The organism is Arthrobacter sp. 754 (genome assembly GCF_040548695.1).
In the GTDB taxonomy this organism is placed as follows: Bacteria; Actinomycetota; Actinomycetes; order Actinomycetales; family Micrococcaceae; genus Arthrobacter.
Map to the genome: position 1 here is coordinate 56639 of NZ_JBEPSC010000006.1, position 114474 is coordinate 171112.

Here is a 114474-nt window from a genome sequence, read left to right on the forward strand (position 1 = left end):
GACGTCGAGGAACGTGAGGCCCCCGCAGCAGAGAGCAAGGTCCAGGGTTCCGCCCCGCAGGTGCAGCAGAAGGCCAACTCCAGCGAAAGCCCCGTGCCGCACATTGGCAAGGTCTTCTTCACCCTTGGCGGAACTAACTACGTCTGCTCGGGAAACTCGGTCGCCTCCACCAACAAGAACACCGTCGCCACCGCCGGTCACTGCCTCAACGAAGGCCCCGGCGCCTTCGCAACACGGTTCACGTTTGTTCCTGCCTACCTCAACGGCGCAGCGCCCTACGGCCAGTGGACAGCCAAAGCCCTCTACACCCCCACCCAGTGGAGTTCCTCAGGCGACATGCGGTACGACACCGGGTTCGCCGTCATGTCCCAGCTGAACGGCCGCAACCTCGCCGACGTCGTCGGAGCCTCAAGCGTGCAGTTCAACGCGGCCCGCGGCCTCGCCTACAAGGCATTCGGCTATCCCGCAGCCACGCCGTTCAACGGGGAATCCCTGAAGAGCTGCACCGGCACGGCCACCAACGATCCCTACAACCCCCAGTTCAACTCCCAGGGCATCCCCTGCAACATGACCGGCGGCTCTTCAGGCGGCCCTTGGTTCATCGGCACCAGCTCCAGCGGGTACCAGAACTCGATCAACAGCTACGGCTACGGCAGCAAATCGACCAAAATGTACGGTCCGTACTGGGGTTCCGTGATCCAGCAGGCCTACACCACCGCATCCTCCGCACCGTAGGAAGCGGAACGCGAGCGCTTTACGGCTCGCCCAGGAGTTGAATGAACGACGGCGGCCGGCCATGGGGGGCCGCCGTCGTTCATTGTGCGTCCGGGTCGTCGAGCCCGGGTCGCGGCGCCCACCCCAACGGACTGAGAGCTGCACCGGCCTGAGCACCGCCCCCAGAAGCAACGCGGGGTCACTCCGCGCCCGATTCTGGCCTCGGATTGGGCGTTTAGTGACCCCGCGTTGGAGTTTCTTGACCCCGTGTTGGAGTTTTCAGGCCTTGCGGTGGATGGACTTGTAGCTCAGGTAGGCGTTCAGACCCTCAATCCCGTACTCAGTCCCAAGGCCGGAGTCGTGCCGGCCGCCGAACGGAGCGGCATGGTTGGACGCGAAGAAGTTCAGGCCCACTGAGCCGGTATCCATCCGGTCCGCCACGGCAAGCGCCGCGTCGGGATCAGAGCCGAACACCAGCCCGCCCAGGCCGAACTCGGTGTTGTTGGCGAGTGCCACGGCCTCATCGACGGTGTCGTACTTCAGGATGGTGATCACCGGCCCGAAGATCTCTTCCCGGGAGATCCGCATGTCCGGCGTGACGTCGGCAAACACCGTGGGCTCGACGAAATAGCCCTGCTCCAGCCCGCCGCCCAGAGACGCAGCACGGCCGCCGGTGGTTGCCCGGGCCCCCTCGGCCAGCCCCGATTCCACATACTCCAGCACGGTCCGGTACTGGGACTCCGTGGCGCAGGGGCCAAAGACGGTGTCGGGCTCCAGCGGATCACCCTGTTTACCGGCGGCGATGGTGGCAGTGACCATGTCCACCACCTCGTCATGGCGGCTCGCAGGGGCAAGGATGCGGGTGGAGATGTAGCAGGTCTGGCCGGTGTTGCGCATGGAGGACCGGATCAGCACCTCGGACATGGCGTCCAGATCAGCGTCGGGCAGCACGATCGCGCTGGACTTCCCGCCCAGCTCCAGGGTGACAGGGCGCAGCAGCTCACCGCAGGCCGCGGCAATCTTCCGGCCCACCGGCGTCGAACCCGTGAACGCCACCTTGGCGACGCCGGGGTGCTTCACCAGCACATCCCCCAGCCGGCCGGAACCGGTGACCAGGTTGACCACGCCTGCGGGCACCCCGGCCGCCGCGACGGCGTCGATGATCACCCGGATGGACAGCGGCGTGGGCGACGCCGGTTTGATCACCACGGTGCAGCCGGCAAGCAGTGCCGGCGCGAGTTTGATGACCACCAGGTTGATGGGGAAGTTCCACGGCGCGATCAGAGCGCACACACCCAGGGGGTCGCGCCGGACAACGGATTCGCCGCCGCCGCGCGGGAAGGGGCGGACGTCTTCCCGCTCCAGGTATTCGGTGAGCGTTGCAAAGTAGCGGAAAATACCCGCCGCGTTGGCGGCAGCACCGGCGGATTCGGACACCGGCGAGCCGTTTTCCCGGGAGTTGGTCAGCGACAGCTCCTCGGCCCGCTTCTCCACCTCCTCGGCAATCCGGATCAGGTAGGCTGCCCGCTCAGAGGGGGTCAGCCGGGGCCACTCCCCCTGGAATGCGCGCTGGGCGGAGCCGACGGCGGCGTCCACGTCTTCCGGAGTGCCGTCCGGGACGGAGCCCCAGACTTCGCCGGTAGCGGGGTCGGTGACCGGGTTCCGGCCGGTGCCCCGCGAGGCCTGCCAGGCGCCGTCGACGAAGATCGTGTCCACATGGGTGTGCGGCAGCGATAGCGCGGTCCGGGCAGCCAGGGCAGGGGCGCCATGGGCGGCAGCGTCGCTGATGTGCGCGTCATGCGTGGCGGAGGTCATCGGATCACCGCCGTCTTCAGCAGGGCGTTGGAACGGCCGAGATCTGCCGTGGCCATGTCCACGGCCGCCTGGGTGATGAGTTCGGGCACGATTTCGGTGGCCAGCCTGTCGGTGTAGGTGGCCGGGTCCATCGCAAACCACGAGGACGCCAGGGCGATCCCCGCGCGGTCGAACCGCCACAGCCTGTCGGCGTCGCGCATCAAGGCGTCCTCCAGGGACCGGGCTACCAGGCGGGTGTCATGGCCGTCGATGATTTCACATACGCTTTCCACAAACTCCGGTGAATAGCCCAGACCCGGCAGCACCCGGCGCGCCACCTCGCAGCCCTGCTGCTCATGCTCGTAGCGGATGGCGGCTTTGCGCCAGTCACCGGAGAAGCCTTCGGAGATGATCCGGGATTCATCCACGTGGGCCCAGCCGGTGTCGTGCAGCAGGGTGGCGATGCGCACCAGCTCGGCGTCGGCGTCGGGGTAGGCACGGCAGAGCCGTTCGGCGAAGGCGAGCGAGATGGGCAGGTGGATATCGTTGCCGCGCGTCCGGGTCTCGTGGACAACGGCTTCCCAGAGCGCGTCGAGCTCCCCAAGCGCTGCGGGGGTGTTGCAGATGGCCGTCGTGTCCACCGGTCCTGCAGCCGGAACGGGGCGGACGCTGTACTCGGCGGCGAACGCCTCGGCCAGCATGTCAGAGGCCAGGGCGTCAGCGGCCGGATCGGCAGCGCCGGTCCGGGCCTCGGCGACCGGAGTCTTGGGGGTGCTCATAATGCTCCTTCGGGTGGGCCAGCATACTGTCTGAGTGCAGTCAGCTGTCCGTGGTGATGGTCTTGAGTTGCGTGGCAGTATCCGCTGCGGCGTCGGCCGGAATGTTCTGTCCCTTGGCCAGTGCGTTTTTCACTGCCATGAAGTCCAGCGGCGCATTCACGCAGTCCGCGGCGATGATCCGGCCCTGGCGGTAGTAGAGGACGCTGAACTTCCCGCGTTCCTCGTCGCGCCGGAGCACGGTCTGGTCGTAGCCGTTGCAGAGGCCGGCGATCTGGAGTTTGAGATCGGCCTGGTTGGACCAGAACCATGGAATGCCTGCGTATTCCTCGCGCCGGCCGGTAAGCGAGTACGCGGCTACCTTGGCGTGTTCGATGGCGTTGTTGACGCTTTCCAGCCGGATCCGCTCACCCGGCTCGGAGCCCGGGACCGGGTTGGGCATATTGGCAACGTCCCCCACGGCGACGGTGGTGCCGTCCGACGCCAGCGCGAACCGGTCCACCACTACCCCGTTGTCCACGGCCAGGCCGAGCTGTTCGGCCAGCTGGGTGTTGGGGATGACGCCGATGCCGATCAGCACGATCTGGGCGGGCAGCACCGTGCCGTCCTGGAGCTCGACGGTGGCGACTGAAGTCTGTTTTTCACCTGCGGCGGCATCCGCGGTAAAGCGTGCAGCACTCGTGTTGAGCCGAATGTCCAGACCGCGGGAGCGGTGCGCCTGCAGGAAGTACTCTGCGGTCTCCTCCCCCACTGCCCGGCCAACCAGCCGCGGACCGAACTCGAGCACGGTGACGTTCTTGCCCATTTTCTGCAGGCTGGAGGCGGCTTCGAGGCCGATGAACCCGCCGCCGATCACCACCACATCAGTGGCGTCGCCCACCCGGGCCTTGAGCGCCAGGGCGTCGTCGGCGTTGCGCAGGTACAGCACACCGTCCAAATCCCCGCCCTCGATGTCCAGCTTCCGGGCACGGGCACCGACCGTGAGGGCCAGCCGCTTGAAGGGGAACTCACGGCCGGAGGACGCGTGCGCCACCCCGGAACCGTCCGCTTCCTTGTCGATCCGGACGATGTATTCGCCTTTGACCAGCTCAACGTTATGCTCGGCCCAGTACTGGTTGGAGCGGAAGATCAGGGATTCGCTCTCCACCGTGCCCTGCAGGAACTCCTTGGACAGGGCCGGACGCTGGTACGGGCGGTGGTCCTCGTCGCCGAGCAGCGTGATGTGCTCGTCGAAGCCCAGGGCCCGCAGCGAGACCGCGAGCTGCACCCCGGACTGGCTGGCTCCAATGATGAGGAGGCCGGTGCGCGTGGGGACGGAACCGGTTGTGTCAGTAGCCGGCTGCGCCGCTGTCTGCGTGCCCATGGCTACACCTGGGTTTCCGGGGTGGTGACGAACAGTTCGATCTCATCCGTCAGGCGCAGCTGGCAGGACAGCCGGGAGTTGTCCTCCCGGTCCACTGCGGTGCCGTAAAGCATCTCGTCCTCCATGTCCTCCATCGGCGGGAGCTGCGAAACGCAGTCCTCCCGGACAAAGACGTGGCAGGTGGCACAGGACAGCGAGCCGCCGCACTCGGCCACGATCCCGGGAACGCCGTTGCGTACCGCAGTTTCCATGACCGAATCGCCCACGTTGCCCTGGACGTCGCGAACGGCGCCTTCGGCGTCGGTGAAGTGAACCGTTGGCATTGGTCCTCCTTGTGATTGAAGTTCGTTGGGGTGAAAGGAGCAGGCTGGTCAGATGAACTGCCGGCCGCCGTCCACCACCATGGTCTGGCCGGTGTAGTAGGAGCTGTCCGGTCCGGCGAGGAACAGCGCAGCGCCCACGATGTCCTCGGGCTGGCTGGCGCGTTTGATGGCGCCGCGGTCCACGCCGTAGTTCTCGGCGTTTTCCATCAGCCCGTAGCTGGCCTCGGTGAGGGTGAAGCCGGGAGCGATCGCGTTGACCGTAATCCCCCGCCGGCCCAGTTCCTTGGCCATGACCCGGGTCAGGGCCACCACGCCGCCCTTGGAGGCGACGTAGTGCAGCCACTGCTCGGAGCCGCTGTAGATGGTGGCGCTGGAGAGGTTGATGACGCGGCCACCCTCGGGCAGGAACGGACTCGCGGCGCGGGTCACCAGCCAGGGGCCCTTGAGGTTCACGTTCATCACCAGGTCCCATTCGGCCGGATCAATGTCCTCGAACGGGCTGCGGGTCACCCCCGCGTACACCGCGGCGTTGTTAAGGACGACGTCGATGCTCCCGTTGCCGAACTCAGCGCAGCTTTTCGCGAGGTCCTCCGTGGATTCGACGCTGGTGACGTCCGCGGCGAAAGCGGCTGCTTCGCCGCCGGCTTCGCGGACGAGTTTCGCTGTCTGCTCGGCGCCCTCAAGGTTGATGTCCGCCACGGCCACCCGGTAGCCGCGGCCGGCGAAGCCGAGCGCGAACGCCCGGCCCAGCCCGCCGGCGGCCCCGGTGATGAGGACGGTGCGGACGGGCTGTCCCTCGCCGCCATATTCCGCATTGGGCATATTCAGCTCAGACATGGCTGTGGCTGTGGGCGCCCGGTCCGGTGGCAACCAATTCATCCTCGGCGTCAAGGATCTGGACGGTGCCCTTGGTCCCGTCAACGCGGAGCCGCTGGCCGGTTTTGATGGTGGTGGATGCGGAGCCGGTCCCGGTGACGGCCGGGAGGCCGTATTCGCGGCAGACGATGGCGGCGTGGCTCATCATGCCGCCGATGTCCGTGACGGTTGCCTTGATTTTGCCGAAGATCGGGCCCCACGACGGTGCCGTGACGGTGGCAACCAGGATCTCGCCCTGCTGTACTTCGGAGAGCTGGTCGGCGTCGGTGACCACGCGTGCCAGGCCTTCCACCACGCCGGGTGAGGCTGCCATGCCGCGCAGTCCGCCGCCTTCCACCGCTTCGCCGGCGCCCAGCCACTGCTGGACCTGCTCGGTGGTGATGCCCCAGAGCATCCGGGTGAAGGGTTCGGTGATGGACTCCGGCGGGGTGTTCAGTGCCGGGGCGGGACGGGCGGTCTTCAACGCGTCCACAATGCCGCGGCGGCGTTCGATCTCCTCCGGCCAGTAGTCGGGGCCGATCGGCTTGGCGCCGACGCCCCAGCCGGTGACCAGGTCAAAGAGTGCGTCGCGGACCTCGTTGCGGCCCAGGTACAGCAGGTCATCCGGTTCGGTCCAGAATCCCTCCGCGTGCATCATGCGGGAGAGTTCGCGGATCTTGCGCCAGAAGACGCCCATGGTCCAGTGCTCGATGTAGAAGTTGTGGTTCTCCACGTACGGGTAGGCGGTGGCGGCGAGGCCGCGCTTGGCGTCGAAGATGGCCTGGTTGTCGCCTTCGAGCAGGTCGCGGTATTCCTCGATGATGCGGTCGCGTTCCACGATCAAGGCCTCGACGGGGCGCATGATTTCCTGGCCCTCGTCCACGCGGCGGATGTAGTCGGCGATGTAGCCGAGCGGGATTTCCTGGTGTTCGTTCCAGTACTTGTCGTGGCCGTAGAAGCCGTTGCCAACGGTGAAGTTGAACCACGGGTCCTTCGCGCCCTCGTACTGGGCGATCCACCGTTCCCCGCCGGAAGCGGAAGCGATGGCACCCAGGGTGGCATCGACGTCGTCCGTGTTCCCGAAGTGAGACTGCAGCCCGAGTTCGACGGCGAGCTTGGCGAGGCCCTTTAGCTCGTCGTCCGGGCGGAAGAGTTCCATGTCCACGCCCTGCACCATGGTGGCGATGGACTGGTCCGGGACGTTGGGGAAGACCTGCTTGCAGAAGTTGAAGAAGTCCAGGTAGGCGATGTAGCCCAGGTTCAGGAACTCGAAGTGGTACTGCCAGTTCTGGTAGGCGAGCTGGATGAGGCGGTCGTAGCTTTCCAGCAGCTTCTCGGACCCGTCCTTGCCCTTGCCGGACGTGATGTCCTCCATAGGGACCATGTCCGGGAGCTTGGGGAAGGAGATGGTCTCCATCTCCGCGATGGTGCCCTTGACCTTCACGTGCCAGTCCTTGAGCAGCTGCTCCCAGTTCTGGAAGTAGTGGCCCACGCGCTGCTCGAACAGCGGCACGCGCGCGGCGATCTGGTCCTCGGGCACCGGGATGGGTGACATGTAGAGGTAGCCCAGGTGGATGCGGAACTCGATGCCGTTGGCGTTCGGGATCATCAGGTGCCGGGCGTTGTACTGGCCCAGGCACTTGACGGCGAATTCGCCGCCGATGGTCTCAAACGGCTTGAAGACGGTGGGCCAGTGCTGGCTGTCGCAGAACCAGAATTTGGCGTCTTCCTGCTCCTTGAGCTTGTCCTGGAAGACCAGATAGTAGGGGTAGATCTTTTCCCAGCCCTCGGCGCCCGCGGGGACCGTGAGCTCGGAGGGTTTGGGGAAGGACTTCAGGGACATGGCGGTCCTTTCATAGGGCTCAGCGGTGAGCCTTGGTGTATGGAACGGGGACGGACGGGAACTGCGGAAGCTAAACGGCCTGCTTGGGTAGGGTGCCGCTGAATCCGCTGAAGAAGCCGCCGGAAACCACCGGCTGCGGAGCTGTTTGCGGAGCCGGTTTGGAGGAGTGCACAGTCTCCGGACGGGACTGGAGCAGGAGCAGGTTTTCGCCGTCCGGCAGGTCGGCGTCGAGCGCCCATTCGATGTCCTGCGGGCATTTGTAGTGCTTCTCGGCCCGCTTGGCCATCTGTGCGACGGCGGTGAGTTCAGCGTCGGTGAGGCTGCGGCGGCCGCGCCGTTCGTCGTCGACCTCGCGTTCCACCAGGCGCTTCGCGCCGGCGTCGGGGATGAGTTCGGCATGCTTGTCGCCGAGGTGTTCATTGACGACGGCGAGCGTGACCTTGTCCAGCAGGATGTTGTCCGGCGTGACCTGGCCGGAGACCACCATCTCGCCCACGCCATACGAGGAATCGATGGTGATCTTGGAGCGGTCCCCGTTGGTGGGGTCCATGGTGATGGCGACGCCGGAAACCCGGGAGTTGACCATCTTCTGCACCACCACGGCCATGGAGAGTCCCTCGTTGGGGATGTTGTTCTTGAGCCGGTAGATGATGGCCCGGGAGGTGTAGAGCGAGGCCCAGCACTGCCGGATGTGCTCGGTGACAGCCTTGACGCCGTCGAGCCAAAGGTAGGTGTCCTGCTGGCCGGCGAAGGAGGCGTCCGGCAGGTCCTCTGCGGTGGCGCTGGAGCGGACGGCCACGGGAACCGGCGCCTCGAAGCGTGCCATAAGCGATTCGTAGGCTGTGATGGTCAGCCCGCGCATGGCCTGCGGGACGGGGCGGGAGCAGATGTCCTCGCGGATGGCGGCGGAGACCTTGTCCACCTGGTTCATGTCCTCCACGTCCAGATCGGCCAGGAGCTGGTGGATGTGGCGGGTGATGCCGGCTTCCTCCATGAAGCTATCGAACTGGGCGGTGGTGACCACAAAGCCCGGCGGGACGGGCATGCCGGCGGAGGTCATGGTGACCAGGGATGCGCCCTTGCCGCCGAGGTTTTCGAGCTTGGGTTCGATGCCGCCGTCGAAAAACTGGATATATTCGTTGCTTTGCATATTTCTCAGGCCTTCCAGCTGACGGGAACGGTCTCGGGGACACGGAAGGAAAGGTTTTCGCGGAAAGCGATGCTCTCAGGGTCCTCAAGCTGCAGCCCCGGGGCGAGCCGGGCCACTTCCTCGAGCGCAATTTTGGCCTGGAGCTTGGCGAGCATGTTGCCCAGGCAGTAGTGGATTCCGAAGCCGAACGAGAGGTGCTCGCGGGCGTTGGGGCGGGAGATGTCGAAGTCTTCGCCGGCTTCGAACTTGCTTTCGTCACGGTTCGCCGAGCCCATCAGGAGCAGCAGCTGGGAGCCCTCCTCGATGGGGACGCCACCCACCTCAGTGTCCTTGAGGGCCTTGCGGCGCCAGCCGACGATCGAGCCGGCGTAGCGGAGGACCTCGTCGATGGCGGCCGGGATCTTCTTGGGATCCTCGACCAACCGCTGCCACTGCTCGGGGCGGGCCAAAAGCTCGCGCAGGGCGTTGGAGATCAGCGTGGTGGTGGTTTCGTGGCCGGCGAAGAGCAGGCTGTAGAGGACCGAGGCGATCTCGTGGTCCGAGATTTCGGCGCCGTCCTGCTGTGCCTTGACGAGGTCTGCGGTGAGGTTGTCGCCGCCCTGCTCGTGGGCAACCCGGACCAGGCGCAGGCACTCCTGCCAGTACTCCACCAGGTTGTGGGCGTGCGGGATCTGCTCTTCATCGCTCAGGTCGCCCCAGGTCATCGCAGCCCGGGAATCGGACCAGCGCTTGAAGGTGTCCACCTGCGAGACGTCAGCGCCGATCAGGGTGAGGATGGTGATGGTGGGGACGTCGTAGGCGAGATCCTTGACCAGGTCGCCGCGGCGTTCTTCTCGTGAGAGCATCTTCTCGAGCAATTTGACGACGTTTTCCCTGATGAAGGGCTCGAGCGCCTTGTAGCGGCGGGGCGTGAAGGCCTTCTGGACCACGGCGCGGATGCGGGTGTGCTCCGGCGGGCGGCGGGCTGACAGACCGGAGTAGGCGGTGAAGCCGCCGTCTTCCATGATCTTCTTCGCGGCGGCACCGCGTTCGCGGACGGGCGCCTGGGCGTTTTCGCTCGAGAAGGTTTCCCAGTCCTCGAACACTGCCTTGATGTCGTCATAGCGGGAGACAACATACAGGCCCACGCGCTCATCAAACATGACGGGCTGCTCGGCCCGGAGTTCGGCGTAGGCGGTAAAGGGATCCTTCATCTGGAAGGGCTCGTAGCCGTGGTGCCCGGCGGGGGCCTCGGCGCCGTACCCGAAGGGACAGCGGCCGGCCGTATCTGTCGACGATGACATCTGGACTCCTGGTGTCTTGGTTCCGCCCGCACCCTAGGGGGTGGGGGGCTTCTGAACTCCAGTGTGGTCCACATCACCGGCAGGTGGATAGGACCGGCTTCCACTGGACGGAAGGCAATATGTAGGGGGTTGAAGCTTCTTGACGGCGTCGGCGGCCGGACGCAAACTGGGCTGATGGATGACGAAACTGAAGAACACCTCGTCAATCGCGTTGTCGAGCGGCTTGCGGTCCGTTATCCGGAGGCACCCCGGACACTGATCACCGAGATTGTCGGCCAGGAATACCACGGCCTGGACAGCGGCCGCATTCGCGCCTACGTGCCGACCCTGGTTGAGAACGGTGCGCGGACCCGTCTGCACCGGGCACTCAAGAACCCTTCTCCCGACCAGTAATCCCCTGCAGGCCTGCTGCTCTCGCGGGACTGGCGGCAAATGCGGGGGCTGCGGGCACCTGGGACGGTGGGAATTTCTGGTGCCGTGCCTGGCAGCCCGGACGTAGACTTTGCTATGGCCGCGACGGATGCAGTTGAGATTGAACGGAAGTTTGACGTCAAGGAATCGGCCCACCTTCCGTCCCTGCAGGGCCTGCCCGGGGTTCACCGGCTGGATATCCCCGTGGAACATCGGCTGGAGGCCGAGTACTTCGACACCAAGGACCTTCGCCTGGCGTCCGGGCAGATCACGCTTCGCCGGCGGACAGGCGGCCACGACGCCGGATGGCATCTGAAGCTGCCCTCAGCCAAGGACGGGCGGACAGAATTCCGCGAACCGCTCGGAGAGGCTTCCGACGGCGTCCCCGAATCACTGCTGAGTCTTGTACGGGTGCACACCAGGGAGCAGCCTGTTGGTCCGGTGGCAAAGTTGGAGACCAGACGCATCGAGCACCGTCTCCTGGATGCTGAAGGTACCGTTCTTGCCAACGTCAGCGATGACCAGGTGAAGGCCGAAACGCTGGCGCCCAAACGGCCCGTACGTCACTGGCGTGAGTGGGAGATCGAACTCGTCGAGGGCTCCCGGGATCTGCTCGATGCCGGCCAGGACTGGCTGGCAGCCGCCGGCGTCCAGCCCTCCGCCCATCACTCCAAGCTTGCGCGCGCCTTCGGCATGGATCCGAATGAGCCCGCCGGCGCCACTCTGGAACCAAAACCCAAGGGCCCCGCGGGGAATGTCATGCTCGCGTACCTCGGCGAACAGGTCCGCGAGCTCAAGGCACAGGACCCCCTGGTCAGGCTGGACACCCCCGACGCCGTCCATAAAATGCGCGTCGCCACCCGCAGGATGCGCTCGGTGCTGGCGACCTACCGGAAACTGATGGGCAACCCCGACTCCGTCAATGCTCTCCGGGATGAACTGAAGTGGCTCGCCGGCGTTCTCGGCGAGGCCCGCGACGCCGAAGTCATGCACGCCCGCCTCAAGGACATGATCGGCGAGGAACCCGGACGGCTCGTCATGGGTCCCGTCATCCGCCGCATCGATCTTGAGCTCGGAGCCGACTACCAGAAGGCCCACGCCAAGGTCTTGAAGTCGCTGGACAGGCCGCGCTATTTCCGCCTCCTCGACGCACTCGAGTCGCTGCTGGCCTCCCCGGAGCTGGCCCCGCTCGCGTCCAAACGCGCCAGGAAAGTGATCCCCCGGCTGGTCAACCGCGATATCAAGCGTCTGCGCGCTGCCGTCCGGGAGGCCAAGAGGCATCCTGCCGGCACCGGTGACGACCTTGCCCTCCACGAAGCGCGGAAAGCCGGCAAAAGGCTGCGGTACGCCGCCGAGGCCGCCACCCCCATCAGCCCTAAGAAGGCCGGCCGCCTGGCCGAGGCCGCCCATGGCGTGCAGAAGGTCCTGGGCGACCACCAGGACAGCGTCGTCACCCGCGACCTGCTTCGCCGGCTCGGCGCCCGCGCATTCAAACAGGGCGAAAACGGCTTCAGCTACGGCCGCCTGCACGCGCTGGAACAGGCCATTGCCCTGGAATCGGAAGCCCGCTTCCGCCGCCAATGGAAAAAGTTCCCGTCCGTTTCACTCTAGTAACGGTTCTCGTCATCCCTGATTGCGGATGACGGCCGACCGCAGATAACCCGGCAACCACGCTTCCTACCGTGGGAACGGGAGCCCAGGTCATTCGTTACCCGCCCGGTGCACCCCGATCAGCGTCTCCAACGGGATCCGCGCGGTGGCCCGCTCGATCTGCGCCGAGATCCCCTTCAGGACAGGGAGGTGCCGGGTCATCGTGGCAGCCTGGGAGGTCGGCAGCACCAGGCCGATGGACGCCCCGATCCTGCCCGTGTGGAACACCGGAACGGCGATGGAACACGATCCCAGCCGGACCTCCTCCAACGTGGTGGCGTAGCCCTGCTCGCGGATCTGGGTCAGCTCCTCGGCGAACCGCCGCGGGTCGATGTGGGTGTGCGCGGTGGGCCGTTCGAGGTCGCGGTTGAGGTAGGCGTCGCGGACCCAGTCGTCTTCAAACGCGAGGATTACCTTCCCGACGGCGGTGGCATGCATCGGCAAACGGCCGCCTACACGGGAGGCCCGAGGCACGCGCTTGGAACCGTAGACCCGGTCGATGTACAGGACCTCATGCCCGGCCCGGATGGCCAAGTGCGCCGTCTCACCGGTCAGTGAGAACAGGTCCTGGATGTATGGGCGTGCCGCATCTCGGAGCTGACGTCCAGTGTTCTGGGCCAGTTCCCAGAGCCGGATGCCCAGCTGGTACCGGCCGTTCGGCTCGCGCGACAGGAAGCCCCAGTCAGTCAGTTCGTTGACCAGGCGGTGCGTTGTGCTGAGCGGCAGTCCGGACCTCTCGGCAATGTCTGTCAGGCTTAGGGCCCCGCGCGATTTCTCGAAGGTCTCCAGGATGCCGAGCACCTTGGACGTCACGGTGCGCCCGGGTTCGCGGCTGCCGCCGGCCATGGTGACCTCCTCGTTAAGGACGCTCTGCTTCGGAGCGCTCTGCCGCACCGAATCCGAGTCTAGACGTCGGCCCCGCCGTCGCCACGGCTTCCGGCGAGGAGCCGCTGCCGCTGCGGCCACAGGGTCACCGACTCCAACGCGGACAGCGCCCGCGCCATGGCCTGCGCCTCAGCGGTGAACAGGTAGCCGTGGACACGTTGGCTGCAGAGCCTCAGGGCCTGTCCCCGGTCGAGTCCGAACCAGTCCATCACGGTATCGATGCCGTGCGGGCTGAGCCGCCAGGTCTTGTCGGCGTCCTTGACGATGGCGTCCTCGATGGACAGCGCCTCGCGCCGGGAATCATGCCCGTCGATAATTTCCAGAATGGCTGGAACCTTCGCGGCGTCGTAGCCGCACTCCACCAGGATGCCGGCGGCGAGCCGCGCACCTTCCTTCTCGTGCAGCAGCACCAGATCCGGCCTGCCGCCGCCGGGCGCGATCGCCGCCAGGACGCCGTCGGACGGCACCTGGGACCAGCCGATATCGTGCAGCATGATCGCGGGAAGCACGACGGCGGCATCCGCTTCCGGGTGGGCGTCCAGCAGTGCGCTGGCGAGTCCAAAGGCGTAGAGCGTGTGGGCATCGTTGTCCCGGACCTTAAGGTAAGGCCCCGCCAGTTCCCAGATCGCGGCCAGCTCCGGACCCAGATCGATTACGCCATCCGGGTCCGGCTCGATCGCTGCGGCCAGTTCCGCAAGGTCCAGGCCCGAGTGGTTGGTGGCGGGCTGCAGTTTTGTCATCCACCCAGCGTGCCCTGCCGAACGGCCGCTGGCAACCGCGCGCTTCCGCCCAGCGGAAGCACGCCGGGGCGTCGGCAATAGCAACGCGGGGTCACATCACGCCCGATTCTGGCCCCGGATTGGGCGTGATGTGACCCCGCGTTGCAGTTAGCTGATCAGGGCCAGGACGGACCCGGCGTTGACTACCCCGCCCGCCTCCGCACGGACGTCAGTAACTGTCCCGGCACGGTGCGCAGCTACCTGGGTTTCCATCTTCATCGCCTCCAGCACGACGACGGGGTCCCCCGCCGCCACTTCGGCGCCTGGTTCCACGAGCCACTTCACCACTGTCCCGGCCATATCCGCGCGCAACTCACCGGGATCGGCGGCACCCACCGCGGCACCGCCGTCGTACTCCCCCGCGGAGTCCCCCGTCAGGGAAGCACCGGACGGAACCCCAGCACCTGAGCGGGCCCAGCCGTCCAACAGCGCAGCGGGGAGCCCGACGGCGTGACGCCGGCCGTCGACGTCAACGGTGATGGTGCGCCGCGCACCGTCCGGAACGGCCGTGCCGAACTCCGGATCCGCCGCGATGGAATCCGCGAAGTCAGTCTCGATCCAGCGCGTGTGGATCCCCAACGAAGTTTCGGACGTGAAGTCCGGAGCCGCCACCACGGCGCGGTGGAACGGCAGGACCGTGGCCACACCGGTGATCTCCATCTCGGCGAGCGCGCGGCGGGCGCGGCGGAGCGCCTGCTGCCGGTCGGCGCCGGTGACGATCAGCTTGGCCAGCAGCGAATCGAACTGCGGCGCCACGACTGAACCGGATCGGACGCCGGAGTCCAGCCTGATGCCCGGACCGGTGGGGCCGCTGAACGTGGCGATGGTACCGGGCGACGGCAGGAAGCCCCGGCCCACGTCCTCCGCATTGAGCCGGAACTCGAACGAATGGCCGCGGGGTACGGGATCGGATTTAAACCGGAGAGGCTCGCCCGCTGCAATCCGGAACTGCTCCTGGACCAGGTCCACGCCGGTGGTTTCCTCGGTGATGGGGTGCTCCACCTGCAGGCGTGTGTTCACCTCGAGGAATGCGACGGTGCCGTCGGCGGCCACCAGGAACTCCACCGTCCCGGCCCCTGAATAGGAGGCCTCGCGGCACACTGCCTTGGCGGCGTCGTAAATCTGCCGGGTCTGCGCGTCAGTCAGAAACGGTGCGGGCGCCTCCTCCACCAGCTTCTGGTGGCGGCGCTGGAGCGAGCAGTCGCGCGTCCCCACCACCACGACATTCCCGTGCTGGTCCGCCAGGACCTGCGCCTCCACATGCCGGGGCCGGTCCAGGTACCGCTCCACAAAGCACTCGCCGCGGCCGAAGGCCACCACCGCTTCGCGGACGGCAGAGTCAAAGGACTCCTCGATCTGGTCCATCTCGCGGACCACTTTGAGCCCGCGTCCGCCGCCGCCGAAGGCCGCCTTGATGGCAATCGGAAGGCCGTGTTCTTCGGCAAAGGTGCGCGCCTCGGCGGCCGAGGCCACGGGCCCGTCGCTGCCGGCTACCAAGGGGGCACCGGCGCGGACGGCGATCTCCCGGGCCGTGATTTTGTTGCCCAGCCGCCGGATGGCCTCCGGGGTGGGGCCGATCCAGGTCAGGCCGGCGTCCAGGACCGCCTCGGCGAAGTCAGCGTTCTCGGACAGGAAGCCGTAGCCCGGGTGCACCGCGTCCGCCCCGGACTCCGCCGCGACGCGCAGGAGCTTGAAGATATTGAGGTACGTTTCCGATGGCGCGTTGCCGCCCAGGCTGTACGCCTCACTGGCGGCGCCCACATGCATGGCGTCGGCGTCCACGTCCGCGTATACGGCCACGGATTCGAGCCCGGCGTCCTCGCAGGCGCGGGCAATGCGGACGGCGATTTCTCCGCGGTTGGCGATCAGGACCTTGCGCATCAGTTGCTCACTTCGTCTTCGGTATCGGCGTGTAAATCAGGAGAAGCATTGGCGGGCAGGCCGTAGCCGGGAGCCCAGCGGAACCGGATGGAGCCGCCGATGGGAATCTGCGCGGCGAGGTCCAACTGGTGGTCCACCACCACGCCAATCACGGGATACCCGCCGGTGATGGGGTGGTCGGCCAGGAACAGCACGGGCTGGCCCTCCGGCGGAATCTGCAGTGCACCGGCCATCGTTCCCTCGCTGGCCAGTTCCCCGTCCCGGTTCCGGCGCAGCGGTTCGCCGGCCAGGCGCATGCCCACCCGGTTGGAACGGGGCGTCACCTCCCAGTCCTGGGTGCACAGCGATTCCAGCGCGGCGGCGTCGAACCAGTCGTCGCGGGGCCCGGGCACAATGTCCAGGACCGTCACGCCGGTTTCCGGGAAGTCCGGCTGCAGCTCGGGATTGCCCACCACGTTGGAGGAGGTGGCCACCCCCGCGCCCAGCAACTGCCCGGCGGCCAGCGGTGCGGGCCCGATTCCGGACATGGTGTCCGTGGAGCGGCTGCCCAACACGGCCTCGGCTTCCACGCCGCCGCGGATGGCCAGGTAGCCGCGGAAGCCGCGCTCCGGCGCACCGACGGTCAGGATTTCACCGTCGAGCAGGGCGAACGCGGTGGCCATGGGCACCTCGCGCACCCGCTCCGGCAGGTCGCCGTCGGCGTCCCCTGAGTCCGGAACGTCCGACGGCGTCACAACAGTGAGTGCCGACGGCGCGCCGGCCACTGCCAGCACCTGGTCGCCCACGGCCTGCACACGCAGCCCGCCGGCAACGGTTTCGACGACGGCGGCTGAGGGCTGGTTGCCCACAATGCGGTTCGCGCGGCGCACCGAGGAACGGTCCAGGGCGCCGGCGGAGGACACGCCCAGGCCTGCGTGGCCGGGGCGGCCCAGGTCCTGGATCAGGCTCTGCAGTCCCGGCGAGAGGATCCGCAGCCCGGACCGGACCTCCGCGGCATGAGCCGCCGGGATTTGGGAGCCAAGGGCCGGCGCGGCAACTTCCACGAGCTCGCGCACGGCCCGGAACTGCACGCGGTCGCCGGGCGCGGCCAGGGCCGGCTGCTCGCGGCTGAGGTCCCACATGTGCGCGGCGGTGCGGCCGATCAGCTGCCAGCCGCCTGGGGATTTCCGCGGATAAACGGCGGAGTAGTTGCCGGCCAAAGCCACGGAACCGGCGGGCACCGCAGTCCGGGGCGAACTGCGGCGCGGGACTTCCAGCGCCTGGTTCTCCCCCACCATGTAGCCAAAGCCGGGGGCGAAGCCGCCGAAGGCAACTGTCCAGAGCTGGCCGGTGTGGGCGGCCACCACTCCCTCGGCCCCCAGGCCGGTGAGCCGCCCCACCTCGGCGAGGTCCTCGCCGTCGTACACGGTCTCGATGGTGACCAGCTTGCCCTCGGCATGTGACTGGACCGTCAGGTCCATCTCCAGCAGCCGTGCTGCCATCTGGCGCGCAGATGCTGGCGAGTCCGCCTTGACCATCACGGTCTCGGCGGCGGCCAGTACGTCCACCTGGCCGGGCAGCGGCTGCTCCAGCAGGAGGGCCTGCAGGGCCAGCACATCGTGGAGCCCGGAGAGTTCGGCGAGCACCGCCGTCGTGCCTACCGGCCGGACGGCGAGCACCCGGGCCGCAGTGGCGGGGTTGCTGACTGTTTCCATGGTGATCAGGCCGCGCCGCTCAGGCGTGGCTCGCCTGGGCGTTGCCGTTGTGGAGCAGGCGGAGGTCCTCTTCCGGCTGCGGGTCGCGGCCCAGTCGCATGCCCACGATGGTGATGACGGCGGTGAGGGCGATGTAGCCGGCGATCAGGTACCAGCCGCCGGACGCGGCGCCGTAGAGGGCGGTGAAGATCAGCGGGGCCACCGCGCCGCCGATGACACCGGCCAGCGTGTAGGCCAGTGAGCTGCCGGCGTAGCGGAGGCGGGCCGGGAACTGCTCGGTGATGAACGCGGCCTGCGGGCCGTACATGAAGGCGTGGAGGGCCAGGCCGATTACCACGCCGATGGACAGCATCACCACTGACTTGCCCTGGATCATCAGGAAGAACAGCGGAATGTAGAGGGCGGTCGCCGCGGCGGCAATGCCGTAGACCCAGCGGCGGTTCCAGCGGTCAGTGAGGGCGCCGGCGAGCGGGATGAGGAAGAGCTGGAAGGCGGAGCCGATGAGGATGGCGGCCAGCACGTTGCCGGTGGTCATGCCCAGTTCCTTGGTGGCGTAGACGGCCACGAAGACGGTGAACAGTGCGTAGAGGACGTCGGGGCAGAGGCGGGACAGGGCTGCCGAGATCAGGGCCCTGGGTTCGGTGGTGAAGACTTCCTTGATGGGGGCCTTGGGACGGTCGCCGTGGGCCTGGATGGCCTTGAAGACAGGGGTTTCCTCGAGCTTGAGCCGGATCAGCAGGCCGAAGACCACCAGGATTGCCGAGGCAAGGAACGCTACACGCCAGCCCCAGGAAAGGAACGCCTCGGTGCTGAGGGATGCGGCCAGGACAGCCAGGACGCCGTTGGCCATGAGGTTGCCGGCGGGCGGCCCGATCTGGGCGGCGGAGGACCAGAAACCGCGCTTGTTGGGGTCGCCGAACTCGCTGGAGAGCAGCACCGCGCCGCCCCATTCGCCGCCGACGCCGATGCCCTGGGCCAGGCGCAGCAGCACCAGGATGACGGGGGCCGCGATGCCGATCGCCGAGTAGTCGGGCAGCGCGCCGATGAGGACGGTTGCGGCGCCGATCAGCATCAGGGTGAAGACCAGGACGTACTTGCGGCCAACCTTGTCGCCCAGGCGGCCGAAGACGACCCCTCCGATCGGGCGGGCCAGGTAGCCCACCGCGAAGGCCGAGAAGGACAGAAGGAGCCCGACGAACTCGTCGTTGGAGGGGAAGAAGATTTTGGGGAAGACGAGGGCGGAGGCCACCGAGTAGATGGCGAAGTCGTAGTACTCGAGCGAGGTGCCGGTGAGGCTGGCGACGTACGCCTTAAGGGCGCCGGCGGGCGGCTTCCTTGCCGCCGTCTTGGCTGGTTTGTTGGAGCTGGTCATGTTTCCTCCGAAGGGTGAGGGATGGTGCGGGGGGCCTGGAGCGGCCGTGGAAGGGGGCGGGGCGAGACAGGCTAAACGAAAGAGCCGATGCTGACGCCGGCGTCGCCGAGTGCGGACTTCACTGCAGTGGCCATGGCTACGGCCCCCGGTGAGTCACCATGCACGCAGATACTCTCTGCGCGGATCTTCAGAACGGAACCATCAATGGCGCGGACGGTGGATTCGGTGGCCATCCTTAAGACATGTTCCGCCACTTGCTCGGGATCCTCAAGGAGTGCTCCCGGGAGCGAGCGCGACACCAGGGTGCCGTCCGGGTTGTAGGCGCGGTCCGCAAAGGCTTCGGACACGGCACGCAGGCCGGCCTGTTCCGCGAGCCGCAGGACTTCCGAGCCGGGCAGGCCCATGATCGGCAGGCTGGAATCCACGGATTTCACGGCGTCGACGACGGCCTGCGCCTGGGCGGTGTGCTTGACGATGGCGTTGTAAAGGCCGCCGTGCGGCTTAACGTACTGGACCCGGGCTCCCTCAACGGCGGCGAGGGCCTGCAGCGCACCGATCTGGTACACCACGTCGTCGGCCAGTTCACCGGGGCTGATGTCCAGGAAGCGGCGGCCGAAGCCGGCGAGGTCGCGGTAGCCCACGTGGGCGCCAATCACAACGCCGGCGGCTGCTGCCTCGCGGCAGGTCCGCCGGATCACGCTGGGATCACCGGCATGGAATCCGCAGGCCACGTTCGCGCTGGACACTGAGGCGAACATCGCGTTGTCATCGCCCAGGGTCCAGCGGCCGAAGGATTCGCCGACGTCGCTGTTAAGGTCGATCGCTGTCATTTGTGATCCCCGTCTCATTGAGTGGTCTAACTAGGATGCACTAAATTTAGCGATTGTTCAACAATCCTTCGATTCAACGATGTGACGATCGTGTAAATTCTCGGGTATGGCCACAACTGATCCGACCGTCCGTTCCGCCCGCGCTTCAACGAGTGAATTGCCGGAGCGGGGCACCCGGACCGGTGCAGCCCGCCTTCGGGTGGCCGTTCCGTCAGTGGCCGAGCGGGTGGCGGACGAACTTCGCCTGCAGCTGGCTGAGGGAGCCCTGCTTCCGGGGGCGCGGCTCACCGAATCCACCATCGCCGAGGACCTGGGCGTCTCCCGCAACACGGTCCGGGAGGCCTTTGCCGAACTGGCGAGTGAGCGGCTGGTGGTCCGGCATCCGAACCGCGGCGTCTTCGTCGCAAGCCTGGAGGCCGGGGACGTCCACGACGTTTATACAGTCCGCCGCGCCATCGAGGTCAGTTCGTTGCGGGCCGGCGGCACCCCTGAGGGCGTGGCCGCCGTTAGGGCCGCAGTGGAGGAAGGCAAGCGTGCCGCGGCTGCCAGTGATGAGGATGCGATCGGCACCGCCAACCAGCATTTCCACGGCGCCATTGTTGCCCTGGCCGGAAGCCGGCGCCTGAACAGCATAATGGCCCAGGTGCTGGCCGAGATGCGCCTGTTCTTCCACAAGGCCACCGTGGACGCACACTTCTACCAGCACTATCTGCGGGACAACGAGGAGATCTGCGAAGCGCTGGAAGCCGGCGAACTGGACCGGGCTGCAGACCTCCTGCTGGCCTACCTGGATCGCTCCGAGGACAGGATGGCAGACGTGCACGGGGAAGCCGGGACAGCCTGAGCCGGTAGGCTGGACCGATGAAACGTCGCTTTGCCGCCCTGTCCGCCGTCCCCCTGTTCCTCCTGCTGACCGCCTGCGGGGAGGTCCAGCAGGCCGCGGAAAGCGCCGCCGGCCAGGCCGCTTCCAAGGTGGCCACCGCTGCCGCTTCCGAGGTCAAAAACCAGGTTTGCGCCGTGGTTGAGGACGGACTCGTCAGCGCCTCGGACAAGGCAGCGCTCGGCGGACTGGTGGACGCCGCCAAGACTGCCGGAGTGCCGTCGGAAATCACGACGCCGCTGGGCCAGATCGCCAAGTCCGGCGACCAGGTGCCGGCTGACTCAGTTACTGCGCTGAAGGATGCCTGCGCGGCTTAGGCTCCGTGGCGCCTGACGCGGAACGGGTCCGCTCAACGCAACCCATCCAAGCCATGGAAGCGCACTTACACACAGGACGTCTGCAGCGGATCCAAGACTAGATTGGCATTCTGTCGCCTTAAGATCCCATCGCACTTCTGACCGGCGGATTCGGCGGCCGAGCTGATCCAGCGCGCCGGCAACGAAGTTCCGAAAGCCGTCCTTGATCGCCACTACGGGATCAGCCGGAGACGGTCTGCCTTCACCTACACCACGCCAAAGCTGAGTAAATCCCTCACCTGCTGGCGCTACCGTTGTGCCGTAGCCGGGACGGCCCGTAGCTTGACGGAAGATCCGTTATCGGCATTCGAAAATGGCCTGGGGGTCCCCGGAAGATGGACACCGCGCAAGGTGTGGGACGCGAAGGTCAATCAATTGTCGGCCGTGTGTCTCCGGGCCTTGATCGCCATGGCTCCTTTCGGCTGACTCATCGTTAGCGACATCTCTCAAGGAGTCCGTGGGGAACCTCTTTCCGGACCTTTTTCCTATGAGCCAAAGTCACGCGGCGTACGTACGTAGCGACTGATGTCAAGATGCTCGCAAAAGTGTTGTGCGTGCCTCAGCTATTTCTGCTCGCATTGTTGATGCTTCCAGGGCGCGTGTTTTCGCGGCGGCGACGGCGATCAGCTGGGTTTGGATGGGGGTGATGCCTCGGGTGAGGTCGGCCGGGTTGGTGGCCTCAATCAGTTCGGCGAGTTCGGCGGCTTTGGCTTGGGTGAGGATTCCGGAGTCGATGACGCGATGGTAGGGGGTCCGGGGCTTGTCGTAAATGCGGGTCTTTTCCCCGTGTTTGTTCGAGCGCCAGCCGATCGCTTTAGTGGTCGCGGTGAAGAGGTTCAGCCGGACCCTGACCAGAGCGTACAGGGCGTTGAGGAGCCTCAATTCCGCGGCGGTGTCGTAGCGGTAGTGGAAGGCGTGCCGGCGGACCACGTCGCCGTTTTTCTGCTCGACATGGGCGTTGTCGTTGGACTTATACGGCCGGGCGCGGGTGAAGTAAATGTCCTTCTCCCCGGCCAACTCGATCATGGCGTAGTTGATGAATTCCCCGCCATTGTCGGTGTCCAGCCCAACCAAAGGGAACGGCAGGCGCGCCACAATCTCATCCATTGCTGCGAGCACCCATTTGTGTGCCCCGTTGCGGACCGCGACATTCTCGGTCCAGCCGGTGAACACGTCGGTGGCAGTCAGGGTCCTAGCGAATTCCCCGGCCAGGGTCGGGCCGCAGTGGACGACCAGGTCCGCCTCGATGAACCCCGGCGCCTGTTCGTGTTCGTCCCCGGCCTTGCGGACCGTGATCGAGTTCCGCAGCAGCGGCCCGGCCTTGGTCGCGGAAAGCCCTTTGGGTCTGTCCGTCCTTGATGGGCTTCAGGAGCCGGTCGATCGTGGCCCCGGAGACCTGCATTAGCTGGACCCTGACAGCCGGTGTGAGCCTCTTCGTGTCGAGCTCACCGAAGGCTTCCAGCTTGGGCAGCCACAGATCCATAGTCGCGGCCAGATACTTACCCGAAGGCATCCCGGCAAGCCGCCACACGCCGATCAGGACCTTCAGCGTGTCATAGCCGTAGGTCCGTCCCCGCGGCCTCCGCACCACCGCATTCGCCGGTCCCTTGCGCTTCCGCGCCGTGGACAGTGCCCGACGGGCGTTGGACCTGAACCACCCCGTGACGGCGACCAACTCGTCCAGAACCAATCCCTTGCCGTTCTTCGACGACTTCCCATAATCGGCCGCGTACTTCTTCGTGATTTCCCTACGCGTTGCCATCGACAGGTCCATCCCTCATCGTCACCGCCGCGCTCGTAGCGGCCCGTGATTTCGCGAGCGTTTCTCAAATGAGGCATGCACCCCGTTTCGCGAGCACTATTGGTGAGTCTCGTCGACGTATTGATCACGTTCATCCCCCGGCCTAAACTGACCGTAGTCTTCATTCTAGGGCTGGGCCATGCCTCACTTTGGCCCTCTGAGGAGATCAGCGTGTCCCTTTCCGCGAGGCTGGACCGCCTGCCTCTGAGCAGACCGCACTATGCCCTATTGCTTATTGGGGGGCTCGGCTACACGTTCGACGGCATGGACAACGCCGTCGTCGCGTTCCTCCTACCGGACGTCAGGAACGCTTTTTCCCTGTCGTCCGCGCAACTCGGGCTTGTCGCCTCGGCGGCACCCTTCGGTTTTCTTTTCGGCGCGTTCCTGGCCGGATACCTCGGCGACAGGTTCGGCCGGAAAGCAGTGATGATGTACGCCTTGGCGCTCTACGCCATAGCGTCATTATTTGCCGCAGTCTCCTGGAACTTCGAGGTCTTCCTCATCATGCGGATACTGGCGGGGCTTGGGGCCGGAGCAGAAAGCGCGATCATCGCCCCGTTCCTCTCAGAGTTCGTACCAAGTCATCGGCGCGGTTGGTTCCTGGGTGCATTGGCCGGATTCTTTTCGTTTGGCTTTGTCGGGGCTGCCCTGATCGGACGCTTCGTTGTCCCGGCATTTCCTGAAGGGTGGCGCTGGGCTCAGGTCATCACCTTCCTCCCGATTGTTTTGTTGCTCTGGTGGCGGCGCGCGCTTCCCGAGTCTCCGCGCTTCCTGATGAACGAGGGTAAGCATGCCGAGGCCGAAAGAGTAGTCATTGCCTTCGAAGATAAAGTGCAGGCGTCCACGGGAAAGTCCCTGCCTCCAGTAGACCCAAACCATGCGGAAGAGCCGGAGCCGGAGAAGTTTTCCCTCGGCAAAGCGCTCAAATTCCTGTGGGGCCGTCGAATGTGGCGGATCACGTCCGTGACCTGGCTGATCTGGTTTGTCATCACTTTTTCCTATTACGGCTTCTTCTCCTGGATCCCAACACTGCTGATTAGCAAAGGCCTGACGGTCACCACGAGCTTCACCTTTTCCCTTTACATCTACATCGCCCAGATTCCGGGCTACTTCAGTGCCGCATGGGTCAACGAGAAGTTCGATCGCAAGTACACGATTGCCACTTACCTTGTCGGCTCAGCAATCAGTGCATTCTGGCTTAGCTCCATGACGGATCCGGCATGGATCACTGCCGCAGGCATCGCGCTGTCCTTCTTCCTGAACGGAACGTACGCCGGCGTCTACGCCTACACACCCGAGGTCTTCCCCACCTGGCTGCGGGCAACGGGGGTGGGTCTGAGTTCTTCCTTCGGCCGGATTGGATCGATCACCGCGCCGCTGCTTATCGGGATCTTCGCTACGCAATGGGGATTCGTGGGAGTGTTCGGCATGACAACAGGAGTGCTCGCCGTCGGGGTTATCTGTACGTTGCTCTTCGCGGTACGGACCCAAGGCCGGTCCCTTGAAGACATTACGATCAGCGAGATCCAGGGCAGGGAAGGAGTCCGCCGGTGAACGGCGGTGCAGCCGGGAACCTTCATGACGTTGAGCAGGCCGTGAAAGCGGAAGTGGGATTCATTTTGTTCACTATCCTGGCCTTCCGGGACCAGGGTCGGCAGATGGAAAGGATTTATTCCTCCCACCCCGTCGAATACCCTGTGGGCGGACGGAAGGACGTCGGACGGGATGTGGCGGCCGACTGGCTGGAAGCATGCTTGGTGAAGCAGCAACCATTTTTCGGGCCGACCGTGGCCGATGTTGAACGTGTTTTCAAGGACGCTGAACTGATATCAAGCCTGGGCTGCGGATCGATCATCAACGCGCCTGTCCTCTGGGCCGGCACCACCGTTGCCGCGTTGAACGTCCTGCATGCCGAAGGGGCCTACACGGCCCACGACGTTGACAAGGTGCTGGACATCGCACGCCGGTTCACCCCAGCCATAGTGGAAGCAGCAGGAGAATAATCTATGGGCAACGACCTGCTCCTTAAGAACGCCTCTTACCTGAACGTCGCTGAAGGCCGCTATGACAAGGCTGACATCAGGGTGTCAGGAGGCGCCATTGCCGATATCGGATCAGACCTGAAGGCAGAAGGCGAGACGGTTATCGATGCCGTCAACAAGTTCGTGCTGCCCGGTTTGATCGATTGCCATGTGCATGTGACAGCCGCCACCGCGGACCTTGGCCAGCTCGGTGAATGGTCCCCGTACTACGTTGCGTTCCACACGGCCAAACTCATGGGTGAGATGCTAGACCGAGGATTCACGACCGTCCGCGACGCCGCCGGCGCTGACTTCGGAATCCACGATGCCCAGGCAGAAGGGCTCCTCCGCGGCCCCAAAGTGTTCTTCGCCGGGAAGGCCTTATCGCAGACAGGTGGACATGCAGACCCGCGGCCCCGCGGACGGCAGGCCTACGACGCATGCTACTGCCATCCCCACATCGGCCGTCTTGCTGACGGGGTCGATGCGGTACGGCAGGCCGCCAGGGACGAGCTGCGCAAAGGCGCCCACCACATCAAAATCATGGCCGGCGGCGGCGTCGCATCACCCACGGACCGGATTGATTCCACGCAGTACTCCCTTTCCGAGATTGAAGCCGCAGTGGAGGAGGCCACTGCCGCGAACCGCTACGTCACGGCCCACGCCTACACCGGCCGGTCAATCAACCGCGCCCTGCGCGCAGGCGTCCGGGGCATTGAACACGGCAACCTCCTCGATGACGAGTCCTTGGAACTGTTCAAGGAGTACAACGCATTTCTCACCATGAACCTGGTGACCTATTGGGCGCTGGAAAGGGAAGGCCGCAAGTTTGGGCTTTCGCAGGAGAACTGGGAGAAAGTGGCTGCCGTTCTAGACGGCGGATATGAGGCTCTAGGCAAAGCCCATGAAGCGGGCATCAACCTGACCTACGGGACTGACCTGCTGGGCGGGATGCAGGTTCATCAGGCCGAGGAATTCGCCATCCGCGCCAAGGTTATGCCTCCAATTGACGTCATCCGCAGCGCTACGACGACCGCTGCATCCCTGATCCAACGGGAAGGGGAACTGGGCACCATTGCGGTGGGCGCCCGGGGTGACTTCATCATCACCACAGACGATCCGCTGAAAGACATCACGGTACTTTCGCAGTCAAAACTGGACTACGTCATCCAGGACGGTGCAGTGGTCAAAACTGCAAACACGGCTACGGCTGTGCGGTGAAGCGGTCAACCTCTCCTCATGAGAACGCGTCATAGGACGACTTTCGGGCCGATTGGCTGTGTGACCCGAGATGTTCGTGACGCAGCAGAGGCCGAGTCCGCGGTCAGGCCGAGATCGCTCTTCCGGTGTTAATGGTCAGCTGAAGTACACCCAAACCTGACAAACGTACCGTTATGTCTTGACCTTCTTCTGGGAGGAGCCTAGAACTCAACCTGACAAGTGGATGAGGGTTGGAGGCGCCGGTGGCTGGACAGCGAATCGGGTACGTGCGGGTCAGCACGCTGGACCAGAACGAGAAACGCCAGCTCAACGGGCAGGTTCCTGACCGGGTCTTCGCGGACAAGGCCTCCGGCAGGGATACCGCCAGGCCACAGCTCGCGGAACTGCTGCGTTTCGACCGGGACGGGGACACCGTGGTGGTGCACAGCATGGACCGCCTCGCCCGGAACCTCGATGACCTGCGTGCCTAGTTCAGGGCCTCACACAGAAAGGCGTGCGGGTGGAGTTCGTCAAAGAGGGCTTGGTCTTCACCGGCGAGGAATCCCCCATGGCCAACCTCATGCTCTCCGTCATGGGGGCCTTCGCCGAATTCGAGCGCTCACTTATTAGGGAACGCCAACGGGAGGGCATTGCCCTGGCCAAACAGCGCGGTGCCTACAAGGGACGGAAGAAGACCTTGACGCCGGAGCGGGCCGCCGAATTCCAGCGAGCAGGCAGCGGTGTTCCGAAGGCCCTCCTTGCGCGCGACTACGGGATCAGCAGGGAGACGGTCTACCAGTACCTGCGCCATGCCAAGCCGGGGTGATGCCCGCTCCCCCGCCGGCGCGGTCGAGTGCATAGCCGACGCGGTGCAGCTTGACGGAAGGCTCCTTATCGGCCTTTAGGCCTACCGTGAGAATGTTCCCCGCTGGCGGAGCAGCATCAGAATGAGGGGGCCAGTCTCGGCGATCAGAATGGTTAAAATCCAAATGCACAAAACAATAATGATCTCGCAAATGAGAAATACTTCTTGACTCTGCCGGAGCGCGGCCGTAGGCTCGAAGTGTGCCCTGAAGCACGCCAAGATCCCGCAGTGAACGTCGAGAAGAGGCACTTCCATGGACCATCCGTCACCCTTTGATCTGACCGGGCGGACAGCCCTGATCACAGGATCAAGCCGGGGCATCGGGAAGGCCTTGGCCAGCGGGCTGGCCCGCGCCGGAGCGGCCGTAGTGGTCCACGGTTTGGACCCGGCCCGGCTGGAGGCCACCAGGAAGGAACTGGCCGCCACGTTCGGGGAAGACACGGTGGGCGCGGTCTCGTTCGACATCACCGATGAGGAAAGTGTGGCCGCGGGCATGGCCGAGGCCGAGGCCACCTACGGTCCGCTGGACATTCTGGTGAACAATGCCGGCATCCAGCACCGCGTGCCGCTGCTGGAGCTGGACGTCGCAGATTGGAACAGAGTGCTTGCCACCGACCTCACCAGTGCGTTCCTGGTGGGCCGTGAAGCTGCCCGGCGGATGCTGGAGCGCAAGCGGGGCAAGATCATCAACATCGGTTCCGTCCAGTCGGATCTTGCCCGCCCCACCATCGGCGCGTACACCGCAGCGAAGGGTGGACTGCGCAACCTCACCCGGGCCATGACCGCGGAATGGGCCGGCCAAGGCCTGCAGATCAACGGAATCGCCCCCGGCTACATCCACACCGAAATGACCCAGGCCCTCGTGGACGATGACGCCTTCAACGCGTGGATTCTCGGCAGGACCCCGGCGGGACGCTGGGGAACCGTGGATGACCTGTCCGGGCCGGTCACCTGGCTCGCCTCGGATGCGTCCAATTACGTGAACGGGCAAACAATCTTCATCGACGGCGGAATGACAGTGGTGGTCTGAATGGCAACAACAACAGCGAACTCGATAGCAGGCACAGCCGTGGTGGTTCACGGGGTAGGTGACCTCCGCATCGAAAGCGTAGAACACGGGGCACCCGAACCGCACGAAGCCGTGGTGGATATCGCCTACGGCGGGATCTGCGGCTCAGACCTGCACTATTGGCTTCACGGCGCCGCTGGCGAATCCATTCTGCGGGCGCCGCTGGTGCTTGGGCACGAAGTGGTGGGCACGGTGGTACAGGCGGCTGCTGACGGTTCCGGCCCCGCCGTCGGCACGGACGTTGCCGTCCACCCCGCAACCCCCGGCGGAGACGGCTTCCGCTACCCCGCCGACAGGCCCAACCTCTCCCCCGGCTGCACCTACCTGGGCAGCGCCGCCCGCACCCCGCACACCCAGGGCGCCTTCAGCCGGTATTCCGTGCTGCCCGCCCGGATGCTCCGGCCGCTCCCCGCAGGGCTCAGCCTCCGGGCGGCCGCCCTCGCCGAACCCGCCAGCGTCGCCTGGCACGCCGTCGCCCAGGCCGGTGACCTTCGGGGCAAGCGCGTCCTGATCATCGGCAGCGGCCCGATCGGCAGCCTCATCGTGGCGGTGGCAAAGCGGGCAGGCGCCGCGGAAATCATCGCCGTCGATATGCACGAAGGGCCTCTCAAAATTGCCCAGGCGGTGGGCGCCACGGGCACCATCCTCGCCACCGACGCCGGCTCCATCGAGGCCGTCCAGGCCGACGTCGTGCTGGAATCCTCCGGCAACCACCGCGGCCTTGCCTCCGCCCTCCGCGGCGCCATGCGCGGCGGCAGGGTGGTCATGGTGGGCCTGCTGCCCAGTGGCGACCAGCCCGTGCCCATCTCGCTGGCCATCACGCGGGAACTCGAACTCGTCGGGTCGTTCCGCTTCAACGACGAGATCGACGACGTCCTGGCCGCCCTCGCGGACGGGTCGTTCTACGTGGATCCCATAGTGACCCACGAATTCCCCTCCACCCAGGCTCTTGAGGCCTTCGACCTCGCCAAAGACCCCACCCGGTCCGGCAAGGTGCTCATCTCTTTCCGCAACGACTGACGCCCACCCGCTACCAGGAGCACTCCATGATCCAGACCCTCAAGTCGCCCGTTCCGCTCTGCCATTCATCCCGCACCATGACCGCGGGAACCGGCACACACTGCCCGGCCAGCGGCCCGTGGAGCCCGGACGGAGACCTGCAGCACAGCCAGGTGTTCTTCGAAGGCAGCGTCATGCCCACCTTCGACGGCGCCCCCGTTGAGTGGGTGCTGGGGCCGGTCCCGGACAGGCACTAAGGTGGCCGTCCAGCCGCTGCAAGCGGGCCGGCGCCGGCGCTTTGAGTCGATTGATCATGACACACTGCGCCGGGAACTCTCACTGAACCGCCAGCACATGGCCCATGCGGACAGCACCATCCGCAGTGCCCTGCGGCTACGGAACGACAGCGTTGCCCGTGCCATGGTGGACGGGGTCCCGGTCGCGGCAATCGCGGAAGCAGCAGGGGTCAAAAAGCTGGAGATCCGACGGCGGATAGCTGCCGGCTACACGGAACTTCAACCGGCAGGGTGGCCGGCTCAGGCTCACCTGCGTGCGGTCCGCGGCCATGCGCAGGACCTCGCCGCCGCCGTCGGGCAGAAGACCGGGCTGGAAGCCCGGCGCCGGTCCCTGACGGTCATGGCCCTCAAAACCGGGCAGCTGGATCTCTTTGAAGTCGCATCCCTGGCCGCGGTGCCGCCCGAGCGGATCCGTAAGGAGATGCGCGGGATCACGCTGCGGAGCGTGCTGGTGGAAGAACGTGCCTGAGCCCCGGCGCCCGGCGGACGCAGTTCGGGCACTATCGGGACGGGCGCTTACTGCCCCGTGGCAGCCTTGTTTTCGTCCCAGCCAACAAGGGCTCCGCGGAGCGCTGAAACGAGCCTCTCGCTTGCCTGCTGCTTGGTCAGGCCCACGGTGTTGATGAGGTCCAGGATTTCGCGGGGATCAAAAAGGATGTTCCAGAGAAACAGTGCCTCGTCCCCCAACGGGCTCAAACCGAGCTCCGCGCAGGCTTCCTCCAGCGGGCGCTGGAGGGCCTCTGCCTGGACGGTGAGGTAGAAGGCGCCGGTCCTCAGCCGGGCGAGGTAGCCCTCACCGGAACGTGTGTACAGCATGGCCCCGCCGTGCTTGACCACCAGGTCAACCCACTTGCGGCTGACGGCTTCAAGCAGCTCCAGGCCGCCGGTGGTCTGCTTCAGGCTGTAGTCCCTCAGCTTCTGGCCAACGTTGAAGCGGTACTCGGCCAGGACGTCCTCAACGGAGGCGAAGTGCCGGTAGGCCGTCGCGGTGGAAATCTCGGCGTGCCTGGCGATGTCGGTCATGTTGATGGGTCCACGCCGGGCGGCAAACAGGGCACCGGCGGCGTTGACCAGTTCCCTGCGGTTACGTTGCGTGTCGCTTCGCATGCTCGTGCCCTTTTCCATGCCTTCCAGCTTATGGCCTGGGCCTGCCGATCGGGCCGCACCAGCCCCTCAGGGCCCCTACCAGCGTGGCTACGAGCCGTTGGCCGGCTTCGTCGGGAGCCAGCCCGAGTGACTCAATCAGGTCAAAGATTTCGCGCGGGTCGAACAGGATGTTCCACAGGAACATGGCTTCATCACCGGGATCCTCCACGCCGAGTTCCAGGCAGGTCTGCCTGAGGGCATCCTGCAGCGCGTCGGCCTGGACGGTCAGGTGCGTGGTGCCCGTGCGCAGCCGGGCAAGGTAGCCTTCGCCGGATCTGGTGTGGACCATCGCCCGGCCGTGCGCCACCACCAGGGCGACCCACTTGGTGCTGACCAGGCGCAGCAGCTCCAGTCCGGTGGCCTGTTGGTCCTTGCTGAACTCCAGGAGTTCGCTGCCCACGTCGAACCGGAACCGGGCCAGGACCTCGTCCACGGAGGCGAAATGGCGGTACGCGGTGGCCGTGGAGACCTCGGCGGCCCGCGCGATATCGGCCATGGTGGCCTGCCGGCCCTCTGCGAAGAGCCTGCCGGCGGAGCGGATGATGTGCTTCCGGTTGCGCAGCGTATCGCTGCGCAACCCGGGAGCTGCGCTGGTGCTTGCCATCGGCGCTACCTCAACGCCGCGAGGCCGGCTGCCAGCCGTTGGACGCCGGCGGTGATGGACGCGGCACTTGCAGCGTAGGAGAGCCGCAGATGGAACTCGCCGTTGCTGCCGAACTCGCTGCCGGGACGCACTGCCACACCGTGGCTGCGCAAATGCGCCACCATCTCGGCGGCCGGCAGGTCGGCGTCATACTTCGGGAACAGGTAGAACGCGCCCTCCGGTGAGCTGACCGTCAGGCCCGGGACGTCCTTCAGGCCGTTGTACATCAGCTCGCGGCGGAGCTGGTAGGAGGCATGCATCCGCTCGATGTCCGGCCCGCAGGTCTGCAGCGCGGTGAGGGCTGCAAGCTGCACTGCGGTGTTCATGGAGCCGTTGAAGGTGTTATGCACCCTCGCCGCGGCGGCGATGACGTCGGCGGGGCCCCAGAGGTAGCCCACCCGCCAGCCGGTCATGGCGTAGCTTTTGGAGAAGGTCTGGCAGTAGATGGTCCGGCCGGCCAGACCCGGGATCTCCAGTGCGGAGGTGAACGGTTCCGGGGTGTAGACGAGGTCGCTGTACGCCTCATCGGAGAGCACCAGGATGTTGGTTCCGGCCACGAGGTCCGCCAGGGCTTCGAGCTCGGCGCGGGAGTGCACGATGCCGGTGGGGTTGGACGGGTTGCAGAAGACGAACATCTTCGCGCCCACGAGCGCGCCCGCCAGCGCCTCCAGGTCCCAGTGCAGGTCCTCGGCGAGTGGTACCGGGACGATCGTGCCGCCGGCCATGCTGACCAGGTCCGCGTACAGGGAGTAGGTGGGATCCGGGATGACCACCTTGTCCCCGGGGTTGACCGTGCCGAGGATCGCGGCGGCCAGGCCGGCCGTGCCGCCCTGGGTGATCAGCACATCATTCGTGCTGACGGACGAGCCCAGCAGGGCGCCGATCTTCCCGGCCAGCGCGTCCCGCAGGACGGGCTCGCCGAGCAACGGTGAGTAGTGGGTGTGGCCGTCCTGCAGCGCCTTGGCCGCGGCGTCGCGGACCTGCTGCGGGGTGTCAAAGTCGGGTTCGCCCATAGCCAGGGACACCAGGTCGCCGCTGGACTGCGGCTGCTGGACGCGCAGGGAGGTCTCGAGCACGCGCTGGACCGCGTCGGAAGGACGGAAGCTGAGGATGCTGGGTGCTGCAGGAGTGGTCACAACGGTGTCCTTTCAGACGGGAAGGCAGAGGGTAGTCGGGGCGGTGGGAGAATCCGGCCGCCGTGGTGCAGGGCTGGGTTATTTCTGGTTCTGCGGGAGGTCGGAGTCGGGGGCGCCGGCCCAGCGGCTGATCTCGATGTCCCCGGAGGTGTCCCGCTGCACGGTGGGGGCGATGACCAGCTCCTGGACCACCGTCCGCTGGGGCAGTGTCACCACCAGGTGGATGGCGCGGGCCACGTCCTCCGGCTGGACCATGGCGTCCCGCTCCTCCTGGTGCGGCGGGCGGGCCCGGTTATCCAGGATGGGCGTGGCCGTTTCACCCGGCAGGATGGTCACGGCACGGAGCCCCTCGTTGCGGAACGTGGTGTGAAGGTACGTCATGAAGTTCCGGACCGCTGCCTTTGCTGCACCGTACGCGGCACCGCCGAGCAGGTTAGGGGTGACTGCTGCGAGGGAGGAGACAGTGATGATGGAGCCGGTGTTGCGGCTGAGCATGTCCGGCAGCACGGCCTGGGTCAGCAGGAAGACGGCGTTGAGGTTCACGTCCAGGACCTGGTTCCATTCCTCTTCGGCGATCCAGCGCACGTTCAGGACCTTGCTGGCGCTGCCGGCGTTGTTGATCAGGATGTCCACCAGGCCCACATTCTCGTGGATCCAGCCCACCAGCTGGTCCACTTCGGCTTTGCTGGCGATATCGGCCGTGCGGACGTGGGACTTGCCGCCCGCGGCAGCGATCTCGGCGGACAACTCATCCAGGACGTCCTGCCGGCGGCCCACGAGCACCAGGACCGCACCTTCGGCCGCGAGCAGCCTGGCCGTTTCGCGGCCCATGCCGGTGCCGGCGCCGGTGATGATGGCAACCTTGCCATTCAGAAGCTCCATAGTGCGTCTCTTTCGTCCGGCACGCTGCGGGAGGCAGCGCGGCAGTGATGACCGGGGATCCGGCTAAAACAAGAACCAAATTAGATTTGAGAATAGTTTCTCATTTGAAGCTGATGCCGTCAACCGTTCAGGCTGCGCGTGTGCCGGGCGGCGTCACGGGGTCCGCCTCGTGGGCGAGGGGGAGTCCGACGGCGGCGAAGAGGTTGTGCACGCGGTCCTCCAGTTGGCCGAGCAGCCGCTGCTGTTCGCGCAAATGCTCGACGGCGGCCGCGTGGCTGATCCAGCGGAAGGTCATCTTCCGGCCCGGGCTGGCCTGGCCCAGCAGCGGCAGTGATGCCTTCGTGGCCACCGCCACGATGGGGTAGCCGGCCGTCAGGGTGCGGGAGCGGCCCAGGATGATGAGTTCGTCGCCGTGCGGAATCTCGAAGGCTCCGATGGGGACGCCGTGCGAGACGATCTCGCCGAGGCCCGTCGGGTGGATGACGGGGCCGTCCAGGCGGAGGCCCACGTGGTTGGACTTGCCGCCCACGGTGTAGATGCTGCTGCTCAGGAGCTCGCGGATCCCGGGGGTCCGCTCCGTTTCCGGGCCCTCCACCACGTCAATGGTCCAGACCTCGGGGCTGAGGTCCGGTACGGGAACCGGCAGCCGGAAAAGTGGTTGGCCCAGGTAGGGCTGGCTGAAGCCCCGGTAGCGGCTGGCGAGGCCCACCTGCTGGCCCCTGGTCAGCTGCTGGGGGAACCCCATCCGGGATTCCGGCGCCGCGCTGCCCATGAAACGTGGTGTGTCCAGCTCACCGCTGAACGCCAGGTAGTTGCGCATGCCCTGGGTGGCCTTGGAAATGACCACCCGGGTCCGTGCCGGCACACAGACCGGCTGCCACAACGGCACCGGGATCCCCCCGACCGTCACCTCGGCAGGGGTGCCGGTGACCGCGATGAAGATCTCCTGCGAGGGCGTGAAGGCGAACCGGCCGCCCATGATTTCCAGCAGGGCCGCGCCGCGGCTGTTGCCCACCAGGATGTTGGCGACCGCGGCCGAATGCTGGTCCGCTGCCCCGCCGCAGGGGACGCCCATATGCTCGGAGTCCTCGCGGCCCAGGTCCTGGAAGGTGGACAGCCAGCCGGCCTCGCTGATGGCGAGGGTGACCGCCTGGTCAGGCTTCGCTGCCATGGGTGCCGCCTTCGGGGTGTCGTGCCTGCTGGCAGCCTGCGGGCCGGAGGAACCGGCCCGCCAGCTCCGCCCACTTGCTGTCGGGGATGACGGTGAACCGGACCCGGTCGCCGGGCCGGTAGGAGGTGGCGGGGTCCTCGCGGATGTCGCAGATGGTCAGCGGGGTGCGGCCGATGACCTTCCAGCCGCTGGGTCCGGGGAACGGCTGGATGATGGCGCTTGTTCCGGCCACCATTATTGAGCCCGGTGCAACGTCCGTCCGGGGCTCGGCGCACCGGCTCACCTGCCCGGGGAACTGCACCCCGGCCATCATGGGCGCCATCGCGGCCGCCAGCAGGTTGATGCTCAGCACCGAGGAGGTGAACGCCTCGAGCGTGGCTTCGGTGCTGAGCCCCAGCTCTTCGGCGACGGCGGGCAGGTCCGGGGAGAACCCGTCACTGACCACCATCGGGATCACGAAGTCCTTGGCGCCTGGAACCGGCCCGGTGTCCTGCAGCCCGAGGCCCGCCACGGCCAGGTTGACCGTCTGGGCGAGCTGGCCGTGGCTGACGGCCAGGCAGTCAAACTCGACCAGCAGGGATTCCGCCCCCGCCACAAGGTTCAGCACCCCGTAGGGGCGGACTTCAAGCAGTACATCGCGCAGCCTTCTGGCGCCCGCGCGTCTGGCCTCGGCGTCGGCGTCGGCGTCGGCGATGCTCAGCATCAGGGCCGAATCCCCGAAGGGCACTGCCTGGACGCCTGGCGGCCGGCGGAGGGTCGCAGCTGGCGGTGGTTGCGTGGTCATGTCTCCTGCTCGGTGGTGCGGGCGGCGGTGCGGACGGGGACTGTGGCGGAAGTGGCTCAGGCCGCGGCCGCCGCCTTGGCTTTCTCGGCAAGGACTTCCTGCAGCCCGGTTGCTTTGATGCCGGCCTTCTCCAAAGCCGCGCGGAGGGCGGTGCCGTTCTCGAGGACCTGCGGGTGGTCCCCGTGGAGGAGGACAACGTCGGCGTCGTGGCCCAGGGGTACCACCTTGCCGGTGACGGCGCGGACCGTTCCCTTGGTCACCACCTGGACAACGCGGCGGCCGATCTCTTCCGGATCGTGGAGCAGCGCGCCTTCGGTGTTGCGGGAGACGGGCATGCCGTCCTCGCCGTAGCCGCGGTCCGCCAAGAAGACGTAGCCCACTTCGAGGCCGCGTTTGCGGGATTCGTCGGCCAGCAGGCCGTTCTGGCAGATGACGATGTAGGACGGGTCGTAGGCCTTGATGGCGTCCGTGATGGCCCGGGCGTGCTTGGCGTCGGTCTGGGCGATGCTGCCCATCCGGCCGTGCGGGGCCACGTGGCTGATCTTGCCGCCGTGGATGCGGGCAAAAGCGTCCAGGGCGCCGATCTGGTACAGGACGTCGGTGCGGATTTCCTCTTCGCTGGCCTCGATCAGGCGGCGGCCGAAGCCCACCAGGTCGGGGTAGCCGGGGTGGGCGCCCAGTTCGATGCCGCGCTCCACGCAGGACTTCACGGTGGCGTCCATGACGCGCGGGTCCCCGGCGTGGAAGCCGCAGGCGATGTTGGAGGCAGTAACCAGGCCCAGGAGGGCCTCGTCGTCGCCGATGCTGTAATTTCCGTAGCTCTCGCCGAGGTCTGCAACGACAGCGACTGAATTGATGCCCAAAGTGACTCCCAATGGTTTTTGTTTGTTGTGCCGATGGTCCGACGACGGCGGCCTGCCCGTCATGGCGGCAGGCCGCCGTCGTCCGTGTATTTAGTGGGTCTGGAGCGGTTGGCCCTTGGTTTCCTTCAGGAAGTAGACCGATGTCAGCGTGATGATGGCGGTGCCGATCGCGGCGTAGGCCGGGACCATGCTGTTGCCCGTGGCCTTGATGATTTCGGTCATCACCAGCGGGGCGCTGCCGCCGAAGATGATGGTGCTGATGCTGAAGCCGATGCTGTAGGCGCTGTAGCGGACCGTGGTGGGGAACATTTCGGTCAGCACGGTGTGCACGACGGCGGCGTGGCCGGAGAAGGAGAGGGCCATCACCACGGTGGCGATGCAGGCCAGCAGCATGTTGCCCGTGGTGATCATCGCGAACATCGGGTAGGACACCAGGGCCATCAGGACGGCGGAGCCGGCGAGGACCGGCTTGCGGCCGATCCGGTCGGAGAGCCGGGCCATCAGCGGGATGCTGATGATGATGGCCACCAGGCTGAAGGCGGTAACGGTCAGGGCCTGGACCATGGTGAAGTTGTTGCCGGTGCCCAGCTGGGTCTTCAGGTAGGTGGGCATGTAGGCGAACAGCAGGTAGTAGCCGGGGCCGTTCAGGGCCGGCAGGAAGATGGTCAGGGCGATGGCCTTCAGGTGGCGCTTGGAGGTGAAGGCAGTCTTCAGCGGGTTGCGTTCGACTTCGTTGCGGTCGCGCAGGGCGGCGAAGTGCGGGGTGTCCTCCATCTTGGAGCGGATGTAGTAGCCCACGTAGCCCAGCGGAAGGGCGAACAGGAACGGGATACGCCAGGCCCAGGATTCCATGGTGGCATCGCCCAGGGTGGTGATGAGGGTGGCGGAGAGTGCGCTGCCGAACAGGAGGGCGCAGAAGGAACCCACGGCGATGAAGCTCATGGAGAAGTTGCGGTGCTTGTTGTGGGCGTACTCGCCCACGAATGCCATGGCGCCGGCCACTTCGCCGCCGGCGGAGAAGCCCTGCAGGATGCGGAACAGGATGAGCAGGGCCGGGGCCGCCCAGCCGATCACCGAGGAGGAGGGGATCAGGCCGATGCACGCCGTGGCACCGGAGATCAGGAGCAGCAGGACGGCCAGGAGGTTCTTGCGGCCCAGCTTATCGCCAAGGAAGCCGCAGATCACGCTGCCGAACGGCCGGGCGAGGAAGCTGACCAGGAAGCCGACGTTGGTCAGCAGCAGGGATCCGAGGTCCTTGGATCCCATGATGTTGATGGCCAGGTAGGTGGTCAGCAGGCCGTAAATGCCGTAGTCATACCACTCCACGAAGGAGCCCATGGTCCCGGCAACGGTGGCTTTGCGCACCATCTTGCCGTCGGCGGTGACAACCTTGATTTGTGCGGTGTTCAGTTCCACTGAGTCCGTCGATGCAGTAGTCATTGGGTCTCTCTTAGTCTAGGGCTGGGCCGAGTCGCCGGATAGCGGACGTCAGCTGTATTCGCGGGTGATTTCGGCCGTCATTTCGGCCTCGTGGGCGGCGACGGCGATGACGCGTTCCAGGATTTCGGCCGCGCGGGCCTGCGGGATGATCACGACGCCGTCATCATCTGCGGCGACGATGTCACCGGCGGCGCACACAATGCCGCCGATGGCCACCGGCTCGCCGATGACGCCGGGGCCGTTCTTGAACGGACCGGCGGGGGTGACGCCCCGGGCGAAGACGGGGAACCTGATCTCGCTGATCGTGTGCCGGTCGCGGATGTAGCCGTCAATGACGGCGCCGGTGGCTCCGGCAGCCTCGAAACGCTGCGAGAGCTGCTCGCCGACCAGGGCCCGGTGTTCGTGGCCGAAGCCGTTGATGACCACCACGTCCCCGGGCTGGATGTAGTTCAGGGCCTCGATCACGGCCGCGTTGTCGCCGGCGGCGCCGAGGACCGGAAGGGCCGAACCCACGCAGTGCGCGCCCGACCAGATGGCGCCGATGCCGCCATCGACAATGCCGAGGCGCTCCATCGCGTCGCCGATGTTGGCTACCGGGAAAGCCTCGAAGGCCTTCACCAGCTCCCGGGGCGGACGCGTCCAGGAAGCCTTGCGGACTGTGAGCTCAAGAGTTGTTGCCATGGGTTGTCACCTTTGTTGGTTCAGCGGACGACGCCGGCCTCCGACCCTTGAGTCAATTGAGGCGGCAATCACATATGAGAAAAGTTTCGCGTTTCAAATCCAATCCGTCAAGGGGTAGCCGATGGATTGGCGGAAATAAGTCGGGCGGTTGTTGCGAGTGTGTAAATTCCCGGCCGCCAAAGTAACGGCTGTGCGTCCGCTCACAAATTTCCGTTGACTTGATCGGTTCAATAAGAGAAACTCTTCTCATTCGCGAACTTTCTCGCAGATCCCGTTGTATCAAGGAGACACCATGCACGGACGATTCACTTCCCTGGCCGCGGCCGCAGCAGCGGCAGCGTTGCTGCTGACCGGCTGCACCACGGGCACCGCAGGCAGCACCGGCGGAGGCGGCGGCAGCGCCGGTCCCTCCACGGACACCATCCGGACCGCTCTCAACGCGGACCCCACAACTTTCAATGCGGCCAAGGCGAACGCCAAGGACGACTACGAAGTGGCCCGCTTCCTGTTCGACACCGTGGTGCGCCGCGATGCCGACGGCAAGTTCATCGGCGGCCTCGCCACCGAGTGGACCTCGACGGCGACCGACGCGAAGCTGACCATCCGTAAGGACGCCGCCTGCGCCGACGGTACTGCCATCACACCCACCATCGTGGCCAAGTCCCTCACCTACTTCGCGGATCCGGCCACCAAGAACAACTTCGCCAAGCTCGTCTTCGGCCCGGGCCAGCCCACCATCGCCGCCGACGACGCCGCAGGCACTGTATCGATCAAGCTGGCGCAGCCCTGGTCCGAACTCGTGGGCGGCCTGACCCTGGCCCAGACCGGCATCATCTGCCCCGCCGGACTCGCCGACCTCGACGGCCTCGCGAAGGGCTCGGTGCAGGGTGCATTCTCAGGCCCCTACACCCTGACCAAGGCCAGCCACGGCGTCAGCTACGACATGACCCTGCGCGAGGACTACAAGGCCTGGCCCAAGTGGTCCAAGGAACCTGAGGGTACCCCGGCCAAGACGGTGCGGTTCTTCCCCGGCGTGAACAAGACCACAGTGGCCAACCAGCTCCTGACCGGTGAGATGGACATCTCCGACATCGCACCCGCGGACACTGCCCGCTTCGAGGGCAACAAAGACTACGCGGTGACCACCGTTCCCTTCGCCGGCATCTTCCTGCTCTTCAACCAGCGCGAAGGTAGCCCCTTCACCGATCCGGCCCTGCGCAAGGCAGTGGCCCAGCTGATGAACCAGCAGGCCTTCAACGCCGCCGCCTACGCCAACAAGGGCATCCCCTACACCTCCATCGTGGCTCCCACCGTGGCCTGCGCCCTCAAGGACAACTCGCACTTCACCAAGGAAGACGCGGAGGCCGCAAAGGCAGTCCTGGCCGGCAAAACCTTCAAGATGGTCGGCACCACCAGCATCGGGCCCAACGGCGCGGGCAGCACCTACGTCCAGGAGGCTCTGCGTGCCGCCGGGGCCACCGTCAACCTGAACCTCGTGGACAACGGAACCTGGGCAACCATGACCCAGACCAGACCGGAAACCTGGGACCTCACCATCCAGGGCGACGCGAACTTTGTGGGCACCGTGGCAGCGTCCCTGACCCGTATCGCCGGTGTTCCGACCGAGAAGGGCGGACGCAACATCGGCGGCGGTGAAAACGCGGACATCCTCGCCGACATCGCGAAGGCCCAGCAGGCGACCGACCAGACCGAGCGCTGCGCAGCCTACGAACACGCCCAGATCAGCATCCTCGAAGACAACGACATTGTCCCGTTCGTGGGTGAACCCCAGATCGTTGCCCAGCGGGCAGGATTCTCCATCCAGGCGCCGTCGGGCATCGTCGACTACGCCACCATGCGCATCACCAAATAAGAAAAGGTTCCTCGCGATGACCGAACCCACGATGCTCTCCAAGGAAGCAGTCATCCTTCAGGAGAGCCAGACCCCGGGGGCAGCCCGCCCCCGGGGCGCCCCCCGGGGGCTCTCCCCCTGGGGCAGCTATGCCCTTCGCCGCGCCGGCGGTGTGCTGCTCTCCGTGGCGCTTCTCGTCGTCGTGACCTTCTTCATGGTGCCGCTGATCCCCGGCGACCCGGCCGTGGCCGTGGCGGGTGCCGACGCCACCACCGAGCAGATCGAGGCCATCAGGGAAAGCCTCGGCCTGAACCAGCCGCTGCACCTGCAGTTCCTCCAATACGTGGGGCACCTTTTCGCCGGCAACCTCGGGGAATCCTTCGCCTACAGCACCTCGGTGTCCTCGATCATCGCCACCAAGCTGCCCTTCACCGCGGAACTCGCCCTCCTGGGCATCCTGGTGACCCTGCTGGTCTCCATCCCCGCAGGAATGGTCGTGGGGATCCTCACCCGCGGCGGACGCCGGAAGTGGCTCGATGTGTCCTTCGGGATGCTGACAGGGTTCTTCCAGGCCGTGCCGCAGTACGTCATCGCCACCATGCTGGTGGTGGTCTTCGCGATCATCCTCAAAGTCCTCCCGGCCGCCGGCGCGGCCACCCTCAGTTCCCTCATCCTTCCGGTGGTGGGCCTCTCGGTTGCCCCCATCTGCTCCATCGCCCGCGTGGTGCGGCGGGAAACCTCAACAGTCCTGGAACAGGACTACCTGCGGACGGCCCGGGGCTGGCGCCTGCCTGCCCTGCGGCTGTACGCCCGCCACGCCCTGCCCAACCTGATGACCACCACCCTCACCCTCGCCGGCCTCATCCTGGCCGGCATGCTCGGCGGCGCGATCATCATCGAAAACGTCTTCAACTGGCCCGGACTCGGCAAGGAAATCGTCACGGCCATCATCAACAAGGACTACCCGGTCATCCAGGGCATCATCCTGGTCCTGGGCTTCCTCGCCATCATCCTCAACCTGCTCGTGGACGTCATCCTCGGCATCATCGATCCGCGCACCCTCGGAGGAGGAAAATCCCATGGCTGAAAAGCGCCGCACCAAAGGCCGTTTCCGGTGGACCACCGGCCTCATCCTGGGCATCGCCCTGATGACCGTCATGGTGCTGACCGGCATCCTGGCGCCGCTGTTCCTTTCCGATGCCGCCGAAAAGCTTACCGCCAACGCATCCCAGGGCCCCGGCCCCGCCCACTGGCTCGGAACGGACGACTTCGGCCGTGACGTCCTCGCCCGCTCGCTCGTGGCCACCCGGCTCACGCTGGTGATGACCGCGGCAACCACGGTGATCTCCGTCATCGGCGGTGTCCTGATCGGTACGTTCATCTGGCTGGCTCCCCCGCGGATCCGCAATGCCGTCCTCCGGGTCATCGATGCCGCCGTCGCCTATCCCAGCCTCATCTTCGCGCTGCTCATCGCCGCGATCCTGGGACAGGGAGCCTGGTCCGCCGTGCTGGCCATCGCCATCGCCAGCATCCCGGCGTTCGCCCGGCTCACGGCCAACATGGCCGCCTCGATCTCGCAGCGGAACTATGTGTCCACTGCCCGGCTCCTGGGCGTCCCCGGACCGCGGATCATCACCCGGCACCTGCTGCCGAACATGGCAGAGCCGCTGCTGGTGCTGTCCGCCACGGTCTTCGCCACCACACTCATCGAGCTGTCCAGCCTTTCCTTCATCGGACTCGGTGTCCAGAACCCGGAGTACGACTTCGGGCGGCTGCTCAACGAGGCCCTCGTGAACATCTACTCCCAGCCGCTGCAGGCCGTCATGCCCTCGATCATGATCACCGTGGCCGGGCTCAGCGCCATGCTGATAGGCGACGGGCTGGCCGCCGCCACCGACCCCCGCGGCGGCCGGAAGTTCGGCAGCGTCAAGAAGGCCTCCGAGGTTCCGGCTTCGCTCCGGGCCGACCAGGAGGCGCTGGTGGAGGTCGATAACCTCACCGTCCTCACCCCCAACGGTGTGCCCCTGGTCAAGGGCGTGTCCCTGAGCATCCACGCCGGCGAGGTAGTGGGGCTTGTCGGTGAATCCGGCTCCGGAAAGTCCCTGACCGCCATGTCCATCGCCGGGCTGCTGCCCGAGGAACTGACCGTCACGGCGCACTCCATGCGCCTTGGCGAGCTGGACCTGCTCAAGAAGAACGATCCACGCACCATGGCCACCTCCATCGGGCTCGTCTACCAGGACCCCGGCACCAGCTTCAACCCGGCCCTGCGCATCGGCGCGCAGCTCACCGAAGTAAGCACCGTGCACCTGAAACAATCCAAAAAGACCGCCTACAACAGGATGGTCAAGGCACTGGCAGACATCCGGATCACGCAGCCGGAGACCCGGATGAAGCAGCACCCGCACGAACTCTCCGGCGGCATGCTCCAGCGCGCCATGATCGCCTCCACCCTGGTCACGGACCCGCGGCTGATCATCGCCGACGAACCCACCACGGCGCTGGATGTCACCGTCCAGGCCGATGTACTGCGGCAGTTCCGCACCATCAACCGCGAAATGGGCACGGCGATGCTGTTCATCTCCCACGACATCGGAGTGGTGCAGGCCCTGTGCGACAAAGTCATCGTGATGAACGGCGGAAAGATCCTGGAGCGGCTCACCGGTGCCCAACTGGCCGCCGGCGACGTCAAGCACCCCTACACAAAAGCACTGCTCGCCGCGACGCCCAGCATCGCAGAGCGCAAGGCCGAACTCGTCTCGGTCCGTGCCGAGGACTTCACCTATGACGAGGTTCCCGAAGACCGTCCCGGCCACGTACCGACGGAAGGAAAGAAGCAGCCATGACAACCACACCAACCTCCGCTGTTCCGGTGCTGGAAGTACGCGACCTCGAGGTCACCTTCGGCTCCGGACACTCCGCCGCCAAGGTCCTCAAGGGTGTTTCGACGGCCATCCAGCGGGGCAAGACCCTGGGCATCGTGGGCGAATCCGGGTCCGGCAAATCCACGCTGGCCAAAGCCATCGTGGGCCTGAACCCGGTCAGTGCCGGAAGCATCGCCATCAACGGCCAGGACGTGGCCGGAATGACCGGGGCGCAGCGACGGGCCATGCGCCGGGAAGTCCAGATGATCCCGCAGGACCCCTACTCGTCGCTGAACCCCCGCCGCACCATCGGGCAGACGCTGGCCGAGGCGATCGATCCGGTGAAGTCCAATCCGCGTGCCCACCGGGAGAAGATTTCGTACTGGCTTTCCACCATCCGCCTGGATGCCGACGTTGCCGGGCGGTACCCGCACGAGTTCTCCGGCGGCCAGCGGCAGCGTATCGCCATTGCACGGGCGCTGGCCGTAGGGCCGAAGCTGATCATCGCCGATGAAATCACCTCGGCCCTGGACTTGTCCGTCCAGGCCGAAATCCTGAACCTCATCAGCCGCCTGCGGACCGAACTGGACCTGACCATGGCCTTCATTTCCCACGACCTGGACGTGGTGCACCACGTCAGCGACGAGATCATGGTCCTCTTCCACGGGGAGGTGGTGGAGCGCGGCGACGTGGACAGCGTCTACGGCAACCCCAAACACCCCTACACGCGCAAGCTGATCGACTCGGTGCCGGGCGGCCCGGGCTTCGACATCGGCGAACGCCGGGCAGCCGTCCCCTGACGAACAAACTACGTGCCACACAGGAAAGCCGGCCGGGCATGTGCCCGGCCGGCTTTCATATGCTGTGATGTGCGGCGGTGAACGGAGCCCGCCCCGCCTACTCCCCGGCCGGCTATGCCCCCGGCGGCGTTGTGCTCTTCATCACCGCCCCGCAGGCCACGTCCGCAAGCTCGGCCGGTGACCGGAGGACGTCGAGCAGCACCTGGCGTTCGTCCGCTTCGAGCGGTTCCAGCGCCGCCAGCTGGGAGGCCAGGAGCGCTGCGGGCATGAACTCGTGGTTCCGGGCGGCCATCCGCGCAGCGAGGGTGTGCGCGGCCCCTTGCAGGTGGAGGAACAGCACATCCGGGGCGTGCTCCCGGAGAAGGTCGCGGTAGCGGCGTTTCAGGGCGGAGCAGGCAACAATCACGGCTTCCCCGTCCAGCTGGTGCGCTGCCAGTGTGCGGCCGATTTCCTGCAGCCACGGGCGGCGGTCCTCGTCGTTCAGCGGAGTACCGGTCCGCATCTTCGCCTTGTTCGCGGCCGGATGCAGGTCATCGCCGTCGATGAACGGCACCCCCAGCCGCTGTCCCAGCAGCTCCCCAACCGTCGATTTTCCTGACCCTGACACGCCCATGATGACCATGGGCGGAAGCCCGTTGCTACTCATTCGAATTGCCTCCACGAAGCTCTTGCCTGACGCTTTCTGAAGTGCGATGATTATCACACATGAGAAAAGTTTCTCAGATTGGAGCTGGGTCGTCAACGGTTCCCCCCGGGGACTGAGACCCGAACACCACTGAGCGCCGCTACTACCGAACAGGCTTTCCGATGAAGACCGTCCGCACCGTCACTTTCCCCGACCGCGACCTCCTCGCCAAAGTCCAGCCGCTGCCCGCCGGCCTTGAGGCATCGGTCTGGGACCTCCGCTCCGAGCCGGAGGGCATTGCCCTGGACGCCATCGACGCCGTCATCCTGCCCTACATTGATGCGTCCGCCGTCCTTGGCTCGCTGTCGAAGGCTCCGAACCTGAAATTCGTGCAGACACAGTCCACGGGTTTCGACGGCGTCCCCGAAGCCGCCGGTCCCTCGGCCGCGGTGGCCAGCGCTTCGGGTGTCCACGCGGCGGCCACCGCCGAACTGGCGATCGGCCTGATCATCGCCAAACTCCGCGGCATCGACCAGGCAGTCCGTGACCAGCAGACCGGCACCTGGCGGCCGCAGCGCCGTTCTTCGCTGGCTGACCGGCGCGTCCTGCTGGTGGGCGTGGGCGGCATCGGCCACGAAATCGCGAGGCGCCTGGAGCCGTTCGAGGTGGAACTTACCCGCGTGGGCAGCAGCGCCCGCGAGGACAGCGCCGGCCACGTGCACGCTTCCTCCGACCTGGCGGCCCTGGCTGAAACCCACGACGTTCTTGTTGCCGTTACTCCCTTGAATGAGCACACGCACAAGCTGGTGGACGCGACGGTCCTCGCGGCCCTGCCGGACGGGGCGCTGGTGGTCAACGTCGGACGCGGGCCCGTCGTTGACACCGATGCCCTCACAGCGGAAGTACTGTCCGGCCGGCTCCACTGCGCGCTCGATGTCGTGGATCCGGAACCGCTCCCGGCGAACCACCCGCTGTGGTCCTCCCCCAATGCCCTGATCACCCCGCACATCGGCGGCAACGCCTCAGCCTTCGAGCCGAGGATCGTCAAGTTCATCGCCAGCCAGCTCAAGGCGCTGGGCGGCGGCGACCGGCCCGCGAACCTGGTCCAGGCCGGGCCCTTCTGACCCCGGATGCTTTGCCGGGTCCGCACGCTCTTGCACCATCCCCCGTTGAATCCCCTCAAGAGAAAACGCAGCCGTCATGAAAAGCAGAGCCATCGTCCACAGCAAGTTTGAAGCCCGCCTCTTGGGCGCCAGCCCCCAAGGCAGGCAGGTGCCGGCTGAGGTTCCGGTGAACCAGCAGGCGAACGGCACCCAGCCACGGCTGGGCCCAGGGCAGACACGGGCCCAAGCCGTGCCCGTATGGCAACAGCCCCAACGGAGCCGCTTGAACATCGCCTGAGTCCCGGCAAACGGCACTCCCGGCACCATCGGCAAGTTGTGGGAGTCCCGGGCCCTAGCCCGGAGAAGCAGGCGAGCGTAGCGTCTATCGAAGAAAGACGGTGCCGGCAGCGGGACAACTGTCACGGCACGCGTGGTTGTTTCGTGGAGGAGGCCTCGATGGCTGGGTGGAATGCCGACACGGGGGCAGGGCCGATGGGGGCCGGGACGGTCACCCTGGTCGAGGGATCCTCCTTCTGCATATCCCTGCCGAACGGCGACATCCACGCCGATAATCCGCATGGCCTTTTTGTGCGGGACGCCCGGATCCTCTCGGGCTGGCGCCTGACAGTAAATGGCCAGCCGATTGAGCCGCTGGCGGCGGAGACGAAGGAGCCATACCGGGCGCTATTCGTCGGTAGGGTTCCCCGGTCCGACGGCTACGCCGACAGCCCGCTGATCGTGGAGCGCCTGCGCGAGGTAGGGGCAGGAATCCAGGAGCAGGTCACCGTCCGCAACTACTCCCTGAAGCTAGCCGAATGCGTGCTCAGCCTAATCGTCGAGGCGGACTTCGCCGACCTTTTCGAGGTGAAAGAGGCCCGGATTCAGCGGCGCTGGGACGAGACCCGCGAGGCCGACGGCGGCGCGCTCACCATTCGTGCCAGCTGGCAGGACATCGCGAAAGGCATGAGCGTCCAGGCCCCCGGTGCGGAGATCACGACGGCCGCAGTGACGTACCGGGCCTCTGTCCCTGCGCACGGCCACTGGAGCACAGTCCTGACTGTTTTGCCCAGCTCAGAGAAAGCCGGTTCGGCGGCTTTCGTCCATCCCGACGGGAATGTCCTGTCTCCGCGGGACCGGCGCCGTCGGGACTGGGTGGCGAAGATCCCCGTGCTGCAGATGGGCAACCGGTCCATCGAACGTACCCTGCGCCGCAGCTACGATGACCTGGGCGCGCTTCGGATCGAGGACCCCGAACATCCGGAGCGCGTGGTGGTGGCCGCCGGCGCGCCGTGGTTTATGACGCTCTTCGGCCGGGATTCGCTGTGGGCGTCTGTCATGGCGATGCCGGTGGATCCGTCACTCGCCCTGGGCACTCTGCAGACGCTGGCAGACCGGCAGGGCACGGTGGTGGATCCGGCCTCCGAAGAGGAACCCGGCAAAATCCTCCACGAGGTCCGGCTCGACGTAAGCAGCGGCCTGTCACTGGGAGGCAAGTCAAACTACTATGGCAGCGTCGATGCCACACCGCTGTTCCTGATGGTGCTCGGCGCGGTCAGCCGCTGGGGATTCGCCGCGGACACCATCGCGGCCCTGCTGCCCCACGCGGACCGCGCGCTGGACTGGATCGTGAACTACGGGGACAAGGACGGCGACGGGTTCGTCGAGTACCAGCGCCTCAACCCTCAGGGGCTGATCAACCAGGGCTGGAAGGACTCCTGGGACGGCATCAACTTCGCCGATGGCACGCTGGCCGAGCCGCCGATCGCACTCAGCGAGGTTCAGGCCTACGTCTACGTCGCGTACCTGTCGCGGGCGTGGCTAGCGTACGAGGCTGGAGACACGGCTTTCGGGAACGAGCTCGCCGATCGGGCGGCACGGCTGAAGAAGCAGTTCAACGAACAATTCTGGATCCCTGAACGCGGGTACTACGCCATCGCCCTCGACGGGAAGAAGCGGCAGGTGGACGCCTGCGCTTCGAACATGGGGCACTGCCTGCTGCAGGGCCTCATCGATGAAGACAAGGCCCCGCAGGTGGCCGAGCGCCTGATGTCACCGGAAATGTTCAGCGGCTGGGGCGTGCGTACCCTGGCCAGCGACATGGGTGCCTACAACCCCGCCAGCTACCACAACGGCTCGGTCTGGCCCCACGACAACGCAATCGTCGCGGCCGGGCTCCTTCGCTATGGCTTCGTGGCTGAAGCGCAAAGAATCGCACAGGGCATGATGGACGCCGCCGAGTCCTCCGACGGCCGCCTCCCGGAACTGTTCTGCGGCTTCAGCCGGGATCAGCTCGCAACCCCCGTTCCTTACCCCACCGCGTGCTCGCCGCAGGCCTGGGCATCCACTGCACCAATCCAGCTCGTGACGAGCCTGATGCGCTACGACCCGGTTGTTTCCGCCGGCGCAGTATGGATGGATCCCGTCCTTCCAGAGTCCTTTGGGGACCTGCACATCACCAATGCGCCACTGGGCGGCGGCCGGATCACCATCGACATTGCCGGTTCCGTCCCTTCCGTCCACGGACTGCCTGAGGGAATGGTGTTCCACCGGGGGCACCGTCCGTGGATGAGTGAACTGGCCGCGCAGGCCGCTCACCGTCGTACGGAAGCCAGGGGCCAGGAGTCCGAGGGCTGACTGGACGTCCAGCAGGCGACAAGCACCTCAGAAGCTCCAGCTCACGCAGCAGCAGGCGGAACCGCAGCGAACTCGCTGAAGTGGCGCCCCAGTACAGGACTGCTTCGCTTTCAATTGCTTTACGAAATATCCATTATCGACGTTCTTAAAAAGCGCGGGGAGTGCCTGCAGAAGGGGCCTGTTTGCTGCCATCGTTGGTGGCATTTTTGCCCTTGGCTCAGGGGCTATGCGTTCGGCAGCGGGTCTCATGGATCTGCCATCGTTCGGCCCACGTGAAGACTGCCAAGACTACGCCCTCACCGAATGCGGGACTCGACCCGACTGAACACCGCAATACGGCTTTTGATGCCGGGCAAGCCTGTCAGCGCCCGTTCGGCCTTGGTCAAGGCGTCATGAAAGTTGCCGCTGTCGATGGTGGAACGACCGACAGCATGATGGGTCACGTACTCCACGATGTACGTCATGAAATCCAGCTTGGTCCGTGTCCGCCACCTGGTGCAGAGTCCTTGGTCACGGAATCACGCGGCTGGTGTGGCGAGGCGCCGATTGTCTGTCTGGGGCATCTGAACCTGACAGATGTCCTCTTGCCCGGACGGCACCGCCGAACCCGGAAGCACCAACGAAGAGCGCATCAAACTCCTCCCCAGCTGGGCAGCAATAGCCCTATCAGGGGCGGCGCAGTCTAAAGGCTATGGCACGTAGGAGTCCAGCCTGCCTCAAGAGGCTTGTTGCTTAAAAGCCCCCTCCAGCGCGCCTCGCTGTAAGCGCCTTAGACAAGAACGTCATGCCCTGACACGATGAAAGCTCCGGCGCCGGCTGGAGCGATGACCTCACCGAAAGCATCGATAACAAGTGCGGTCGCCAGCAGAGTTCGTCAAGTTAGGCAGCGCCGGGTAGTTGCGCTTAGGCGTAGGCCTCGTGCAGCTGGAGTTGCCGCACGAGTTCCTCGATGCGGGTCAGGGAAGCAGGCGCGAGGTCTGCAGTAGGGCGGCGGGCTGTGCCGACAGGGATTCCGAGAATATTTAGGGTGGCCTTAACGGCGGGAATGAACGGCGCGGACAGAATGGCATCTATCAGCGCGTAGATGCGGTTCCACTCGGCCCGGGCCGTGGCGAAGTCACCGGCGGCGACCGCCCGTTGGACGGCCACGATCTCGCGTGGCATCAGATTGGCAGTACCGGCCATGACAGCAGTAGCGCCCTCCGTGAGGGCTGCCAGGATCAGGCTGTCCGACCCGATGATGGTGGTGATGTGCTCACTGTGGCGGTGGATGAGCTGGGTGGCTTGTTCCATGTCGCCGCTGGAGTCCTTGATGTAGTGGATGTTCTCCACGTCGCGGGCCAGTTTGCCCACGGTTCCGGCATCGAGGTTGACACCGGTTGCCGCCGGGTAGTTGTACAGCATCACGGGACGTTCCACTGCGTCAGCCACAGCACGGAAGTATCCGATGGTCTCGGACATCGAGAGCGGCACATAATAGGGGGCAATCAGCATTAGCACGTCAGCACCACAATTCTGCGCATGCAGAGAGTTCTCGATGGTCTCCGCCGTGCTGGTCGCGCCGGTCTGTGCCACGACCGGCACCCGCCCTGCCGTGTGCTCCACGACGGTCTTCACGACCAGGCGCCGTTCAGCGGAGCTAAGCGCGGCGAACTCACCCGTGGAGCCGCAGGCCACTACACCGTCGACTCCCCCGGCAATGGAACGATCAACGAGGGCACGAAGAGCTGGCTCATCGATCCCGCCGTTTGCGGTAAAGGGGGTGGCCAATGCGGTGAGCACACCGCTGAGTTGGGAGGACATGAGTTCCTTACTGCTTGCTAGGAGAAAGGTTTACTGAGGCGGAAGCGCCTCGGCGGAGATGGTGATGTACTGCTTCTTGAAGTGCTCGTGGATCTCCCAGACGCCGGTCCAGCCGTTCGGGATCAGCACCATGTCGCCAGCCTTGTGGTCCACGCGTTCGCCGGTGTCCGAGACCAGGGTTGCCCTGCCTTCCAGCACCAGAATGACTTCATTAACGCCGTCGCGGGCGGTCTTGAAGGTCCCTGGCGAGCATTCCCAGAATCCGAGGTCCACCCTGCTGGCTTTGATCGTTAAGGCGTTATCCGTGGCGTCTTTCGGCTCCGTGCCGTTGATGGCTGTCGGCTTGAGGGCCGACGCGACATGTATTTCCTTTGGTTGTTTTTCTTGACGCAGTACGGTCCACGTCTGGGATATTTATGGAGCTACTTCAGTGTGAGTACCCTGCGGCTGCCTCGGTGAGGCTCTTGCCCTTGGTCTCTGGAGCCAGCCATTGGGACAGCACGGCACCGGCCAGGGCGACAGCGGCTGCCATGAGCATGGTGGGACCCGCTCCGAGGGTTTCCATTGACATCGGCATCAGGAAGATGCCGATGCCTGCCCCGACCCGGCTGACAGCGGCCGCGAAACCTGTTCCGATCCCTCGGATCTCGGTCGGCAGGACCTCGCCGGGGTAGACGCCTGTAAGTGTGGTGTACATCGCGTTGAAGAACGAGAAAACCAGGAACAGGATGAGGACGATGGGAGCCGGTGCGCCGGCCCACAGTCCGATGACCGCGAGGACGATGGCGCACATCCACTGCGGCGGAATGCACAGGATGCGGCGGCCGGCCTTGTCGATCAACAAGACGGTGATGACGACGCCGGCCAGGGCAACGGCTGAGAGTCCTACGCCGCCGGCGAGCCCACCGGCGAGGCCGTACTGGTTCAGCACGCTGTCGGCGAAGGTGGCGATGGCGAAGTACGGTGTCACGGCGCAGAACCAGAACGCCGAGATGAACAGCGTGGAGCGCCAGTGCGTCTTGGAAAATAGCATCAGAAAGCTGCCCGTGCGGACGTCCTCGTGCTGGAGGTCATCGAGCGCATCGTCGGGCATGTACTTTGCGGCGAGAGCGCGGGCCTCGTCCTTTCGGCCCACACTCCACAGCCAGCGCGGCGACTCCGGCAGGCCGAGCCTGGAGAGGAACAGGACAACGGCGATGAAGGTGCTCGTCCCCAGGATGAAATGCCAGCTCAGGTTGGTGTACTCACTGAGCAGGTGGCCGATCAGGAACGCGAGCATAAAGCCGGCATACCACGCGATCTCCATTGCACCCATGAGGCGCCCGCGCAGACGGGCGGGAGAGAACTCGGCCATCAGAGGCCAGCCGACCGCGTACTCGGTGCCGATCGCGATGCCCATCAGCAACCGCACCACGATGAGCAATATCGGGGAATCGACGAAGAACTGCATGCCCGACGCGATAGCGAACAGGCCGATGTCGAACATAAAAATTGGCTTACGGCCGAACTTGTCGGCAGCCCAGCCGCCGAGCGGTGAACCGATCAGGATGCCAGCCAGGGCGGCCGCGGCGATCAGGCCCTGCCACACTGCATCGAGCTGAAGGTCCTCGGCCATCTTCCCGGACACCGGTCCAATGATGCCAAGGATGTAGCCGTCCAGGAACATGCCACCGATCAGGACCGTGACCATTCTGGTCATGAAGCGTTTCTTGCTCGCTGCTGAGACGTTGCTCTGGCGTGCAGCTGAACTATTTGTGGCTGACATTTTTAGCTCCTCCCGGTTGAGGGGACGGCATTGGTTTCGCCTTGTTCGCGGCTCTGAGAAGCTGGCGTTGGAGCATGGTATTGACCTCCCGGTCAGTGAAAGCGCTGGGGGGAATGTTGTGGTCTCTTACCTAAGAGTGGTTCCGTCCGGCGGCTGCGACAACGGGACGTTCAGGAGCCGACGACGGCGGGCGGTGCCGCCGTCGTCGTGCTTCTGTTTGTTCCGGGACAAGGCAGCTTGTGTCGGTTTCGGGGTTCAGCTTTCCGGATGGGACGGGGACGACTTTGGACGATGGTTGTTGTTGCTGGGGTAGATGGGTGTTCCTGCTGCGGTGGCGTCGATGGCCTGGAACTGTCCTGTTGGTGGTCCGGTGCTTTCCTTGGTGGCGAGGATGAATTTTTGGTGGCCGTGTTCTTCGACGGCGGCGCGGACTGTTCGGCGAATGACGGAGTCGGAGAGTTGTTTGCGGAGCCAGATCGGGTCCCGGCGCAGGTCGCGGGTGAGGGCGATGCAGAGGACCAGCAGGACGATAACGAACGGTGCCGCGGCGACGATGGTCATGCGTTGGAGGCCGCTGAGTGCTTCGGCTGGTGTGTCACCACCTGCTAGGAGCATCACGATCGCGACGGTCCCCATCAGTGCGCCCCAGAACACGACGACGGGCTTGGAGGGTTTCAGGGTCCCGCGGGAACTCAGGGACCCCATGACGATCGAGGCTGAGTCCGCGCCGGTAACGAAGAAGATCGCGGTCAGGACCATGGCCAGCACCGCCAGAGCGATAGTCAACCATTGGGGTGTGCCGAGCCCGTTCAGCATCGCGTACAACGCGCCATCGAAGGAGATACTGGGCGCACCGTCGACGATAGTCGCGATTCCGTCGGCAGTGTCGGGTGTGGCGTCAGCGGCGCGCTGCTGATGGATGGCCGTGCCGCCGAAGATGGCGAACCAGAGCAGCGACACGATGGAGGGGACGAACAGCACGCCTGTGACGAACTGGCGGATCGTGCGGCCGCGGCTGATGCGGGCGATGAACATGCCCACGAAGGGTGTCCAGGACATCCACCAGACCCAGTAGAACACTGTCCAGCTGGAGAGCCAGGCGCGCATGGTGTCGTCTCCTGTGGCTTCGGTACGGGCCGCCATTTCGGGGAGCTGCTGGATGTAGGAGCCCAGGGCCGAGGGGATGAGGTTCAGGATGAACATGGTCGGGCCGACAACGAAGACGATCACCGCCAGCACGACTGCGAGGATCATGTTCGTGTTGGACAGGAACTGGATGCCCTTTTCCAGGCCGGATACCGCCGAGGCGACGAAGCAGAACGTGAGCACGGCGATGATGATCACCAGCAGGGGTGTGGCGACTTCACCGACGACGCCATTGAACTTCAGGCCGCTGCCGATCTGCAGTGCCCCCAACCCCAGGGAAGCAGCCGAGCCGAACAAGGTGGCGAAGATGGCGAGGATGTTGATGGTTTTCCCGCCGATCCCGTCCACGGCCTTGCGGCCGAAGAGGGAGACGAACGCTTCGGAGAGCAAGTTCTTGCGGCCCAGCCGGAAGGTGCTGTACGCGATCGCGATACCCACAACCGCGTACATCGCCCACGGGTGGAGGGTCCAGTGGAATACGGAGGTGGCCATTGCTGTCTCGACGGCTTCGACGGTTTGACCGTCGACCGTGCTGGGGGGCGGTGAGATGTAGTGGTAGAGGGGCTCGGCGACGCCGTAGAACATCAGGCCGATGCCCATGCCGCAGGCGAACATCATGGAGATCCAGGATCCGGTTTTGAATTCGGGTCCCTCGCCGTCCTTGCCCAGGGGGATGTTCCCGAACCGACCGATCGCCAACCACAAAACATACACAACGAAGACCGAGGACAGCAGGACAAAAACCCACCCCGAGCTCGCAAGCACCCAGTTCAACGCCGCCGTCGAAGCGGTAGCCAGGCTATCGGTGTCGGTGAACCCCCACACCAGGAAAGCCATGACCAGGGCGCCGGTCACCACGAAAATCGTCTTGTCGAGGCCTGGGGCGTGCTTACTGAGTGCGCTGCGTCGCTCTGCGACACCGTCCTTCAAGTCTTCAAGGATCTTTACCTCTTCGGACTCAGTGCGGTGCAAGTGGGCGGTGTCATCCACCGGCGGCGCCGTTAGCACCTCATCAGGCGACGCATCCGGTGCAGAATGTTTGGTGCTCATGAGAGCCTCTTTCAGGAAGGGGTCAGGGACAAAGGGTGGTCCAGGCCGGGCCAAAAGCCAAAAGGGCTTTGCCGGAACTGTTTGTGGAGTGGGAAGAGTTTGTGTGTGCTGTGATGGAGCGTCGGCTCTTTGGAGTTGGAGCTGCGCAAAGCCGCACGTGGGCTGGCTGGGTGTCGGGCCCTGGTGCAGTGGAACGGAAAACTGTTGGGTGGGTGCTGTGTGCTGCCCAGGATGAGGGGCGGCCTAGCTGGCGTTGCCGGCTTTGATCACTATTGGTGATTCGGCGCTGCAGATCATTATTCTTCCGAGTCCGGCGTCCTGAATCATCCAAAAGACGCTGCGGTCGACGGCGATCATGTCTATGTGCCCGGACACGGCACTTCCATCAGGGCGCAGCACTGTCACGGCGTCGTTGCGGGAAAGCTTGGACCAGTCGGGCAGGGCGTGGGTGTCTTTGTGGGGGGTTCTGCGGAGGGGATGTTGGGTACGTGAGTACATATAGGGCTCCGTGGTTGCGAGGCAGTTGAGGGAGAGCTGCGAAAATGCGGTCTGGACTGACCGGGATTGCGCCGCGTATTACACAGCCTCGCCTTCGAACTATGCAGTGCTGGGGAAGATCAGCTCTTCATAACTGGGCAAGGCGTACCGCACCGGACTCGTCCGTGGGGGCGTGGCTGGTATGAACGGGGACTCAGCTGTCAGGTTCCTGCTGCTTGCTGGGGTTTCGAGGGGCTTGTCCCGGCGCTTCATTTCCGTTGGCTTCCACTATGTGAAGGGTTTCCGCGCGGACTAAGCCGTCGGAGCTTCTTCAAAGTAGAGACCCGCCCAGGGCGTGCAGCTCCAGGTGCTGGCACCGCTGGACTGGGGCGGGGCAACGGGCTGAACCAGGGGCAGATGGAAGGGAACTGTGCGGGGGGAATGGCAGAATGCTGTGCTCAGAACACGGTGTGCGGTGCTCACGATGACTCCTCAACGCTGACGAGGGGAACCCAGGGTTCCAAAGGGCTATAACTTCTTTTGATGTAGGGGGGCCGCCATTGGCCTCGAAAAATTGAACGCAATGTTCATTTTGTGAACATGCTTAAATTGTGGTTCAGCTCACTCGTTTTTGCAAGAGGTTTTCGAATGTTTTTTGAACGTTACGTTCGGAAAATGGACACTTCCTGCTACGCCCGACGGGTGGCTGCCGGCCTTTGGCTCGGCAGCCGCCTGTGGGCTGTGTGGAGTCCGACCCCGGACGCGTTTCTTGTTGCGAGAGGCTGTCCGGGGCCGGGGGTCTTGTGTCAGGGCAAGTTAGAACTGATTTTGTTCAGGCTTGCCGTCGATGAGGCGGTTGACCTTCCATGGGTTCTCATCCTGCAGCGGGACAGGGAGGAGTTCCTGGGGAATGTTCTGGTAGGCGACAGGGCGCAGGAAGCGGTTGATGGCGAGGGTTCCCACGGAGGTGGTGCGGGAGTCTGAGGTGGCGGGGAAGGGGCCGCCGTGGACCATGGCGTGGCCTACTTCGACGCCGGTGGGCCAGCCGTTGATGATGATGCGGCCCACTTTCTGCTCCAGGGCCGGGATCAGGGGCGCCGCGGTGGCGGAGTCCGCTTCGGTGAGCTGCAGGGACGCGGTGAGCTGGCCTTCGAGCCGGTTGATGGCCTCGATCAGGTCCTGGGTGCTGGTGTAGCGGATGACCAGGGACGCGGCGCCAAAAATCTCGGCGTGCAGCACTTGGTTGGCCACGAACTCAGACACGCTTGTACCGAAGATTGTTGGCGCCGGTGCGTTCTTGGTAGCGCCTTCAAGACCCTTGCCAATGATGTCCACACCCGATGCGCCGACCAATGCCTGCGTGCCCGTGTTCCAGGATCCGGCGATGCCTTCGGTGAGCATGGTCTGCCCCCCGCAGGCGGAAACAGCACGGCCCACGGCGGCAGCGAATGTATCCCCTGCCTCACCGGCCGGGGCGAACAGCAGACCCGGAGAAGTGCAAAGCTGCCCGGAGCTTCCGGTGACGGCGGCAACGTACTGCTGTGCGAGGGCATCGACGTCACCCTTGAGGGCACCTTCGAAGACGAACACCGGGTTCAGCGAGGACATTTCCGCGTAGACGGGGATCGGTTCGGGGCGCGCCGCGGCGGTGCGAATCAGGGCGATCCCGGCGGCCTGGGAGCCGGTGAAGCCGACTGCCTTGATGGCCGGATCCGCGACCAGTGCCTGGCCGATGCTGGCCCCCGGACCGTAGACCAGGGAGAACACGCCCGGGTGCAGTCCGAGGTTCTTGACGGCCTTGACGACGGCTTGGCCGACGAGTTCCCCGGTGCCGGGGTGCGCGTTGTGCGCCTTGAACACGACCGGGCAACCGGCGGCGAGGGCGGAGGCTGTGTCACCGCCGGCGGTGGAGAAGGCGAGCGGGAAGTTGCTGGCACCGAACACGGCGACGGGGCCGAGCGGGATCTGGCGCTGGCGGATGTCCGCCCGGGGCAGCGGGGTGCGGTCCGGGATGGCGGGGTCGATGCGGACGCCGCGGAAGTCCCCGGTACGGACAACTGATGCGAAGAGGCGCAGCTGGCCGGTGGTGCGCGCCCTTTCGCCTTGCAACCGGGCGGCGGGCAGGCCGGTTTCCTGGCCGGCCCGGATGATCAGTTCCTCACCGATGGCCTCGATGTTGTCCGCAATGGCTTCCAGGAATGCGGCGTGGGTTTCCGGATCAAGGGTGCTGAAGGACGGATAGGCCTCAGCAGCCGCTGCTGTGGCTGCCTTGAGCTGGTCTTCGGTGAGCAGAGAATAGGCCGGCTTGAGCTGTTCATTGGTGGCCGGGTTGAGTCCATAGGTTGTGCCGCCTGTTCCGGCGGTGGTCTCCCCTGCGATGAGGGAATGTCCGTTAAGCGTCATTGGTACGTCTCCTGAAGACAATGAAAGGGTGCGGGCAGCCTGTTACGAGGCGGCTGCCGCCTCCTTGGCGGGTGGGTTGATCGGCTGGGCCCGTCAGGCGTTGCCGGGGCCGAGGTGCCAGATGCCGAGGGCGGAGAGCAGTTCCCTGGGGTCCCACACCACGAATTCCTCGGCGATTTTGTCGTTTTCGAAGCGGAGGAAGGATGCACCCGTTACGGTGATGCTTCGTCCCGTGGCCGGCACGTCCATGAACGATCCTTGGTGGGTTCCCTGGCTTTGCCAGTGAATGGCGGCAGTTTCACCGTCTTCAACAATGTGCAGGATGTCGGTGCTGAAGTCCGGGAAGGCTGCGTGGGTAGCCTTGATGGTTTCCACGACGCTGGTGGCGTCCTCGCTGCCTGACTTGGAGCGGCGGAGATACCCGGGAGCGATGATCTGCTCAAACGCTGTCACGTCCCCGTCGCCCCAGGCACGGTTCCAGGCGTTGAGAATTTCTTCACGGCGGTTGCTCATGATGCGCTCCTGGCTGCTTCGGGGGTGGGGATTTCGATGGGCAGGTACTGGCCGAATTTGCCGCCACGGAAGATCAGTGCGTTGCCGCTGCCCTCCTCCATGTTCGTTACGGCGCCTACAACCATGTAGTGGTCACCGACAACGACTTCGGCAGTGACTTTGCAGTCGATATAGGCGGTGGCACCGTCCAGGTGGGGGGTGCCCAGGGGGCCAGCGGTGGAGGGCAGGCCTTCGAACTTCTGCGGACCTTTGCGGGAGAGGGAGCGGCAGATGCTGATCTGATCATCGGCCAGGATGTTGGCGGTGAAGTTCTGAAGTTTGCGCAGTCTGGGCCATGTTGAAGAGGACTTGTCGACGCAAAACATGACAAGGGGCGGCTCCAGCGACAGGGACTGGAACGTGCCGACGACCAGGCCGAGTTTCTCGTCGTCGTCGTTGATGCCGGTGATGGCCACGACACCGGTTGGCAGCTTACCCAAGACCTGGCGGTAGTAGGCGGGCGTGACCTCTGTTGCCGGTGTGGCGGCTTTGGTAGGGGTGATATCCATGTCAATCTTCCTTGATCGATTTCATGAGTTGGCCGGGAGGCTTCTGGAGGTGGTCCCGTTAGAGGGACAGTGAGAGCGAGGGTTCACGGAAGCTTCCGAAGCGGCCTCCGTGGAAGATGAGGGGGTTGCCCTCACCGGATGTCATTTCCAGTACGCTGGCGATGATGACGATGTGGTCGCCGGCCACGAATTGCTGTTCGACACGGCAGTCGAACCAGGCAAGGGAACCGTGGATGTGCGGGGTGCCCCAGACGGATTCTGACCATCTGACGTCGCGGAGTTTGTTCTCGCCCTTGGCTGAGAGCGCACGGCAGACCTGCTGTTGATCTTCCGCGAGCAGGTTGACGCTGAAACGCTCAGCCTCGGCAATTCTGGGCCAGCTCGTGGAGGAGTGCATCACGCTGAACGTCACCAGTGCAGGTTCCATGGACAGCGAGGCCAATGTTCCGACGATCATGCCGTTCTGGGCGCCGATGACCGGGTCGGTGGAGCAGACGGCGGCTACCCCGGTGGGGAGGTGGCGCATGACGGCACGGTAGTGATCAGAGTCGATCCGGTGGGTTTGGTTTTCCAGTGTGGGGGCGCTCACGGCTGGTCTTCCTTGAGTGCTGCGTGGATGTTGCGGCCGGCGCGCAGGCCCGACTCGATGGCGCCGTCGAAGAAGCCGGCCCAGATGTTGGCGATGTCGCTGCTCGCGAAGTGCAGGGCGCCTTCGCTGGCCTGCTGCGCTGCGTGGTACTTGGTCAACTGGCCGGGACGCTGGATCTGCCAGGTTTCCTCGGCGTAGGGGTCTTCGCCCCACTTGTGTCCGGTGACTTCGGTGACTTCGAGGTCGTCGCGCCATACCTTGATGGCTTCCTGGACCTGTTCGATATCCGTCACGTCAATGCGGTTCGCATCGGCACCAAAGCCGACCAGAACAGCGTCGCCTTCTCCGACGAACTCGGTGCGGATCACGGACAGCGGCTTGTCCTGGGCAGAATAGGCGAAGAACGGCTTGATGGGTCCCTTGACCCGGATCCAGGCCTTGACGCCCTGGGATGCGGTCTTCTCCCGGCTGGGGGCGAGCTTGCCTTCAGAGAGGGAGGGCTGGATATCGAGTTTGTGCAGAATGTTCTGCGGCAGGGTAATGACGACTTTTTTGGCTTGGATCTCCTGGCCGTCGCCGTAGGTTACGGTGGCTCCCTCATTGTTGTGGCGGACGGCTGTCACGGGGGTGTCGAGGCGGATTTCCGCGTTGGTGTCCGCGGCGATCGCGTTCACCAGGGTGTCGTTGCCGTTCTTCAGGCGGAAAATGGCCGAGGCCTCGTGCATCAGGTGCCAGTGCCCGGAGGATCCGGCGGTCCAGCGGAGCGCGTTGACGTAGGCGCACTGATTCAGGGGTGCGTTGAAGTGGCCTACCCAGGCTGCTTCGTTGGCGTTCCGCTCGTCCTCGGAGAGGTCCAGCTTGTCCAGCATTTCCTGCAGGTTGTATTGGTCCGCCTCGGCGAGGTTTGGGTTGGTCAGCGGCGCGTCAGGGCGGGGAAGCCACTTCATGGTGTCTTCAAGGAGCCGCGTCATGCCGGGATCGATCAGCTCCATAAAGTCGTCCAGGTTGCCGCGGCGGACTTCATCCCCGGCCAGCCAGTACGTTTCTTCCGAGCGCGGGCCACGGGAGACCTCCAGGCCGTAGCGGGTCACCTCGGCCCAGACGTGGGGCTGGGTCCAGTGCAGCCAGTTGCCGCCGAGCTCCAGCTTCTGGCCCAGACGGTTTTCCGTATACAGGCGGCCGCCGAGGCGCTCCCGGGCTTCCAGGACAACCACCTGGTGGCCGCGGTTGCCGAGCTCACGGGCGGTGATGAGGCCAGCGAGACCGGCACCGATGACGACGACGTCAGTTTGTTCAGTCATTGAGGGATCCTTCGTTGATAATTCCGTTGTGGCGGCTGCGTTTAGCGGGCGGCGTCGCTCAGGTGCTTGGCTCGCTGCGCCGTGGCCGGATGGCCGTCCAGGGTGTACTTGTGGCCGGGAAAGAGCTTTTCGCGCAAGGTAACTGGCTCCTGGTCCTCCGCCCGGGGCGGGGCAATGATGCCTTGGGCGCGGAGCTCCGGAAGGGCGAGTTCGATGAACTCTTCCCAGCCGCCCGGCTTGGTGATGTAGCTGAGGTTGATGCCGTCGATATCCGCCTCGTCCCGCCAGCGGCGCAGCTCTGCCGCGACCGTTGCCGGGGATCCGACGATTGTGGCACCAGTGCCGCCGACGGCGAGGAACTCTGCGATCTGGCGCGGCGTCCAGTCCCGTTCCGGGTCAGCCTTGGAGAACATGTCCACCATCGACTGCCCCGCTTTGGTTCCAACGGACCGCAAGGGAGTATCGAGTTCGTATTCGGACATGTCGATGCCGGTCCAGCCACTGAACCGGGCCAGGATTCCATCGATCGGCGCGTTATCCACGGCTTTCTGGTACTTGGCCTTGGCTTCTTCATCGGTGGGCGCAACCACGACGGTGAGCAGGATGACCACCTTGACGTCGCGGGGATCACGGCCGGCGTCGGCCACTGCCTGGCGGAGTTTCGCCACACTACGCTTTGCACCTTCCACGGACGTGCTCTGAATAAAGACGGCCTCGGCATGCTTCCCGCCGAACTCCATGCCCCTGGACGAGGAGCCGGCCTGGAACAGCACCGGGGTGCGCTGCGGGGACGGCTCGCAGAGGTGGAAACCGGGGACCGTGAAATGCTCCCCGGAGTGGTGGATCTGGTGCACCTTGGAAGGATCGATGTACGTTGCCGACTCGGCGTCCCGGACCACAGCGCCCTCGTCGAAGGAGCTTTCCCAGAGTTTATAGACGACGTCCATGTACTCGTCGGCCAGGTCATAACGCTCCGCGGGGGTGAGCTGCTGCTCCTTGCCCAGGTTGCGGGCCGCGGCCTCCGAGTAGGAGGTCACGATGTTCCAGCCGACTCGGCCTGAGGTCAGGTGGTCCAGCGAGCTGAACTTGCGGGCCAGCAGGTAGGGCGGTTCATACGTTGCGGAGACGGTTACCCCGAACGTGAGGTGCTTCGTCACGGCAGCCATACCGCTGATCAGCACAGTCGGGTCGTTGATCGGGAACTGGGCGGCATCGCGGAGGGCGGCGTCGCCGTTTCCGCGGAAGACATCGTGGTAGCCGAGGTTGTCCGCGAAGAAAATGCCATCGAAACCGGCCTTTTCCAGCATCTGCGCGATACCGGTCCAGTACCGGAGATCGGTGTAGCGGTGGCCCTGGTCTGCTTCGTTGCGCCATGACCCGGAGGTCAGGTGGGAGGGGGCGAAGACATCGAAGGCGAAGAGGCTAAGAGGTTCGTTTTTCATGGCAGCGGTGCTTCCTTGGACTGGTGCCGGACAATGCGACAACTTGAGAGCTAGTCACGTTCAAGATATGAACACTACGTTCAATTTAGGTTGTAAGCCAGCTCACTGTCAAGAGTCTTTTCGCGTGGATTCTTGGAGGCAGACTTCAGTCGCGCACAGCCAGGGCGGCAGAAAGTGAACCCCCAAGCCGTTCACGAGATCAGGGACAAGCGCCTGCCGGGCCCCGCCCTCGGGCAAGGGCCGGCAGGCGCTTTGTGCTCCAGGGGCAAAGACGTCACCAGACAAATGCTGAACGCCAAGTTCATCTGATGGAGCGTGGCCTAGACTGGGATCCATCAGTCAAATCGCGGCACAACCGCCCGACAGGACATGAACTGGGAGCAGATATGGCAGCGGGACGGATCGAAGCACCAGAAGCGACAGAGGACGATGGGTCAGCGGCCCCCCAGGAATCCGTTGATTTGATTAATAAATCCGTCGTGAAGGCAACCGTTCTGCTCAGTGAGCTCGCCCGTCACCGCAACGGCATTACCGTCACCGAAGTCGCCCAGGCGGTCAAAATGACCCGACCGACCGCATTCAGGCTGCTGCTGACCTTGGAACAGACCGGCTTCGTGGACCGTGTGGACAACCGATACACCCTCGGCTGGCAGATTGCCCGGCTCGGGCGGCTGGCTGATCCCTACACAGGCGCTGTCGCCAGGGTCCAGCCTGTAATGGACGAATATGCAGTCAAGCTCAACGAAACTCTTGGCTTTGCCATGCTCAGGGGCGAGCTGGAATTTGACCTCGTAGCCGAAGCCTCCGGCTCGCGCATGCTGAACGTCTCCCACCACTACGTAGGCGGGTCCTGGCCCCTGCATGCCAGCGCCACCGGCAAAGTCCTGCTCGCGGAACTTGACCAGGACAAGGTCGAGGCAGCGCTTCCGGACAAGCTTCCGGCTTACACCGCACTTACCATCACCAGCCGCAAGGTCCTGTTTCGCGAGCTGGAGCAAATCAGGAAACAGGGCTACGCACTGCTGGACGGTGAACTGGAGGAGGAACTCTTTGTTATCGGTTGCCCCGTCCGCGATGCGGCAGGGGCTCTGGTTGGCATCCTCACCGTCAACGGACCGACCCAGCGGCTAAAATCCGACCAACTGCCGCGCATCATCGATACAGCCTTGCAAGCGGCCGAAGACATTTCCAAGGCATTGATCTAGGCCTCGCGCCTCGCATCACGGCGGCAACCCAGCGACTGGCCCACGCGGCTGGCGCAGTTCCCCGGTTTGTGCTGACCGGAACTTCGCGGGCACAGCGCCGGCCAACCTCCTGCAGACGGACAACTTTTGCGCGGCCGGCAGACCCCGGCAAGCCGCCCACATTCCCGCACCCGGCCAGCCCCCACCCTTTCATTCCGGCACGCCTACCAGCCGCCCACGCCCGTATTCGATCCTGCTGTCCACCGCGCTCCACCCCGATCTCAATCCCAATTGCGGCGTTCGCTGCTGATATTCAGCGAGACCGGAAGCGATTGATACGCGGCGTGATAAGTGCCACAATGAGTATGCGTTCATTTTGCGAACGCAACGTTCATTTATGAAGAGGAGGCTACGGCCTTCTGGCAACGCGGACGTTGCTTGGAGCACAAGTCAAAGGAAAAAATCATGACCACCACACACGCCGGCGCAACCACCCGCAGCCTGCGGCTCGAAGAAGCCAGATCAGGGCATGGGCACGTTGCTTAACACTCTGATGTACGGCGAATAGATACAGATCTCGCATCGGCCCTCTGTTGACACCGGAGCTAGGCGCAAAAGCGCCTGGAAGACGCTGCGCGGGCAATGGAGCAATGACTCGGGTCTCTGCCGTCACTTTAGATCAACCCTCCACTCATGTTCCCAGACCCTAGAAATCGGACATCCGTGACCACCCAATCAGTGCCCGTGTGGGCGATTCAACGTGTAAATGCGGTTCTTGCCCACGGGCAGGAACAAGGCCGCACACCCACCAACATGGCAGACCTCGCCCGCCGGGCAGGGCTGAGCAAGCGAATGACTCGACGATGCTTGCTCTACTCACAGAAAACTTTTGCATTCAGCGGCAAGGTAACCCACCTGTCCACCCACTCAGGCGGGGCGCAAGCAGGAGAACCATGCACTTAGTAACCGAGATTGTCGGATGGGCAGGAGCCGCAATCATGCTGACTGCATACCTTTCGGTTTCCATGGGCTGGTTCCAAGTAGGCCGCCGTTTTCAGGCTGCAAATATGCTGGCCTCAGGCGCACTCGTAGTAAACGGCGCCAACCACGGGGCATTACCTTCCGTAGTAGTCAATACTGCTTGGTTCCTGATTTCCATGGTTGCCTTCCTGCTCATCCAGCTCAGACCAAAGGCCATCCGACCGGCTGGCAACTTCCCGCGCCTTGACGGGGAGCTGTACTGCAGCGAGGACTCAAAGCAGTAAGGCGCCTTCCTTCAACTCCGACCTTGTTGCAGCGGCAGTTCGACGACGCTATCGACCGCACGAAAGCCGCTGCCACTCGTAAGCCGACCAGAGACATGCCGTACGGATAGCAGCATCTATGACGCCGTCCGACAACGTGCTTCAGTTGCACACCAGCACGTACATCTTTGTTATCGGCCCTGTAGGGCCTTACACCCTCGGGACACGGAACAGAGAGTGCGAGACGCTACCCGGATTGCTTCCGGCCGCCGGTTCGCTTAGTTCGTAAGCGATAGCGATTTAACCGCTGTCTGGCGGTTTCCTACCAGGTGCCAGCTTGAACCACACCCCAACCTGACGTCAGGCCGCGGTCAATCAGTGCGTCAGAATAAGGTCCATTCTGCGAATTCTGGACAGCCCTTTATGAAAGCCCTAAACACTAAGCTGACACTCGTGGGTGGAGGAGCAAGTCCGAGGCAAACAGCTCAGGCCTACCGCTTGCCCTTCTTCCGCGAACCCTTGCCGCGTCCCTTGTCCGGGTTCGGCGCGTACCGCTGCGCCACCTTGGGCTTCTTGACTGCGGGTCCGCGCCGGTCCGGCTTCGGTTCCTTCTTGGGCTTCTCCTGCTGGGCGGAGGGCTGGCGGGAGCTCGCCGCGGTCCGGCCGCGGACGATCCCGATGAACTCCTCGATGATCTCGTCCGTGGAGTCGGCGGGCCAGGCCAGCGCGATCTCCGTGACGGGCGCGCCGGTGAGCCGGCGGGCCACGGTGTCCTTGACGTTGAAGTGCCGTGCAACGGACATCGGCAGGATCACCAGGCCGGCGCCGGAGGCCACCACTTGCATGGCCGCTTCCGGGCCGCCCATTTCCGCGACGTCCAGGAACGTCTCCGCGGCCAGATCTGCCAGGGCCACTTCCTCGAACACAGAAATTTCGTGGCCCTTGGGCGCCACCACCACCGGCTGCTCCTCATAGAGGGGAATCACGTTGAGGTCGCCGCGCTCAATCGGAAGCCGGACAAAGCTGAGGTCCGCGGAACCGTCAGTTAATACGGAAACCTGCGCGCCGTCGTCGGACATGAACGATTCGAGCGGAATGTCCAGCACGCGCTCTTCCCAGCGGCGGATCCACTTCCCGGGCGTTACGCCGGCAACGTAGGCGAAACGCAGCACCCTGGGCGCCTCCTGCTCGGTTGCGTCGGAGGGGCTGGTCTCGACGGGGGCAGCGTTCTGCGGGGAATCATTGTCTGCGGGCACGTCTTCACAGTACCGCCCGCCCGGATACCCTTGAAGCATGACCTCTGCAAACTCCCAGTCCATGAAGCCGGCCACCGTTGCCAAGAAGCTTGGCATCTACCTGCCGGCAACACCGCAGGAGTTCCAGGATTCCACCATCACCCGCGCCGATTTCGCCGAGCTCCAGGCCAACCCGCCGGAGTGGCTCGTGGAACTCCGCCGCAACGGCCCGCACCCCCGCCCGGTGGTAGCCCAGAAACTGAACGTCTCCATCAGCGGCCTCGCCCGCGGCGGCGTCGAGGAAGCACTCACGACGGCGGAAATCACCGCGCTGCTGCAGGCTCCCCCGGCGTGGCTGGTCACCGAGCGCTCCACCCACGCGGCCGTCCGCGCCGAAGCCCAGCGCGTCAAGGACGAGGCCGCCAAGAAGGACGCCAAAAAGGCCCGCAGCCAGGCCGAGTAGCCCGGCCACCTGGCAGAGAAGATCAGTCCTGGTGCAGCATCACATAGTTGCCGCAGCCGTCGTCAAACACGGCGCTTATTCCGGACGGGTCCTCTGACGGTTCGCCCTTGAACTTCACTCCGGCAGCGACCAGCCGCTCGTACTCGGCCTGCACGTCCGGAACGCCGAACACGATGGCGGGAAGCCCGGCCTCGTGCACGGCATTCATGTAAGTCGCACCGATCGGGTTGTCGCTGGGCTCCAGCAGCAGACCTGCTGTATTGTCGCCAGCACCGGGGTCTTTGATGATGTAGAGGTTGTACTCGGGCATCGCCATCAGGGTGTCGAACCCGAGGGTCTCGGTATAGAACTTGTGGGCGGCGGCCGGATCCTGGACATGGATGCTGCACATCTTGATTCTCATCGTCCCAACGTACCGGGGTGGCCTCCCCGCTGGCACTACTTACTCCGCTGCAGGTACAACTCCCCTGCCTTTCCAAGGCTTTCGTGGTCACGCCGGCGGGGGTCCGGCACGCCCGCCAGGAGTCAGGGCGTGTTGACCCTGTCAGCGTCAAGATCGTCTGTTTCGTGGCGGGACGGGTGGTTGTCCAGTACCGGGAGGTGGGTGTCGAGTCCGAGCGGCTGCAGGGCCGGCCTGCCCAGGAGGTAACCCTGGCCGGCGAGTACAGTCTTCCGCGCGGGGCCGGCATGACCAGGCTGCAGCAGTGCGGTGAGCATCCGCTGCTCTTCGATGCCTTCCGCCACGACCCACCCTCCGGTCTGTTCAACGAACGTCATGGCCGCAGCCACTGTGGCTGCCGATGAAGGGTCCGCACCGAGCCGGGAGATGACCTCGCCGTCGATCTTGATGATGTCGAACCGAACAAGGGTAAGGGCACGCAGGCCGGCGTTGCTTCGGCCCATGTCATCGAGGGCCAGCCGGAAGCCCCGCTCGTGCGCCTTGGTGAGGCTGCGGATCGGTTCGGGGTGGTCGAGTCCGGCTTGTTCGGTCACCTCCAGGACAACATCTTCCGGTTCGAGGCAGGCCGCAGCCAAGTCCGCCGTGAGGGCTTCGATGTCGAGGTTGGCCAAGGCGTCGGGGTGGATGTTCATGAACAGAAGGCCCACCCACGCCCGGGCCTTCACCGCTTCGAGCACCGCCGCCCGCGCCCGGGAGTCCAGCGTCGCAGCCAGGCCGAGGCGTTCGGCAAGTTCGAAGGCCTCCTGCGGCCCCGAGATCGGGGAATCCGCAGGCAACCGCAGCAGGGCCTCGTGGGCCAACACCACACCGCGGCGCAGGTCCCAGATTGGCTGGAAGGCCACCGTGATGGGGGTATCGCCGGCCGCCAACGCCGTCAAGGCCGCGATCTTTTCTGCGCTGACCGTGTGGCCCGCGGCCATGGACTGAAAGGTGACGCTTTGGCGGCGCCCTCGCCGCTTTGCCTCATAAAGTGCAGCATCGGCGCGTTCCCACAGTTCCTGCAGCGCAGCACGATCCGTCACCGTGCTCGAAGCGATACCGGCACTGAAGGTCACGCCTGGAAACGCCTTGATCATGGCGGCCCGGACCCGCTCCAGTGCCTGGACGGCCCCATGCTCGCTGCGGCCCGGCAAAATGGCGGCGAACTCATCCCCTCCGAGCCGGAAGGCAATGTCTGAAGTGCGCAGCTCCGCGAAGGAGTCCGCAAAACCAGTGAGGACGCGGTCGCCGTGGGTATGCCCCAGACGGTCGTTGATCCGCTTGAAATTGTCCAGGTCGAGCAGGGCCAGCGTCACCGGAGCGTCCGTCATGCGCGCTAGTGCCGACTCCAGCGCCGGCCGGAAGGGCCGCCGGCCCGCCAGCCCGGTGAGCGCATCCTCGTCAGCCTCGCGCCGCGCCAGCAGGTGACGCCGGTGCAGGGTCCGGCCCCCGAACACGTACGACAGAGGAATCGCGCCCAACACGGCGAGCAGCAGCCCCAACGCCTTGCGCTGCCACAGATCAGCGACCATCTCCGCGATGATGTCAGGGTGCTGGTCAATACTCAGGACGAGTGAACCCCCGGGCGCCGACACGGGGATGAAGTATTCGTACGCCTCGCGGGGACCGTTCTCCCCCCTGGTTGTTTCCTTCTCAGCCACCGCCGTGCCGGTGGATGCCACCTCGGACAGCCGGGCCGGCTCCGCCCTGGTTTGGCCCGCCTCTTTCCCGGACTCTGCATACAGCCGGCCATCGGCGGCGAACAATCCGACATACACCGTGCCGTAACCGTGTCCGATGTGATCCAATTCGGCAGCGACGGCCGCATGTTGGGTCTTCGGGTCCGAATTCGCAGCCAGGGCATCTTCGAGCTCTTCCGCCAACGCTCCATAGTTCCGTAATGAATCCTGGAGCCCGCGGTCAACGATTTGCTGCTGCGCCGCAGCAAATTCCACCAGGCCCGCCAAGAGCATCGCCGACGCGACCGCGAGCACCCACCGGACCAGGAACGGCAACCCAGGCCTGAGGCGTCGGTCCCGCGCGGCATGTCCCCCGCCCCTTGCCAGCCCGTTGTCAGCGCCGCGATGTGTCTGTGTGAAAATCCTCTGATAGTTCATAAGGCCCCCAATGGCCCCGCCAGGATCCTGCGACGGGTACCCCCCAACATAGACCTATACCGTCCTCCACGACCATGCGGCCGATCAGCAGCACGTGGAACGCCGGGCTGGCCAAGAATCCGCCCCGGGGCAGCCCGCCCTGCCCATTGACCCCGGTGCCTGCAGGGGATGCAATTAAGGAAGCAACCCGGAATCCTGGGCCGGGCCTGACGCTGGGAGGTGCCGCGGTGCCGGCAGTAGCAGAATCCATCCTTTCCGGAGCATTGACGCTGGTGTTCTGCGGGGCAGTGCTGGTGTGCGCGGTTGCTGCCACCGTTTTTGCTGTCCGCCGCCATGCGGCGCCGGGCGTTGCCGCGCACGCCACGGGGCACGCCACGGACACCGTGTTTTGGGACGTCTTTATGGGCTCCGCCGTGGCACTGCCGGCGCTCCTCATCCCCACGCTGGCGTCGCCCTGGTCCGGTGTGGTCCTCACCGCCCTCGCGGCGGCAACCGGAGTGGCCGCACACCGTGGCAGCCCGAGGATTTTGGCCTGGCAGTCAGCACGCCGGCAGCGGCGGCTGGACCTGCCCGTCTACACCGCGGCGGAGGCTGAACATGACACGCTGCTGACCCGGTGGCGCCGCTACGAGCTGGACCCCGCCAGCTGCATCGACTACCCCGCCATGACCGATGTCCGGCGGCCCGAAACGTCCGCGCTGATCCGGGCAATGCGGGAGGCGGACCAGTTGAGGGCCGCGCGGCACCAAGGGTACGTTCCCGCCGTCGCACGCCTTGGCCTCGCCCTCAGCGCCGCCGAAGAGGCGGCCGGCATCCGCCCCGCGGGGATCAGCTGACGACGTTAACGGGTATGTCGCCGCCACTGGAGTCCGCGGATCGCACGCCGTAGCATCCGAGGATGGAACCCACAGAAGCGGAAGTCCTTGACGAGTTCGGCAGGCGGCTGGTGGACAAAGGGGCCTGGCGGCAGGCCATCACCCTGGCGGCTGCCGGTGAACTGACAGCGCGCTGGCTTGAGGGCGAGAGCCGGTACCAGGCCGCCACCTTCACCCCCACGTACGACGCCGAGACGGCACCCATTGCGGCCGGGCTCGCCGCACTGAACCGGAACGGTCTTTTCACCAAGGAGTCCCAGCCCGGCCTCCGGGAGGGGGAAACCGCGCAGCGCCAGTACGTCACCGCGTTCTGCAGCGCCGAAACGGCCGCGGACCTCCTGGCCCTCTCCACCCGGTCCGAACTGGTGACCGTGGCGCACGCGCCGGGCGAGTCCAGCAGTGCAGCCATCCCGGTAACGCTCGACGGCGGCGAGGTGGTCACCGTGCTCGGCTCCAGCGAGAACCCGGTGGACGAAGAACAGATCCAGGACTGGGCGAACGAAACCAACGACACCCTCGCCCTGCTGCTCGCCGACTCCTGGTACGTGGAAATCCTGGACCCGGTCTGGGGCCGGAACGACATCCTGCTGCCGGCGGTCCTGGCCGCCCTCACCGCCGGGCAGTAGGGAACCTCCCCGGAACCACCATGGGCCGGAGGTTGTCCGCATGTGAACCAGTGGTGACGGCCTCCCATTCCCAGCTTGCGCCGCCGTCGGGCGTCCCTGCTGAGTAGATCTCATAGTGGGGCGTGGACTGGCCGGGCACCGTTGACGTCGTTGGCACGGCAGGTGAGGATCGCCGCGAGGTGGTTGCCCTGCCGCCGAAGATCGGTGGTCCAGCATCGACCTCAGTGTATCCATGTGTGCGCCACAGACCCTTGATCAGCCTTGTCTGCCCGGCGTAACCTGCACAGCAAGGCAGCAGGACGGACGGCTGTGGGCACTGGAGGCACGGATGAATCTACTGAGCCAGTTTTTCGCCGGGGCGACCGCCCTGGCCCTGTTCAGCGTCGGCCTGCTGGAGATCTTCCGTCACGGGGACCGCCGTTTTTTCAGGATCTTTCTGATCAAGCCTGATGACGTTCCGGCCGTGCGCATGTGGGCGATGAACATCGGCGCCTACAACATCGCCTTTGCCCTGGGCATCACGGCGGGACTGTGGATGGTGAACATCTCCGGCGAGGCCGCCGGTGGCTCAGCGATCGTGCTTTTCTGCTGCGCCAGCCAGTTCTTCCTGGGAATCTGGCTGTGGATCACCGAAAAGCGCCTGCTCATCAGTGCCATCGGACAGGCCCTTGGTCCCGGCCTGGCGCTGGCCTTCTACGTCTTCCTGCGGTGAAGCCGGGCAGCCGCACATGCTGCTGCCCGGCTTGGTCCGCAGAGCAAAACTACAGCTCGACGGTGCCGCTTTCGCCCACACTCATGCGGCTGTTGGTCACCTTGGACTTAACCCACTGCAGCACGGTGGCGGCAGTTCCGCCGGGGCTGGTCCAGTATTCTGCCGAGTCCGAATCGACGCGGAGGAGGCACACTTCGGGCGTATCCGGGCCGTCCGGGAACCACGCCTCCACCACCTGGTTCCACATTTCGTGGATCTTGGCACGGTCCGTGACGACTTCGGCTGTCCCGGCGACCGAAACCCATTCGGTGTTTTTGCCGAACGACACGTTCACGCGCGGGTCCGCACGGACATGGGCCACCTGCGAGGTGCCGAGGCCCGTGAAGAACCACATGTCGCCGTCGTCCTTCACATCCTGCACGGCGAGCGGCCTGCTGACCAGGGCGCCCTCTTCGTTGATGGTGGTCAGCATCCCGATGTGGGCACTGTTGATGATGTCGGTAACTTTGCTGATGCTCTCAGTGTCCGTCATGCTCTCACCTCGTTCTGGTCGATGGGGAAGTTCCCCGCCCGCCAGCCTATTGGTAAGCATGCTTATTTTCCACCCCGGCTGCTGCCGGCGGAGGTCACGCCCGACGGCGACCCGGCCGGTTTCAGGAAGCGTTGCTTTCCCATTCGCGGTCGTTGATGAATTCGTCCGGTCGGTACTCCACGAAGGCCGCACCGTCCAGTTCCAAAGACTCTGCCGCACGCTGCAGGTTTGCAGTGGTGGCCACCGATCCCCAATGACCCGTCTCGAGCCGTTGATCCATGGCTTCGATTGCGGCGATGTTTTCGGCCACAGTGAAGTTGCAGTGACCCGCCCGGTTGACGAAGGCCTGGCGGAACAATGAGTTCCCACCCGCCTGGCGGACCGTTTCTGCGTATTCTTCCTGGTACTCGACGGGCGCCAGAAGATCCACCACAGTGTGCGTGGCCAGCAGCGGCACCTGTAGTTCTCCCGTCGGCGTGGATGTCCGGAGCATCCACTCGTAACCTTCCACGCTTGGCTCAATGTCAGCGTTCCCCGTCAAGGTGGAAAGGTCGGCGGTCAGGTTGAGCCCGGCCACGGCGTACATGTACTTCACCACTTGGCGCTGTTCGGACGCCTGCAGGAGCGCTGAATAGTCCACACCAGCGGTCCAGCCGCTGTCGCCGCCGGCGGCGTTCACAATGGTGTGGCGGCGCTCGATCACCGTTGGGAGCGTGTCCACGATCAGCTTGGCCTGGGCCGCGGCCAAGGCCTCAGGGTTGTTGGCATCGACGCCTTCGAGGTCGGTCGGCGTGTTCAGAAGGGCGGCCACCAGTGCGAGCCTTGCCCTGCCTTCAGCAGATTCGCCGGCCTGCTGCAGAGCCGCCTTCAGAGCCGCAACTGTCTCGGCGGACTGGGCGGGTGTGGTGAAGCCGGTGAGGCGGATGTCCTGACCGGGAAGGAGCAGTTCCGCTGCAGCGTAGGCCGCGTCCAGCTGGTAGTTGTTGAGTGAAACGCCGCCGCCCACCAGGCCGCAGGTGCTGACTGCGCCGTCGATACCGGAGGCCGGCAGTTCCGCCATCATGCTGGTGACGAGACCGCCCATCGACCTTCCGACGGCAATGACCCGCTCTGCCTCGCCGAAGTTCTGTTCGAAGGCGGCCAGGGTATCAATCTGGTCCTGGGCTGCGGTACCGAGTGCCCAGCCGGTGGTGGCATAGGACGAGGATGCGACGGCGTAGCCGCGGCCGATCAGCTCGTTGGCGGTAGGGGCGAATCCATTGTCCCAGGCCGGGTTGGCCGGTCCGGGGCGGAAGCCATGGGCAAACAGCACCAACTTGCCGTTCCAGTCCGCGGGAACATCAGCGCGCCATGCAGCCCCGTCCGGCAAGGTGCCCGTCGCGGTGGTGGGTGGCGCCGTTGCCGCAGTTGCGCTGGCGGAAATGTCCAGACGTGGCTGTGCCGCCACGACGGCCGGAGATGCGACGGCTGTGGCGAGGAGGGCGGTAAGGGCTGAAGTGGAGGCAATCATGCGGCAGCTTTGGCGCAAGGTGGGATGCATAAGGCGACCTGACTCGAGATGGTTACAGTTGACCATTAATGGTTATCACCAAGATTGATAATGTCAATGGTTTGTCGGTCGGCATCTGGCGGGGGTGGAGGCGGGCCAATGCTTTGGCTTGAACCAAAAGCAATGCGGGGTCACTTCCGGCCCAATATCCTCGCTGGATTGGGCGCGGAGTGACCCCGCGTTGGCCTTGCCGGTCGCTGATTTGCCGCCCGCGCGCGGTGGTGCTTAGAAGTGGGCGCCGTCGGCCTTCACAGCCAGGACGGGGCGGTCGGCCTGCATCAGGATCCGCTGGGCGTGGCTGCCCAGAATGAACTTGCCCACCTGGGTGCGGTGCCGCAGGCCGATGACGATCAGGGACGCGCCGGCTTCCCGCGCAACGTCAAGGAACTCATCGGCCAGATCGTGCAGGTACGGCGGCTGGATCAGGGTTGCCCGGACGCCTGCCTCCGCGGCACGAGCGGCGGCCCGCTCCATCACGTCCTCCGACGCGACGGACTTGTCCACCAGCGCCCCTTCCCTGGCCGAGTTGACGATCACGAGGTCCTCGTTGCGGAGTTTGGCTTCTGCGATGCCTGCCGTGAGGGCGGCCTCCCCTGCGGGGGTGGGGACGAATCCGACGATGATGCTCATACCTTCTCCTTGATGTCCGGCGTGACGGCTGGGGTGGTAACAGTGGTTTTGCGTTTGGCGATGGCACCGCGGATGACCGGGAGCACAGCCACCAGGACAAAGACCAGCAGGAGGGTCGCGGAAATCGGGCGGCCGAAGAAGCCCAGGGGGTCGCCGCCGAAGACCAGCAGGGAGCGGCGCATGGAGCTTTCGAGCAGTTCGCCGAGGACGAAGGCCAGCACGAGCGGCCCCGGTTCGAAGCCGAACTTCTTCATGAGGTAGCCGACGATTCCGAAGACCACCACGAGGGTGACGTCAAACATGCTGTTGTTGATCGTGTAGGCACCGAGCAGCGTGATCAGCGCGGTGACCGGTGCGAGGATGGCGGCGCGGACGCGGAGGATCTTCACGAAGATTCCCACCAGCGGCAGGCTCATGATCAGCAGCAGGATGTTGCCGATGTACATCGAGTTGACCACGCCCCAGAAGAGCTCTGGGTTCTGCTCCACCAGCTGCGGCCCCGGCGTGACTCCCTGGATGAGCAGGGCACCGAACATCAGCGCCATGGTGGCGTTGGCGGGGATGCCCAGGGTCAGCAGCGGGATGAACGACGACGTCGCTGCGGCATTGTTCGCGGTTTCCGGTCCGGCGACGCCCTCCGGGGCACCCTTGCCGAAACGCTCCGGCTGCTTGGCGCGCTTCTTCTCCATGGCGTAGGAGGCCATCGAGGCAATGGTGGCGCCCCCGCCGGGGAGGATGCCCAGGAAGAAGCCGAGGACGGATCCTCGGCCGATGGCTCCCGAGGCCTGTTTGAGGTCCTTGCGCGAAGGCCAGACGTTCGTGACTTTCGACGGCGCCTTGGCGGCCCGGTGGCGTTCCTCAAGGTTGTAGAGGATCTCACCGAGGCCGAAGATGCCCATGGCGATCGGCACGAAGTCGATGCCGTCGGCAAGCTGCAGGCTGCCGAACGTGAAGCGGCTTTCGCCCGTGAAGATGTCCCTGCCGATGGTGGCGAGCAGGAGCCCGAGGGCCGCGGCGATGAGTGCCTTGGCTTTGGAGCCGCTGCTGATGGTAGCCACCAGCAGGATGCCGAGCATCGCCAGAGCGGTGTACTCGGGCGGGCCGAAGTCCAGGGCGAAGCTCGCCACGATGGGGGCGAGGAACGTCAGGCCGATGATGGATGCGGTTCCTCCGAAGAAGGAGCCGATCGATGCCAGGCCCAGCGCGGTGCCTGCTTTGCCCTGTTTCGCCATCTGATAGCCGTCGAAGACGGTGACCACGGAGGACGCTTCACCCGGCAGCCGCAGCAGCACCGAGGTGATGGTGCCGCCGTACTGTGCGCCGTAGAAGATGCCGGCCAGCATGATGATGGCCGTAACGGGCTCCACGTTGTACGTGAGCGGAAGAAGGATGGCGATGGTTGCCGCGGGCCCCAATCCGGGCAGCACACCGATCAGCATGCCGATCACGACGCCGATCAGGCAGTACAGGAGGTTTGTCGGCTCCAGGACAACGGCAAATCCGTTGATAACGGGATTCAGGAAATCCACTGAGGTCTCCTAGAAGAGGTGGGGAATGGAGGTGTGGAGCGCGAGGACGAAAATCGCGTAGAAGGAAATCACGACGGCGGCACTGACCACGAGCGTTGAGCGCCACGTTTCGCCGCCCAGGAACCGCATCCAGATAATGCACAGCACCAGGGACGGCAGTTCGAAGCCGATCAGGGGCATCAGCGACACCATGGCGGCGAGCGTCACCAGGCCGGTCAACGGCGCGGTGGACATGCGGGTGAATTTTTCCGCATCCCGGTTGTGCCGTCCGGCGACCAGCTGGAACAGCCCAAGGGCCACCATGACGATGCTGATAATGAAGGGCCAGAGGCCAGGCTGCGGTTTGTCCGGCGCGCCAAGTCCCATGGCGATGGACAGGCCCGCTGCACCGATGCCGACGCCAAGGACCACCAACGATGCCGCGGCGTTGGCCAGGGCTCCTGCCGCGGGCGGCTTTTCATCCTCCCACTGGGCGGCGAGCTGTTCCGGTGTCAGGTCATCCAGGAGTTCGTCCGGAATGGCGTGGGGGGCGTCCCCGCCGGCGGCAGCCTTTTCGTGGCTGCCTCCGGCGGGCACTGCGGGTGTTCCTTTCACAGGAATCACTTAGTTCCGCTGAGACTGATGTCGTACTTCGCCACCAGTTCCTTGTACTTGGCCGCGTAGCTCTTCCATTCGGTCACCACTTCCTCGCCGGAGATCTCCTTCGGCGTCAGGGAGTTCTTCTTGTTGAACTCCTTGTATGCGTCTGATTTGAATGCTTCCTGGAACGACGCGAGCAGCTTGTCCTTGACGTCCTTTGACGTTCCCTTGGGGGCAGCAACTGCGCGGTACTGCGCAACGGGGACGTCGAAGCCGGCTTCCTTTGCTGTAGGCGTATCGGGAAGGAAGCTGGTGCGTTCCTCGGAGAAGACCAGGAGCGGTGTCACTTTTCCGGCCTGGATCTGCGGCATTGCTTCGCCGAGCTGGATGGTGGCGAGTTCAACCTGGTTGCCCAGGACGGCCGTCAGTGCGGGCTTACCGCTGTCAAAGGGGATATCCGTGCCCTTGACGTCGGCCTGCTTGAAGAGCACCGTCTGGGCCAGCTGGCTTCCGGTGCCCACACCGGTGGTCCCGAAGGTGACGTTGCGTCCGGCGTCGGAAACATCCTTGAACGTCTTGAAGCCGGACTGGCTGCTGGCCACCAGGACGTAGTCGTCCTGCGACAGACCGGCGATGATATCGAGGTCATCGATGTTCACGGCCTCATCGGAACTGACCGCCAGCGGCGTGATGGTGATCAGGGAGGCGTTGAGCAGGACCAACTCCTGGCCGTCTGCGGGCTTGCCCGCAACTTCCTTGGTGGCCAGGGCGCCGTTTGCGCCGGGCTTGTTCACCACGGGCATCGGCTGGCCGAGAGTCTTGGTGGCACCCTCGGCGAGGGCCCTGGCGATCAGGTCGGTGCTGCCGCCGGCAGCCTGGCCGACGGAAAGGTTGATCGGCCCGCTGGGGTACTTCGCGGAATCGGTAGCGCCGCCGCCGACGTTGCCGCAGGCGGTGAGCGCCAGCAGGGTGACGGCGGAGGCCGCGCCGAGAATCGTGCGGCGCGTGGGGAAGTGCATCATTGGTACTCCTCATAGAGATTCGGGGAAAGCCCGGTTCTTCGCTGTGAACCGAATCACTCCTGGCTCGCTCAACGACTATAGAGACGGGTTATGATGCATGTCTAAGCCCTACTTAGCATCAAGTGATACCCGAAAGGCATCATGTTTACCTTCGACCAGCTGGCCGGATTCATCGCTGTTGCCGAGGAGCTCCACTTCGGACGGGCGGCGGAAAAACTGAACATGACCCAGCCGCCGCTCAGCCGCCAGATCCAGAAGCTGGAGAAGAGCATCGGAACCGAACTGCTGGAACGCGACAACCGCAAGGTGGAACTCACTCCGGCCGGCACGGCTTTCCTGGACGAAGCCAAGCGGCTGATGGCGTTGGCGCAGCGCGCCCCTGTGACGGCCCGCCGGATCGCCACCGGCCGCTCGGGGGTTCTGCGGGTGGGCTTCACAGCCGCCAGCGGCTTCAGCATCCTTGGGCCCCTCCTTGAGGAGATCGCATCCATCCTTCCGGACGTGGACATCGACCTCCAGGAGCTCGTGACGGGGGAACAGATCGAGGGACTGCTGACAGGCGAGCTCGATCTGGGCCTGGCCCGGCCGCCGTTCGACCGGGAGGTCTTCGATTCGCACCTGCTCTACCGCGAGGCCATGGTCCTGGCGGTGCCGACAGGCCACCGCCTGACGGAGCTTTCCCGGCCGGTCGAGGACGATGATCTTCGGGACGAGCCGCTCATCATGCATTCGCCCACCAAGGCAGCCTATTTCTATGACCTCGTCATCCGCATGCACTCCATCCAGCATGAAAACGTCCTGCATACGGTGAGCCAGATCCTCACGATGGTCTCCCTGGTTGCAGCCAAGCGTGGTGTTGCCTTTGTCCCGCATTCAGCCACACTCCTGGCGATCAAGGGGGTGGAATTCCTGCCGCTGGCCGGCGGCAGCGGCGAGGAGCCGGTTGAGCTCCACGCAATCTGGAACCGCAAGGCGGCAAACCCGGCCCTCCGACGGCTCCTCCAGGACCTCGAGTTCAGGACGGACTAGCGCCGCCACGAGGCACCGGCCCTCCACCGCGACGATGCAGTTCGGGTATCAATCGATACGAAATAGGCCTTAGACAGGCATCGCACGGCCTGCCTACTCTGGACGGGAACCAGCATCCAGCCGCCCCGGCGCAATCACCGCGCGGCATTCAGACAGAGGACAACATCGTGGCAAAGTACACCCCCAAGGAACTGGCGGACACCCTCAAGGAAGGCCTTCTCTCGTTCCCGGTGACCTCGTTCGATGCCCAACTGCAGTTCGATGAGGAGAACTACCGCAAGCACCTCGCCTGGCAGGCAAGCTTCCCGGTGGCGGGCCTCTTCGCTGCGGGCGGCACCGGCGAAGGGTTCTCCCTTACGCCGGCTGAATCCGAGCGGGTGGTCCGCACCGCCGTCGAGGAAGTGGGCAACATGGTGCCGGTGCTGGCGTCCGCGGGCGGCTCCACGGCCCAGGCCATCGAGAACGCGCAGGCGGCTGAGGCGGCCGGCGCCGACGGACTCCTGCTGCTCCCGCCGTACCTGACCGAAGCGGACCAGGGCGGCCTGACCGATCACGTCAGTGCCATCTGCAGCTCCACTTCGCTCGGTGTCATCATCTACAACCGCGCCAACGCCATCTACAAGGACACCACGGTGGCAACCCTCGCTGACCGGCACGAAAACCTGATCGGCTTCAAGGACGGCGTGGGCGACCTCGAACACGATGCCCGCGTTTACGCCAAGCTCGGTGACCGGCTCTTCTATCTCGGCGGCCTTCCCACGGCAGAGACCTTCGCCCTTCCACTGCTGCAGCTCGGCATGAGCACCTATTCGTCCGCCATGTACAACTTCGTCCCGCAGTTCGCCCTGGACTTCTACCAGGACGTCCGCAACAACGACCGCGTAGCCGTGAACAGAAAGCTCAACGACTTCGTGATCCCCTACCTGGACATCCGCGACCGTGTGAAGGGCTACTCGGTTTCCATCGTCAAGGGCGGCCTGGACGCGATCGGCCGCTCCGCCGGCGGCGTGCGTCCGCCGCTGCAGAACCTGGCCCCGCAGGACTTCGCAGACCTCAAAGCCCTCATCGCCACCGTTTCCTGATCAACTGGTCCTTGATCACCTGCACTTGATCACCCCCTTTTAGGAGTAACCACAGTGACACTCACCGGACATTCCCTGATCGCCGGACAGCCCGTCGTCGGAAGCGGCAAGACCGCTTTTGGCTTCAACCCCGCCAGCAACGAACAGCTCGACCCCGCCTACTCGCTGATCACCGAGGAACAGCTGACGACGGCGACCTCCGCCGCCGCGGCCGCGTACCCGTCGTTCAGCACCCTGGACCCCGAAACGCACGCCGCATTCCTCGAAGCGATTGCGGACAACATCGAGGCCATCGGTGACGAACTGGTCATCCGCGCCGGCCGGGAAACCGGCCTGCCCGCCGCCCGCCTGCAGGGCGAACGCGCCCGCACCACTGGCCAGCTCCGGCTCTTCGCCGGTGTGGTCCGGCAGGGTGACTTCCGCGGCGTCCGCATCGACCCCGCCCTGCCCGAGCGCACCCCCATGCCGCGTGCCGACATCCGCCAGCGCCAGATCCCGCTGGGCCCCGTGGCAGTGTTCGGTGCCAGCAACTTCCCGCTGGCCTTCTCGACGGCGGGCGGAGACACCGCCTCGGCCCTCGCCGCGGGCTGCCCGGTCGTGTTCAAAGCCCACAACGCCCACCCCGGCACCAGCGAACTCGTCGGCCAGGCCATCGTCAAAGCGGTCAAGGACTTCGGCCTGCACCCCGGCGTGTTCTCCCTGATCTACGGCCCCGGCGCCAGCATCGGCCAGGCACTCGTGGCCGATCCCGCCATCAAGGCCGTCGGCTTCACCGGCTCCCAGGCCGCCGGCATCGCTCTGATGCGGACCGCCGCCGCCCGGCCCGAGCCCATTCCCGTCTACGCGGAAATGTCCTCGCTGAACCCGGTCTTCGTCTTCGAAGGCGCCCTGACCGGCCCCGCCGAGCAGATCGACGCCCTGGCCCAGCAGTACGTCACCGCCGTGACCGGCAGCTCCGGCCAGCTCTGCACCTCCCCCGGACTCCTCTTCGCCCCCGACGGCGAACTCGGCGACAAACTCGCCGCCGCCGTCGGCCGCGCCATCTCCACCTGCGCCGGACAGACCATGCTCACTGAAGGCATCGCCGCGTCCTGGAACAAGGGAGCCGAGGCACTCAGCTCCGCGGACGGCGTCGACATCGTGGGGCAGGGCACCGCCGGACCCACTGAGAACGCCCCCGCCCCCACCATCTTCGGCACCCAGGTCAGGGACTTCGTCACCAACCACGTGCTCCACGAGGAAATCTTCGGCGCCGCATCCCTGGTCATCCGCTACTCCTCCACCGCGGAACTCCTCGAGGCCGTCAACCGGCTCGAAGGCCAGCTCACCGCCTCCCTCCAGCTCACCGAAGCGGACTACCCGACGGCGGCGCCCCTGATCCCCGCGCTGGAACAGAAAGTGGGCCGCATCATCGTCAACGGCTGGCCCACCGGCGTCGAAGTCGGCCACGCCATGGTCCACGGCGGACCCTTCCCCGCCACCTCAGACACCCGCACCACCTCCGTGGGAACCCTCGCCATCGACCGCTTCCTCCGCCCCGTCGCCTACCAGAACATCCCCCAGGAACTCCTCCCCACATCACTGCAGGACGGGAACCCCTGGCACCTGAACCGCCGCATCGACGGCACCGTCGTCGCTGCAGATGCAGAGGTCAACGCATGAGCAACCAGCCCACCATCGCCCGCGTGGAAGTAGTCCCGGTCGCCGGGCACGACAGCATGCTGATGAACCTCAGCGGCGCCCACGGGCCGTTCTTCACCCGGAACATCATCATCGTGACCGACTCGGACGGACGGACCGGCCTCGGCGAAGTTCCCGGCGGCGAGAAAATCAAGACCACCATCGAGGAAGCCGGCGCGCTCATCACCGGCCAGCCGGTGGCCCGCTACCGCTCCCTGCTGCGGGAGATCGCGGCCGAGTTCGCTGACCGCGATGCCGGCGGGCGGGGCCTGCAGACGTTTGACCTGCGCACCACCGTCCACGCCGTCACCGCCGTCGAGTCCGCCCTGCTGGACCTCCATGGCCAGTTCCTCGGCGTCCCCGTCGCCGAACTGCTCGGCGACGGGCAGCAGCGCACCTCGGTGCCCATGCTCGGGTACCTCTTCTTTATCGGCGACCACGCCCGGACCGACCTTCCCTACCTGGTGGAGGACGCGCCGGCGGACCGCTGGGAGAAGCTGCGTAGGCAGGAGGCCATGACTCCCGAAGCCGTGGTGGCGCTGGCCGAAGCCGCCCAGGAGCGGTACGGCTTCAGCGACTTCAAGCTGAAGGGCGGCGTGCTGTCCGGGGACGACGAAGTGGACGTGGTCACGGCCCTCCACGAGCGTTTCCCGGATGCCCGGGTGACCCTCGACCCGAACGGTGGCTGGCTCCTGGAGGAGGCCATCCGCCTCGGCAAGCGGATGCAGGGCGTGGTGGCGTATGCCGAGGACCCGTGCGGCGCCGAAGGCCGTTTCTCCGGCCGCGAGGTCATGGCTGAATTCCGCCGTGCCACCGGGCTGAAGACCGCCACCAACATGATCGCCACGGACTGGCGCGAGATGTCGCACGCCATCCGCAGCAATGCCGTGGACATCCCGCTGGCCGATCCGCACTTCTGGACCATGCACGGCTCGGTCCGGGTGGCGCAGCTGTGCAACGAGTTCGGGCTGACCTGGGGATCGCATTCGAACAACCACTTCGATATCTCGCTGGCCATGTTCACCCACACCGGCGCCGCTGCGCCGGGCGAGATCACGGCACTGGACACGCACTGGATCTGGCAGGACGGGCAGGGGCTCACCAAGAACCCGTTGCAGATCCGCGACGGCGCCATCTCGGTGCCCGACGCACCCGGGCTCGGCATCGAACTGGACCGCGATGCCCTGGGCAAGGCGCACGAGCTGTACCTGCAGCACGGCCTCGATGCCCGCGATGACAGCATCGGCATGCAGTATTACATCGAAGGCTGGTCCTTCGACCCCAAACGGCCCTGCCTGGTCCGGTGAGGCGGTCAGGTACAGCCAAGTAATCGGTCGAACCAAAGCTTCCGCACGGCCGGCCCTCCCCCGCAACAGGAGACGGCCGTGCGGAATCCCTACAGTTAAAGAGAAGGGCGCATTTTGGGCGGCGTTGTCTCCGGAATCCTGATCGTCTCCGCCGTCATTGCCGTGGGCTTTTTCGCCGCCCGGCTGAAGATCCTGGGGCCTGAAGTCCAGGGCGCCCTGACCCGCACGGCGTTCTACGTCACCAACCCGGCGCTGCTCTTTACCGTGGTGGCCGGAAGTGATATCCGGGCCGCCCTGGGAACCGATGCCCCGCTCGCGCTGCTCTCCGCAGCGATAGTGGGGCTTCTGTATTGCCTGCTCAGTTTCCTGTTCTTCCGCCGCCCCGTGGCTGAAACCGCCGTCGGCGCCATGGCCAGCAGCTATGCAAATGCCAACAACATCGGCATTCCGGTCTCCCTCTACGCCGTGGGCACGGCCCAGCACGTGGCGCCCGTGCTCCTGGTCCAACTGCTGGTCATGGCGCCGTTCTACCTCACGGTGCTGGGCCTGGCTTCGGGCTCCAGGGTCTCGTGGCGGAAGGTACTCCTCCAGCCGTTGGGCAATCCGATGATCATCGCCTCGGGGCTGGGGGCCGCCGTCGCCCTCACCGGCTGGGAAGCCCCTGACCTCCTGCAGAAGCCGATAGACATGCTGGCCGGCGGAGCGGTGCCCATGGTGCTGCTCGCCTTTGGCCTGTCCCTGGCGGGGAGGGCCCCGCTGCAGAAAGGTGACGGCAGGACCGAAACGCTCGTTGCCACGTCCCTCAAGATTGCCGGGATGCCCCTCATTGTCTGGGTCCTTGGCCGCTTCGTCTTTGGACTCGACGGGCAACACCTCCTGGCCAGTGTCATCATGGCTGCGCTGCCCACCGCCCAGAACGTGTTCCTCTTTGCCTCCCCGTACGGCCGGGGCGTGACCGTGGCCCGCGACGTCATCCTCTGCACTACGGTGCTCAGCGTTGGCGCGCTGCTGGTTGTGGCATGGCTGGTCTGATCCGGCTGCAGCGGAGGCTGGGCAGTACTTGTAATACAAGTTGGATACTTGTACTCTAAGTAGGAGGGCAATGCAGCCCGGCCAGCCTGCTTTCGAGGAGCACCCATGAGCACCGTAGACCTCATCCGCCACGTGAAACTTTCCACCGCGAGACTCCCCCTCGCCGTCCCCATCAGCGATGCAAAGGTGTTCACCGGGCGCCAGAAGCCCATGACTGAAGTGGTCTTCCTCTTCGCCGAGATCACCACCGAGCAGGGCCACAGCGGCATCGGCTTCAGCTACTCCAAACGCGCCGGCGGCCCCGCCCAGTATGCGCACGCCAAGGAGGTCGCCGAGGGCATCATCGGCGAGGACCCCAACGACATCGGCAAGCTCTACACCAAGCTCCTGTGGGCCGGCGCCTCTGTGGGCCGCTCAGGGGTAGCAACCCAGGCCCTGGCCGCCATCGACATCGCCCTGTACGACCTCAAGGCAAAGCGCGCCGGCCTCCCGCTGGCCAAGTTCCTGGGCTCCTACCGGGACTCCGTCCAGACATACAACACCTCCGGCGGCTTCCTTAACGCCTCCCTGGACGAAGTCAAGGCCCGCGCCACCGTCCTCCTGGACGAAGGGATCGGCGGCATCAAGATCAAGGTGGGCCTCCCGGACAGCGCCGAGGACCTCCGCCGCGTCGCCGGAATCCGTGAACACATCGGCTGGGACGTCCCCCTCATGGTCGATGCGAACCAGCAGTGGGACCGCGCCACCGCCCTGCGCATGGGCCGCCAGCTCGAGGAATTCAACCTCATCTGGATCGAAGAACCGCTGGACGCCTACGACTTCGAGGGCCACGCCCACCTGGCCAACGTCCTGGACACCCCCATCGCCACCGGCGAAATGCTCGCCTCAGTCGCCGAACACAAGGGCCTCATCAACGCCAACGGCTGCGACATCATCCAGCCCGATGCCCCGCGCGTCGGCGGAATCACCCAGTTCCTGCGCCTCGCTGCCCTCGCGGATGAGCGCGGACTCGGGCTGGCACCGCACTTCGCCATGGAGATCCACCTGCACCTAGCCGCTGCCTACCCCCGCGAGCCGTGGGTGGAGCACTTCGACTGGCTGGACCCGCTCTTCAACGAACGCCTCGAAACCAAGAACGGCCGCATGATCGTTCCGGACCGCCCGGGCCTCGGCGTGACCCTGAGCGACCAGGCCCGCGCCTGGACCACCGAGTCCGTGGAGTTCGGCGCGTAATCTTGAACGCATGAGCCGGAACCTGACCGCGGACCTCGCCGCTGACCTGCGCACCCGCATTGTGGACGGCGTCATCCAGCCGGGGGACAAGCTGCCCAGCGAAAACGCGCTGATGAGCGAATTCGGCGTGAGCCGCACCGTGGTGCGCTCGGCGCTGACACGGCTCCAGGCCGAAGGGCTGGTGGAAACCGAACGCGGGCGGGGCAGCTTCGCACTGACCCCGCCCGACGACGGCCACCGGCCGGTGCCGGGCAGCCGGCCGGTGACCAGCGTTGAGGACCGCCTGCATCTGCTGGAGTTCCGGATGGGCGTGGAGGCGGAGGCCGCGGCGCTGGCCGCGCGCAACCACTCGGACCGTCAGCTCCGGGCAGTCAACGCGGCCCTTGAACAGTTCACTGCGAGCTCGGATCACCCCGGCCACGCCATGAAGTTCGACTTCGAGTTCCACCGCGCCATCGCCGCGGCGTCAGGGAATCCGTTCTACTCGGACTGCCTTGCTGCCCTGGGGCAGACCATGATCGCCATGCCGCGCACCCGGCTGATGACCGGCGTCGAGCATTACGCCCGCGACCACTTCGATCAGGTGGTGCATGAGCACCGCTCCATCGCTGCCGCCATCGCCGATGGCGATGAAACCGCCGCTGCCGCCGCCATGCGGAGTCACCTGGCGAACTCACGACGCCGGTTCAAGGCTTCGGTGCGGCCGCCCGCCTAGGCGCTCCTCGGGTGACCTGTACTGATGCCCCGACGGCATCACGTCATGCGACATCCGTGTTGGACGCGCATGAGAACACCTGAATACAGTGATGAAACACGCTGTGGTGCGGACCACAGCACTCAAATGGGGTCCACCAGGCCCCCACCGCAATGTCTAAGGAATTCCCCCATGCTGTCTGTAGACACCGCTGTCACGGATGTGGCGCTGGCCACGAAGAAGTTCTTCAAGCGGGTGCTGCCCATCATGCTGGTCATGCTGGTGTGCAACCAGCTCAACCGGTCCAACATCGGCTACGCGCAGGAGCACCTTGAGGCCGATGTTGGCATCGGAGCGGCTGCCTATGGCTTCGGGGCAGGTCTCTTCTTCATCGCCTACGCCATCTTCGAACTGCCCAGCAACGTGATGATGGAGAAGTACGGCGCCAAGGTGTGGCTGGCGCGCATCATGGTCAGCTGGGGCGTCGTGTCCTTCCTGATGGCCTTTGTGCAGAACGACATGATGTTCTACGGACTCCGGTTCCTCCTCGGCGCCGCCGAAGCCGGCTTCTTCCCCGCGGTGATCTTCTACTTCGCCCGGTGGGTACCGGCCGGCCAGCGCGGCAAGGCCACCGCCATCTTCATTGCCGGCTCGTCCATCGCCGCAGCACTCTCCGGTCCCATCGCCGGCATGCTGCTCAGCCTGCACAATGTCCTGGGAATCCGGGGCTGGCAGTGGCTGTTCGGCTTCGAAGGCCTGCTCTCCGTAGTTGTGGGAATCGTGGTGTTCTTCCTTCTCGATGCCAGGATCCAGGACGCCAGGTGGCTCTCGGCCGGCGAAAAGACCGCCCTGGCCAAGGCCATTGCCGACGAGGACGCGCAGCACGTCACTGCCGGCGGCGGGAAGGTGAACCGCTGGAAGATGCTGCTCAACCCGCAGATCCTGCTGCTTTGCGGCATCTACTTCTCCGTGCAGCTCTCCATCTACGCCAACACGTTCTGGCTGCCCACCATCGTCAAGCTGATTCCGGGCACCACTGACCTGAGCGTCGGCTTCCTGTCCGCCATCCCCTGGGTGTGTGCCGTCGTCGCAATGTATTTCGCTGCGAAGTGGCAGGACAAAGCCAGGTCCAAGCGGCCTCTGCTGGTGGTTGCACTCCTGGTCGCCGCCGTCGGCACCCTCGCAGCGGCCATGGCAACGCCGGTCCTTGCCCTCGTCTTCCTGGCAGTGGCCGCCATGGGCTTCAAGAGCGCATCGCCCCTGTTCTGGACCATCCCGCAGTCCGGCCTGCACCCGATTGTCCTGGCCCCGGCCATCGCCATCATCAACTCGCTGGGCAATCTGGGCGGCTTTGTGGCCCCGTTCGGGTTCGGCCTGATCAAGGAGGCAACGGGCAGCGTGGTGCCGGGCCTGTTCGCCCTGGCCGCGGCCTCCACGGTGGCGGCCGGCCTGGTCTATTTCCTCAAGGAACGCCGCAACACGCCGCTTTCGCCTGAGCAGTCACGTGAGCAGGAGGCGGAGGCGGGCAAGGGTGCGGCCGTCTCGGAAGCCCTGGAGCCGGCCCCCGCCCGCTAAAGAGCCCGAACGCAAAAGAACCCCGGTCCGAAGACCGGGGTTCTTTGTTTGTTTGCGTGCGCGAGGGGGGATTTGAACCCCCACGCCCTTTCGGACACTGGCACCTGAAGCCAGCGCGTCTGCCGTTCCGCCACTCGCGCGCAACTTCTTTTCCTCGAATCGCGGCCGGTTTCCCGGACCCGCAACCTTGTAAAAGCAGCGAGATCAAGCATAACGGACATCGGCGGCAAAACACCAATTGGGGCCCGGCGGTCGCCGCGAAGCGCGGCGGAAAGCGCATGGGAGGGCCGGCCCAACGAACTTCTCCCGGCGCCCGGCCGTTGGGGATTAAGGTCATTCACAGGCCTGCCCAGTAGTATCTGATGTAGTAGTGCCTGCCGCCCCCTGGCTGGTCACTGCGTTCTGAACATCGCTTCCGGTCGGGTTCCGGAGCGGAAACTGCCCCGCAGCAGGGAGGAAAGGAGAAGGACCATGGGATTGCTGGACAAGGTCGAGCGCGGCATCGAAAAAGCCGTCCGCGGTGTCTTCTCCACCGGCTCGCGTGCCCAGGTTGAACCTGTGGAAATCGCCAGCCGGCTCCGCCGCGAGGTAGACAACAAAGCCCTCACCGTCGCGGCCGGACGCACTCTTGCCCCGAACGTCTTCGACGTCCAACTCAGTGACGAGGACTTCAGGCGCGCCCAGGATTGGGGCACACCGCTGGCCGAGGAACTGTGCGACGTCGTCATCAACCATGTACGCAGCCAGGGCTACACCCTCCAGGGCTCGGTGCGCATCTCCTTCCGCCGGGCCGAGGACATGCGGGCCGGCAACTTTGAGATTGTCTCCTCCACCGAAAAGGCCAAAGGCGGCCCGGGCACGGCCGCACCCCGGCCCAACCTGCCGGCAGCCCCCAGCCGCCAGCCTGTCCGGCTCCAGCCCGTTCTGGACATCGACGGCCAGCGCTACTCCCTGAACGCGCCGTCCATAGTCCTGGGCCGGTCCTCGGATGCCGATATCCTCGTTGATGACACCGGCGTTTCACGACGCCACCTCGAGATCCGGACCGCCAACGGATTCACCAGCGCTGTGGATCTGGGCTCCACGAACGGCAGCTACGTCAACGGCCATAAAGTTGCCGGCAGCACCGAACTGACCGACGGTTCCACCATCACCATGGGACGGACAAAAATCATCTTTCGCCTCCTGCCCGCCAACTCCGGTGGCCGCCCATGAGTGAACTGACCATCACCGCGCTCCGGTTCGGCTTCCTGATTCTGCTCTGGGTCCTCATCTTCAGCATCGTCTCCGCAATGCGCCGCGATCTCATGGTGGGCCGCAAGGCCGCCGCCGGCACTCCGACGGCGCGGCAGGTCCGCAAAAACCCTGATCTCGCCGAGGCACCCGCGCCGCCGCCGAAGCAGCAGGCGCACCAGCTTGTGGTCACGGAAGGTCCACTCAAAGGAACCACTATTCCGCTCGCGGCCAGCCCCATCCTGCTGGGCCGCGCCCAGGAAGCCACCCTCGTGCTCGAGGACGACTACGCGTCGGGCCGCCACGCACGCCTCTTCCCCCAAGGCAGCCGCTGGTTCATCGAGGACCTCGGCTCCACCAACGGCACCTACCTCGCCGATCAGCAACTTACCCGGGCACTGCCCGTGGAGCTTGGCGTACCCGTGAGAATCGGCAAGACGGTCATCGAATTGAGGCCATAGGAATGGCCCTTGATCCTCCCGCCGGCGAGTCCAAGCCCGTCCAGCGGCCCCTCATCATGCGCTATGCGGCGCGTTCGGATGTGGGCCGCATCCGCGCCAAGAACGACGACTCCGCCTACGTCGGGCGGCACCTGGCCGTCGTTGCGGACGGCATGGGAGGCCACGCCGGAGGCGACGTCGCCTCGGCCGCCACCGTTCTGGACATGCTGCACCTGGACAAGGGGGATTACGCGGGCGACGCCGGCACCATGCTGGCGGACGAGATCCAGACCGCCAACTCACTCCTGTCCGAACTCGTGCACATCAACCCCAAACTCGCCGGCATGGGCACCACCGTGACCGCCTTGCTGCTGGCCGAGGGCAAACTGCACTTCGCCCACATCGGCGACTCCCGCGCCTACCGTCTCCGCGACGGCGTATTCGAGCAGGTCAGCGTGGACCACACCTTCGTCCAGCGCCTCATCGACGAGGGCCGTCTCCGGCCCGAGGAAGCCGAAACCCACCCCCACAAGAACGTCCTGATGCGTGTCCTTGGCGATGTCGATGCCAGCCCTGAGCTGGACCTGGACACCCTGGACGTCAAGCCCGGCGAACGCTGGCTGCTGTGTTCGGACGGCCTGAATTATGTTGCCGGGCATGTGGTGGAGCGGACTGTCCGCGAAACCAAGGACCTGCGCGAGTGCGTTGAGACTTTGGTTGACCTCACACTTGAGGCCGGTTCCCCGGACAACGTCACCGTGGTCATGGTGGAAATCGTTGAGGAAACGCGCGACGAGGTCAGTACCGCCGCCGTCGACGTCATCCCTTCCCGGCCGGCCACCGCCGCCGCCGCCGCTGCCGCGGCCGCCACCGCCACCGCCAAGCCAGGCGCCATGGAGAAGACGGACCCCGTTCAAAAGCCGCAGGACCGCGACGACCGCAGGGACGAACCGGCAGGTACTGAAGGCCAGGCACCCGGGGACGGGAAGCCTGCCGACCCTGAAAAGCAACAGCCCTCCACTGACCCGCATCTGGGCGAGCACCTCACAGCCGAGGTCCTGCGCGAGGAACTGGCCTCACGCCCCCACGAACTGGTCGGTGCTGCGGCTGCCGCAGCAGAGACCGGCTCCATTCCCACCATCGCGGGCCGCACGGTTGCCCGGCGGGCTGCAACCGTCCTCACACACAAGGCAGAGACGCCGGCGTCCGATGACGACGAAGTCCTGGAACGGCCCAAGCCGCGCCGGTGGGTCACCCTGTCCATCGCCGCGTCCGTGCTGCTGGTGCTGACCATTGGACTCTGGCTTGGCTACGCGTGGACCCAGACCCGCTACTACATCGGTGAATACGATTCCCGGGTAGCCATATACAACGGGGTTTCGCAGCGGCTGGGCCCAATCCAGCTCTCTACATTGGAAGCCGTGACAGAGATCCGGATGGATTCATTACCCCTTTTCTCCCAGCAGCGGGTCCGCCAGACCGTTCCTGCCCGGGACCTTTACGATGCCCAGCGGATTGTCAAGAACCTCGAAGGCACCGGCACCATCGCACCGGCGGATGAATGCCTGACCGCGTCACCCACCCCTGGCGCCACCACGTCAGCTCCTGCCGCGACTGATCCGGCAGCCGCAGCGGCCGCCCCGCCGCCTTCACCGAATCCGTCCGACCCGGCCGCGGCGCCGGCACCCTCCGCTTCGCCCAGCCCCGCTGTCACCTGCCAGGGAGGACAATGAGCCAGCTCAGCACCATCCCCAAACCCCGGCGCAACGTTGAACTCGTGTTGCTGGTGCTTGCCCTCGCCGTCGGAATCGGCGCCAACATGATGGTGGGCGTCGACCAGGAAAAAGCCTTCGACTCCGACTTCTGGTTCCAGTCCAGCCTCCTGGCCGTGGCCGCGCTGGTCTTCCACGTGGTCCTGAGGCTGCGCGCTAAATATGCAGATCCGGTAATACTTCCGCTGGTGGTCGCTCTGAACGGGCTTGGCCTGGCCATGATCCACCGCCTCGATGCACCCGGCGAAGACACCGGCAACAACCAGCTGCGCTGGACGCTGATAGCCATGGCCGTAGCCATTGCCGTGATCTTCTTCCTCAAGGACCACCGAGCCCTCCGCCGTTTCACCTACATATCCTTGGCCGTCAGTGCATTCCTGCTGATCCTGCCCCTGGTGCCCGGAATCTCCGCCGGCGAAATCCTTGGCGCCCGGGTCTGGGTCAGGGTGGGTTCCATGACCTTCCAGCCCGGTGAGATCGCCAAAATCACGCTTGCCATATTCTTTGCCGGGTATCTGTCCTCCAACCGGGACCTGATCCTGTTGGCCGGGCGCAAGATCGGCCCGCTGCAGTTCCCGCGGTTCAAGGACATGGGTCCGATGATTACCGCCTGGCTCGTCAGCATCGGTGTCCTGATCTTCCAGCGGGACCTAGGCTCGTCGGTGCTCTTCTTCGGCCTGTTCATCGTCATGATCTACGTCGCCACCAGCCGCATCAGCTGGGTGGTGATCGGCGTCGCGCTGATCCTCGGAGGCGGCTTTGTGGCGTCGCGGGTTTTCTCCCACGTCGGCCTCCGGATTGACGGCTGGCTGAACGCCTTCACCGAAGAGGTCTACGGCCGATCCCCCGGCGGCAGCGGCCAGATCGTCCAGGGCCTGTTCGGGATGGCCAACGGCGGGCTCGTGGGCACCGGCCTTGGCCAGGGCCGGCCGAACCTCGTCCCGTTCGCCAACAGCGACATGATCATCGCCTCCCTCGGCGAGGAACTGGGCCTGATCGGACTGTTCGCGGTGGTCATGATGTACCTGCTGCTGTTCACGCGCGGCTTCCGGGCTGCCCTGGGCACCCGCGACGCCTTCGGAAAGCTCCTTGCCTGCGGACTGTCCTTCGCAGTGGCGCTGCAGTGCTTCGTGGTCATCGGCGGTGTCACGCGGCTGATTCCGCTGACCGGCCTGACCACGCCGTTCCTGGCGGCCGGCGGATCCTCCCTGCTCGCCAACTGGATCATCGTGGGCCTGCTGCTGATGATTTCGCATACTGCCCGCGGTCCCGTGGACACGACGCCGATGCCTGCCGGCGACGGAGCGGAAGCAAAAACAATGGAAGCACCAACCGAGGCGGTGAAACCCCTGTGAACCAGGCAATCAGGAACTCATGGGTCGCCGCGATCGCCATGTTCGCCCTCATTTTCGGAGCCCTCAGTTACGTCCAGGTGGTGGGCGCCGACGAGCTCAAAGCCAACGCCTGGAACAACCGCGCCATCCTACAGGACTACTGCAACGACCGCGGCGCCATCATCGTGGGCGGCGCACCCGTGGCCGAATCCGTCGAAGGCACCGAACAGTGCAAGTTCCAGCGGACCTACCCGCAGCCCGAACTCTACGCAGGCCTCACCGGCTACTTCTCGCAGAACTACGGCGCCACCGGGTTGGAGCAGGCCATGCGTGAGCAGCTTGCCGGAAGTTCGGACCAGCAGTTCCTGGACCGGGTCGGCCAGCTCTTCCTGGGCAACCAGCCCAAGGGCGCGTCCGTGGAGCTGACCGTTGATCCCAAGATCCAGAAGCTCGCCTACGACCTCATCCCGGACGGGCAGCGCGGATCCATTGTGGTCACCAACCCCAAGACCGGCGCCATCCTGGCCATGGCGTCCAAGCCGTCCTACGACCCCAACCTCATCGCCACCCAGGATCCCGTAGCCGAGAGCACCAACATCAACGCGCTGGTCAAGGTCCCGGGAATCAACCTGAACCAGAATGTCAGCGGCCCCACAGGGGAGCTGCTGGCGCCGGGGTCTGTCTTCAAACTCGTCGATGCCGCCGCCGCCCTGAACTCCGGGAAATACAACAAGGACAGCGTCCTGCCCAATCCGGCCAACCTGCCCTTCCCCGGAATCCAGTACACGCTGCCCAACTACGCCGGCGGCAACTGCTACACGCAGGACACCGCCAGCTTTGCCTTCGCCCTCCAGCAGTCCTGCAATACGCCGTTCGCCAGCATTGCCCTCGACCTTGGCCGGGACGCCATTGCCCAGCAGGCCGCCAAATTCGGTTTCGGTGAGGACCTGGGCGACCAGCTGAAGCTCCAGTACGCCAAGGGCAACGGCTTCCCCAACGACCTTGACGGTCCAGGCCTCGCCCAGTCGGCGATCGGCCAGAAGGACGTCCGGGCCACGCCGCTGCAGGTGGCGCTGATGACCGCGGCCATCGCCAACGGCGGTATCCAGATGAGTCCCAGCCTGGTCAAGACGGTGCGCTCCCCGGACCTTCGGGTCATCGATGAGCCCAAGCCCGAAGCGCTGCGGACCTCCACCAGCCCGGACATCGCACGTCAGATCACCGAATGGATGACCAGCGCGGTCTCCCAGGGCATCGCCCGCGGAGCAGCCGTCCAGGGCGTCCAGGTGGCCGGCAAAACCGGAACCGCAGAACTGGGCAACGGCCTGAACAACTCCTGGTTCACCGGCTTTGCCCCGGCGAACAACCCGCAGGTGGGTGTCACGATCGTCATGGAGGGCGTGGACATCACCACCGGCGCACAGCTAACCAGTCCGAACGCGAAGAAGATTTTTGAGGCGGTGTTGAATAAGTGAGGCCAACAACAGGAATCACCCTCGGCGGCAGATTCCAGCTGACCACGCGGATCGCGATCGGCGGGATGGGCGAGGTCTGGAAGGCCAAGGACCTTGTCCTGGGCCGGATCGTGGCCATCAAGGTGCTGAAGGAGGAGTACACCGGAGACCCCGGCTTCCTCCAGCGCTTCCGCGCCGAGGCCCGCCACACCGCCCTGCTGAACCATGTGGGCATCGCCAATGTCTTTGACTACGGCGAGGAAGAGGGTTCGGCGTACCTGGTCATGGAACTCGTTCCCGGCCAGCCGTTGAGCAGCATCATCGAGCACGAACAGGTTCTGTCCCCGGACCGCACCCTGTCCATGATCGCCCAGACCGCGCGGGCCCTTTCTGTCGCCCACGCGCAGGGCCTGGTGCACCGCGACATCAAGCCCGGCAACCTTCTGATCACCCCGGACGGACGCGTCAAGGTGACCGACTTCGGCATCGCCCGCCTCGCAGACCAGGTCCCCCTGACGCAGACCGGCCAGGTGATGGGCACCGCCCAGTACCTCGCCCCGGAGCAGGCCACCGGCCAGACCGCCACGGGGTCCTCGGACATCTATTCCCTCGGCGTCATCGGCTACGAATGCCTGAGCGGACACCGGCCGTTTTCCGGTGAGTCGCAGATCGCCATTGCCCTGGCCCAGGTCAATGACGCACCGCCGCCGCTTTCGGACACCCTGCCCAAACCGGTCCGGGCGCTCCTGATGTCAATGCTGGCCAAGGATCCCAAGAACCGCCCGGCCAACGCCATCAAGCTTGCCGAAGCCGCGGAGGCCATCCGCAACGGCGATATCAGCGCGGCTCACGCGGCCGTGCCCGGAATGCTCCTGTTTGAAGCCGACACGGGTGCCATCACCGCACCGGTGGACATTGCCACGGCGCCCACGGGCGTCATCAGCCAGAAAGACAGGACGGCGGCGTCGACGTCGGCCCTGCCAGTGCTCGGCGCTGCTGCAGCAGGCGCCGCAGCCGGTGCCGCAGGAGCCGCAGGAGCCGCGGCCGCACCGGGAGACGGGAGCGCGCTTTCGCGTGCTGACGCGCTGGCCGCCGAGCGGAGCTGGGTCCAGGAAGAGGAAACGTACGACGACGAGCCGGCCGATGAGCCCGACCGCCGCGGCCGCAGCCCCTGGACGTGGCCGCTGATCGCCCTGATCCTGCTCGTCCTGTTTGCGCTGGTGGGGTTCTTCCTGACCCAACAGGGAATCCTCTTCCCGGCCAAGGACACCACCACCACATCAGCGTCCAGCAGCCCGCCGTCCACCAGCGCCACCCCTACGAGGACCTCTCAGTCCCCAACCCCCACACCCACCAGGACCAGCGCCACACCCACTCCTGAGCCCACGCCCACCACCGTGGACATCATTTCGGCGGCCTACCTCGGCAAGGACTACCGTCAGGTCCAGGCAACACTGGAAACCATGGGCCTGTCCGTACGAGTCATCCCGCAGCAAAGCACCGCCACCGCCGGAACTGTGCTGCAGGTCAACCCGACCGGGACTGTGCCGAAGGGGTCCGAAGTGACCGTGACCTATGCCGTGGCTCCGCCCGCGGCCACCACTGCAGCACCGGTCCCGACGGCGACAACGCCGGCCGTGTCTGCACCCACTCCCAACTCGTCCCTGGCAGCCTGCACCCCCGGTGAGCTGCCGGGTACTGCCCCTACCTGCAAGCCGTAGCTGCCAGGATCGCCTATGAATGACTCAACCCGTACCCCGTCACACCGGGAGGACAGCCTCCCGGTGGATAACCAGCGTGTCCTGAACGGACGCTACGAACTCGGCGGCCTGATTGGCCGCGGGGGGATGGCGGACGTCCACAGCGGAGTTGACACCCGGCTAGGCCGGACCGTGGCCATCAAGCTGCTCCGCCCGGACATGGCCCGGGATCCTCAGTTCCAGGCCCGCTTCAAACGGGAAGCGCAGTCTGTGGCAGCGCTTAATCACTCCTCCATCGTGGCTATCTACGACACCGGTGAACACATTGTCCACGACGGTTCCGAGGACAACGTCCGTGTGCCGTACATCGTGATGGAGTTTGTGGAGGGCAAGACGCTCCGCGATCTGATCCGGGCCAAGGAAGTCAGCATCGACCAGGCGATCGAATACACCCTTGGCGTCCTGGCGGCCCTTGAGTACAGCCACAAAGCCGGAATAGTCCACCGTGATATCAAGCCTGCCAACGTGATGTACTGCGAAGGCTCCAATTCCGTCAAGGTCATGGACTTCGGAATTGCGCGCGCCATGGCCGACTCATCGGCCACCATGACCCAAACCCAGGCCGTGGTGGGAACCGCCCAGTACCTCTCGCCGGAGCAGGCGCGCGGCGAAACAGTGGACGCCCGCAGCGACCTCTACTCGGCCGCCTGCCTGCTGTACGAAATGCTGGCGTCCCGCCCGCCCTTCATCGGCGACAGCCCCGTGTCCGTTGCCTACCAGCACGTCCGGGAGATTCCGGAGCCCGCCAGCACTTTCAACCCTGAGGTATCGCCGGCTCTGGACAGTGTCCTGGCCAAGGCGCTGCAGAAGAACCGGGATGACCGGTTCCAGGACGCCGCCGCCTTCCGCCGTGCGCTGCGCGCGGCCCGTGCGGGAGTGGCTGTTCCCGCCCTGGCGGCAAGCGAGGCGCCCACTGATCCCCACCACCACGTCCCGTCACCGGAACATCCTCCGGCAACAGAGGCCTTCGCCGTGCCGGGGGCCGGCTATCCCGATGAGGTACCCACCGCCCAGGACACACCGAATGACACCCGGGTCGACGGGGCGATACTTCCCGCCATGGCGGCCGGGGCATCGACGGGCCCCGACAGTGGCGAACTGTCCCTGGGCTTCGCTGCAGAACGCGAGCGGACCCCGCGGCAGAAGTCCCGCCGTCGTACGTGGATAGCGGTATTGGTGATCTTCACCCTCCTGGTTCTGGCCGGCGGCGGCTTCTGGGTGTACAGCACCGTGAACCGTCCGGCCCCTGCGCCGCCGAAGGTGACCGTCCCCGTGGTGGCCGCGCTCACGGAGTCGGCGGCACTGCAGGAACTTTACGGAGCCAGCCTCCGCCCGCAGATCAGGCGCAACAAACACGAGACCGTGCCCAGCGGCACAGCCATCGGCACGGACCCCGTTGCCGGAACCTCGCTCGATCCCAACGCCGAGATAATCCTGAACATCTCCGAGGGACCCAGCGCGGTGAAAATTCCGGAGAACCTGCCCGGCCAGACCGAGGCTGCGGCACGTGACATCCTGCGCCAGACCGGCCTGCAGGGCGCCGCGTCAACCACCACGGCAAACAGTGCCACGGTCCCGGGCGGCAGGGTCATCACCACCAGCCCGGCACCTGGCCAACTGGTGGCAGTGGGCAGCACCGTGGAGATCGTGATTTCCACCGGCAAGGTGGCCATGCCTGAACTGCGGGGCCGCACCCGGGCCCAGGCGGAGGCTGCACTCAAGGAGCTGGGGCTGGTGCCCAACGTCCAGGAAGTGGAGAACTCACAGGTCGAAGCCGGCACGGTCACGGATCAGAGCGACGCAGTGAACTCCGCCGTGGACCAGGGCAAAACCATCAACATTGTGGTGGCCAAGGCGCCGCCCCCGCCGCCGGTGGCAACCCCGACGCCGACACCGACCCCCACGGCGACGCCCACCAAGAAGGGCTGACCGGCTCGCCACTTAACTGCAACGCGGGGTCACTCCACGCCCAAATTTCCCTTCCGGGAGGGCGTGGAGTGACCCCGCGTTGCAGTGTGCCGGGTGGTCAGTGCTGGATCAGTGGGCTCAGCGTGGCAGCCCGTGCGGCGACGCCGGTCATGCCCAGCGATTCGAGCCAGTTGCCGAGCATCTGGTAGCCGCCCTCGGTCAGGACGGACTCGGGGTGGAACTGCACGCCGCACAGGGGTGCAGTCCGGTGCTGGAGGCCCATGACGACGCCGGAGGCTGTTTCGGCGGTGATCTCCAGGACGTCCGGGATGGTTTCACGGACGGCCGCCAGCGAGTGGTACCGCGTGGCCGTAATGGGGGAGGGGAGCCCGGCGAATACGCCGGTGCCGTTGTGCTCCACCAGGGACGTCTTTCCGTGCATCAGTTCCGGGGCGTGGGTGACCTTGCCGCCGAAGGCTTCGGCCAAAGCCTGGTGTCCCAGGCACACGCCGAACATCGGCTTGTTGTTTTCGCCGCACCATTTGATCAGGTCAATGCACACGCCGGCCTCCGCCGGGTTGCCCGGCCCAGGCGAGATCAGCACGCCGTCGCGGGTTGCGGCCATCTCAATGGCCTCGGCGAGCGTCACGTCATCGTTGCGGACAACCGTGGTTTCCGCCCCGAGCTCCTGGAGGTAACCCACCAGGGTGTAGACAAAGCTGTCGTAGTTGTCTACGACCAGGATCTTAGTTGTGGTCATGGCTGGCTTACGGAACCAATCGTTGAGTCGGTGAATTGAGTGAGATCTGACATCCATGGAAACAGGAACTGGACCATCAGGACCAGGGTGCCCGCCACGAGCAGCAGGGAGGTGATGATCCGCAGCCAAAGCGGGCCGGGCAGTTGGCGAAAGATCCAGCCGTACATACTCAGCCTCCCCCCACCGCTGCCGCGACCTGGGCCGCGATTTCGGCGGGCGGTCCGGCGGACGCCGGCCGCCAGCTGTCCAGCAGGGCGTAGGCGATGATGCGTTCCTCTGCGCCGAAGCGCGGATTGCAGCTGGTCATGGTGAGGAAGCTTTCGGTGGGGGTGGTGCCCGGGCGGGTGGGGACCGGTTCCAGGACGTCGGTGCGGGACGGCATCACTATCTGGTTATTCCGGAAAACGTAGACGTAATAGCCGTCCTTGGTCTGGACGTAGATTTTGTCACCCGGCACCAGCGTGTGGATATTGTCCAGCACAGCGCCGTGGGTCTGCCGGTGGCCGGCCACAGCAAAGTTGCCGACGGCTCCGGGCATGGCCGTATTCGCGTAGTGGCCCAGGCCCAGAGTGTCCAGCACATCGCCGGTGGTTCCCTGCACGATTGGCCGGGTGTAGCTGTTCCCGAACCGGGGAATGTACATGATGCCGATGGTGCCCGCATGGCCTGGGGCCGTAGCGACGGCGGGGGTACCGTAGTCGACCGGCGCACTGGGCGTTCCGGGCGCGGCATCCGTCGGCGGGGCGGGTGCCCCTCCGAGCTCATTGGCAAATTCCTTGATGACGGCGCTCTGCCTGGCGTCCGATTCCACATTGGTCCACCAGAGCTGCCAGGCCACAAAAAGCAGCAGAATGATGCCCGCGGTGATGAGCAGTTCGCCGACCACCTGGACAGTCCCGCGCAGAACGGCGGCGCGGGCGGCCGGCACGGCGGCGGGCCTCGCCTTCTCCTGCAATACCACGCGTTCTCCTGTCGGGGCGGTCGCGGTGGGCGTTGGTGTGCCCTGAACTACGGCTAGAATTGACTGCTAGTAAGAATCCAGATTTGACCAAGATCGCGCTGACCGCTGGCAACTTCCTTCTTGCAGGATATCAAGCCCGCACGGCCGAGCTTGCCCAGTCCGCCAAGGAGAGCACGTGCCCGAGTCAAAGCCACGCAGGAAGACTTCCACCGCCACGCAGTCCGCTTCCGCGGCGCAGACGTACAAGCCCAACGCGGTCTGGTTCAAGCCCGTCATGTTCGGCCTCATGATCATCGGACTTCTGTGGATCATCACGTTTTACATCAGCGAGGGCCGGTTCCCCGTCCAGGCCTGGGGTTCATGGAACATCATGGCGGGCTTCGGCATCGCCATCATCGGGTTCCTGATGACCACGCGCTGGCGTTCCTGACCCTGGGTCTGGGGACCCGGAGGACATCGGCACCTTGGACGGGACAGTAACGGGCGACGACGGCCTGGGCCGCCCGCCGTGGGCAGCAAACGACCCCCTGCTGCGCGAGTATTACGACACGGAGTGGGGCCTGCCGGTCAGGGATGAGCAAGGGCTTTACGAGCGCATCAGCCTGGAAGGATTCCAGGCCGGCCTTTCGTGGGCCACCATCCTGCGCAAGCGTCCAGCCTTCCGCGAGGCATTCCACAATTTCCAGCCCGACGCCGTTGCCGCGTACTCAGACGCGGACGTTGAGCGGCTGCTCCAAAATCCGGGTATCGTCCGCAACCGGCTGAAGATACGGGCGGCGATTACCAATGCCCGGGCCACTGTTGCGTTGAGGGAACAGGGCGGCCTCGTCGACTTCGTCTGGCAGTACAAACCCCTTGCCACACCGGAACCGGCCACGCATGCGGACATCCCCACACAGTCGGCGGAATCCGTAGCACTGTCCAAGGCACTGCGGAAGCAGGGCTTCTCGTTTGTCGGTCCCACCACCATGTTCGCGCTGATGGAGGCCATCGGAATGGTGGACACGCATCTCCTGCACAGCCACCGCCGCGGTTCCTCGGGGATTTGGCCGCCGGAACTCAAAACTAGCCAGAAGTAAGGGCGGCTTTTCCCCAGCTGTTGGGAAAGTTATCCACATTGTGCATAACATCACGGGCACAGGGGAAAGGGCACCGACTGCCGGCCTGTCCCGCTACGGATTCAGTCCCGGCCCTTCGGAGAGCCGGTTATTAACAGTGTGAATTAGCTGTGGATAACGGGGCCCACGCCGTCAGCCCGAGGTCACCGTGAGTCGAAGCAGCCCAACAGGGAGTGCGGCGTTCACTGTTCGCGGGTGACCGGATGGTGGCTGACCACGGATACCCGGTTGAACGCATTCATGGTGATGACCAGCCAGCTGACTGCAGAAAACTCCTCAGCGCTCAGGTATTCCCTGGCGGAGGCCTCCTCGTGCTCAAGGATGCGGTGCTCCGGAAGCTCTGTGATGGCCTCAGCCAAGGTCAGTGCTGCCCGCTCCTTGTCGGTAAACAGCGAGGTCTCCCGCCACGCCGGCAGGACAGCAAGGCGCTGCAGGCTCTCGCCGCCGTTCATGGCATCCCGCACATGCATGTCCAGGCAGTACGCACAGCCGTTGAGCTGGGAGGTCCGCACGTTGAGCAGTTCGACCGTCCTGCGGTCGATACCGGCTTCATCAGCGGCATCGCGCGCTTTGAGCCCCAGCCCGTTCAGAGCCCGCCACACTGCCGGATGCTGCTTGTCGAGGAAGATGTGCTGGGTGGTGCTCAAGGCGGTCCTCCTGCTGGGGGCTTCTCTGTCTAGGAACGAGGGCTGTTGCATCCACCCTGCCATATGTCAGCTTTTCCACTTATTAACACTGGACTACCCACAAGTTATCCACAGGTGTGGACAACAATCCACAGGCGTTGCCGCCGGAGGCGCCCGTAAGCCTTGGCAAGCCAAACAAGGGCAACTAACTACACCGTTGTAAGTTATTAACATTGTGAACAACCCTGTTGAAACAGGCCGGCGAATACCCGCTCAGGGGGCTGAATGGGCACGGATGGACGCGGTTTTCCACAGCCCCCGGGGAATCCGCCTGGTTTTCCACTTACCCACAGCCGCACCCCGGCAGTTTTCCACAACTGTGGACTGTTTAAGCAGGGTGAACCCCCGAAATGGCGGACCGGCGCGGCCTCAGGATCAACGACCTCATGAACTACACCTGTGTAAGTTACCAACAATGTGGATAAACCCTGTGGATAACCGAAACTCCCGGCGGGCAGCCCAAAAGACCCCGACGTCCAGGGGGACATCGGGGTCTTGAGGATGGGGAGGTTGGTCCCGCGGAGGTCAGCCGGCCGTGATCCGGACCCAGCTCACCACGACCAGGAGCGCGAGGACTGCCACCAGGCCAGCGGCCTGCAGCAGGCCCTGGCGCTTGCCCCGGGGCGTGTACGCAACCACAGCTGCACAGAGGGCCCCGGTGACCAGGCCGCCCAAGTGCGCCTGCCAGGCGATCTGGGGTACGAGGAAACCGATGACGCCGTTGATGGCAATCAGCACCCAGAGCTGCCGGGTGTCCCCGCCGCGGTGCCGCTGCACCACCAGCATGGCGCCGAAGAGCCCGAAGATGGCACCGGATGCCCCCACTACTCCAACCGGCCCGCCGGGCGGCAGGAGCGGGGTCAGTACCAGATAGCCGACCGACCCGCCGATGGCCGAAACGAGGTAGACGGCAAGGAACCGCAACCGCCCGAGGAGGGGCTCCAGCGCCTGGCCGAACATCCACAGCATGTACATGTTGAGCACAATGTGGAGGATGAAGCCCTGGGAATGGAGGAAAGCGGCCGTGAGCAGGCGCCACGGTTCGAAAGCTCCGAATTCAGGGGCGGCGTACACCGAGGCGAACGCCAGGTTTCTGAAGACAGCGTCGGCGGGAATGACCCATTGCAGCACGAAGAGTATGGCGCAGGCCGCGATGAGGCCGAACGTCGCCAGCGGTTTACCGGACGCAACGGCGCCGCCGTAGACAGTCCTGACGTCCGGCGTCGAACGTTTTGTTTCGTTGACACAATCAACACACTGGAATCCGACGGCGGCCGCCCGCTGGCAGTCCGGGCACGCAGGGCGCCCGCACCGCTGGCAGCGCACATAGGAGGGCCGGTCCGGGTGCCGGGGGCACACGGGTACCTGGGCGGACGGCTCAGCCGCCGGAATTCCGTAGCTCATGCGATGGGTTAGAGCTGCTCGATGTCGATGCTGTTGATGGTGACGTCCTCCACCGGGCGGTCACCCATGCCGGTGCGCACGCCTTCGATGGCGTCTACAACCTTCTTGGATTCGTCGTCAGCCACCTCGCCGAAGATGGTGTGCTTGCCCTGGAGCCAATCGGTGGGGATGGTGGTGATGAAGAACTGCGAGCCGTTGGTGCCCTTGCCGCCCTGGATGCCTGCGTTGGCCATGGCCAGCTTGTACGGCTGGTTGAAGCTGAGCTCGGGGTGGATTTCGTCGTCGAACTTGTAGCCGGGTCCGCCAACGCCGCGGCCCAGGGGATCGCCGGCCTGGATCATGAAGTCTTTGATGATCCGGTGGAAGATGGTGCCGTCGTAAAGCGGCGTGCCGGTCTTGTCCTCGCCGGACTCCGGGTGCGTCCAGGCCTGCTCGCCGGTGGCGAGGCCAACGAAGTTCTTGACCGTCTTGGGCGCGTGGTTGCCGAAGAGGTTAACGACGATGTCGCCGAGGCTGGTGTGGATGGTTGCTTTTGCTGTTGCGATTGCAGTCATACCGCTCATTGTTTCACGGCGGGTCAACGCCGCAGCGGCTCCGCGGACAGTTCCGCGCTGGGTGAAATCGGCCCCAAATCCGCTGGAAGAATAGCCGGTGCAGGTCAATCCACGTAGGCTAACAACAAAACCGTTACATTAATCGGGAGGTAGTTGTGAAGAAATCGGATCGTATTGCCCGTGACCTTGAGCAGTCAGTCAACAACGCAGTCGAGTATGCAAAGGACTGGGCATCCCCCCGCGTGGAAGCAGCCGTGGACTGGGCAGTTCCCCGCCTGCAGCACAGCCTGGATACCGCTTCTCCCAAAATCCAGGAAGGGCTCAAGACCGCGGCCCACAACCTTGCCGACGGCGTCGCAACAGTGACACCGCGCATCCAGGACGGACTCGCGCACCTCGCGCCCAAAATCCATGATGCTGTTGAGGGCACCACCCCGCGCCTTCACGAGGCCCTGGATAAGGCCACCCCGGCCATCCTCAATGCCCGCGACCGCGTCGTGGTCGAATACCTGCCGCGTCTTTCGGACCAGATCGGCCACGCTTCCGAAGCAGTCCACCGGACTCTCGAAAGCGCGCCGGCCCAGGTGGACGCAGTAGCCCGTAAGCTCGGGGATGTCGGCATTGTCCACGCTCTTCAGGACCAGGCCCAGGCGGCAGGGACCCAGCTCAAGGCGGCGGCCCATGAAGCAGGCAGGGCCGTCGGTATCCAGCTGGCGGAGCCGGAAAAGCCGAAGAAGCGGGGCTGGCTGGTATTCGGCATCATCGCGGCAGCAGTCGCTGCCGGTGTTGCCGCCTGGAAGGCTTCCAAGCCGGTGGAGGACCCGTGGAAGACCCCGTCGCCTGTGGCGCCTACCCCGGCTCCGGTTCCTGCCACCACCGTGAATGACGTCAAGGACGCCACAGAGGATGCGGCCACCAAGGCCGCAGCGGCCACGGATTCAGGTGCCGGCGTCGTTGCAGGCAAGGCTGACGATGTTGCAGTTGGCACCAAGGAAACAGATGAGCCGGCCAAGCACCTTGCCGACGATTCAGCTGACGCCACCGCGAACGGTTCCACGGATGCCAAGACGGCCATGAAGAACATCGCCTCGAACATGAACGGTTCCACGGACAAGACCGAGCACTAGGACATATCCGCCGCTGAGCAGCGGCGCAACTGAAGGGGTTCCGCCTTGTGACCATCTCACAGGGCGGGACCCCTTCAGGGTTTTCCGGATGTTACCCGCGTCATTACCCTCCCCCCGCCGGGCAGGTGTGGATCGGTGCTAAATTTGGACTGATGTCAGCCGATAAATCCTCTGGGGATGCCTTGAACGACGCAGCACAGCTGCCCCGCGTGTCCATTGTCATCCCGGCTTACAACGAGGAAAGTGTGATCCGGCAGTGCCTCATTGCTGCGGTCTACCAGTCGGTGCCGGCCCACGAGATCATTGTGGTGGACAACCTCTCAACGGACCGCACAGCGGCCATCGTTGGCCAGATGCAGCTTGAGTACCCCGAGAGCCCCATCCTTCTGCTGAGCCAGGACCAGGACCAGGGGCTGATTCCCACCCGGAACTTCGGCCTGAACAGCGCCACCGGGGACATCCTGGGCCGCATTGACGCGGACTCAGTAGTGGAACCGGACTGGGTGGAGCAGGTCCAGAAGGCCTTCCAGGACCACTCGGTCCAGGCGGCCACCGGGCCCGTGGTCTACTACGACATGCCGATGCGGCGCTTCGGTCTCAAGGCCGACGACAAGATGCGCCAGCTCATGCTGAAGCTCGCCAAGCATCAGTACCATTTCCTCTTCGGCTCCAATATGGCACTTCGCGCCTCCGCCTGGAAAACCATCCGGGGTGAAACCTGCCGCGACGAGAAGGACGAGATGCACGAGGACATCGACCTCTCACTGCACCTCGCCGACCACGAACTCAAGGTCCAGTACTGGCCACAGATGGTGTCAGGGATGTCGGCCCGCCGGCTCGAGGATTCGCCCCGTGACTACCGCTACTACGTCACCCGCTTCGACCGCACCTACAAGGCCCACAACGTCAAGAAAATGGCGCTCAAAGCGCCCATGGTGGTCTTCTTCTCCGTTTACTTCCCGGCGAAGCTCCTGCGGGCCATCCACACCGTGAACACCGCCCAGCCAGTCCGCCGCGGCGGACAGTAGCGCCGCTCGCGTCAGTCCGTTCCCAACTCCGCAAGACGGTCCGACGGCGGTTCCCCCGCCTTGGTGCCCGCCGCGGCTTCAGCGCGACGCTGCCGGGCCATACCGGAACGCTGGCCGAGAACCACGACGGCGAGGCCCACGAGGATGAGCCCCAATCCGGCATAGGTACCGCCAGGAAGCGTTTCGTGCAGGAAAATGGCTGCCAGCAGTGCGGCGCCGGGAATTTCCAGCAGAATGATCATCGATACCAGCAGCGGGCTCATGGTTGCCAGCAGGTGATTGAAGGCCGTGTGGCCCACCAGCTGCGCGCACACGGTGATGGCTGCAATCCCCAGCCAGCCCACGGCGTCGAATCCCACCAGGGGCTGGCCGCTGAAGAGGGCCAGCCCGGCCACCAGTGCAGCACACATCCCGTAGCACAGCGTGGTGTACGTTCCGGTGCCCATGGTCTGGCGGGCCCTGCCGCCGGCCAGCGTGTAAAGGCCGGCCAGCGCCCCGCCGGCGACAGCCAGCAGATCTCCCATCAGGGCCTCAGGGGAGGAACCCATGTCGAATCCGGTGATGGTGACCACCCCGCCGAATGCGATGCCCAGGCCAACCAGAACCTGCCAGCGGTGCCGGGTTCCCCTGAACAGCTGGAACACGGCGATCCAGGCTGACTGCAGGCAGACCAGCGCAGTAGCGGCAGCCACGGACGTGAGCTGGAGCGAAGTGATGAAGCAGGCAAAGTGCAGGGCCAGCGCCGCGGCGGCCAGCAGCGACCACCGGAACTCTGCGCCCGTGATCCGGCCGAACTGGCGGGGGTCGCGGACCAGCGTGGGGGTGGCCATCACGGCAGCCCCGATGGCATTGCGCCAGAAGGCAATGGCGAGGGCGCTGACTGTGGTGGCACCGAGGGTGGCTGCAATCAGTGGCCCGGATGATGCCACACCGAGTACGCCGATGGCCGCCAGAAAGAAGTTCACCGTTCAACCCTAATGGTCTGCTTAAACAAAAGAGTCCCGGACAGCGTTTCCGCTGTCCGGGACTCTCCTTATGGTGGAGGCACGGGGACTCGAACCCCGAACCCCCTGCTTGCAAAGCAGGTGCGCTACCAATTGCGCCATGCCCCCATAAGAAGCAACCCGTCAATCATACCCTAGAACCTGGAAGCCATTTTTCAGCTTCCGGTCCGGGGATCCGGCCTATTCGACCGTGTCGGTCGACTGGCTCCAGACTGTCTTCCGGGCCTCGGACTCCTGTGCTTTCCTGTAGAGCAGGACGCCTGCGACCGCAGCTGCAAGTACCAGCAACTTCTTCACATGCACCCCGTTCCGGTCCTGTCTGCCAAAGCAGACGCGACCTTCCATTGAACCTGCACAGGTTCCGTGGGCGTACCAGGACTTGAACCTGGGACCTCTTCGTTATCAGCGAAGCGCTCTAACCGCCTGAGCTATACGCCCCGATGCCTCATCGGGCCGAGATATGACTGTACAGCACATCCCGGCCCGATCTCAAATCGAGGCATTCCCCGGGTAAAACTCCCGGAAATTGCGGGTTCAGTCGTCCGTCAGGGTGACGCCGATGCCGCCCACGAGGGTGGCTGAAATGTTGTAAAGCACCGCGGACAGCATGGACAGGGCCGTCAGCAGGACAACGTTCACAACGGCAATGATCGTGGCAAACGAAGCCACCTGACCCAGTGATGCGACCTTCTTCAGTTCGAACCCGCCGCCTTCAGAACCTGCAAGGGTACCCAGGAGGCTGTCCACCTGATCAAAGATGCCCGTGAGGTCCAGGACGGTCCACAGCACGATGGCAGCGACCACGGTGACGATTCCCAACGCCACGGACAGCAGGAATGCCATCTTCAGCACGGACCAGGGGTCCACCTTGCTGACCAGCAGGCGTGCACGCCTGACCTTGGCCTTGGGGGCGGGCTTGACCAGTCCAGGCTGGCCTTGGGCGGGCCGCTGGCCGGGCTGGCCCTGCGGGGGCCTGCCTTGTTGTGCGGGGCGCTGGCCGGCCGGTCCCTGCGCCGGTCCCTGTGCCGGGCGCTGGCCGGGAGTGGCGGGGCGCTGGCCCGGGGCAGCCGCCCGTTGGCCAGGCGCAGCAGCCGGTGCCGCCGGCCGCTGCTGCGGCCGGACGGGCGCATTCACCCGGGGTGCCGCCGCGGGCTGCGGGGCGCCGGCGGGGACATTGTTGTTCGGCTTGGGATATGAGTCGGGATTACTCACTCGTTACCTCCGGTGTAGTCTTCGTTCGGCTCAGCGTCGCCGGAGGCATCCTCTGACTCAACAGCCGGTGATGTTTCTGCCACTGATGCTGACCCTGCGGATCCCTCGGGGGACCCGGCCTCTTCAGCCAACGTTACGTCATCGTCCGCTGATTCATCGCCCTCAAGGCCGCGTTCGCTGTTGCGGGCGACTTCAATGATGCGGTCGTTTTTGTCCGGCTTGGCGAAGATGACACCCATCGTGTCACGGCCCTTGGCGGGGACGCCCGCCACGGATGACCGGACTACCTTGCCGCCCTCCATGACCACCAGGACCTCATCTTCCTCCTGAACAATCAGGGCGCCGACCAGGTGGCCACGTTCCTCCTGGTACTTGCCCACTTTGATGCCCAGACCGCCACGGCCCTGCAGGCGGTATTCCTCCACAGCCGTCCGTTTGGCGTAGCCACCCTCAGTGACGACGAAGACGAACGAGCCGTCAGTGACGACGTCGGCCGCCAGCAGTTCATCATCCTCGCGGAACTTCATTCCGGTGACACCAGACGTCGCGCGGCCCATGGGCCGCAGGGCATCGTCCGTGGCTGTGAAACGGATCGACTGTCCCATCCGGGACACCAGCATCAGATCGTCCGTTTCGGAGACCAGTTGCGCGGAGACCAGCTCGTCTCCGTCCCGCAGGTTAATCGCAATGACGCCGGCGGAACGGTTGGTGTCGTAGTCCTCCAACCGGGTCTTTTTGACCAGGCCGCGCTTGGTGGCAAGCACCAGGTACGGTGACTGCTGGTAGTCCCGCAGGTCCAGGACCTGGGCGATGTGCTCGTCCGGCTGGAAGGCCATCAGGTTGGCAACGTGTTGGCCCTTGGCATCACGGCCGGCTTCCACCAGCTCGTAGGCTTTGGCTCGGTAGACGCGGCCCAGGTTGGTGAAGAACAGCAGCCAGTGGTGCGTGGTGGTCACAAAGAAGTGCTCCACGACATCGTCCCCGCGGAGCTGGGCACCCTTGATGCCCTTGCCGCCGCGCTGCTGCGAGCGGTAGTTGTCACTGCGCGTGCGCTTGACGTAGCCGCCGCGGGTGATGGTGACCACCATTTCCTCTTCGGGAATCAGGTCCTCCATGGACATGTCGCCGTCGAAGCCCATCAGGATCTTTGTCCGACGGTCGTCGCCGTGCTTGGCCACAATCTCGCCGAGCTCGGTGCTGATGATTTCCCGCTGGCGCTGTTCCGATCCCAGGATGGACGTGTACTCAGCGATCAGTGCTTCGAGTTCAGCGTGACGGTCCTGGATTTTCTGGCGTTCCAGGGCTGCCAGGCGGCGCAGCTGCATGTCCAGGATGGCGCGGGCCTGCAGTTCGTCAATGTCCAGCAGTTCCATCAGGCCGTCGCGCGCGGCTTCGGTGGTGTTGGAGGCGCGGATGAGCGCAATGACTTCATCCAGCGCGTCCAGGGCCTTCAGGAGCGCACGCAGGATGTGCGCTTCTTCTTCGGCCTTGCGCAGGCGGTACCGGGTCCGCCGCGCAATGACATCCATCTGGTGGGTTACCCAGTGGCGGATGAAGGCATCCAGGCTCAGGGTTCGCGGCACGCCGTCCACGATTGCCAGCATGTTGGCGGAGAAGTTGCTCTGCAGTTCGGTGTGCTTGTAGAGGTTGTTCAGCACCACCTTGGCAACGGCGTCGCGCTTGAGCACAATGACCAGGCGCTGGCCGGTACGGCCTGAGGTCTCGTCGCGGAGGTCCGCAATGCCCGAGATCTTTCCGTCCTTGACCAGTTCGGCGATCTTGATGGCCAGGTTGTCCGGGTTGGCCTGGTAGGGCAGTTCAGTGACAACCAGGCAGGTGCGGCCCTGGAGTTCCTCGACGTTGACCACAGCGCGCATGGTGACCGAGCCGCGCCCCGTCCGGTACGCGTCCTCAATGCCCCTGTGGCCCAGGATGGTTGCTCCGGTGGGGAAATCCGGGCCCTTGACGCGCAGCAGCAGCTCTTCGAGGAGCTCTTCGCGGGTGGCGGTCGGATTCGCCAGGTACCACTGAACGCCGTCCGCGACTTCGCGCAGGTTGTGCGGCGGAATATTGGTGGCCATGCCCACGGCGATGCCGGAGGAGCCGTTGACCAGCAGGTTGGGGAACCGTGCCGGCAGGATGGTGGGCTCCTGGTTCTTGCCGTCATAGTTGTCCTGGAAGTCGACGGTTTCCTCGTCGATGTCCCGGACCATCTCCATGGCCAGCTGGGCCATTTTGGTTTCGGTGTACCGCGGTGCGGCCGCGCCGTCGTTGCCGGGTGAACCGAAGTTGCCTTGGCCAAGCGCCAGCGGGTAGCGCATGGTCCAGTCCTGGATCAGGCGTACCAGGGCATCGTAGATCGCGGTGTCGCCGTGGGGGTGGTACTGGCCCATGACCTCACCCACCACGCGGGCACACTTGTTGAAGGAGCGGTCCGGGCGGTAGCCGCCATCGAACATCGCGTACAGCACGCGCCGGTGCACGGGCTTCAGGCCGTCGCGCACGTCCGGCAGGGCGCGGCCCACAATGACGGCCATGGCGTAATCCAGGTAGGAGCGCTGCATTTCAGTCTGCAGGTCCACCTGTTCCACGCGGTCGATCAGCACATCGCCTTCAAGCACGTCTTCCGGAAGATCGGCGGATTCCGCCGGGTTCTCGGGTGTCTCGTCACTCATCGTTTATATTTTCCGTTTCAGGTATATGTCGGTTATGGAATATCAGTCGGGTGTACCGGCTAGATATCCAGGAACCTGACGTCCTTGGCGTTCTGCTGGATGAAGTTGCGGCGCGATTCCACGTCTTCACCCATCAGCGTGGAGAAAATCTGGTCTGCTGCCAGGGCGTCGTCCATGGTGACCTGCAGCAGGGTCCGGTGGTCGGGGTCCATCGTGGTGTCCCAGAGCTCGGTATAGTCCATCTCGCCCAGGCCCTTGTAGCGCTGGATGCCGTTGTCCTTCGGGATACGGCGGCCGGCAGCCTGCCCGGACACAAGCTTGGCATCGCGCTGTTTGTCGCTGAAGACGTAGTCGTGCGGGGCGTTGGACCACTTGATCCGGTACAGCGGGGGCTGGGCCAGGTACACAAAACCGTTTTCGATCAGCGGGCGCATATAGCGGAAAAGGAGCGTCATCAGCAGCGTGGTGATGTGCTGGCCGTCAACATCGGCATCAGCCATGAGCACAATCTTGTGGTAGCGGAGCTTGCTGAGGTCGAAGTCCTCACCGATGCCGGTGCCGAAGGCCGTGATCATGGACTGCACCTCGGCGTTGCCCAGGGCCTTGTCGAGGCGTGCCCGTTCAACGTTCAGGATCTTGCCGCGCAGCGGGAGGATGGCCTGGGTTTCGGGGTTGCGCCCGCGCTTGGCCGAACCGCCGGCGGAGTCACCCTCCACGATGTAGACCTCGCAGCGTGCGGGGTCCTTCGAGGAGCAGTCGGACAACTTGCCTGGCATCCCGAAAGACTCCAGGGGACTCTTGCGCCGGGCGTTGTCGCGGGCCTTCCGGGCAGCCATCCGGGCCTGGGCAGCGGAGATGGCCTTGCGGATGACGTCGCGGGCAGGCCCGGGGTTCCGCTCGAGCCAATCGCCCAGGCCGTCCGTGACCACCCTCTGGACGAAGCCCTTGACCTCGGAGTTGCCCAGCTTCGTTTTGGTCTGGCCTTCGAACTGCGGCTCGGCGAGCTTGACCGAAATGACCGCGGTCAGGCCTTCCCGGATGTCATCCCCGGTGAGGTTGTCATCCTTTTCCTTGATGATGCCCTTCTCCCGCGCGTAGCGGTTGATGAGCGACGTCATGGCGGCGCGGAAGCCCTCTTCGTGGGTTCCGCCCTCGTGGGTGTTAATGGTGTTGGCGTAGGTGTGGACGCTTTCGGAGTAGGCATTCGTCCACTGCATGGCCATTTCCAGGGCGATGTGCCGTTCCGTATCCTCGGTTTCGAACGAGATGACGTCCTCGTGGACCACATCCACCTTCTTGCCCGAGTTCAGGTGCTTCACATAGTCCAGCAGGCCGTCGTCGTACTGGTACACCACGGTGCGGTGCTCAGCGCTTACTTCACCTTCGGTAACCACTGCGTCGAGGTCGAGGTCCTCGTCGGCGTCGGCACCCGCAGCCGGTGCCCGCTCGTCGGTGAGCGTGATGCGCAGGCCCTTGTTAAGGAACGCCATCTGCTGGAACCGGGCGCGGAGGGTCTCGAAATCGAAATCCGTTGACTCGAAGATGCCTGCGTCGGGATAGAACGTCTGGGTGGTTCCGGTGGTGTCTGTGGCTTCGCCCTTGACCAGGCCGCCCTGAGGCTTTCCGCCGTCGGCGAAGGACATCCGCCAGACGTATCCCTGGCGCCGAACTTCCGTGTCCACCCGGCTGGAGAGTGCGTTAACCACGGAAATTCCGACACCGTGGAGGCCGCCGGAAACTGCATAACCGCCGCCGCCGAACTTGCCGCCCGCGTGCAGGATGGTCATGACCACCTCAACGGTGGGCTTGTGCTCTGTCGGGTGCATGTCCACGGGGATACCACGCCCGTCATCAACGACCTTGACCCCGCCGTCGGCCTGCAGGACAACTTCGATGTGCGTGCAGTAGCCGGCCAGGGCCTCATCGACCGAGTTATCCACCACTTCGTAGACCAGGTGGTGCAGGCCGCGGGGCCCTGTGGAACCGATATACATGCCCGGACGTTTCCGGACAGCTTCGAGGCCTTCAAGGACAGTGATGTCGCTGGCGCCGTATTCCCTCGGCGTCACGGTCTCCGCCGGCTTATTCGGGGTGGGGACGTCCTCCGCTGCGAGATCTACTGCCTGGGTTTCTGTCATGTCGTTAGCCACAGGTGCTGTCGACTCCTCTTTTTCGATGATGGCCGGCGGGTTCTTTCCGAGGGAAAGGGCTCGCCAACAGGCACAAGCTGATGGCACTGAAGAGTAGGTCGACCTGCAGAACCGAAGTCCGCCTGCGGAGGGCATACGGAAAACGGACTCAGTCAACGTTTCACCGGCGCCCAGTTATCTTCTGTGATTCTACCGTGAAATGGACCGCAAACCCGCATTCCGGAAGGGTCGTCGCACCCGTCTTTGCCCGTGAGTGGCCATTGATCCCGCCTTGGGCGCCCTTGCGATGCGGCGGTCGGGTGCCTATACGCCCCGGGGGCGCTGGACCGCCCTACACGCCGTCGGACGAATATTCAAGGTTCGACGGCGGCTGCCGTGGCAGGTGCGGCCGCTAACCATAGGTATCACGGGGTCCCCGGCCGTTGACGGTGCGGCCGCCCTTGCGCCAACTGGGCGCAGAGGGCCCGAGCACCTGGATGCTGCTAACCACGCCGTCGCCAAGTTCGGTCCGGAATTTTTCGAGCAGGCTGATGCTCAGCAGCCGCAGCTGGGTGGCCCAGGCCGTCGAATCGCAGCGAACGTGCAGAGTGGTGTCCGCAAAGCTTTCCGGGGTGCAGTGCGCAGAGATTTCGGGGCCAACCAGGGTTGCCCATTCGGCCATGACGGATCCCACCGCCACCGGTGATGTCCAGCCGCGTTCGGCCACCAGGCGCCCCACAACTTTGCCCAGGCCAAGGGGGTCCCTGCCGGTGGAGTGGAACTGGCTGAATCCGCGGGTATCCCGGATTCCGCGTTTTGTCTTCGCTGCACCGCCGGGAGGAGGTGCTTTCCGGCGGATTTCCCCTCGTGCCGCGGCGGCTTCCCGCATCCGGTTCAGCGCCGCCTGGGGCGCGTCGATGTTGTCGGGATCGCGGCCGGGCTGCAGCCCGCCGTTTTTCTCGTCCCTACTCATCGATTCCTCCCGGAATGACCTTCACCCGCCGGCCGGACAGTTCCACCGGAATATCGGCGTCGACGGCGGCGGTCACCAGGACCTGTTCCGCGCCGGAGACTATTGCCGCCAGTTTACGCCGCCGCTGCACATCGAGCTCGGCAAAAACGTCGTCGAGAATCAGAATTGGCGCGGACCCGCCGGTCCTGGCATCGTCCAGCATGACGTAATAGGAGGCCAGCCGAAGCGAAAGGCACATCGACCAGGTTTCACCGTGGGAGGCGTACCCCTTGGCGGGCGCTTCGCCAAGGACGAGTTCCAGATCATCGCGGTGCGGCCCCACCAGGGAGATTCCTCGCTCGAGTTCCTTACGGCGTGATGCCCGGAATGCCTGGACGTAGCGCTCGGTGAGTTCTTCGATGGAGAGGAAGCGGAGGTCCTCAGCTCCGCCGCCCTCCACGGCAGCGGCGGAGCCAACCGCAACGGCGCTGCCGCCGGAGTTACCCAAAGGTGACGCGCCGTCGTCGTCCATCAGGTTCTGGAGGGTGGACCGGTAAACAGCGCCGGCTTCCTTGGATCCGTCGGTGAGCTGGGCATAGGCCTTGGCCAGGTGCGGGCGCAGCCGTTCCACGAGTTCCAGCCGGGCATATACGAGCTCGGCGCCGGCCTTGGCCATGTGCTGGTCCCAGACATCCAGGGTCGCTTCGTGCGCCGCCGTGAATTTGCCGGCCCGCGCGGATTTGAGGAGGGCATTGCGCTGTTTCAGCACGCGGTCATAGTCGCTGCGCGTAGCCGAGTGCCGGGGAATGAGGCTTACCAGCAGCTCATCGAGGAACCGCCGCCGGTTTGCGGGGTCACCCTTGACCAGGGCAAGATCCTCCGGCGCAAAAAGCACTGTCTGGCAGATCCCCAGCAGGTCCCTGGCCCGCACCGGGTTGCTGCGGTTGATGCGCCCGCGGTTTGCCCGGCTCGCGTTGATTTCAAGTTCCAGGACGGTGGTCTGTCCGCCGCGGACAATCCGTGCCCGGACCAGCGCCCGGTCGGTCCCGAAGCGAAGCAGCGGAGCATCGGAGCTGACCCGGTGCGAGCTGAGTGTTGCCAGGTAGCCGATGGCTTCCATGAGGTTTGTCTTGCCTATACCGTTCGAGCCCACCAGAACCGTGACGCCGGGTTCGAGGGCAAGATCAACCTGGGCGTAACTGCGGAAGTCGGTCAGCGAAAGGTGTTCTAGGTACACGCGGTCTTCAAAATTCTCGGAACCAAGCCGGTTCCGGGGTGGTTGCTACTTGGCGGGACGGGTGGCATGCCCGCCGAACTGGTGGCGCAGTGCAGAGACCATTTTCATGGCGGGGGAACTGTCCTCACGGGATTCGAAACGCGCAAACAGTGCGGCCGTGATGGCAGGTGCCGGAATCGCGTTGGCAATGGCTTCTTCGACGGTCCATCGGCCTTCACCTGAATCCTCGACGTAGTCATCGATGTTCTGCAGTCCGGGATCCTCGTCGAGCGCCTTAACCGCGAGGTCCAGCAGCCAGGACCTGACCACGGTGCCCTTTTGCCAGGCGCGGAACGTACCGGGAAGGTCGTTAATGATGTCCTTGGAAGCAAGGAGCTGATAGCCCTCGGCGTATGCCTGCATCAGGCCGTATTCGATCCCGTTGTGGACCATTTTCGCGTAGTGTCCGGCACCGATTCCGCCGACGTGGACGAAGCTGTCGGCGCGGTCTCCTTCCGGCCGAAGGGCATCGAAGACGGGCAGTGCGCGCTCGATATCATCGGCGTCGCCGCCGGCCATCAGTCCGTAGCCGTTCTGCAGGCCCCACACACCGCCGGATACGCCGCAATCCGCGAACCGGATTCCCTTTTCCGCCAGCGAGGCGCCATGCTTCTGGTCCTCGGTGAAACGGGAATTCCCGCCGTCGATCACCAGATCACCGGCGTCGAGCTTGTTGCCAAGTTCGGTGATGACGGCGTCGGTGATTTCGCCTGACGGAACCATCACCCAGATCAGCCGCGGTGCCGGGACGGCGGCAATGAGTTCCTCCACCGAGGCAACATCGGTGATCTCGGGATTGCGGTCGAAACCCGTGACCTCAATGCCACCCTTGCGCAGGCGTTCGCGCATGTTGAAACCCATTTTTCCAAGGCCGATCAGTCCGATATGCACGGTGGGACTCTTTTCTGAGCTGGGTTTGGGCGGGGGGCTTGGATCTGTGGGGACTAGTTGGGAAGCCTGACGGGCATGACCAGGTAACGGTAGTCGTCCTGGTCTTCGCCGTCGGCGTCCGCCTGGGCTGTGATCATCGCCGGTTTCGGCGCCGTGGTGAAGGAGAACCTGACGAACTTGGTTTCGATAACGCTGAGGCCCTCAACAAGGTAATGGGGGTTGAAGGCAACCGTGATGTCGTCGCCGAAGAGCTGGGCTTCGAGTTCTTCAGAAGCCTGGGCGTCCTCTCCGGTGCCGGCGTCCAGGTGCAGCAGGCCATCGGTGAAGGCCAGGCGGACCGGCGTATTCCGTTCTGCCACGAGGGAAACACGGCGTACAGCCTCCACCAGTTCCTGGGTCTGCACGGTGGCGTGGATGGGAGTCGAATCCGGGAACAGCGAACGGATTTTGGGGTAGTCCCCGTCCACAAGAAGCGACGTGGTGGTGCGTCCGCCGCTTTCGAAACCGATGAGACGGCTGTCGTCATTCGCCAGGGCAAGGTTGATGTCGCCGCTGTTGCCGAGAGTCTTGGCTACCTCGTTGAGGGTTTTTGCCTTGACCAGGGCGCTGGTGGAGATGCCGGGTGTGACCGGCTTCCACGGCACTTCGCGCATGGCCAGCCGGTAGCGGTCCGTGGCAAGCAGCGTGATGAGGTCGTCCTCGATCTCCATCCGCACGCCGGTGAGGATGGGCAGGGTGTCATCCTTGCTGGCTGCGATGATCACCTGGGACACGGCCTGGGCGAAAGCGTCACCCGGGACGGTGCCGCTGATGGCCGGCAGCGCTGGCAGGGGCGGGTATTCGGCCTCGGGCATGGTGGCCAGGTGGAAGCTGCTGCGGCGGCAGGTCAGGGTGACTTTATTGCCGTCGGTTTCCACCTCAACAGGCGCTGACGGCAGGCTCCGGCAGATGTCTGCGAGGAGGCGGCCGGAGACAAGGATGGTGCCTTCGGTGGTGATATCTGCGGCGATTTCCAGCCGTGCCGAGGTCTCGTAATCGAAGCTCGAGAGGCTGACCGTTCCTGCTTCAGCCTTCAGGAGCAGACCGGACAGTACGGGAACCGGCGGCCGCGGAGACAACGACCGGGCTGTCCAGGTGACGGCTTCTGCCAGGACGTCCCGTTCGACTCTGAACTTCACGGAAGGGTGCCGCCTTTCATTACTGCTGCCATAGAGATGCCGGGAACTCCGTCGGGGAGTCCAAATGTGTCGCGCCCAATACCGGAACCTGCATGGTCCGTCGGTTACCGAACCACAAAGAAACCCGAGGATGGGAGCGCTGCTGACAGCTTAGCCGGAAGATCGGGGATTAACCCATCCCCGGCCGGCGTCCCTGGGGTCCGTTGGCTCTTGTCCGGTGTTCCGGACCTGGCCTGCTTGGTGTGCGGATCGAGATTGTTATTTGAGGGAAATCAATTTCTTGGGATTAGTAGTGTTAATAACTGCTGTGGAAACTGTGGATAACTCGATCCGGCCGCAGGATCCGGCGGTTAAGCCCTGTTCATGGACTGTGGGTGAGGGAGTTTTAAACAGGCTGTGGATGGGGATAACATTTTTTGGCTTTCGGCCGGTCCACAGCTGCCTTAAGGGTTTTAAGCCCATTAAGCGCGGTTGTCCCCTTAACTGTCCACAGGCTTAT

The 114474-nt window shown here is 65.0% G+C and carries 105 protein-coding genes, 3 tRNA genes and 1 pseudogene (1 of these 109 running past the window's edge); 44 read left to right on the forward strand and 65 right to left on the reverse strand.

All coding sequences use genetic code 11. The features are described 5' to 3' along the window. Positions 1-735 carry the 3' portion of a trypsin-like serine peptidase gene (locus tag ABIA70_RS17005; RefSeq protein WP_354148757.1) on the forward strand. It extends 252 nt beyond the left edge of the window, so only the last 735 of its 987 coding nucleotides appear in the window; its start codon lies beyond the left edge, outside the window; it ends in the stop codon at positions 733-735. Positions 736-993: 258 nt separating this feature from the next. Here ABIA70_RS17005 and ABIA70_RS17010 read toward each other — a convergent pair whose 3' ends face one another. The 8 genes from ABIA70_RS17010 to ABIA70_RS17045 all read right to left on the reverse strand — a co-directional run bounded on the left by ABIA70_RS17010 (position 994) and on the right by ABIA70_RS17045 (position 10101). Then, complete coding sequence (locus ABIA70_RS17010; protein WP_354148758.1) at positions 994-2529, reverse strand: aldehyde dehydrogenase family protein; 1536 nt, start codon at positions 2527-2529, stop codon at positions 994-996. Next, complete coding sequence (locus tag ABIA70_RS17015; protein ID WP_354148759.1) at positions 2526-3287, reverse strand: HD domain-containing protein; 762 nt, start codon at positions 3285-3287, stop codon at positions 2526-2528. Before ABIA70_RS17015 ends, ABIA70_RS17010 begins: the two co-directional genes overlap by 4 nt. A gap of 40 nt (positions 3288-3327) precedes the next feature. Further along, the gene (locus ABIA70_RS17020) at positions 3328-4647 is read right to left on the reverse strand and encodes an NAD(P)/FAD-dependent oxidoreductase (RefSeq protein WP_354148760.1); all 1320 of its coding nucleotides are present in this window, start codon (positions 4645-4647) and stop codon (positions 3328-3330) included. A gap of 2 nt (positions 4648-4649) precedes the next feature. Continuing rightward, a complete protein-coding gene (locus ABIA70_RS17025; protein ID WP_354148761.1) occupies positions 4650-4970 on the reverse strand; it encodes a 2Fe-2S iron-sulfur cluster-binding protein in 321 nt (106 codons plus the stop codon). A 48-nt stretch (positions 4971-5018) separates the two neighbouring features. Further along, entirely contained in the window at positions 5019-5807 is a 789-nt protein-coding gene (locus tag ABIA70_RS17030; RefSeq protein WP_354148762.1) for an SDR family NAD(P)-dependent oxidoreductase, read from the reverse strand. Then, a complete protein-coding gene (locus tag ABIA70_RS17035; RefSeq protein WP_354148763.1) occupies positions 5800-7668 on the reverse strand; it encodes a PEP-utilizing enzyme in 1869 nt (622 codons plus the stop codon). Before ABIA70_RS17035 ends, ABIA70_RS17030 begins: the two co-directional genes overlap by 8 nt. A 70-nt stretch (positions 7669-7738) precedes the next feature. Continuing rightward, positions 7739-8818, reverse strand: coding sequence for a PEP/pyruvate-binding domain-containing protein (locus ABIA70_RS17040; protein WP_354148764.1), 1080 nt, complete (start codon positions 8816-8818; stop codon positions 7739-7741). A gap of 5 nt (positions 8819-8823) precedes the next feature. Then, positions 8824-10101: a cytochrome P450 gene (locus tag ABIA70_RS17045; protein ID WP_354148765.1), complete on the reverse strand. Its 1278-nt coding sequence runs from the start codon at positions 10099-10101 to the stop codon at positions 8824-8826. Positions 10102-10275: 174 nt separating this feature from the next. Here ABIA70_RS17045 and ABIA70_RS17050 point away from each other — a divergent pair, with 174 nt between their 5' ends. Then, entirely contained in the window at positions 10276-10494 is a 219-nt protein-coding gene (locus ABIA70_RS17050) for a three-helix bundle dimerization domain-containing protein (protein WP_354148766.1), read from the forward strand. A 114-nt stretch (positions 10495-10608) separates the two neighbouring features. Then, positions 10609-12123, forward strand: coding sequence for a CYTH and CHAD domain-containing protein (locus ABIA70_RS17055; RefSeq protein ID WP_354148767.1), 1515 nt, complete (start codon positions 10609-10611; stop codon positions 12121-12123). 90 nt (positions 12124-12213) lie between these two features. Here the strand turns inward: ABIA70_RS17055 and ABIA70_RS17060 are convergent, their stop codons facing one another. From ABIA70_RS17060 to ABIA70_RS17085, 6 genes are all read right to left on the reverse strand, one after another. Then, the gene (locus tag ABIA70_RS17060) at positions 12214-13008 is read right to left on the reverse strand and encodes an IclR family transcriptional regulator (RefSeq protein WP_354149034.1); all 795 of its coding nucleotides are present in this window, start codon (positions 13006-13008) and stop codon (positions 12214-12216) included. 59 nt (positions 13009-13067) lie between these two features. Continuing rightward, the gene (locus tag ABIA70_RS17065; RefSeq protein ID WP_354148768.1) at positions 13068-13787 is read right to left on the reverse strand and encodes an HD domain-containing protein; all 720 of its coding nucleotides are present in this window, start codon (positions 13785-13787) and stop codon (positions 13068-13070) included. Positions 13788-13934: 147 nt separating this feature from the next. Beyond that, positions 13935-15707, reverse strand: a complete 1773-nt coding sequence (locus ABIA70_RS17070; RefSeq protein ID WP_354148769.1) for an acetyl/propionyl/methylcrotonyl-CoA carboxylase subunit alpha — start codon at positions 15705-15707, stop codon at positions 13935-13937. Beyond that, positions 15707-17401, reverse strand: coding sequence for a 5-oxoprolinase subunit B/C family protein (locus ABIA70_RS17075; RefSeq protein WP_354148770.1), 1695 nt, complete (start codon positions 17399-17401; stop codon positions 15707-15709). Before ABIA70_RS17075 ends, ABIA70_RS17070 begins: the two co-directional genes overlap by 1 nt. Before the next feature lie 19 nt (positions 17402-17420). After that, entirely contained in the window at positions 17421-18773 is a 1353-nt protein-coding gene (locus ABIA70_RS17080; protein ID WP_354148771.1) for an MFS transporter, read from the reverse strand. A gap of 71 nt (positions 18774-18844) precedes the next feature. Continuing rightward, positions 18845-19603, reverse strand: a complete 759-nt coding sequence (locus ABIA70_RS17085) for a LamB/YcsF family protein (RefSeq protein ID WP_354148772.1) — start codon at positions 19601-19603, stop codon at positions 18845-18847. A gap of 106 nt (positions 19604-19709) precedes the next feature. Between ABIA70_RS17085 and ABIA70_RS17090 the strand changes: the two genes are divergently transcribed. Together ABIA70_RS17090 and ABIA70_RS17095 are read left to right on the forward strand one after the other, a co-directional pair. Continuing rightward, positions 19710-20447, forward strand: a complete 738-nt coding sequence (locus ABIA70_RS17090) for a GntR family transcriptional regulator (RefSeq protein WP_354148773.1) — start codon at positions 19710-19712, stop codon at positions 20445-20447. A gap of 17 nt (positions 20448-20464) precedes the next feature. Beyond that, on the forward strand, positions 20465-20800 hold the full coding sequence (locus tag ABIA70_RS17095) for a hypothetical protein (RefSeq protein WP_354148774.1): 336 nt from the start codon (positions 20465-20467) through the stop codon (positions 20798-20800). Positions 20801-21367: 567 nt separating this feature from the next. Here the strand turns inward: ABIA70_RS17095 and ABIA70_RS17100 are convergent. Together ABIA70_RS17100 and ABIA70_RS17105 are read right to left on the reverse strand one after the other, a co-directional pair. Continuing rightward, positions 21368-22150 (reverse strand): integrase catalytic domain-containing protein, encoded by a 783-nt coding sequence (locus ABIA70_RS17100; protein WP_354149035.1) that lies wholly within the window; start codon positions 22148-22150, stop codon positions 21368-21370. Continuing rightward, positions 22032-22601 carry a hypothetical protein gene (locus tag ABIA70_RS17105; protein WP_354148775.1) on the reverse strand — a complete coding sequence of 190 codons (570 nt, stop codon included), beginning with the start codon at positions 22599-22601 and terminating at the stop codon, positions 22032-22034. The genes ABIA70_RS17100 and ABIA70_RS17105 overlap by 119 nt, the downstream gene beginning before the upstream one ends. 75 nt (positions 22602-22676) lie before the next feature. Here ABIA70_RS17105 and ABIA70_RS17110 point away from each other — a divergent pair, with 75 nt between their 5' ends. The 8 genes and pseudogenes from ABIA70_RS17110 (at position 22677) to ABIA70_RS17145 (ending at position 29559) form a co-directional block, all read left to right on the forward strand. Beyond that, on the forward strand, positions 22677-24194 hold the full coding sequence (locus ABIA70_RS17110; RefSeq protein ID WP_354148776.1) for an MFS transporter: 1518 nt from the start codon (positions 22677-22679) through the stop codon (positions 24192-24194). A gap of 104 nt (positions 24195-24298) precedes the next feature. Further along, positions 24299-24643 (forward strand): GAF domain-containing protein, encoded by a 345-nt coding sequence (locus tag ABIA70_RS17115; RefSeq protein ID WP_354148777.1) that lies wholly within the window; start codon positions 24299-24301, stop codon positions 24641-24643. Positions 24644-24646: 3 nt separating this feature from the next. Continuing rightward, positions 24647-25882, forward strand: a complete 1236-nt coding sequence (locus ABIA70_RS17120) for a metal-dependent hydrolase family protein (protein WP_354148778.1) — start codon at positions 24647-24649, stop codon at positions 25880-25882. A 242-nt stretch (positions 25883-26124) separates the two neighbouring features. After that, a pseudogene (locus ABIA70_RS17125) lies at positions 26125-26687 on the forward strand (recombinase family protein). 292 nt (positions 26688-26979) lie between these two features. Continuing rightward, the gene (locus ABIA70_RS17130) at positions 26980-27756 is read left to right on the forward strand and encodes an SDR family oxidoreductase (protein ID WP_354148779.1); all 777 of its coding nucleotides are present in this window, start codon (positions 26980-26982) and stop codon (positions 27754-27756) included. Next, a complete protein-coding gene (locus tag ABIA70_RS17135) occupies positions 27757-28815 on the forward strand; it encodes an L-idonate 5-dehydrogenase (RefSeq protein ID WP_354148780.1) in 1059 nt (352 codons plus the stop codon). A 26-nt stretch (positions 28816-28841) separates the two neighbouring features. Then, entirely contained in the window at positions 28842-29051 is a 210-nt protein-coding gene (locus ABIA70_RS17140; protein WP_354148781.1) for a hypothetical protein, read from the forward strand. 1 nt (position 29052) lies between these two features. Then, on the forward strand, positions 29053-29559 hold the full coding sequence (locus ABIA70_RS17145) for a hypothetical protein (protein WP_354148782.1): 507 nt from the start codon (positions 29053-29055) through the stop codon (positions 29557-29559). Between the two features lie 47 nt (positions 29560-29606). Here ABIA70_RS17145 and ABIA70_RS17150 read toward each other — a convergent pair whose 3' ends face one another. From ABIA70_RS17150 to ABIA70_RS17190, 9 genes are all read right to left on the reverse strand, one after another. Then, positions 29607-30215, reverse strand: coding sequence for a TetR/AcrR family transcriptional regulator (locus tag ABIA70_RS17150; RefSeq protein WP_354148783.1), 609 nt, complete (start codon positions 30213-30215; stop codon positions 29607-29609). A gap of 10 nt (positions 30216-30225) precedes the next feature. After that, positions 30226-30840: a TetR/AcrR family transcriptional regulator gene (locus ABIA70_RS17155; protein WP_354148784.1), complete on the reverse strand. Its 615-nt coding sequence runs from the start codon at positions 30838-30840 to the stop codon at positions 30226-30228. 5 nt (positions 30841-30845) lie between these two features. Next, on the reverse strand, positions 30846-32015 hold the full coding sequence (locus ABIA70_RS17160) for a pyridoxal phosphate-dependent aminotransferase (protein WP_354148785.1): 1170 nt from the start codon (positions 32013-32015) through the stop codon (positions 30846-30848). A gap of 78 nt (positions 32016-32093) precedes the next feature. Continuing rightward, positions 32094-32897, reverse strand: a complete 804-nt coding sequence (locus tag ABIA70_RS17165; RefSeq protein WP_354148786.1) for an SDR family oxidoreductase — start codon at positions 32895-32897, stop codon at positions 32094-32096. 127 nt (positions 32898-33024) lie between these two features. Continuing rightward, on the reverse strand, positions 33025-34068 hold the full coding sequence (locus ABIA70_RS17170; RefSeq protein WP_354148787.1) for a 5-oxoprolinase subunit C family protein: 1044 nt from the start codon (positions 34066-34068) through the stop codon (positions 33025-33027). Next, the gene (locus ABIA70_RS17175) at positions 34052-34852 is read right to left on the reverse strand and encodes a carboxyltransferase domain-containing protein (protein WP_354148788.1); all 801 of its coding nucleotides are present in this window, start codon (positions 34850-34852) and stop codon (positions 34052-34054) included. The genes ABIA70_RS17170 and ABIA70_RS17175 overlap by 17 nt, the downstream gene beginning before the upstream one ends. 56 nt (positions 34853-34908) lie before the next feature. Next, the gene (locus ABIA70_RS17180; protein WP_354148789.1) at positions 34909-35715 is read right to left on the reverse strand and encodes a LamB/YcsF family protein; all 807 of its coding nucleotides are present in this window, start codon (positions 35713-35715) and stop codon (positions 34909-34911) included. A 90-nt stretch (positions 35716-35805) separates the two neighbouring features. Then, positions 35806-37155 (reverse strand): MFS transporter, encoded by a 1350-nt coding sequence (locus ABIA70_RS17185; RefSeq protein WP_354148790.1) that lies wholly within the window; start codon positions 37153-37155, stop codon positions 35806-35808. Positions 37156-37203: 48 nt separating this feature from the next. After that, positions 37204-37836, reverse strand: coding sequence for an RraA family protein (locus tag ABIA70_RS17190; protein WP_354148791.1), 633 nt, complete (start codon positions 37834-37836; stop codon positions 37204-37206). Between the two features lie 292 nt (positions 37837-38128). On the opposite strand from ABIA70_RS17190, the gene ABIA70_RS17195 reads away from it, so the two are divergent. Genes ABIA70_RS17195 through ABIA70_RS17210 form a run of 4 tightly spaced genes read left to right on the forward strand, consistent with a single transcriptional unit; the run spans position 38129 to position 43352 of the window. Continuing rightward, positions 38129-39709 carry an ABC transporter substrate-binding protein gene (locus ABIA70_RS17195; protein WP_354148792.1) on the forward strand — a complete coding sequence of 527 codons (1581 nt, stop codon included), beginning with the start codon at positions 38129-38131 and terminating at the stop codon, positions 39707-39709. 16 nt (positions 39710-39725) lie between these two features. Then, positions 39726-40775, forward strand: a complete 1050-nt coding sequence (locus ABIA70_RS17200) for an ABC transporter permease (protein WP_354148793.1) — start codon at positions 39726-39728, stop codon at positions 40773-40775. Beyond that, positions 40768-42534 (forward strand): dipeptide/oligopeptide/nickel ABC transporter permease/ATP-binding protein, encoded by a 1767-nt coding sequence (locus ABIA70_RS17205; protein ID WP_354148794.1) that lies wholly within the window; start codon positions 40768-40770, stop codon positions 42532-42534. Before ABIA70_RS17200 ends, ABIA70_RS17205 begins: the two co-directional genes overlap by 8 nt. Beyond that, on the forward strand, positions 42531-43352 hold the full coding sequence (locus ABIA70_RS17210; protein ID WP_354148795.1) for an ABC transporter ATP-binding protein: 822 nt from the start codon (positions 42531-42533) through the stop codon (positions 43350-43352). The genes ABIA70_RS17205 and ABIA70_RS17210 overlap by 4 nt, the downstream gene beginning before the upstream one ends. A 112-nt stretch (positions 43353-43464) precedes the next feature. Here ABIA70_RS17210 and ABIA70_RS17215 read toward each other — a convergent pair whose 3' ends face one another. Continuing rightward, a complete protein-coding gene (locus ABIA70_RS17215; protein WP_354148796.1) occupies positions 43465-43998 on the reverse strand; it encodes a gluconokinase in 534 nt (177 codons plus the stop codon). Between the two features lie 161 nt (positions 43999-44159). On the opposite strand from ABIA70_RS17215, the gene ABIA70_RS17220 reads away from it, so the two are divergent. After that, the gene (locus ABIA70_RS17220) at positions 44160-45101 is read left to right on the forward strand and encodes a 2-hydroxyacid dehydrogenase (RefSeq protein ID WP_354148797.1); all 942 of its coding nucleotides are present in this window, start codon (positions 44160-44162) and stop codon (positions 45099-45101) included. 435 nt (positions 45102-45536) lie between these two features. Continuing rightward, the gene (locus ABIA70_RS17225; RefSeq protein WP_354148798.1) at positions 45537-47714 is read left to right on the forward strand and encodes an amylo-alpha-1,6-glucosidase; all 2178 of its coding nucleotides are present in this window, start codon (positions 45537-45539) and stop codon (positions 47712-47714) included. Between the two features lie 296 nt (positions 47715-48010). On the opposite strand, the gene ABIA70_RS17230 is transcribed toward ABIA70_RS17225, so the two are convergent. The 12 genes from ABIA70_RS17230 to ABIA70_RS17285 all read right to left on the reverse strand — a co-directional run bounded on the left by ABIA70_RS17230 (position 48011) and on the right by ABIA70_RS17285 (position 60751). Further along, a complete protein-coding gene (locus ABIA70_RS17230) occupies positions 48011-48178 on the reverse strand; it encodes a hypothetical protein (RefSeq protein WP_354148799.1) in 168 nt (55 codons plus the stop codon). 439 nt (positions 48179-48617) lie between these two features. Beyond that, the gene (gene dapA, locus ABIA70_RS17235; protein ID WP_354148800.1) at positions 48618-49517 is read right to left on the reverse strand and encodes a 4-hydroxy-tetrahydrodipicolinate synthase; all 900 of its coding nucleotides are present in this window, start codon (positions 49515-49517) and stop codon (positions 48618-48620) included. 30 nt (positions 49518-49547) lie between these two features. Then, positions 49548-49931 (reverse strand): cupin domain-containing protein, encoded by a 384-nt coding sequence (locus ABIA70_RS17240; RefSeq protein WP_354149036.1) that lies wholly within the window; start codon positions 49929-49931, stop codon positions 49548-49550. 13 nt (positions 49932-49944) lie between these two features. After that, positions 49945-51282 (reverse strand): MFS transporter, encoded by a 1338-nt coding sequence (locus ABIA70_RS17245; RefSeq protein WP_354148801.1) that lies wholly within the window; start codon positions 51280-51282, stop codon positions 49945-49947. Positions 51283-51537: 255 nt separating this feature from the next. Further along, positions 51538-53478, reverse strand: coding sequence for a BCCT family transporter (locus ABIA70_RS17250; RefSeq protein WP_354148802.1), 1941 nt, complete (start codon positions 53476-53478; stop codon positions 51538-51540). Between the two features lie 243 nt (positions 53479-53721). Further along, the gene (locus tag ABIA70_RS17255) at positions 53722-53976 is read right to left on the reverse strand and encodes a hypothetical protein (RefSeq protein WP_354148803.1); all 255 of its coding nucleotides are present in this window, start codon (positions 53974-53976) and stop codon (positions 53722-53724) included. A 795-nt stretch (positions 53977-54771) separates the two neighbouring features. Beyond that, positions 54772-56358, reverse strand: a complete 1587-nt coding sequence (locus ABIA70_RS17260) for an aldehyde dehydrogenase (NADP(+)) (RefSeq protein WP_354148804.1) — start codon at positions 56356-56358, stop codon at positions 54772-54774. Positions 56359-56451: 93 nt separating this feature from the next. Continuing rightward, positions 56452-56871 carry an ester cyclase gene (locus tag ABIA70_RS17265; RefSeq protein WP_354148805.1) on the reverse strand — a complete coding sequence of 140 codons (420 nt, stop codon included), beginning with the start codon at positions 56869-56871 and terminating at the stop codon, positions 56452-56454. Continuing rightward, entirely contained in the window at positions 56868-57419 is a 552-nt protein-coding gene (locus tag ABIA70_RS17270; protein WP_354148806.1) for a flavin reductase family protein, read from the reverse strand. The genes ABIA70_RS17265 and ABIA70_RS17270 overlap by 4 nt, the downstream gene beginning before the upstream one ends. Positions 57420-57477: 58 nt before the next feature. Beyond that, on the reverse strand, positions 57478-58008 hold the full coding sequence (locus ABIA70_RS17275) for a flavin reductase family protein (protein WP_354148807.1): 531 nt from the start codon (positions 58006-58008) through the stop codon (positions 57478-57480). Continuing rightward, positions 58005-59309: a flavin monoamine oxidase family protein gene (locus tag ABIA70_RS17280; RefSeq protein WP_354148808.1), complete on the reverse strand. Its 1305-nt coding sequence runs from the start codon at positions 59307-59309 to the stop codon at positions 58005-58007. The genes ABIA70_RS17275 and ABIA70_RS17280 overlap by 4 nt, the downstream gene beginning before the upstream one ends. Before the next feature lie 41 nt (positions 59310-59350). Next, positions 59351-60751 carry an LLM class flavin-dependent oxidoreductase gene (locus ABIA70_RS17285; RefSeq protein ID WP_354148809.1) on the reverse strand — a complete coding sequence of 467 codons (1401 nt, stop codon included), beginning with the start codon at positions 60749-60751 and terminating at the stop codon, positions 59351-59353. Between the two features lie 479 nt (positions 60752-61230). Here ABIA70_RS17285 and ABIA70_RS17290 point away from each other — a divergent pair, with 479 nt between their 5' ends. Then, complete coding sequence (locus tag ABIA70_RS17290; RefSeq protein ID WP_354148810.1) at positions 61231-61956, forward strand: IclR family transcriptional regulator; 726 nt, start codon at positions 61231-61233, stop codon at positions 61954-61956. Positions 61957-62888: 932 nt separating this feature from the next. After that, complete coding sequence (locus tag ABIA70_RS21660; RefSeq protein ID WP_502917227.1) at positions 62889-63200, forward strand: CBU_0592 family membrane protein; 312 nt, start codon at positions 62889-62891, stop codon at positions 63198-63200. 470 nt (positions 63201-63670) lie between these two features. Here the strand turns inward: ABIA70_RS21660 and ABIA70_RS17295 are convergent, their stop codons facing one another. Next, on the reverse strand, positions 63671-64510 hold the full coding sequence (locus ABIA70_RS17295) for a LysR substrate-binding domain-containing protein (RefSeq protein WP_354148811.1): 840 nt from the start codon (positions 64508-64510) through the stop codon (positions 63671-63673). Between ABIA70_RS17295 and ABIA70_RS17300 the strand changes: the two genes are divergently transcribed. Further along, positions 64473-64877, forward strand: coding sequence for a DUF5997 family protein (locus ABIA70_RS17300; RefSeq protein ID WP_354148812.1), 405 nt, complete (start codon positions 64473-64475; stop codon positions 64875-64877). The genes ABIA70_RS17295 and ABIA70_RS17300 overlap by 38 nt on opposite strands. Positions 64878-64899: 22 nt before the next feature. On the opposite strand, the gene ABIA70_RS17305 is transcribed toward ABIA70_RS17300, so the two are convergent. Together ABIA70_RS17305 and ABIA70_RS17310 are read right to left on the reverse strand one after the other, a co-directional pair. Next, positions 64900-65280: a VOC family protein gene (locus tag ABIA70_RS17305; RefSeq protein WP_354148813.1), complete on the reverse strand. Its 381-nt coding sequence runs from the start codon at positions 65278-65280 to the stop codon at positions 64900-64902. A gap of 122 nt (positions 65281-65402) precedes the next feature. Further along, positions 65403-67433, reverse strand: coding sequence for an EAL domain-containing protein (locus tag ABIA70_RS17310; protein ID WP_354148814.1), 2031 nt, complete (start codon positions 67431-67433; stop codon positions 65403-65405). 227 nt (positions 67434-67660) lie between these two features. On the opposite strand from ABIA70_RS17310, the gene ABIA70_RS17315 reads away from it, so the two are divergent. The 3 genes from ABIA70_RS17315 to ABIA70_RS17325 all read left to right on the forward strand — a co-directional run bounded on the left by ABIA70_RS17315 (position 67661) and on the right by ABIA70_RS17325 (position 69646). Next, a complete protein-coding gene (locus tag ABIA70_RS17315; protein ID WP_354148815.1) occupies positions 67661-68269 on the forward strand; it encodes a hypothetical protein in 609 nt (202 codons plus the stop codon). A gap of 62 nt (positions 68270-68331) precedes the next feature. Next, positions 68332-68934 (forward strand): DUF6919 domain-containing protein, encoded by a 603-nt coding sequence (locus ABIA70_RS17320; protein WP_354148816.1) that lies wholly within the window; start codon positions 68332-68334, stop codon positions 68932-68934. Positions 68935-69262: 328 nt separating this feature from the next. After that, on the forward strand, positions 69263-69646 hold the full coding sequence (locus ABIA70_RS17325; protein ID WP_354148817.1) for a DUF1304 family protein: 384 nt from the start codon (positions 69263-69265) through the stop codon (positions 69644-69646). Between the two features lie 49 nt (positions 69647-69695). Here ABIA70_RS17325 and ABIA70_RS17330 read toward each other — a convergent pair whose 3' ends face one another. The 6 genes from ABIA70_RS17330 to ABIA70_RS17355 all read right to left on the reverse strand — a co-directional run bounded on the left by ABIA70_RS17330 (position 69696) and on the right by ABIA70_RS17355 (position 75487). Then, positions 69696-70178 (reverse strand): pyridoxamine 5'-phosphate oxidase family protein, encoded by a 483-nt coding sequence (locus ABIA70_RS17330; RefSeq protein ID WP_354148818.1) that lies wholly within the window; start codon positions 70176-70178, stop codon positions 69696-69698. Positions 70179-70299: 121 nt separating this feature from the next. Beyond that, positions 70300-71688 (reverse strand): alpha/beta hydrolase family protein, encoded by a 1389-nt coding sequence (locus ABIA70_RS17335; protein ID WP_354148819.1) that lies wholly within the window; start codon positions 71686-71688, stop codon positions 70300-70302. A gap of 264 nt (positions 71689-71952) precedes the next feature. Further along, complete coding sequence (locus ABIA70_RS17340; protein ID WP_354148820.1) at positions 71953-72357, reverse strand: universal stress protein; 405 nt, start codon at positions 72355-72357, stop codon at positions 71953-71955. Beyond that, positions 72354-73886: a tripartite tricarboxylate transporter permease gene (locus ABIA70_RS17345; RefSeq protein WP_354148821.1), complete on the reverse strand. Its 1533-nt coding sequence runs from the start codon at positions 73884-73886 to the stop codon at positions 72354-72356. Before ABIA70_RS17345 ends, ABIA70_RS17340 begins: the two co-directional genes overlap by 4 nt. A gap of 9 nt (positions 73887-73895) precedes the next feature. After that, the gene (locus ABIA70_RS17350) at positions 73896-74480 is read right to left on the reverse strand and encodes a tripartite tricarboxylate transporter TctB family protein (RefSeq protein WP_354148822.1); all 585 of its coding nucleotides are present in this window, start codon (positions 74478-74480) and stop codon (positions 73896-73898) included. 5 nt (positions 74481-74485) lie between these two features. Further along, positions 74486-75487 (reverse strand): Bug family tripartite tricarboxylate transporter substrate binding protein, encoded by a 1002-nt coding sequence (locus ABIA70_RS17355; RefSeq protein ID WP_354148823.1) that lies wholly within the window; start codon positions 75485-75487, stop codon positions 74486-74488. 141 nt (positions 75488-75628) lie between these two features. Here ABIA70_RS17355 and ABIA70_RS17360 point away from each other — a divergent pair, with 141 nt between their 5' ends. From ABIA70_RS17360 to ABIA70_RS17395, 8 genes are all read left to right on the forward strand, one after another. Next, on the forward strand, positions 75629-76516 hold the full coding sequence (locus tag ABIA70_RS17360; RefSeq protein ID WP_354148824.1) for a LysR family transcriptional regulator: 888 nt from the start codon (positions 75629-75631) through the stop codon (positions 76514-76516). A 167-nt stretch (positions 76517-76683) separates the two neighbouring features. Further along, positions 76684-77598, forward strand: coding sequence for a 5-dehydro-4-deoxyglucarate dehydratase (kdgD, locus tag ABIA70_RS17365; RefSeq protein WP_354148825.1), 915 nt, complete (start codon positions 76684-76686; stop codon positions 77596-77598). 54 nt (positions 77599-77652) lie between these two features. Then, positions 77653-79260: an aldehyde dehydrogenase (NADP(+)) gene (locus ABIA70_RS17370; protein ID WP_354148826.1), complete on the forward strand. Its 1608-nt coding sequence runs from the start codon at positions 77653-77655 to the stop codon at positions 79258-79260. Beyond that, complete coding sequence (locus ABIA70_RS17375; protein WP_354148827.1) at positions 79257-80585, forward strand: enolase C-terminal domain-like protein; 1329 nt, start codon at positions 79257-79259, stop codon at positions 80583-80585. Before ABIA70_RS17370 ends, ABIA70_RS17375 begins: the two co-directional genes overlap by 4 nt. Before the next feature lie 114 nt (positions 80586-80699). Beyond that, positions 80700-81617, forward strand: coding sequence for an AEC family transporter (locus ABIA70_RS17380; protein ID WP_354148828.1), 918 nt, complete (start codon positions 80700-80702; stop codon positions 81615-81617). Positions 81618-81722: 105 nt separating this feature from the next. Next, on the forward strand, positions 81723-82850 hold the full coding sequence (locus ABIA70_RS17385) for an L-talarate/galactarate dehydratase (protein WP_131683549.1): 1128 nt from the start codon (positions 81723-81725) through the stop codon (positions 82848-82850). A 10-nt stretch (positions 82851-82860) separates the two neighbouring features. Beyond that, entirely contained in the window at positions 82861-83565 is a 705-nt protein-coding gene (locus ABIA70_RS17390) for a FadR/GntR family transcriptional regulator (RefSeq protein WP_354148829.1), read from the forward strand. A 171-nt stretch (positions 83566-83736) separates the two neighbouring features. Continuing rightward, entirely contained in the window at positions 83737-85119 is a 1383-nt protein-coding gene (locus ABIA70_RS17395) for an MFS transporter (protein ID WP_354148830.1), read from the forward strand. A gap of 57 nt (positions 85120-85176) precedes the next feature. Here the strand turns inward: ABIA70_RS17395 and ABIA70_RS17400 are convergent. Then, positions 85177-85259 (reverse strand) — tRNA-Leu (locus ABIA70_RS17400). 331 nt (positions 85260-85590) lie between these two features. On the opposite strand from ABIA70_RS17400, the gene ABIA70_RS17405 reads away from it, so the two are divergent. Genes ABIA70_RS17405 through pknB form a run of 7 tightly spaced genes read left to right on the forward strand, consistent with a single transcriptional unit; the run spans position 85591 to position 95041 of the window. Beyond that, positions 85591-86334, forward strand: coding sequence for an FHA domain-containing protein (locus tag ABIA70_RS17405; RefSeq protein ID WP_354148831.1), 744 nt, complete (start codon positions 85591-85593; stop codon positions 86332-86334). After that, complete coding sequence (locus tag ABIA70_RS17410) at positions 86331-86813, forward strand: FHA domain-containing protein FhaB/FipA (RefSeq protein ID WP_354148832.1); 483 nt, start codon at positions 86331-86333, stop codon at positions 86811-86813. Before ABIA70_RS17405 ends, ABIA70_RS17410 begins: the two co-directional genes overlap by 4 nt. A gap of 2 nt (positions 86814-86815) precedes the next feature. After that, the gene (locus ABIA70_RS17415) at positions 86816-88525 is read left to right on the forward strand and encodes a PP2C family protein-serine/threonine phosphatase (RefSeq protein ID WP_354148833.1); all 1710 of its coding nucleotides are present in this window, start codon (positions 86816-86818) and stop codon (positions 88523-88525) included. Then, positions 88522-89919 (forward strand): FtsW/RodA/SpoVE family cell cycle protein, encoded by a 1398-nt coding sequence (locus tag ABIA70_RS17420; protein WP_354148834.1) that lies wholly within the window; start codon positions 88522-88524, stop codon positions 89917-89919. Before ABIA70_RS17415 ends, ABIA70_RS17420 begins: the two co-directional genes overlap by 4 nt. Beyond that, complete coding sequence (locus ABIA70_RS17425; RefSeq protein ID WP_354148835.1) at positions 89916-91373, forward strand: peptidoglycan D,D-transpeptidase FtsI family protein; 1458 nt, start codon at positions 89916-89918, stop codon at positions 91371-91373. The genes ABIA70_RS17420 and ABIA70_RS17425 overlap by 4 nt, the downstream gene beginning before the upstream one ends. Then, on the forward strand, positions 91370-93073 hold the full coding sequence (locus ABIA70_RS17430) for a protein kinase domain-containing protein (protein ID WP_354148836.1): 1704 nt from the start codon (positions 91370-91372) through the stop codon (positions 93071-93073). The genes ABIA70_RS17425 and ABIA70_RS17430 overlap by 4 nt, the downstream gene beginning before the upstream one ends. 15 nt (positions 93074-93088) lie before the next feature. Beyond that, the gene (gene pknB, locus ABIA70_RS17435) at positions 93089-95041 is read left to right on the forward strand and encodes a Stk1 family PASTA domain-containing Ser/Thr kinase (RefSeq protein WP_354148837.1); all 1953 of its coding nucleotides are present in this window, start codon (positions 93089-93091) and stop codon (positions 95039-95041) included. A 97-nt stretch (positions 95042-95138) separates the two neighbouring features. Here pknB and ABIA70_RS17440 read toward each other — a convergent pair whose 3' ends face one another. From ABIA70_RS17440 to ABIA70_RS17450, 3 genes are read right to left on the reverse strand one after another with little or no spacing between them, the layout of a single operon-like run. Further along, positions 95139-95780 carry an aminodeoxychorismate/anthranilate synthase component II gene (locus ABIA70_RS17440; RefSeq protein ID WP_354148838.1) on the reverse strand — a complete coding sequence of 214 codons (642 nt, stop codon included), beginning with the start codon at positions 95778-95780 and terminating at the stop codon, positions 95139-95141. Further along, on the reverse strand, positions 95777-95947 hold the full coding sequence (locus ABIA70_RS17445; RefSeq protein WP_354148839.1) for a hypothetical protein: 171 nt from the start codon (positions 95945-95947) through the stop codon (positions 95777-95779). Before ABIA70_RS17445 ends, ABIA70_RS17440 begins: the two co-directional genes overlap by 4 nt. A 2-nt stretch (positions 95948-95949) precedes the next feature. Then, positions 95950-96741, reverse strand: coding sequence for a class E sortase (locus tag ABIA70_RS17450; RefSeq protein WP_354148840.1), 792 nt, complete (start codon positions 96739-96741; stop codon positions 95950-95952). A gap of 175 nt (positions 96742-96916) precedes the next feature. Here ABIA70_RS17450 and ABIA70_RS17455 point away from each other — a divergent pair, with 175 nt between their 5' ends. Then, the gene (locus ABIA70_RS17455) at positions 96917-97171 is read left to right on the forward strand and encodes a cell division protein CrgA (protein ID WP_354148841.1); all 255 of its coding nucleotides are present in this window, start codon (positions 96917-96919) and stop codon (positions 97169-97171) included. 34 nt (positions 97172-97205) lie between these two features. Then, positions 97206-97820 (forward strand): DNA-3-methyladenine glycosylase I, encoded by a 615-nt coding sequence (locus ABIA70_RS17460; protein ID WP_354148842.1) that lies wholly within the window; start codon positions 97206-97208, stop codon positions 97818-97820. Positions 97821-98041: 221 nt separating this feature from the next. Here the strand turns inward: ABIA70_RS17460 and ABIA70_RS17465 are convergent, their stop codons facing one another. From ABIA70_RS17465 to ABIA70_RS17475, 3 genes are all read right to left on the reverse strand, one after another. Further along, complete coding sequence (locus ABIA70_RS17465) at positions 98042-98506, reverse strand: carboxymuconolactone decarboxylase family protein (RefSeq protein WP_354148843.1); 465 nt, start codon at positions 98504-98506, stop codon at positions 98042-98044. 564 nt (positions 98507-99070) lie between these two features. Beyond that, positions 99071-99949, reverse strand: coding sequence for a rhomboid family intramembrane serine protease (locus ABIA70_RS17470; RefSeq protein ID WP_354148844.1), 879 nt, complete (start codon positions 99947-99949; stop codon positions 99071-99073). An 8-nt stretch (positions 99950-99957) separates the two neighbouring features. After that, positions 99958-100503, reverse strand: coding sequence for a peptidylprolyl isomerase (locus ABIA70_RS17475; protein WP_354148845.1), 546 nt, complete (start codon positions 100501-100503; stop codon positions 99958-99960). A gap of 155 nt (positions 100504-100658) precedes the next feature. On the opposite strand from ABIA70_RS17475, the gene ABIA70_RS17480 reads away from it, so the two are divergent. Together ABIA70_RS17480 and ABIA70_RS17485 are read left to right on the forward strand one after the other, a co-directional pair. Beyond that, positions 100659-101630 carry a hypothetical protein gene (locus ABIA70_RS17480; RefSeq protein WP_354148846.1) on the forward strand — a complete coding sequence of 324 codons (972 nt, stop codon included), beginning with the start codon at positions 100659-100661 and terminating at the stop codon, positions 101628-101630. A gap of 152 nt (positions 101631-101782) precedes the next feature. Next, the gene (locus ABIA70_RS17485; RefSeq protein WP_354148847.1) at positions 101783-102658 is read left to right on the forward strand and encodes a glycosyltransferase family 2 protein; all 876 of its coding nucleotides are present in this window, start codon (positions 101783-101785) and stop codon (positions 102656-102658) included. An 11-nt stretch (positions 102659-102669) separates the two neighbouring features. Here the strand turns inward: ABIA70_RS17485 and ABIA70_RS17490 are convergent, their stop codons facing one another. The 11 genes from ABIA70_RS17490 to dnaN form a co-directional block, all read right to left on the reverse strand. Further along, positions 102670-103623 carry a DMT family transporter gene (locus ABIA70_RS17490; protein ID WP_354148848.1) on the reverse strand — a complete coding sequence of 318 codons (954 nt, stop codon included), beginning with the start codon at positions 103621-103623 and terminating at the stop codon, positions 102670-102672. 71 nt (positions 103624-103694) lie between these two features. Next, positions 103695-103770: transfer RNA gene (locus ABIA70_RS17495), tRNA-Ala, on the reverse strand. Between the two features lie 72 nt (positions 103771-103842). Then, positions 103843-104007, reverse strand: a complete 165-nt coding sequence (locus tag ABIA70_RS17500; RefSeq protein ID WP_354148849.1) for a DLW-39 family protein — start codon at positions 104005-104007, stop codon at positions 103843-103845. A 19-nt stretch (positions 104008-104026) separates the two neighbouring features. Then, positions 104027-104100: transfer RNA gene (locus ABIA70_RS17505), tRNA-Ile, on the reverse strand. A gap of 96 nt (positions 104101-104196) precedes the next feature. Continuing rightward, positions 104197-104874, reverse strand: a complete 678-nt coding sequence (locus tag ABIA70_RS17510; protein WP_354148850.1) for a DUF3566 domain-containing protein — start codon at positions 104872-104874, stop codon at positions 104197-104199. Continuing rightward, positions 104871-107549, reverse strand: a complete 2679-nt coding sequence (gene gyrA / locus ABIA70_RS17515; RefSeq protein ID WP_354148851.1) for a DNA gyrase subunit A — start codon at positions 107547-107549, stop codon at positions 104871-104873. Before gyrA ends, ABIA70_RS17510 begins: the two co-directional genes overlap by 4 nt. A gap of 59 nt (positions 107550-107608) precedes the next feature. Further along, entirely contained in the window at positions 107609-109699 is a 2091-nt protein-coding gene (gyrB, locus tag ABIA70_RS17520) for a DNA topoisomerase (ATP-hydrolyzing) subunit B (protein ID WP_354148852.1), read from the reverse strand. A 391-nt stretch (positions 109700-110090) separates the two neighbouring features. Then, on the reverse strand, positions 110091-110651 hold the full coding sequence (locus ABIA70_RS17525; protein ID WP_354148853.1) for a DciA family protein: 561 nt from the start codon (positions 110649-110651) through the stop codon (positions 110091-110093). Continuing rightward, entirely contained in the window at positions 110644-111867 is a 1224-nt protein-coding gene (gene recF, locus ABIA70_RS17530; RefSeq protein ID WP_354148854.1) for a DNA replication/repair protein RecF, read from the reverse strand. The genes ABIA70_RS17525 and recF overlap by 8 nt, the downstream gene beginning before the upstream one ends. Positions 111868-111912: 45 nt before the next feature. Then, positions 111913-112797, reverse strand: coding sequence for a phosphogluconate dehydrogenase (NAD(+)-dependent, decarboxylating) (gnd, locus tag ABIA70_RS17535; RefSeq protein WP_354148855.1), 885 nt, complete (start codon positions 112795-112797; stop codon positions 111913-111915). 53 nt (positions 112798-112850) lie between these two features. Beyond that, positions 112851-113975, reverse strand: a complete 1125-nt coding sequence (gene dnaN, locus ABIA70_RS17540) for a DNA polymerase III subunit beta (protein ID WP_354148856.1) — start codon at positions 113973-113975, stop codon at positions 112851-112853. Between the last annotated feature and the right edge of the window lie 499 nt (positions 113976-114474).

Coding starts and splice junctions, on each gene's coding strand:
- ABIA70_RS17010 (WP_354148758.1), bottom strand. CDS start 2,529: ATGACCTCCGCCACGCATGACGCGCACATCAGCGACGCTGCCGCCCAT.
- ABIA70_RS17015 (WP_354148759.1), bottom strand. CDS start 3,287: ATGAGCACCCCCAAGACTCCGGTCGCCGAGGCCCGGACCGGCGCTGCC.
- ABIA70_RS17020 (WP_354148760.1), bottom strand. CDS start 4,647: ATGGGCACGCAGACAGCGGCGCAGCCGGCTACTGACACAACCGGTTCC.
- ABIA70_RS17025 (WP_354148761.1), bottom strand. CDS start 4,970: ATGCCAACGGTTCACTTCACCGACGCCGAAGGCGCCGTTCGCGACGTC.
- ABIA70_RS17030 (WP_354148762.1), bottom strand. CDS start 5,807: ATGTCTGAGCTGAATATGCCCAATGCGGAATATGGCGGCGAGGGACAG.
- ABIA70_RS17035 (WP_354148763.1), bottom strand. CDS start 7,668: ATGTCCCTGAAGTCCTTCCCCAAACCCTCCGAGCTCACGGTCCCCGCG.
- ABIA70_RS17040 (WP_354148764.1), bottom strand. CDS start 8,818: ATGCAAAGCAACGAATATATCCAGTTTTTCGACGGCGGCATCGAACCC.
- ABIA70_RS17045 (WP_354148765.1), bottom strand. CDS start 10,101: ATGTCATCGTCGACAGATACGGCCGGCCGCTGTCCCTTCGGGTACGGC.
- ABIA70_RS17050 (WP_354148766.1), top strand. CDS start 10,276: ATGGATGACGAAACTGAAGAACACCTCGTCAATCGCGTTGTCGAGCGG.
- ABIA70_RS17055 (WP_354148767.1), top strand. CDS start 10,609: ATGGCCGCGACGGATGCAGTTGAGATTGAACGGAAGTTTGACGTCAAG.
- ABIA70_RS17060 (WP_354149034.1), bottom strand. CDS start 13,008: ATGGCCGGCGGCAGCCGCGAACCCGGGCGCACCGTGACGTCCAAGGTG.
- ABIA70_RS17065 (WP_354148768.1), bottom strand. CDS start 13,787: ATGACAAAACTGCAGCCCGCCACCAACCACTCGGGCCTGGACCTTGCG.
- ABIA70_RS17070 (WP_354148769.1), bottom strand. CDS start 15,707: ATGCGCAAGGTCCTGATCGCCAACCGCGGAGAAATCGCCGTCCGCATT.
- ABIA70_RS17075 (WP_354148770.1), bottom strand. CDS start 17,401: ATGGAAACAGTCAGCAACCCCGCCACTGCGGCCCGGGTGCTCGCCGTC.
- ABIA70_RS17080 (WP_354148771.1), bottom strand. CDS start 18,773: ATGACCAGCTCCAACAAACCAGCCAAGACGGCGGCAAGGAAGCCGCCC.
- ABIA70_RS17085 (WP_354148772.1), bottom strand. CDS start 19,603: ATGACAGCGATCGACCTTAACAGCGACGTCGGCGAATCCTTCGGCCGC.
- ABIA70_RS17090 (WP_354148773.1), top strand. CDS start 19,710: ATGGCCACAACTGATCCGACCGTCCGTTCCGCCCGCGCTTCAACGAGT.
- ABIA70_RS17095 (WP_354148774.1), top strand. CDS start 20,465: ATGAAACGTCGCTTTGCCGCCCTGTCCGCCGTCCCCCTGTTCCTCCTG.
- ABIA70_RS17105 (WP_354148775.1), bottom strand. CDS start 22,601: ATGGCAACGCGTAGGGAAATCACGAAGAAGTACGCGGCCGATTATGGG.
- ABIA70_RS17110 (WP_354148776.1), top strand. CDS start 22,677: ATGCACCCCGTTTCGCGAGCACTATTGGTGAGTCTCGTCGACGTATTG.
- ABIA70_RS17115 (WP_354148777.1), top strand. CDS start 24,299: ATGGAAAGGATTTATTCCTCCCACCCCGTCGAATACCCTGTGGGCGGA.
- ABIA70_RS17120 (WP_354148778.1), top strand. CDS start 24,647: ATGGGCAACGACCTGCTCCTTAAGAACGCCTCTTACCTGAACGTCGCT.
- ABIA70_RS17130 (WP_354148779.1), top strand. CDS start 26,980: ATGGACCATCCGTCACCCTTTGATCTGACCGGGCGGACAGCCCTGATC.
- ABIA70_RS17135 (WP_354148780.1), top strand. CDS start 27,757: ATGGCAACAACAACAGCGAACTCGATAGCAGGCACAGCCGTGGTGGTT.
- ABIA70_RS17140 (WP_354148781.1), top strand. CDS start 28,842: ATGATCCAGACCCTCAAGTCGCCCGTTCCGCTCTGCCATTCATCCCGC.
- ABIA70_RS17150 (WP_354148783.1), bottom strand. CDS start 30,215: ATGGAAAAGGGCACGAGCATGCGAAGCGACACGCAACGTAACCGCAGG.
- ABIA70_RS17155 (WP_354148784.1), bottom strand. CDS start 30,840: ATGGCAAGCACCAGCGCAGCTCCCGGGTTGCGCAGCGATACGCTGCGC.
- ABIA70_RS17165 (WP_354148786.1), bottom strand. CDS start 32,897: ATGGAGCTTCTGAATGGCAAGGTTGCCATCATCACCGGCGCCGGCACC.
- ABIA70_RS17170 (WP_354148787.1), bottom strand. CDS start 34,068: ATGGCAGCGAAGCCTGACCAGGCGGTCACCCTCGCCATCAGCGAGGCC.
- ABIA70_RS17175 (WP_354148788.1), bottom strand. CDS start 34,852: ATGACCACGCAACCACCGCCAGCTGCGACCCTCCGCCGGCCGCCAGGC.
- ABIA70_RS17185 (WP_354148790.1), bottom strand. CDS start 37,155: ATGACTACTGCATCGACGGACTCAGTGGAACTGAACACCGCACAAATC.
- ABIA70_RS17190 (WP_354148791.1), bottom strand. CDS start 37,836: ATGGCAACAACTCTTGAGCTCACAGTCCGCAAGGCTTCCTGGACGCGT.
- ABIA70_RS17195 (WP_354148792.1), top strand. CDS start 38,129: ATGCACGGACGATTCACTTCCCTGGCCGCGGCCGCAGCAGCGGCAGCG.
- ABIA70_RS17200 (WP_354148793.1), top strand. CDS start 39,726: ATGACCGAACCCACGATGCTCTCCAAGGAAGCAGTCATCCTTCAGGAG.
- ABIA70_RS17205 (WP_354148794.1), top strand. CDS start 40,768: ATGGCTGAAAAGCGCCGCACCAAAGGCCGTTTCCGGTGGACCACCGGC.
- ABIA70_RS17210 (WP_354148795.1), top strand. CDS start 42,531: ATGACAACCACACCAACCTCCGCTGTTCCGGTGCTGGAAGTACGCGAC.
- ABIA70_RS17215 (WP_354148796.1), bottom strand. CDS start 43,998: ATGAGTAGCAACGGGCTTCCGCCCATGGTCATCATGGGCGTGTCAGGG.
- ABIA70_RS17220 (WP_354148797.1), top strand. CDS start 44,160: ATGAAGACCGTCCGCACCGTCACTTTCCCCGACCGCGACCTCCTCGCC.
- ABIA70_RS17225 (WP_354148798.1), top strand. CDS start 45,537: ATGGCTGGGTGGAATGCCGACACGGGGGCAGGGCCGATGGGGGCCGGG.
- ABIA70_RS17230 (WP_354148799.1), bottom strand. CDS start 48,178: ATGACGTACATCGTGGAGTACGTGACCCATCATGCTGTCGGTCGTTCC.
- dapA (WP_354148800.1), bottom strand. CDS start 49,517: ATGTCCTCCCAACTCAGCGGTGTGCTCACCGCATTGGCCACCCCCTTT.
- ABIA70_RS17245 (WP_354148801.1), bottom strand. CDS start 51,282: ATGTCAGCCACAAATAGTTCAGCTGCACGCCAGAGCAACGTCTCAGCA.
- ABIA70_RS17250 (WP_354148802.1), bottom strand. CDS start 53,478: ATGAGCACCAAACATTCTGCACCGGATGCGTCGCCTGATGAGGTGCTA.
- ABIA70_RS17255 (WP_354148803.1), bottom strand. CDS start 53,976: ATGTACTCACGTACCCAACATCCCCTCCGCAGAACCCCCCACAAAGAC.
- ABIA70_RS17260 (WP_354148804.1), bottom strand. CDS start 56,358: ATGACGCTTAACGGACATTCCCTCATCGCAGGGGAGACCACCGCCGGA.
- ABIA70_RS17265 (WP_354148805.1), bottom strand. CDS start 56,871: ATGAGCAACCGCCGTGAAGAAATTCTCAACGCCTGGAACCGTGCCTGG.
- ABIA70_RS17270 (WP_354148806.1), bottom strand. CDS start 57,419: ATGGATATCACCCCTACCAAAGCCGCCACACCGGCAACAGAGGTCACG.
- ABIA70_RS17280 (WP_354148808.1), bottom strand. CDS start 59,309: ATGACTGAACAAACTGACGTCGTCGTCATCGGTGCCGGTCTCGCTGGC.
- ABIA70_RS17285 (WP_354148809.1), bottom strand. CDS start 60,751: ATGAAAAACGAACCTCTTAGCCTCTTCGCCTTCGATGTCTTCGCCCCC.
- ABIA70_RS21660 (WP_502917227.1), top strand. CDS start 62,889: ATGCACTTAGTAACCGAGATTGTCGGATGGGCAGGAGCCGCAATCATG.
- ABIA70_RS17300 (WP_354148812.1), top strand. CDS start 64,473: ATGACCTCTGCAAACTCCCAGTCCATGAAGCCGGCCACCGTTGCCAAG.
- ABIA70_RS17305 (WP_354148813.1), bottom strand. CDS start 65,280: ATGAGAATCAAGATGTGCAGCATCCATGTCCAGGATCCGGCCGCCGCC.
- ABIA70_RS17310 (WP_354148814.1), bottom strand. CDS start 67,433: ATGAACTATCAGAGGATTTTCACACAGACACATCGCGGCGCTGACAAC.
- ABIA70_RS17320 (WP_354148816.1), top strand. CDS start 68,332: ATGGAACCCACAGAAGCGGAAGTCCTTGACGAGTTCGGCAGGCGGCTG.
- ABIA70_RS17325 (WP_354148817.1), top strand. CDS start 69,263: ATGAATCTACTGAGCCAGTTTTTCGCCGGGGCGACCGCCCTGGCCCTG.
- ABIA70_RS17330 (WP_354148818.1), bottom strand. CDS start 70,178: ATGACGGACACTGAGAGCATCAGCAAAGTTACCGACATCATCAACAGT.
- ABIA70_RS17335 (WP_354148819.1), bottom strand. CDS start 71,688: ATGATTGCCTCCACTTCAGCCCTTACCGCCCTCCTCGCCACAGCCGTC.
- ABIA70_RS17340 (WP_354148820.1), bottom strand. CDS start 72,357: ATGAGCATCATCGTCGGATTCGTCCCCACCCCCGCAGGGGAGGCCGCC.
- ABIA70_RS17355 (WP_354148823.1), bottom strand. CDS start 75,487: ATGATGCACTTCCCCACGCGCCGCACGATTCTCGGCGCGGCCTCCGCC.
- ABIA70_RS17360 (WP_354148824.1), top strand. CDS start 75,629: ATGTTTACCTTCGACCAGCTGGCCGGATTCATCGCTGTTGCCGAGGAG.
- ABIA70_RS17375 (WP_354148827.1), top strand. CDS start 79,257: ATGAGCAACCAGCCCACCATCGCCCGCGTGGAAGTAGTCCCGGTCGCC.
- ABIA70_RS17385 (WP_131683549.1), top strand. CDS start 81,723: ATGAGCACCGTAGACCTCATCCGCCACGTGAAACTTTCCACCGCGAGA.
- ABIA70_RS17390 (WP_354148829.1), top strand. CDS start 82,861: ATGAGCCGGAACCTGACCGCGGACCTCGCCGCTGACCTGCGCACCCGC.
- ABIA70_RS17395 (WP_354148830.1), top strand. CDS start 83,737: ATGCTGTCTGTAGACACCGCTGTCACGGATGTGGCGCTGGCCACGAAG.
- ABIA70_RS17405 (WP_354148831.1), top strand. CDS start 85,591: ATGGGATTGCTGGACAAGGTCGAGCGCGGCATCGAAAAAGCCGTCCGC.
- ABIA70_RS17410 (WP_354148832.1), top strand. CDS start 86,331: ATGAGTGAACTGACCATCACCGCGCTCCGGTTCGGCTTCCTGATTCTG.
- ABIA70_RS17415 (WP_354148833.1), top strand. CDS start 86,816: ATGGCCCTTGATCCTCCCGCCGGCGAGTCCAAGCCCGTCCAGCGGCCC.
- ABIA70_RS17420 (WP_354148834.1), top strand. CDS start 88,522: ATGAGCCAGCTCAGCACCATCCCCAAACCCCGGCGCAACGTTGAACTC.
- pknB (WP_354148837.1), top strand. CDS start 93,089: ATGAATGACTCAACCCGTACCCCGTCACACCGGGAGGACAGCCTCCCG.
- ABIA70_RS17440 (WP_354148838.1), bottom strand. CDS start 95,780: ATGACCACAACTAAGATCCTGGTCGTAGACAACTACGACAGCTTTGTC.
- ABIA70_RS17445 (WP_354148839.1), bottom strand. CDS start 95,947: ATGTACGGCTGGATCTTTCGCCAACTGCCCGGCCCGCTTTGGCTGCGG.
- ABIA70_RS17470 (WP_354148844.1), bottom strand. CDS start 99,949: ATGAGCTACGGAATTCCGGCGGCTGAGCCGTCCGCCCAGGTACCCGTG.
- ABIA70_RS17475 (WP_354148845.1), bottom strand. CDS start 100,503: ATGACTGCAATCGCAACAGCAAAAGCAACCATCCACACCAGCCTCGGC.
- ABIA70_RS17485 (WP_354148847.1), top strand. CDS start 101,783: ATGTCAGCCGATAAATCCTCTGGGGATGCCTTGAACGACGCAGCACAG.
- ABIA70_RS17500 (WP_354148849.1), bottom strand. CDS start 104,007: ATGGAAGGTCGCGTCTGCTTTGGCAGACAGGACCGGAACGGGGTGCAT.
- gyrA (WP_354148851.1), bottom strand. CDS start 107,549: ATGAGTGACGAGACACCCGAGAACCCGGCGGAATCCGCCGATCTTCCG.
- ABIA70_RS17525 (WP_354148853.1), bottom strand. CDS start 110,651: ATGAGTAGGGACGAGAAAAACGGCGGGCTGCAGCCCGGCCGCGATCCC.